Source organism: Bradyrhizobium murdochi, from assembly GCF_000472965.1.
GTDB classification, from domain to species: domain Bacteria; phylum Pseudomonadota; class Alphaproteobacteria; order Rhizobiales; family Xanthobacteraceae; genus Bradyrhizobium; species Bradyrhizobium murdochi.
This window is the reverse complement of sequence record NZ_AXAU01000011.1, coordinates 56,782-167,109: the sequence shown is the minus strand read 5'-3', so window position 1 is coordinate 167,109 and position 110,328 is coordinate 56,782. Positions and strand designations below refer to the sequence as shown.

Sequence of the window (110,328 nt, the reverse complement as noted above, 5' to 3'; positions counted from 1 at the left end):
ACTGCGGGCGAAGCGGCCGGATCCTGTTTACGGCCGAACACCTCCCAGCGCAGCGCGGTGAGAATATCGAGCGAGAGCCCGCGGATCGGCCGGGCCGCAGGCGAAACCGAGGCGGCCGCGCAAACCAGCGCGATGGCGGCGATCACAAGCCTGTCGCGCGTGCTGCGTCTTATTCTCAAGCTGGATGGTCCGGCACGCCTATTGCAGCCGCAGCAGCCGGCCGACGATCGGTGTTGCGCCGGGCTTGGCCTGCTCATCCACCCGGAACACGATCTGCGATGACTTGAACGAAGCGGCGTAGAGGCCGCCGGGAGCCAGCGCGACGTTCTCGCTGGCAAAATCGACGAAGCGTCCCTTGAGCTGGGTGCCGCCGAGGTCGATCTGCTGTCGCTCGCCCGCCGCGTCGAGACGCCGGATGATCAGCTTGCCGCGTCCCTTGGCTTCCACCAGCGGCGAGGCGCCGTAAAGCGTGAGCTGCGGCTGCGGCAGGGAAGCCGCCTTGTTGCTGTCGACGCTGCGCAGCACGGTGGCGGCGACACCGCTGGTTTCTCGCGTGGTCACGTTGGCCTGGTTGGCATCGCAATTCGTTTTCTCGGCTTTGACCTCGGCGAGGTGAACGGCGCTCTCCTCGGTGCCGACGACAACGGTGCCGGTGCCGGTGATCGTCTCGCGCCGGCATGACTTCAGGTAGCTCAGAATGACAGAGCCGCCGTCGCCGATCTTGATGACCGCTTTGGGCGTCACATAGTCCATGAATTCCGCACCGGTGACCTTGCCCTGAACGTCTTCGACCACCGCGGCCGGCGAATCTGCGGCCGCCGGAGAAGCCAGCGCCAGCAGGCCGAGACAAACAGCAATCGAACGTTTCATTCTAAGACCCCATAAAAAAGCGCAGGTTCGTTAGTCGCGCCAGCGCCCGAATGGTTTCATGGATAGATCAAAATATCTGGCCGGTAGGCCAGCGGAACCGACCGATATCACCTAACGGCCGCCGAGGACAACCATCGGGCGCAGTGCAGGGCATTCCAACCTTCTCACGCGATGCTGTCGGGATTGTGATTTCCGCGGGTTTCCTGCCCTTGTGTACCAACAGCGCTGTCGCAGTCTCGGCGCGGATCGGCCTGACTGAACGCGAGCGCAGGAGTAAACGGTATGGCTTTTCGTTTTATGCCAACGCGTCCCATGCATCTGGCCGCCGCGATTCTGGTCCTGTGTTGCGCGACCGGCGTACGTGCCGAGGAGGCGAGTTCGCCGACTTCGCGGCAGCCCGCCACAGCGACGCCATCGCCGTCTCCGTCGGGCCAGAAGGGCGGAGCAGGGCGGGACCCCGCCGCGACGCCATCGCCGGCAGCCGAACAACGTCACCTGCCGCCGGATTCCACCACCCAGCAAACGCTGACACTGCCGGACCGCACGCTCAACTTCACCGCCATCGCCGGCTCGATCCGCATATTCGACGACAAGCGCGAGCCGCAGGCCGATATCGCCTATACCTCCTACCAGCTCGACGGCGCCGATCGCACAAGCCGGCCGGTGACGTTTCTGTTCAACGGCGGGCCAGGCGCGTCCTCGGCCTGGCTGCAATTGGGCGCCGCCGGGCCGTGGCGACTGCAGATCGGCGGCGATGGCGCGGTGTCGTCAGCCAATCCCGATCTGTTGCCCAATGCCGAGACGTGGCTCGACTTCACCGATCTCGTCTTCATCGATCCGGTCGGCACTGGCTACAGCCGGTTCGTCGCGTCCGGCGAGGACGTGCGCAAGCGATTCCTTTCCGTCGATGGCGATGTCAATTCGATTGCGCTCGTGATCCGGCGCTGGCTGGAGAAATACGATCGTCTAGCGTCGCCGAAATTCATCGCCGGCGAGAGCTATGGCGGCATTCGCGGGCCGAAGATCGTCCGCAATCTGCAGACGCAGCAGGGCGTCGGCGTGCGCGGGCTGATTCTGGTTTCACCCTTGCTTGATTTCCGTGATTTTTCTGGCTCCAGCCTGTTGCAATACAGTTATACCCTGCCGACCATGGCGGCCGTGGCGCGTGAGGTGAGGGAAGCCGGCAAGACGCCGCTGACGCGCGCCGATCTCGCCGACGTCGAACGCTACGCGCAGGGCGAATTTCTCACCGACCTGATTAAGGGGCAGGCGGACTCACAAGCCGCCACGCGGCTCGCCGACAAGGTGGCGGCGCTGACCGGCATCGACCAGGCCGTGAGCCGCAGGCTCGCGGGTCGTTTCGAAGTCGGCGAATTCCGCAGGGAATTCGACCGCCGCAACGGCAGGGTGACCGGACGCTATGACGGCTCGGTCATGGGCTTCGATCCCTATCCGGATTCGAATTCCGCGCACTTCGGCGATCCATCCGGCGATTCGCTGATGGCGCCGTTGACCAGTGCCGCGGTCGAACTCACCACCCGCAGACTCAACTGGCGGCCGGATGGTTCGTACCAGCTTCTCAGCGAGAGCGTGAACCGCTCGTGGGATTTCGGCCGCGGGCCGGCCGAGTCGATTTCACAGCTACGCCAGATTCTCGCGCTCGACCCGAAGATGAAACTGCTGGTCGGTCACGGACTGTTCGATCTTGCCACGCCCTATTTCGCGTCCAAGGTCCTTCTCGACCAGTTGCCAGCCTATGCCAGCCCAGATCGCGTCAAGCTCGTCGTCTATGCCGGCGGCCACATGTTCTATTCGCGCGACAGCGCCCGGAAGGCGTTCCGCTCGGAAGTCGAGGCGATAGTGAAGTAAGTTCAGCGCGACAAAAAACCGGCGCGGTGACTATGCACTGCGCCGGTTCTCATTGTTTTGTCGTTGCTGTGACGTGGAGAGATTAACGCCTCAGTACACCAATCCCGTCCCCGGCGGCTTTTCGAGCGCGGCGGCGAGCGAGCGATATTCCTCGCTTTTCGTGCCGGTGAGCTGCGCGATCCGGTTCAGGTGATATTGCGCCTGATCGCGGTTGCCCTGTTCGACCTGCCACAGGCCGTAATACTGCCAGGTCTTGACGTGGTTCGGATCGGCCTTCAGCGCGCGCTCGTACCAGATCTGCGAGACCTTGTAGTCGCCGAGCTTGCGATAGGAATAGCCGATTAGATTGGCGACGGCGGCCGAGTCGTCGCGGCCGAGCGCCTTCAGCTGCTCGATCGCCGACGCATAGTCGTGGCGCTCGTAGATCGCGGCGTAAGCAGCGCGATAGCCGTCGACGAATGCGGTTTGTTCAATGGCCGGGCGGGCTTCGCTGGATTTCTTTTTCTTCGTCGGCGGCGGAGGAGGCTCGCTGTCGGGATTTGCGTAGACGGCGGTGACGACAGGAGCTGCCGCGAGCGTAAGCGATAACATTGCGAGCGTCAAAAGCCTGATCGCTAGTTTGTTCATGCATCTCTCCTGATGGCCGGTTCCACAATCCTACACCGAAGGCCGTTGATGTGAACCCCCGGCAGTTGCGAACATTCCCGCCATCCGCCTTCGATTCTGCCGATTGTGGATTCTGCCGATTTGCCGGTCGCAGTTCGCGTTCAAAAGATGGCGAACCTGCCATGGAGATGAACGAAGTCCGCAGGTTCGATTCAGGACGGGTTCACTGCGCCGTGCCTAACGTCGCGCGCATGATCGGCGAGCCCGGCCATTCGGACCGGAGAGCCCGCAGGTCCCCATGGAAGAGGAGACAGCTATGCTCAAGACCTTTTCTGCAGCGCTCGTTGCCGTGTCCGTTCTTGCCGCGCCCGCGTTTGCCGGCACTGCGGGCAAGACCGCGCAAGCTCCGGTGAACAAGAGTGCGCAGGCCCCGGTCACCAAGGCCGAGCAGGGAAAATCGAAGGCGCTGAACGCGAATGCGAGCAGCCACAAGAAACAGCTCGGCCTCTCGAAGAAGCGTGTCACAGTCAAACCCGCCGCGCCGGCTGCCAAGCGCAGTTGAACCAGCGCGATCGAATCTGATCCGCCGGCGCGTTTCGCCCCCGCTTCGGCGGATATCGGACCAGCCCACGTGCCATTTGCTTCCCCCATGGCCGTGGGCTGGCGCTGCTTCGATCTGTTCGGGAGCAGTAACCGAGATACGAATTCCATTTCGCCGCCGGGCAGTCTAAGAGACGGCCAACGGGGGCGGGGGAAGCATTTCGCTTGCGAAGTTCAGTCAAAATTGCGGCGGTGGTACTGTTGCCGCTCGCGCTGTCGGCCTGCGCCAGCGACGAGAGCAAGCCGATCACGTTTACCGACGATCGCGGCGTCTCCAGCCAGCCTTTTCCGAAAAATTACCGCACGGAAGTGCTGGCGTTCCTGAAGACTTATCTTAACGATCCCGTCGGCATACGCGGCGCCGTGATGGCCGAGCCGATCGAGCGCGTCGTCGGCGGGCGGCTGCGCTATGTCGTCTGTCTCCGATTCAGCCCGCGCGAATCCGACGGCGGCTACCGCGAGCCGCGCGAACGCGCCATCCTTTTTGTCGACGGCCGGCTCGATCGCATCATCGAAAACGCCGCAGAGCCCTGTGCCGGGCTGGCCTACGCGCCATTTGCGGAACTGGAGAAACTGACGCGTTAGTTTCGCGCCCGTGCTGTGAACTCCACACGAGAGTGTGATGCTTCGCGCCTATACATAGCATGTCCAATCGTTTATTTCGCATACGACTTAATCGTATACGATACATAGCGGAGAAAGACATGTCCCATCCCATCACTCTTCACCGCCGCAGCTTCCTCGGCACCGCGGCAGCTACCCTTGCGGCCGCACCGTTCGCCATGAGCGGGGCACTGTTCGCGCAGTCCGGCGACGCCGGAGCAGGCGCGGGCAGGCCGGGCGCCCACGCGTCGTTTGCTGCGCTGAAACAGATCGAAGCCGGCGTTCTCAATATCGGTTACGCCGAAGTCGGGCTCGCCAATGGCCCCGTCGCCATCCTTCTGCACGGCTGGCCCTACGACATCTACGCCTTCGTCGACGTGGCACCAGTGCTGGCATCGGCAGGCTTCCGCGTCATCGTGCCGTATCTGCGCGGCTACGGCACGACGCGCTTCCTCTCAGGCGATACGCCGCGAAACGGCCAGCAGGGCGCACTTGCCACTGACGTCATCGCGCTGATGGATGCTCTGAAGATCGAAAAAGCGGTGGTGGCTGGCTTTGACTGGGGCGCCCGAACCGCCGGCATCGTTGCCGCGATCTGGCCGGAACGCGTCAAGGCGCTGGTTTCGGTCAGCGGCTACCTGATCGGCAGCCAGGAAGCCAACGCAAAACCGCTGCCGCCGTCGACCGAGCTGCAGTGGTGGTACCAGTATTATTTTGCGACCGACCGTGGCCGGTTGGGCTACGAAAAATACCGGCGCGAGTTTTCCAAGCTGATCTGGCAGCTTGCCTCGCCGAAATGGAATTTCGACGACGCGACCTTCGAACGCAGCGCGGCGTCCTTCGACAACCCGGATCATGTCGCCATCGTGATCCACAATTATCGCTGGCGGCTTGGTCTCGCCCCGGGCGAGACCAAATACGACGCGCTGGAAAAACGGCTGGCCGAATTTCCGGTCATTACCGTACCCACCATCACGCTCGAAGGCGACGCCAACGGCGCACCGCATCCGGACCCGAAGGCTTACGCCAAGAAGTTCTCCGGCAGATACGCCCACCGTCTCATCACCGGCGGGATCGGGCACAATCTGCCGCAGGAGGCGCCGCAGGCCTTTGCCGACGCCATCGTCGAAGCGGCTCGCTCTTGAAGACGGACGGTCTTGCAGCCGGCAGTCGCGACGACTGCCGGCACGGGGAGTATTCCCGGGAAGGAACCGTGAACGAAATCGGATCACTTTTCGGCGATGGTTGAACCTTGCCTTAGTCATCCCGGACACCAGCTAAGCGGGGAAATCACCTCTTAACCCGGGAAAAAGCCTGACGTGCGAGGGAACTAAACTGCTTTGTTGCTGTGCCATCACAGTGGCGCGCCATCCGGTCGCGGGCGTTTGCCGCAAAGCAACCTAAATGAAGTCACGTTGTTTGGATTGGTATCCGCGACGTTCGTAACGGGGAAATAGGATGAAGAAGATACTGCTCGGGGCTGCCGCGCTGGCCGTGATGGCGGCTCCAGCCTTTGCGGCCGACATGCCGCCCCGGCCGTACACCAAGGCGCCTGCCTATACGGCGCCTCAAGTCGTCTATAACTGGACCGGATTTTATATCGGCGGCCATGCCGGTGGCGCCTTCGCGGGCGACAACTCCCTGCAGGGTAGCGACGTCCGCTTCCTCGGCGGCGTGCAGGGTGGCTTCGACTACCAGTTCGCGCCGAACTGGGTGCTGGGCGCCGAAGCCCAGTATAGCTGGCTGCCCAGCAACAATAATAACGGCGTGCTGTTTCCGGGCGGGACGCTCGTCACCTCCAACACCGATCAGATCGGCTCGGTGACCGGCCGGCTCGGCTACACCTGGGGTCCGGCGCTGCTCTACGCCAAGGGCGGTTACGCCTGGCGTGACGGCAATAATCTCGGCGTATCGGTGGCCGGGGTGCCCACAGGCTTCACCACGAGCGGTAACCACCAGGACGGTTACACCGTGGGCGGCGGCCTCGAATACATGTTCGCCCCGAACTGGTCGGCCAAGGCCGAGTACCAGTATTACAATTTCGGCGACACCACCTTCACGTCTGGTCCTGCTGATATCAGCGGCCGCACTTTCCGCAACGACGAGCATACGGCCAAGGTGGGCGTGAACTACCGGTTCGGCTGGGGTGGTCCCGCTGCTCCCAAATATTGATACCGACTTCGGTATCGAGACGCGCAAGGGCCGGCTTCACGCCGGCCTTTTTGCTTGGCGGATGTCGAGGTGAGCGCGCGCCGCAATTTTTTGGCAGGCGCGAAAAAAATTTCGCGCTGCATGCAACTTTTCGTCACGATCCGATATTATGGTCCCGGCCGGCTGGTGGGACGACGAACATGCGTGCTTTTGCGTTAGGGCTGATCTTTTCCGCAGCGGCGTTTCCGTGCCTTGCTCAAACTGTCCTGAAATCCGAACCGCTTATCCTTGCTCCCTATGAAGTCGCCTTCGTGCAGGATCCCTCGTGCGGGGCCGGCAAGGTGCGCAAGGTAACCGGTGCGATCAGGGGACTGCAGCGGCGCAAGGCCTGTGTCACCCTTGCTTCGGAACAGGCATCGCTGATCTCGGCGACGCCATAGGATCCGACTTTCCGTCCCGGATATCGTCCCGGCGAATGGGACCCATTCGCCGAGGTCTGTCGTGTGTCGGCCGCGCTTGTCGGCCGACCTTACGACGCGAGCTGCAATTCCGTCTGCGCGTCGCGCTCGGCGTCGGCCTTGTTGCGGGCGGGGTCTTCGTGTGGCTCAAGCTGGCAGGGCTTGATCTCGTAGTCATGGTCCAGCACCGGACGGGGACCCTTGTTGTCTCGTCCGGAGATGACGTCGACGACGAGACCGCTCTTCTGGGCGATCTTCCAGACGTCGGCTGCGGTTGGATAGGCCTTGCTCAGCTTGGCATCCTTTGAGAACAGCGCGTAGGGCATTGTTAGCTCCGGTAAAAACGGTCAACGCGGAAGCGAGGGCCGGGTTCAGGCTTGGCTGCCATGCGGCCATTCCACAGGCTGTTTCGGGAGCAAATTGGCTCGTTTCGGCCCATTTTCGTGGAGTCTCTGAGTCTTTAACGAGCCGTAAATTCCCAGAAAAAGAATCCCCGAGACTCAGTCGCCAGAATCGCCGGATGTTTCCGGCCATGAGAACGAGCCTCCAGACCTCCTGCGAGCGTGTCCAACTCACGCTGACCGTTTGCCTGTTGGCTGCCTGCGCAGCCAACATGGCGCTGGTCTATGCCTGGCTCTGAACATCGGGGCAGGGGCGGAGAACGCAGCAAGATGTCTGGGGTCTACTTCGTCGGCCGCGCCGGCGGCTCGCCTTCTCGGAGCGCAGCGTGCACCTTTGCCATGGTCGCGGTGCAATAGGCCTCGCGCTCGCGGTTGAACCGTTCCTGATGGGCACGGAAATTCGCGACCCGCGCCTTGATCTCGGACTGCATCTCGTCCCGCAGGTCAGGACGCGCGAGAGGGGCCAGCCTCGCTATTTCCCTCGACGCTTCCTTTGGCGCCTGGGCAATAGGCATCGTCTCCGGCAGCAGGGCCTGGATGTCAGAAGCCTGGATGTCAGAAAGCGGCGCGGCTGCACGGGTGGGCTCGGATGCCTGGACGGAGAGGACGGTGACCAACGTCGTGGCCGTCTTCTCGGCCTCCGGCGGCTTGCCGGTCACCGATTGAACAAACGCCATCGTCTGCGCGATCAGGAGATCGCGTTCCCTCATCCATTTCATGAGACACCTCGGGCCAAGTCATTCCACCAAACGGCTTTTGTGGAATCAAGCGGGCGGGGACGTAACTGGGGATAACTGCCGCTCTTTTGCGCGCGAGGTGACAAAACGGTGACAGTTCGTGGCTGCCAACGCGCACATGGCGCGGGGCGCATCAGGTGATGGTATCCGTCGCGCGAAGCGGAGCACCTAGCGTTCGCGGGGATTGGTGTTCGGGACAAAGGGCGCGCCGATCATGCGCACCGGCGGCTGGTCGCCGACATAGATGATCCGCTGGTCGGCTGCCGGCGAACGCTCGACGCCAGCTGTTGTCCGCTGGGCGAACCGGAGCGGCTTGTCGTCGAATCCAAGCAACGTAGCGCCACCTGCAATCGCCACGCTGAAACACGCGACGATCGCGAGCAGCACCATGTTGCAGTTCTCTTCGCGAATTCTCATGCCGGGAGAACGCGACAGGTGGGGGTTGGTTTCCCCGATCAGCCTGAGAGTGAGTGTCCGATCCCACAACCGCTGATAGCGCATCGGCCGGTACATTTGAACGGCTACCTCGTCCAGCCAGAAGCTGCGGCTGGCAATGCGCCAGGCGGCGCTTTCAGCACCGTAGAACTACGGGAATCGCCGAAAAAAACAGCACGTTGCCACATAGATGGGGCCGACAAGCACTTTCCCCCAGTTCCGGCCAGTGCAATATACTTCCGAAGTGCCCTCAGGCGATGCCCGTACAGCCCGGCTATTGAGGCTGGAAGCCCGTTCGGTCGGGCTAACCATATCTGCGGCATGGGACGTTTGGGGGGCTTGCAGGATGTCGACCTCACGATTTAAGTTACAATTTATAACTAATTTAATCAGTTGAGGTTCACAGGTTTGCTTCCGGCATGAAGATTCATTTTGGTCCGGCGGGTTGGGTTCAATGGCCAGACAGCGAAGAGTTCTCAATCGAGTTCATGAGGCTGCTCGGCCTGGCTCAGGAAGGGGGCTCGCTGATCTCGGAATGCTTCCTTGTCGCAAGTCGGATTGACCCAAAGGATGGCGGCGATTCCTGGTATCGGGAATGGCTGAGGATGGCTGATATCAGCAACGAGCGCGCCAACGCTGCCTTCCAGCGCGGTCACGTGCTGACCGCACAAAGCAACTGGCTCCGTGCCATCAATTACTATCAGGCATCAGCGTTCGATTTCGACGCTGCCGACGAGAAACAGCAAGGCGTGCTCAGAACCATGCGGGCCTGCGCCCGCCGCTACATTGCGCATCTCACTCCCGCCGGCGAGGTCGTCGAGATTCCGTGGCAGCAAGATTATCCGCTGGAAGGCTACTTTTTACCGGCCCCAGGCGCTTCGCATCGAACGCCTGTCGTGGTGTGCATGGGCGATCCCGGAAATCGGAAGGAAGAATATCTCTTCAAGGTGGCGCGCTACGCCCGCGACAGGGGATTGTCGCTGCTGGCCGTGGATCTCCTTGGATCCCGCACCGGCGCCAAATTCGATGAGATCATAGGCCGCCCCGATCTCGAAATGTCGGTAAGCCACGTGATGGATTACCTCACGACGAGGGGCGACATCGACGAAAACAGGGTAGCGATTCTCGGCGACGGTCCGGGATCGTCCTTTGTGGCGCGTGGCGTCGCTCTCGACAATCGCTTCGCCGCCGCGGTTTGTGACGGCGGAATCTGGGATATGCACGAGCGCTCCTTCTTGATGGACCGCCTCTCGCTGGGTTCAGCGTGTAAAGGAAGCGAAGGCTGGCCGCGGCGAAAATTTCGCTGCCCGGTCCTGATCACCATGGGTGAGCAGGGCTGGCTCGAAAGCAACCATGTGACCGGTCTGTTCGAACGACTTAAGACCAGCCAGCCCGACATTTCACTAAGAATTTTCGAAAGCTCTGAAACTGCGGCCGCGCATGGGCATTGCGATAATCCCACGCTCGCCAACGAGTTCATTTTTGATTGGATGGCCGATCGCCTTGAGTCGGTACCGGCCTAGCTCGTTACCGTCAGAGAAATCATATACCCATCGCTATCTTCAGGCTCGCCTTCTCAAGACGGCCCTTCAGGGTCGCGAGTTTGCCGGTGAGCTCGCTGAGTTCACGGTCGCTGAATTCCGCGAAGACGAAGTTGTTGAGGGCCTCCTGCTCGGAGGCCAGGTTTGCAATGTGCTTATAAGTCTTGTCCGTCAACGACATCTGCACAACCCTTGCATCGTCTGCCGACGTCCTCCGGCGCATGAAACCCTTCTTCTCGAGCATTTTCGACTGAGTCGTGACGAACGACGGGTCTACGTGAAGCATCTTTGAGACGACCTTCACTGCGACGCCCTCACCTTGATCCAGATCGGCCAGAGCCATCAGGATCATCCATTGCGGGCCGCTGATGCCGAGGGCTTTTGCCCAGAAGTAGCGAATCTCCTGGAGGTGCACGTTGATGGCGGCGATCTCCCAGGCGAGTTGCCGGGCGATGTCCTGATTCTTTCCGCCGAACTCATTCGGCCCTCCGCGGCTGCCGCGGCTCGATGAGTCCGACCCCTTGCGGAGTTCCTGTGCCATAGTTTCTTAACTCCGAGTCAGCGCGTACTAACCTAACTGATTTACCTAACAATATCATCCGAGTGCACGCCTTTCTGGCGGTTCCCCGAACACGATTTTGCGAGCAGCCGGTGTTGCTACAGCGACACAGTCGAACAGGATAGATATGACTGAGTAGATAAACTATTTTGATTAAGTAAGTTGCGCATGCATAGTTCCGGAGACGGTCGAGGGGGGTCCTGGATCGTCCCGTTGCAGGTGCTTCGCTTAAGTCCCTCGCGTTCATGCGGGTGTGTCCGAAGACGCGAAACGACTGAGCGGTTTTTCAAAGGCGAGGGCGGATCTTCCCTGGGGGAACAGCCACAGGTCCGTCCTCGTCCTGACAGAGCAACTTGGAGGTTTAACATGACTATGATCAAGAGCCTTATTCTCGGCTCAGCGGCGGGGCTCATCGCCGTGAGTGGAGCGCAGGCTGCCGATCTTCCCGTCAAGGCCAAAGCGGTCGAGTACGTGAAGATCTGCTCCCTGTACGGCGCTGGTTTCTACTACATCCCCGGCACCGACACCTGCATGAAGATTGGTGGTTACCTGCGCGTCGACACCACATTCAACGGCGGCATCTTCGATCAGCCGGCGTGGAACGGTAATCTTGGTCAGCAGAATCGCTTGCGCGATTACTATGCTGCCCGTTCGCGTTTGGCGCTCAGCGTAGATACGCGCACTGCCACGGCGTATGGCGTCGTTCGTACCTTCGGTCAGGCCAACTTCAACTTGAACTCGTCTACCGGCGAAGGTCCGGCTGTCGCTGGCACGCAGACCCTTGGCGTGGACTTGGTGTTCATCCAGTTCGCTGGGTTCACCTTCGGTAAGTCTGCTTCGGCCTATGCGACGCCTTGGCACGGTTATCCGGGCAACAACTCCTCGCATCTGCTTGGCGGCCATGACGACGTCGTCGGCACGAACAACATCCAGTACACTGCGCAGTTCGGTAACGGCGTGTCGGCCAGCATCGGTCTCGACGATCCGTACTACGGCCGCACTCAGTTGTTGAACGTCGGTCTCGGCAACGCATCCACCGCCATCACGGCAGGCACGAACGCCTACACTGGTGCGCGTGCTCCGGACATCGTCGGCAACATCCGCGTCGACCAGGCGTGGGGTCTGTTCCAGATTTCGGCCGCGGCGCATGAAGTCAGCGGTTCCTACAATATCCTGACACCCGGCAACCTGCAGGAAATCTCTGGCCACCCCGATTCCAAGTGGGGCGGTTCGGTGATGGCTGCGCTGCAGCTCAAGAACCTGCCCACCGGCCCCGGCGACGACATCAAGGTTGACGTCTCCTATGCCAAGGGTATGACGAAGAACGTGATCAACACCGCACCGAGCTTCGCGATGTTTGGCAGCACGGGCCGTGCGGACTCTTACCAGAGCATCGGCTTCGGCCAGACTGCCGACGGTGTCTACATGCCCGTTGCGTTGGGCGGCACCGGCGACATCAAGCTGGTTGATGCGTACGGCATTCGTGGTGCATTCAACCACAACTGGGATCCTTACTGGTCGACCAGCCTGTTCGGTTCCTGGGCTGCGGTGCGCTACGGTGGCAACTCCCTCGACCTCACCACGGCGAAAGGTCAGTGGTGTGCCAACTACAACGTCGGCAAGGGTCTGAGCGCAGACTATTCCTGCAACCCCGACTACAACATCTCGCAACTCGGTTTGATCACCCGTTGGACCCCCGTTGCGAACCTGACGTTCTCGGCGGAAGTGATGTGGTTCCACCTCGACCAGAAGTTCGGTGGTGCTGCCACTATGAGCGCGGCGAGCAACGTAGCGGCTCCGAAGCCGACCACAAGATACGAGTACAAGGATCAGGACGCCGTTTCGCTCAACGTTCGCGTCCAGCGCAACTTCTGATCCTGAACTGAACTATCGCAATGACCCCCCGGCGGTTTCACCGCCGGGGGTTTCTTTTTTGGCGAGCTCCACGCCAGCACACCGAAGTGGCGCGCAAGCTTATGGAAGCGCTCAAAGACTCGGAAATGCGTCCCGTCATCAGAATGTTCGCGGAATCTCCGTCGCGCCGTTTGAACTCTGCATCGAGCGACGAGCCTTCAGCGAAGCCTTGTCGCCCCGCACACCATCGAGCCTGAGCAAAGCGTCTCCGCCGGAGCGCTGTGTAACTAAAATATATGTTGTAATAACCTGAGTAACTCATGTAATATTCTAAGGCGTAGTCGCCAAATCGGTTGGCGGCCTCTCATGGAGAAGCGCACCAGCATCTTCAGAAATACCTCCGAAACCTCTGGCCATGCCCGGCCAGAGGTTTTTCGGCCTCTTGGGGCTATTTCTGATTCGCCGGTGGGTGCAGATTCGGATGGCACCAGATGGCCAAGACGGCGCGTCGCTCTCAATACGCCAGCACGGCTCAGCTTGAAAAATTCTTGAATCAGGCATTTCAAACCACCGATAGCCGTCAGGTTTGCCTGGCTCTCGGTGAAGCAGTCCGGACCCAAAATGTCACGACAATCGCCACCGCATCGGGAATAGAGCGGGCACACCTCTACGGGGCTTTTGCATCGGAGAGGGGGCCGCGGCTTTCCACAGTGACGAAGGTGATCACGGCACTACGCCTGAGGCTGGTTACAGTGCAGCCGTCCGCATCCACGGTCGAAAAATATAGTTCTCAACAGCCAGTGCATGGCCATTTACGTTACAGCACTCCGGCGGGAGTTGCCGAGCTTTTGAATCCTGCCCTTGCAACATCCAATCTTCGCGCCATTTGTTCTACCTTTGGTGAGATCATCCGAGCCCAGGAGAACGTCACTGAGTTCGCGCGACGAATACAGATTGGCCGAACACGTCTCTACCGCTCGTTCATGGGCGATCGTTCTCCCGAATTTACGACTGTCCTGACGATTCTCGTGGCGTTCGGATTGCAGTTGCGTGTAGAGCGGGTAAGCAAACGGAAAGCGTCGCTCGATCCCTATTCAACGCGGAGCCTTGGGAATTCGGCAGAGCTTGGGAAATCGGCAGAGATGGTGTTCCCCCAACAGCTTCCTGTGGAATTCCCAGCAATGGCGGAGGCCTGAACGAGTCTTGGCCCGGTCGGACGGTTTCGTCCGCCTGACGCTCTTAAGTGGTGCCGGTTGAGAGGATTGAACTCCCGACCTTCGGTTTACAAAACCGCTGCTCTACCGCTGAGCTAAACCGGCGAAATGAAGCGATCGGTGGACAACGAAAATGCCCGCCGCATGGGCCGCTCTTCGGCGGCTCGAATAGCAGACTTGGTCGCAAAGGACCAGAACCTCAAGAACCGCTCCAGCGCACCCGAGGCATGAAAAAGGCGGCCCCCAGGCGCCTTTTCTGGACTCGATTTGCACTGACCTACTGGCAAATGTGCCTGCGGCCGTCATCGCCGCGGAACCAGGTACCCGGGGTGCAGACAAAGCCGTTGCGCCGGCATATTCGTCGCCGCCGATCGGGGCCCTGGCGGCGGCAAACGGGCCTGTTCAATGAAGTCTTGACCTGACAAAGGCTTCGAAGTGGTATTTTATCAAACAGGCAAGCGAGCAGGGGGCGTATGTTCGGAATTCTGGGGCTGGGGTTTTTGCTGGGCATGCAGCATGCTCTTGAAGCCGATCATATCGCCGCCGTCTCCAGCATCGCCGCGCGCCGCAGCCATGTGGTCGATATCGTCAAGCACGGGCTGACCTGGGGGCTCGGCCATACGCTTACCTTATTCGTGTTTGCCGGCGTCGCCATTCTGCTCGGCCGCGCGATCCCGGACAGCGTTGCCCAGCCGCTCGAGACCGCCGTCGGCCTGATGCTGGTCGGTCTCGGGGCGCATGTGCTGTGGCGGCTGTGGCGCGACCGGGTGCATTTTCATCAACACGGTCATGGCGACGGCACGGTGCATTTCCACGCCCATAGCCATGCCGGCGAAATCGCGCCGCACGCCCGCGCCGCTCACATCCACGAACATGGTTTCCGTTGGCGGACCCTGCTGGTCGGCCTGATGCACGGCATGGCGGGCTCGGCCGCACTTCTCGTGCTCGCGGTCACGCAGGCCTCCAGCCCTGCCGTCGGGCTCGGCTATATCGCATTGTTCGGCGTCGGCTCGATGATCGGCATGGGCGCGCTGTCGACGGCGATCGCGGTGCCGCTTGTGGTCTCCGCCCGCTGGCTCACTTGGGCCAATCGCGGCCTGCAAGGGGCGGTCGGCCTTGCCACCGTCGCGATCGGAATTATGACGGTGGTCGAGACGGTGCTGGCCTGACCGCAGCATCGTCGCAGCGTTAGGGGCCGGTAACAATTATAAAGTGTTTGGAGGAAATAGAATGAAGCGCCGAGATTTTCTGGCCGGAAGCGCCGCGTGTTCGCTGGCGGCGATAACGGGCAAGGCATTCGCGCAGGCCGGGCCGCTGACCAAAATCATCTTTCCCTTTGCCGCCGGCGGCGGCGGTGATGCACTTTGCCGGCTGCTGGCGCAGCACATCGCTCCCTTGCTCGATCGCAACATCATCGTCGAAAACCGCACCGGCGGCGACGGGCTGATCGGCATCAAGGCGGTGAAGGGGGCTAATCCCGACGGCACGACCATCCTGGTGACTACGGGACCAACGATGTATTTGCTGCCGATGGTCGAGACCACGCCGAGCTTCGACGCGGCGAAGGATTTTGTTCCGGTCAGCCAGCTCGTGCGGTTCGAATTCTGCGTCTTTGTCGGCAAGGCCGTCCCGGCCGAGGTCAAGGACTTCAAGCAATTCGTCGCCTGGCTGAAAGCCAATCCGGATCAGGCCACGTTCGGCGTGCCGAGCAACGGTACCATTCCGCATTTTACCGGCTCGCGGCTCGAGCAGGCGCTGGGCGTCAAGCTGACCCGCGTGGCCTATCGCGGCAGTGCGCCGATCATCAACGACCTCGTCGGCGGCCACATGCCGTTCGCGATTTCCACGTTGACCGATGCCATCCCGCAGCATCGCGCGGGCAACGTCCGGATTCTCGCGGTCGGCAGCGCGCAGCGCTCGCCGTTCCTGCCCGATGCGCCGACGCTGAGAGAGAGCGGCGTCGATCTGGTGGCGGACGCCTGGTACGGCATGTGGCTGCCGGCAGGCGCCTCGCCGGATCTTGCGAAAAAGCTGAGCGAGGCAGTCGCCACCGCGCTCGCCAAGCCGGAGGTCAAGGAAAAGCTCGCAGCGATCGGCCTGATCCCGGTCGGCTCGACGCCCGAAGGCCTGACGAAGGAGCTCGCTGCGAATAACGCCTTCTGGCAGCCGATCGTGAAAGAGACGGGGTACAAGATCACGAACTAGCCGGTGCGGGAGTCCAAAAGTCTGCTTAAATCTGGAAGTTCAGGGAGCATTGACCGGGTAAACAAGGAGGGTTCCTTGGGCAGTGAGGGTAGAGTGACGCACAAGCCGCGTGAAAAACCTGCTGCATAGTTTGTCATGCGACCGATCTTCCATCCGAGCCTGGTCAATGGTCGCTATGGGGACCCGACGGTCTACGTGGAGACGCTGTTCAAGACGCACAGCGTGCTGTTCGATCTCGGGGAAATCGCTTCACTGTCACCGCGGAAGATACGACGCGTCGATCAGATCTTCGTCTCGCATGCGCATATCGATCATTTCGTTGGCTTCGATCATCTGCTCCGTTTGCACGTAGGACTGGAGAAAACTGTACATCTTTACGGCCCGGCCGGTTTTGCCGAGCGTGTCTTTCACAAGCTTCAGGCCTATCGATGGAATCTGGTCGAGAGCTACGGCGCCGATCTTATCTTCGTTGTCAGCGAACTTGAGACGCCGAACTCCATCTCGACCAGGCAGTTCCGGTTGAAGAACGCCTTTGCCGCGGAACCGCCGGTGTCGAAGACAATTCTTGACGGCGTCCTATCTGACGAGCGGACCCGCCGGGTTTCCGCCGCCATCCTCGAGCACGGCACGCCCTGCCTCGGCTTTGCCCTGCAGGAAGCGGCTCATGTCAACATTTGGAAAAATAGACTATCCGAGCGCGGGCTTCCGGTCGGTCCGTGGTTGCAGTGGCTCAAGCAGGCGGTTGTGGAAGGCCGGCCGGACGACCATTTGATACGGATCGATGGGGCTGCAGCTTCGGATGGTCGCCTCGAGCCGCTCGGCAATCTGCGTGACCTCCTGACGGTCACTGCCGGGCAGAAAATCGCCTATGTTACCGATGTTGTCGATACGCCGGCCAATCGCGCCGCCATCGTGGCGCTCGTTCGGAATGCGGACATCCTCTTCATCGATGCGGCATTCGCGAGGACGGATGCCGCATTGGCGAGGGAGCGGGGCCATCTTACAACGACGGCTGCCGGAGAAATTGCGCGGGAAGCTAATGTGCGCCGTGTCGAGCCGTTTCACTTCTCTCCGCGCTATGCGGGAGAGGAGGAGCGGATGCTGGCGGAGGTAATGACGGCGTTCAGAGGGCCTACATCTGACGCAACAACCTGAGCGGTATTTTCATGCTCGAGGAAAGACGTTTGGCGGCTGGGCATCGGAAATTAGTACGGCTCTTTCTCTGCGGAGATGTCATGTGCGGCCGCGGCATCGACCAGGTGCTGGCGCACCCTTGCAGCCCTGAGATTTACGAACATTACGTACGATCGGCGGAGGGGTACGTGCTGCTCGCCGAGCAGGCGAACGGACCCATTCCGCGGCAGAACGGGCCGTCCTACATTTGGGGCGCCGCGCTGGACCAGTTGGCGTGCATGCAGCCGGACGCGCGGATCATCAATCTCGAAACGGCCGTGACCCGCAGCAACGACCGCATGAACAAGGGCATCAACTACCGCATGAGTCCCGAGAATGCAGAATGTCTCGTGGCGGCTGAGATCAATTGCTGCGTATTGGCCAACAATCATGTGCTCGATTGGGGCCGCGCCGGCTTGCTGGAGACGCTGACTACTCTGCAAAAACTCAACGTCAAGACAACGGGCGCGGGGCGCAACGATCATGAAGCGCGCACACCCGCGGTGCTGAACCTTGGCAAAGCGCGGGTCTTGATCTTTTCGTTTGGATCGACATCGAGCGGCATCCCGCTCGAATGGGCTGCGACGGCAGACACTCCGGGCGTCAACTTGCTGCCTGACCTCTCCGAGGCGAGTGCGTCAGAGGTCGCCGACCAGGTCATGGCGCACAGGAGGCCGGGCGATCTCGTCGTCGTTTCGATCCATTGGGGATCCAATTGGGGATATCACATTCCCCAAGAGCAGAGAGTTCTGGCCCGGGCCCTCATCGACAAGGCAGGCGTATCGATCGTCCACGGGCATTCCTCGCATCATCCGCGAGCGATCGAGATTTATCGAGGCCGCCTCATTCTCTATGGCTGCGGTGATTTCCTGAACGACTATGAAGGCATCAGTGGTTACGAGCGCTACCGTGACGACCTTGCCTTGATGTATTTCGCCGACCTGGATCCGACCAGCGGAAGCCTCCATGCGCTCACACTGGCTCCCTTGCAGATCAAGAACTTTCGTCTCTCCATTCCAGCGCGGCAGGACGTCGAATGGATCCAGCAGACACTGGATAGGAGATGTCAGCAGTTCGGAACGAGGGTCATTCCTGATTCCGAACGGCAGCTTGTCGTTATCGGGCCTCGGGCAGGGACCTAACCCTGGTCACGCCCGCTTTCGGCGCGACGCGGACCATCCGCGAACCCCCGATGCTTCGTGCGTTGATGACGGACAGCGCGCTCTACCGCTGCGAGGAAAGAGGCGATCCAATGATCGAGGATCCAGCCGGCCTGGCCAAGTCCTCCCTGGTCAAGTCCTCCCTGGCCAAGTCCTCGATTGCCTTGTTTTGCTTGTAACGTCTGCGTCATGATCAGGCACCTTTGCCACCGGAGAGCAGGTGCTCCCGGTGGCGTAAGAAACGACAGCACGGTCAGTCTTATCGCCGCGCTTCGAGCACGATGTTGAACGGTGTCTCGGCCGCGATCCGGACACGGCTAAATCCGGCTTCGCGCAGAACCGCTTCCAACCGCTTTGGTCCTGCCTGCCCACCGAGGGCGAGCCCTACCTCCTGCGCCAGGGAAACTGGCGTGCAGATCATGGTGGAGCCGGCATAATAGAGACGGCCGACCGGATTGATATTGTCCTCCAGCCGGTCTCCTGCAAGCGGCTCCACGGCCATGAACGTGCCGTCGGGAGCGAGAGCCTGCAGAATGCGGCTCGCCGCGCCAACCGGATCACCAAGGTCGTGCAGCGCGTCGAAACAACAGATCAGGTCGAAATTGCCGCCAACAAAATTCTTGGCCGTGGCGACATCAAATTCCGTCCTGGCTGCTACGCCGTCTCGTTTCGCGGCGTCGCGGGCGCAGGCGATTGAATCTTCGTGGTTGTCGATCCCGAAGAATCTGGATCGTTCGAACGCTTTGGCCATCAGGATGGTCGAGATGCCATGGCCGCAGCCGATATCCGCGACCCGCGCGCCGCGCTCGAGCTTTTCGACCACGCCGTCCAGTGCGGGAAGCCATTCCTGCACCAGATGGGCCTTGTAGCTCACGCCGAAGAAGCGTGACATTCCGCTGAACAGGCAATTGCATCGCTCGTGGTAGCCGGAGCCACCGCCATTGCGGAAAGCCTTGCTCACCTTGGGCTGGTCAACCATCACCGCCTGGCAAACCTCGAACGAGCCCAGCATGTAGACCGGGCTGTCAGGATTGCCGAACACCATGGCCTGTTCGGGATTCATGGAGAAGCGCTTGGTCGCAGCGTCATAATCCAGATAGCCGGCGGCGGCGTGGGCGCTGAGCCATTCGCGCACAAGGCGCTCGACTGTTCCGGTCCGGCGCGCCAGTTCTTCCGGCGTCACCGGTCCCGACGCGGCGAGTGCGCTGTACAGTCCGAGTTCGTCACCAATGCGCACCAGCGGCGCAATCATGGCGGCGCCGAGATCGCCCAATATCCGCGTAACAAATACGTCCAGCTTCTGCTCGTTTAATTCTCTGACCAAAATGTTCATTGCTGCCTCCTTTGGCGCGATGGGGACATAGGTCCTCGCGAGGCTGCGGCAAATGACCAGGCTGCCGGATGGCTTGACTGAGCGTCTGAATCCTTCCTATTTTTGCTGTTCGTCCGAGAAGCGTGCCCGAGCGTCCGATTGGAGCTGCGACTATGGGGGCGGATGCCCTGTCCGATGTGTTGCGCGCCGTACGACTTTGCAGTGCGATGTTCTTCCATCTTGACGTTCGCGCACCATGGGTGGCTGCGGCGCCGCCATCGTCGGCCTGCGCTTCAGCCGTGTTGCCGGGAGCGCAGCATGTCATCGAATATCACGTCGTTGTCGATGGTTGTTGCTGGGGCGGGCTGATCGATGAGCCATCCGTGCGGCTCGACGCGGGCGATATCATCGCATTTCCGCAAGGTTCAGCGCATGTGCTTTCGAGTGCGCCGGGCATGCAGGCAGTCCCTGACCCGAGCTACTATCATCGGCCGACCGCCGACCAGCTTCCCCACAAGGTCCGCCTCGGCGACAGCGGACCCGCCGACGCGCGCATCCTGTGCGGATTTCTCGGCTGCGACGCGCGTCCTTTCAATCCACTCCTCGAATCGCTGCCTGCCGTCCTTCATCTGCGCGGAAGTTCATATCGGGAGAATTCGGGACTTGGTTACCTGATCAATGCCGCACGGGTTGAATCGGAGGGGCGCCGAACCGGCGGGGAGGGTGTGCTGGCCCGGCTGGGCGAACTGCTCTTTGTCGAGGCGATCAGATGCCATATCGAAGCGCTTGGCCCCGAACAGACCGGCTGGTTTGCCGGCTTGGCCGATCGACACGTCGGTCAAGCGCTGAATCTCTTGCATGGCGAGCCCGCGGCGGATTGGACATTGGATGATCTCGCGAAGGCCGTGGGGTTGTCACGATCAACGTTCGCGCAACGGTTCACCCATCTGATCGGGCAACCGCCGATGCAGTATCTGACGCGCTGGCGCATGCAACTCGCTGCCGGTCTGCTGGCATCTGGAAGCGATCCGATCGCCCGCGTAGCGGAGGCGGTTGGCTACGATTCCGAAGCGGCCTTCAATCGCGCGTTTCGCAGGACGGTAGGGACGCCACCGGCCGCCTGGCGGCAGACGCAGATGTCGCCGGAGTAGGCGCGATCGCTGTCGCTTAAGGATCATGGGGAAAGGTCTGACGAAACGATTGTGACAGGTTGGCTGAACGGCAACACTTGCCGGAAAATTATCGCTGCGCGCGGCGGTTCCTGAGACCCTGTGCGATGCTAATCGTCTGAATTACTGCATGATTTGTCAACATTGGCAGCAGGCTCGAGGGAGTGTCAAACGTGCCGCGTCCGCGTTTTGACTTGATGATGATTTACTAGTTTAACTAGCATTCTGTCTCTGATGGAAGTTGGGGCATCGAAGCGGGTGCGGCCGGGTTTTTGATTGACCCGTCTGGCCGCGTTTGCCGATAGCAGGGGGATAAGCACCGCATGAGTTCGTATTTTCGGCGGCAGCTTGCAGATTACGTCGAGTATCATCGTGACCCCTGGAACTGCGCAATGCATGTGTTCGGCATCGTGTTCCTGTTCCTGGCCGCTATCCTTCCGCTCAGCCTGTGGTCCATCACTGTATTCGGGTTCCAAACCAGCGCGGCAATCATCGCTGTCGTACCGGTGCTCGTCTATTGGTTCCTGCTAGATTTCGCGCTTGGCGCCGGAATCTTCGGAGCCGCGGTTGTGTTGCTCTCAGTCGCTGCCGTGATCGTTGATCAGACGACGACTGCCGGCATGTGGTCACTTACGGCCATCTTGATTGTCGTCGGCGTTGCATCGCAGATTATTGGGCACCGCGTGTTCGAGCGGCGGCAGCCGGCGCTGGTCGACAATCCGACTCACCTGTTGCTGGGCCCAATGTTTGTCATGGCAAAACTGTTTATCGCGCTGGGCTTTCGGCGCGATCTCGCCATCATCATCCAAGTGCATCCGCAAAGCGCTGCATCTTGATCTCAAATAGTTCAGCTTGAGTTCATCGGCGGCATGACTCACATACTGGTCACGGGCGGCAGCGGATTCATCGGAAAGCACCTGGTCTCGGCGCTGATAGCGCGAGGTCGGCAGGTGAGGGTGCTCGATCTTCAGCCACCCCCTCGCGCGTTGCCGCAGGTTCAGTATGTCAGTGGATCGGTGCTTGATCGGGACCTGGTTGACCGCGCGATGGACGGGGTCGACGAAGTCTATCACCTAGCCGGCTTGCCGGGGATGTGGCTGCCGCGGAAGGCCGATTTTCACACCGTCAATTTCGGCGGCACCGAGATCGTCATTGAGACAGCGCGCAGGCGCGGCATAAAACGCTTCCTGCACTGCTCGACGGAATCCATTCTGTTCCGTGCCTCGCCATCGGCGGTTCCTGTCGCCGACGATGCGCTCCTGCCGGACGACATGCCGGGTCCATATACACGCTCGAAAATGCTCGCCGACCGGTTCGCTATGCAGGCGGCCGCATCCGGATACCCGGTGGTTATCGGCTGTCCCACCATGCCCGTCGGGCCTTATGACCATAACGTTACCCCGCCGACGGCGATGCTCCGGTATTTTCTCAACCGGCGTCTCCAATTGCATCTTGATTTTGTCGTGAACCTGGTCGATGTGCGCGACGCCGCCGAAGGGCTGATCTTTGCCATGGAGCGCGGACAGGCTGGACATCGCTACGTGCTCGGTGGCGAAAGCATGCCGCTAAGACGGGTTCTCGAACTCCTGGCTGATATCAGCGGCCGTCGCATCCGGTGCATTCAAGTGAACGGCAGGGTCGCCGAAATGGTCACTGCAACACTGGAGTTCATCGCCGATCACGTGACGCGCCGGCCTCCGTCCGGAACGGCCGAAGGCGTTCGTATCGCATTGCGGGCGGGGGCGTTGTCGATCGAAAAAGCGCAACGGGAGCTGGGCTATGCGCCGGGCCCTGTCGAACCCGTTTTGCGTGAAACCATTGCGCATCTGCTTGATGCCGGCCACAACCAACCTGAATGGGACTCAATGCCGAGCACTCGTTTCACGTCGAGCGCCTGTTCGGCGGTTGATCCAATCGCTTAAGGTGTCCGCGACATGCTGAACGATCCTGGTCAATGGTTGGCTTTCGCCTTGAGTGGCTGGACCACTACCTGGCCCACACAGTTGCTCGCCATCATCTGGATTTTGTGGGTCATGAGCTGGGTTTTGGCGTCGTTCTGGTCCGGTCAAACGAAGAAACACGTGATGACCTGGGACTCGCTCAAATACCGTTTCCCGATTCTCGTAGGGGCCATTCTTTTCTTGCCATTGACCGGCAAGGTCCTTGGCGAAAAGCCGCTCTGGCAGTTTGGCAGCCTTGGCATCTATGTGCTCGCGTGCCTTGTCCTTGCGGGGATCTCATTCACATGGTGGGGGAGAATTCATCTCGGACGCTTCTGGTCGAACGCGATCACGCACAAGGAAGGCCATCAGGTCATCGATACCGGCCCTTACGGGCTGGTGCGCCACCCGATCTATACCGGGCTTATCGCTGGGATGCTGGTGACGGGTATAGCGGTCGGAACGGTGACCGCGATGCTGGGTGCGGCGCTGATCTCGCTCGGGATGGGGTTGAAGGCCCGCATGGAGGAGGGCTTCCTTACGGCAGAACTCGGTGCGGATGCCTATGGATCGTACTGCCGTCGCGTTCCCATGCTGATTCCGTTCCTGCCGCGCACCTGACGTCGCTTTTCCACCTACCGTTTCCGTCGCGACGCCGCTGGTGTCGCGACAGGTGGAGCAAGACGGCGCGGAACCAGGACGCGTTGGCCAACTGACAGCGGTGCACTGTCGGAATGCTGATTGGCCTGGGTAAGTGACCAGAGCGGTACATGGTTCAGTGCCGCTAGCTTCTGCAGGGTATCGCCCGAACGGGCGAGTTGCTGCGTGCCGCTGTCCCACAGCTCCAGCGGGGCATCAGGAGGAACGACGTAGCGCAGCGGCACCGCCTCTCCCTTGGCCGGCGTCGTCGCAAGTTGCGCAATTGCTGTCACCACTTGCTCGTGCATGGAATCCATCTTGTCGATGTTGATGTGGGTGACTTCCCCGTGCTGCTTCAAATCGAAGCTCGCGTAGTGACCCTGGTAACCCTGCTCCGCCACCACATCGCCGCCGCCCAGTATGCTGTCGGACAGGAAAATGTTGATGAAACGCTCGACGTTCAGCGGCACTTTCGGGCTTGCCTGGGCCGGATCAATGGTGACCACCAGGCTTACCTGTATGTTTTCAGACTTCAGTATGCCGGCGAACGTCAAGGCGCACAGTCCGCCCATCGAATGACCGATCAGCACAATCGGCGCAGGATCGTTCCGGAAGTCGCGGATCGCCTGATCCGCAATCAGCCGGCAAATCGTGAATTCGTAGACGTCAGCCCGGATACCGGCTTCCTGGAGACGATTGGTCAGGCGGTCCATCCCGCGCGAAAAGATCGGGCCGAGCGCGCCGCGGAACAGGTAAACGCGCGGCTGCGGCTGGGCCGCGGCTGGCGGCGTGTCGGGAGCGACGGTTGCGACAGCATTGGCCGTGCGTGCGACCGGGTCGGCGACCGCCAGATTGCAAGCGGCCGACAAGATGCAGACGGAAAGGGCTGCACGGATCACCACGGCTGCAACCAGCGTCGGACTTTTCATGTACATTCCGCTCGCGATCTGGGCGTAGAAGTGCCGAACCTTGAATGCCGGCGGGCTACGCCACCCGGCGCTTCTAGCGGGTGATCTATCGTAGAGGAATTGGCAGAATTTGCGGCGCTCGTCGCTGCGGCGACGGCGTTCGAACTACTAGAGCCTTTTCGGTTCTGATTAATCAGAACCGGGCTCTAGATTCTTGTTTTGACGCGTTTTCTTGACGCGAACCGGTGTCCACTTCGCTGGAAAACGCTCTAACGTACCGCCGCGGCGCTTGCCGTGCCGGACCTCGCCGCGCTTGCCTCTCCAGGTTGCCGCGGCTTCTGGGCCCCCAAAGCTGGTACGGATCGGCCGAAGACGACAGCGTCGATCTCGCTTATCACCTTCTGCTGCATGATCAGGTTCTTTTCGATGGACATGTGCCCGACGCCAGGCACGTTCTGCACGTTCACATTCTCGAGCTTGCCCTGGAATTGTCCGGTTTTCTGAACCGGCGTGCCGGCGCCGTTGGCGATGTAGAAGTTTATATAGCGGCCCACGCGTCCCGAGAGGCTGGTGCGAAACACAGAATCCAGGCCGATGGCGAGCTTAACGGGAGCGCCAAGCTGATCCAGCTTGGCGACCATGTCGGGAAGCGCGGTCGCGCCCGAGGAATGCCCGACCAGAATGATCGTCTTGATTCTGCCACTCTTGTATCCGGCGGCGGCTTCGTCGGCGAGCGACGACCAGGAGGCAAAGTTCGCGACAGTGACCGGGATGCCCTGCGCCCGCAGCTTTACCGCAATGTCATCGAGCCCCAGGGAAAAGATATTGAGCACGCCGCGGAGCAGATAGACATGAGCAGTCGAGGCTGCCGGCGCGGAACTCCTTGCCTGTGCCGGGCTTGCGCCGATCGCCAGGAGCAGCAAGACTGCGATAGCTATCGCATGCAGTCGACGCAACGATGCCAGACAGAGAAAGGATACCCAGCCGACAGTTCCGATATCGCCGCGATATGGCTTCATTGCGCTCCTCGAAGGGCTGCGAAGTGTTTCGCCGGGGCGACCGTAGCGCCCGCGCGCTCGGAACTGCAATAAACGTGGCGTGAGCGACTGCAATTTACCAACACGACGTGTCTCCGCCGCAACACTAGTTTCCAACCTCCTCAATGGTTTGCGCCAGGCGCCCAGAGCAGAATCACGATTGCGACGGTTCGACCACTTAGGTCTCGGACCAGCAGGTGCCGCGTCGCGTGGTGTGCACGCGATGGTGCGGTCGCGGTACCGAAGCGCAACAGACGACTACAATCAGATGTCAAAGGCAGAAATTGAAATGGGGGAACCCACCAGACTCAGTTAGATTCCGTGCAGCTTGAATTTGGCAGGGGGCACTGATGCCATACTTCAACTTTGATCTCGTCATCGGCGCGGAGTTCAAAAACCAGGGCGGCATGTATCTCGAAAACACAGAAAACGCGATCGATAAGGCCGAAAGCCTCGCGAGCGAGCTTTGCATCGTTCGCCCCGAGCTGCGTTCCACCGGGTGTGCTGTGCGTGTCACCGATGGAGACTGTAACGAGCTCTACCGTACTCCGGTCGACCTTATCGGCCGTGGATGAGATCGTCCGTCGCGCACGATGCGTCGTAAGCGCACGAGGTCGAATTGGTCTGAAGTGTAGACTACTGCAAGGGCAGTAGTTGAGTTGGTGGCGATTTGTTACCGAGGGGGCAGCTCGTTCGGTCCTTGGCGGACGGGCTCTCGGCCGTAGATTCGTTGGAATGGTTCGGATCAGATGCCGATGACTCGGTCGTGCTCGTAAACTCGGTCAGGTCGGCATTCGACGACGATTCCACGTAACTAACAACGGCGAACGTAAGGGCGAACAGGATGAAAAGCCCGACCACCGCTATGGTGCCCATTCCCTGCCAATCGATTTGGCTATTGAATAATGGCATGGCTCGTCTCCCGAAGCCGGGTTTGCGACGGCCTTAAATCAACTCGCGGTTCTCGAATGTGAACTGCCTCACGTCTCACGCTCACTTGATACCGAGACAGATCAGCACCCGTTCTGTATCTGCAGTTGCTGGTTGGCATAGGTGGCAATCTTTGCGTTTGGCATCGCGTGACGTGCATCTTCGGCTGCAGGACCCAGTCGAACAGCTCCGACCGCGGCCACGCCACGATATCGGCGCAGGCAGAATCGGCACCGCGGTCGATCGCTTCCCTGTTATTTCGTCGCCACGTGTCGGGTTGGCATCACAGTGCTGGTGGGCGCCATCGGCGAGATCGAAAATGTCAGCCACGTATTCCAGCCGGCCGGACGATTCTCCGCGGCAAACTCACCGTATCCTTTCAAGTTCAGATAGCCCTGCATGTCTCCTACAGGAAACAGGAAGCCGACCTGCGGACCGATGCCGAGCACCCGGGAGCGGAACCCGCCCAGAGCAGGGTGCTGGCCAAAATCATCGGTGATCTGCTGGTAGGCATAACCTACAAGGCCAACGAAAACCTGCTTGGAGAGAAACTGGGAGGCGCCCCAGTCCACGTGGAAGTCGATGCCGTTCTGATACTGCGTATCCTGATTCTTGAAATTGTAGGTGAAGCCCGCGACAGCCGAAAACTCGTGGCCGGCTTGCGGATTGAAGTACGTGTAGCCGCCGCCGGCGTCGATGGCGGCGTGACCGATACCGAGATTGGCGAGGCGGGTCGAACTGTAAGCCCCGACGGGAATATCTCCCGTCACGTAGGTCATGAAATTGTGCACGCCGGCGTTCCACTTGAGCGTCGCCTGCGGGTAGAGGTCGCCGACCGACGTGATCGAATCGCCGAAACTGCCCGTGCGCGTTATCGCCAGCGGGCCGACGGCCGCCGTCAGCGTTCCAGCCAGATCTGCGCTAGACCGCCCGAACAATCCGGTTACGCCGATGGCGAACTGTCCACCCAGCACCGGCGTTGCGAACGTGTAGATGGGATTGAGCAGCACGAGATCCGCCTGCGCATTCAGGCGCAGGTTCAGATCGACGTTTATCGTGGCGGGGATTCTGCCGACGTGGATTTCCCTGGCGGCCGCTGTACTGCCGAACGCGCTTACACTGGTGTGATAGTACACTGCGGCCATCGACCAGCCGGGGACCTGAGGGGTCGTCGCAAGGCTGCCGAAGCGGCCGGGGAGCCAGTATGAAACGCCGCCTTCATCGGCGTAGACTGTTGCAGACGAGATTGACGTCATCGCCATCGCAATGGCGATGACTGAATTTCTGAATGGGAGACGGATTCCGGGTTTTGACATACTTCGTCTATTGGGCCTTCCCTCTGTCCGACGGCACATCACACCCCTCCCTATGTTTTGAGCCTATCGCGCAACGATTCGTGCTGCCCGCCTGATCGTGCTGTTCGCGGCGGCACAGCGCAAGCGCCAACGCGCCCAGGCTCATGCCGACCCACCCCACGGGCCGGCATGAGACTCAAATTCTCAGGCGCCGACTTTCCTCGCGGCAGGAACGGTCCATGTGCCGTTGATGATCGACGGGTCCGTTTCCTGCGGCCAATACATGCGCAGCATCAGGATGAAATCTCCTGCAGGCGCGGGAAGCCAGTTTGCTTCCTTGTCCTTCCCCGGGGAGTCCTTCTGAATGTAGAGATCGACCGAGCCGTCCGGGTTTTCCTTCAAATCTTCACGCGCGCTGACCGAGTAGCGGTTGATCGGATTTTTCACAAAGAAGTAGCCGCTGTCGTACATCGTGAGCGACCAAAATCCCTCCACGGGAGGCAGGTGGCCTTTGGGAAACCGCATGACGTACTTGTTTGCGCCATTGTACTTGTGGCCATCTGCATCTTTTTGCGAGGTCGGATAGACCGCATCCTGCGGCCGGTTGGCGCCGAGGCCGATGGCGGTTACGAGGGCCCGCATCAGATAGTCGGTGCCATAGATGCCGGTCTTCGTTGTGAAGGCGAAGCCGTTCTCGTCCTTGATGGCCTTGTTGATCTTGAACTGGAGCATGATCCTGTCGAACGACAGTTCCGGCACGCGCTTCAGGAAGTCCGCCTTAAACTTGCTTTCATCAAAATCCTGCCCGGGAACGATGCCGATGCGCGCAAACTTGGCAAGCTGGGACGCGTCGGCAGCGTATGGCGGGTTAGTCTTCATGAGCTCACACAGCAGCTTGAAGTACGACGCCGCGTCCATGCGGTTCACCTGCTCGCGAACAGCCGTCTTCATGTCGATCGAGGGATCTACTTTTCCTGCAGGCGGTGTGTATGGCTTGCCGTAGGCGCTGAGCGGCACGAGCTTGCACTCGTCCTGCAGCTTATGGACGGCCGCGTAGTCCTCCGGCGTGCCCGTACAATAAATGCGACCGAGCAGCCAGACGATGTTGGTGGGCGACTTGTACTCCTTTACGCCATCCGGCAGCGTGCCTTTCCAGCCAGGTCCGGTGATCGCGTAGGTCTGTGCCCCGGTGCCGGTGGTGCGCTTGCCTGGGACCTGGAACACCGTCGTCCAGCCATCCAGCATCGGCATCAGGAAATAGCGTCCCTTCATGTCGGGGATGCTGAGAACCCACGGTTCTTTCCCGACATCGAAAAAGGAAGTCGTGTAGAGAGTGTCCGCGTTCGGCGCCGTGACATCCCTGAACGAGGCGTCGGGATATTGGCGCAGCTTGATGATGTGGCCCATCGGCCCTCGCGTGCCAACGGGTTCGGCGACGTTGGTGATGATCCGGCGGGTCATCTCCATCGTCACCAACGGATAGCCAAATATGTAGGCGTCGCTCGCGAGCCAGAAATCCTCCAGGCCCTGACCCACTCCAAAAAAAGAATCTTGGGCAAGGGCTGATCGCGTTGCGGCCGCACCTGCCAGCAGTCCCAATCCACCAAATGCGAGGGATCGACGGGTAATATTCATCGTACTTCCTTTCCTGAAACTCAATGAAGGGTAGCGATTTCAGATTTGGGCTCCCTGGAAAGCGGATTGTTTTCTTGTTCGGCGGACCCGCTGGCTTTTCCAAATCGGCCCGCGCACGTTGCGCGCTTTGTCGACAGAAAGGTAACTCCTTGGGAGCTTGGGAATTAATTTCAGCAAGCAGCTTCGCTAAACATTTTGCGCCATTCAGATCGCGCGTCTTGCCATTTCGCGCCAATCCTTCGGAAATAGTTCAACGGTGTGATGGCGCCTGCCGATGCTTACGAGAATGTTGCTGCCGTCTGTAAACAACGGGTTGAACTTTCATCAAACGCACGAAAGTGCGGCTGAAGCTGCTGGCGTTGGTATAACCGAGGAATTTAGCGATATCCGACAGGCGCTGGCTTGAATTCACGAGCAAACGGCAAGCCATGTCCAGGCGAACCTCTGCGAGCATTTCGCTGTGACTTGTGCCCATTCGACCGAGATGGCGCTGCAACGTGCGCACGCTGATCTTGAGTTCGCGAGCCGTACTATCGAGGGTTGCGTCACCATGTCGCAGCGACGCGACAATCGCCGCTCGGACCGCTTGGAGTGAAGGCAAACGGACAGCTCTCATTGGTTGGTGAGGCGTGAAGCCTGTGCTCCCTCCAGGAAAACAGCCGATTCTGTAATGCTAGAGTCGTTTCGGGGATTAATCTGGCCATCCGCTGCCAAAATTCTCGTCAAAAGCAATTAGTCGGCAGCCTCACCCAAACGTGCACGACAAAGACGAAGCAGGAAAATTGGCGGCCTGCTATCTTTGCGATCGCGACAAAGTTCTGGGGGTAAAATAATAATGACCGTCATTCCTTTGACTCGTTGCCAATTCCTCATGCCTTTCGCAGAGATTCACTCCGAGATAGGCGGACCAACTTCCGCGCTTCTGGCCAAATTTCAGCTTCCTACGTGCCTGGAAGAGAAAGCGGATCACTACGTGCCGCTGATGCCGGCCGTTCGCTTCGCGACGGCTGCCCAGGGAAAGCAAGGAATATCAGAGCTTGCTTTTCGGGCGTCTCAGCGTTTGTCTTTCGACCATCTGAGCGATGGTCTGCGCGCCAGAATCCGCCATTCGCCAACTCTATTGGTTGCTCTTCAGCAGGCGTGCAAGTGGGCGCCGATCGAAGATACAAATCTCCATCTATGGCTAGAGCGATGCGGCGAGAGCTTGAAAATCTGTAGCAAGCTACTCGGAACGGAGGGCATTTCACATCTTGAGATGTCCCAATGGCTTCAGAACATATTCGTCATACACATCGTCCGTCAGTTCGCTGGAGCGAACTGGACTCCTGCAGTAATCGCGTTTGAAGCAATCTATACCCCCAGCATTGAAGTTCAGTCGTATTGGCCGAGCACCCGCTTCTTGTCAGGTCAAACGGCCTCATGGATCGAAGTGCCACTGCAGCTCTTGAGCTTTCCAAATCTCGCCGATGCCACCCCGTCGAATGCACCTGAGAACGAGCCGCAGCCGTTCGGGAAGGACGTCGTCAGCGTCCTCAAGTTGAGCCTGCCTTCCTACCTTGATGAAGGTGGTCCTACGATAATTCAGGCGGCAGAGATGATTGGACTGAGTGTCAGGAGTCTACAGAGGAAACTTTCGCTAGCGGGACTTACATACTCGGGCCTGCTTGAGCAGGTGCGCTTCAACAATGCGACAAGACTCCTAAGCGATACTGAGAATAAGATCATCGACGTGGCGTTCTCGTCGGGCTACGCTGACCCTGCCCACTTTACTCGTGCTTTCCGTCGGATCGCCGGATGCACCCCGCGAAAGTTTCGCGATAGATGGAGGCACGCTAACGAGTCCGCGGCCTAGTTCTACTGCGTCATAGCTGCTCAAACCCCTCATCCTGAGGAGCCCGCGAGAAGCGGGCGTCTCGAAGGATGTAGGCCACAGATGGGGCCTCATGATTCTCCCGGCGATGCGAAGCATCGTCCGGAGACGCGCGGAGCCTGTCATCGGGCCGCGCTACGCGCGGACCCGTTGGCGCTCCTCACCATGAGGGGCTTATGACGCAGTAGAACTCGGTCGATAGAGACCGCTCCTTCTCAAGGCTTGATCCCGATCTTCTCCCTGATGGCGCCGAGCTCGGCCTCGTCCCAGATGCCGATCAGCACGCCGTTCTTGACCTGCAGTTGCTGGTTGGCATAGGCGGCTATTTTCGCGTTCGGCGTCGTGACGTGCATCTTTGGATGCAGCGCCCAGTCGAACAGCTCCGACTGCAGCCGCGCCACGATTTCGGCGCAGGCGGGGTCGGCGCCGCGATCGACAAATTCCTGCGGATCGGCTTCGAGGTCGTAGAGCATCGGGCGGAAGCCGGAGGCGTGAATGTATTTCCAGCGCCCGTCGAACACCATGAACAGCCGGCAACGCTCGATCGGCTGGTTCAGCATCACGCGGACGTCCTGCATGGCGTAGTCGTATTCGGAGAACACCACCTTGCGCCAATCGGCAGGCGGCGCGTCGTGCAGCAGCGGCACCAGCGAGCGTCCTTCCAGGATATGATCCGCCGGCGTGGCGCCGAAATAGTCGATGAAGGTCGGCGCCAGGTCGATCGCTTCGACCAGCGCATCGCTGACCGTGCCGCGTGTGGCGTCGGCGGCAGGCGAGGGGTCGATCACGATCAGCGGGATTTTGGCCGATTGCTCGTGAAACAGATCCTTCTCGCCCATCCAGTGATCGCCGAGATAGTCGCCATGATCCGATGTGAATACGATCATGGTGGTGTCGAGCAGGCCGCGGCTCTCAAGGAACTGCATCAACACGCCCATCTGGTCGTCGATCTGCTTGATCAGGCCCATATAGGTCGGGATGACTTTTTCGCGCGCCTCGTTGCGCGACATGTTGCGGGAATAGCGCATGTCCATATAGGCGGCGAACACCGGATGCGCGTTGGCGCGCTCTTCCTGCGAGCGGATCACCGGCTGCACGTCCTGCGGCCCATACATGCTGGCGTAGGGCTCCGGCGCGATATAGGGCCAGTGCGGCTTGATGTAGGACAGATGCAGGCACCATGGCCTTCCGTCGTCCTCGGCTTCCGCGATGAACTCCATCGCGCGCCGCGTCATGTAGGGCGTCTCGGAGTGCTCGTCGGGCACGCGGGCGGCCTTGTCGGCGTGAACCAGTAGCCAGCCGTTCTGCAGGCTACCGTCCTCGGCCGCGCCGGAATTGGCCCAGTGCTCCCACGGATTGGGCGCGTCATAGCCCTGCTGGCGCAGATAATTGTCGTAGGCCGGGCGCGGCCGGCCCGTCGGATGCAGGCCGTCGTCGCGCTCATAAGGCTCGAACCCGCATTCCGACACATGCACGCCGATGATCGAGTCGGCGGGGATGCCGAGGTTCTTCAGTCCCTCGAGGTCCGGCGCCATATGCGTCTTGCCGACCAGCACGTTGCGGACGCCGATCTTCTTTAAGTGATCGCCGAGCGTGGGCTCGCCGACGCGTAGCGGCCAGCCGTTCCAGTGCGAGCCGTGCGAGCGCATGTAGCGGCCGGTATAGAACGACATCCGTGACGGCCCGCAGATCGGCGACTGCACATAGGCGTTGGAGAACAACACGCCGCGTTTGGCCATCGCGTCGATGTTCGGCGTCTTCAGCACAGGGTGGCCGGTGCAGCCGAGATAATCGTAGCGAAGCTGGTCGCACATGATCCAGAGCACGTTCTTTGCAGGCGTTTTGGCTGTCATCTCAGGCATTTCGGCTGGCGTTGGGAGGGGCTGGATGGTGCGATATGTCAGCGCAAATGACAATCGAGCGGGCAGGCCCCCTAGGCGTTAACGTTTGGATAGCGCCATTTCTCGCAATTGAATGACGATCCACGGTTGCGTGTTAGCCTTACCGGCAATTTGGCCGAAGGCCTTAACCCCTGAACCGGCATGTTGGATTAAATTGGGACGTTATAAAAACCGGATCCCAAGCGATGCGCATTGGCGTCACACTGGCACTTTTCATCGCGACGAATTCGACCGCCTTTGCCGGCGGCGGCTTCGAGATCGTGATTCCGGGCCGTCCCGGCGTTCCCGTCATCATTAACGGCGTCGATGCATCCTATGCGATGGTCGAGGGTGACTGGGGTCTCGGCAAAGGCACCCATGTCGAGCCGACCATCTATGGTGGCCGCTATGTCGATCCGGTCCCGCGCGTCGGGCATTATTATCCGAGCGCCGGCCGCATGCCCGGTTACGGGCGCCTGGAAATCGAGCCGCCGGCGAACCGCCGCTTGCCGCAACCGGCCGAGAGCTACCATCAGTCCTGGTCGGCGCAGTCAGCGCCGCTGCCGGCGCAGTCCAACGTGCCCGTCGATCCGCCCGAAATCATCTACGCGCCGCGCGATGACAGGCGATGGCCGCATCACCTTCCACGTTAAGAAGACCAAGCAAATACGAACAGGAGAGAGTAATGCGTCAGATACTTAAAGGATTGATCGCGGCAGTGGCCGTCATGGCTGCAGCACCCGCGATGGCCTGCGGTTACGCCCCGTGCGCAGCGCCGGTCTATGTCGCCCCGGCCGTGACCTACGGCTATGCCGGATGCATCCCCTGCGGCGGCTGGGTCCGCGAGCGTCTGCCCGATCCGGAGCAGCAGTATTATTATATCAACCAGGGTCCGACCTATACCGGTCCGGGCAACTTCGCGCCGTATCCGGTCTACCGCGAGGGCACCATCTCCGGTTACGGCTATGGCTACAACCGCCGCTATTACCACCGCAACGGTTACCGTTACACGGGGCGTTATTACCACGGTCGGCCCGTGCTGCGCCGCTACTACTGATCCAACGGCAGTTCGAAAGCCTCAGCACCCGTTCGCTTCCCGCGAGCGGGCGTCTTCCATTTCATCAGGTCCAATCTATTTCATCAGGCCCAATCGGCTCGCGCCAATATAAAGCGCCAGCACCGCGGCATTCGAGACGTTCAGGCTCTTGATCTCGCCGGGCATGTCGAGCCGGGCCACGGCGCGGCAGGTTTCGCGGGTCAGTTGCCGCAGGCCCTTGCCCTCGGCGCCCAGCACCAGCGCCAGCGGCTGCTGCAAGGGCACGGCGGCGAGGTTCTCGGTCCCCTCGCTGTCGAGGCCGACCGTCAAGAAGCCGCGGTCGTTCAGTTCGGTGAGCGCGCGGGCGAGATTTTGCACGGTGACCAGCGGCACCAGCTCCAGCGCGCCGGAGGCGGATTTCGCCAGCACGCCGGTTGCTTCCGGGCTGTGGCGGGCGGTGGTAACGATCGCTTTCACCGCAAAGGCCGCCGCCGAGCGCATGATGGCGCCGACATTGTGCGGATCGGTGATCTGGTCGAGCACCAGCACGATGCCGTCCTGCGGCAGCGTATCGATATCGAGCGAGGGCAGGGGATCGGCCTCCGCCAACAGCCCCTGATGCACGGCGTCCGGGCCGAGCCGCTGGTCGATCGCGTTCGGCCGGACGATTTCCGGGGCAACGCGGGTATCGATGTTCTCGTCCGCCAGCCGCCGGGCGGCGTTTTCGGTCAGGAACAGCTTGCGGATCCGCCGTTCCGGGTTGGCTAGCGCAGCCGAGACCGTGTGCCAGCCATAGAGAATCGCCGGCCCGTCCGAGCTTGTTTCCCGGTCGCGCCGGCCCGGCGGACGGGCGAATTTCCGCCCTTTTTCGAAGGGTTTGCCGCCGCCGCGGCGGAACGGCGGTTTTCGGTCGCGATCGCTCATGGGGAGCTTGTGTCACGGGGGCCCGAATATGGCAATTTGGCCTGATCGAACCTATTTTTGGTGGTGCGCGTTGGTTGACTTTGCCATCCCGCTTCGCCCATAAACGCGCCGGTCGCAGCCGGTTCGAAACGGGCTTTCGGCCTCAGCGTCATCCTTGGGTCCGGTCCTCCGCCACTCGGGCGGTCGGTTTGGTGACGCTGTCGGACGGGGAAGTGTCCCGAGTGGCAAAGGGAGCTGACTGTAAATCAGCCGCCGTATGGCTTCGAAGGTTCGAGTCCTTCCTTCCCCACCAGCCTTCGCTCGCGAAGCGAGAGAAGGCTGCCACGCCGAAGCCCAACGGGCGCAGGCGGGCTGTGGCCGCGAGCTACGGCTAGGCAAGCCATCCTTCTCCGCCATCCACTTCCACGAATTATTTGCCTTCGCTCGCGAGGCGAGAGAAGGCTGCCACGCCGAAGCCCAACGGGCGTAGGCGGGCTGTGGCCGCGAGCTACGGCTTAGGCAAGCCACACCCCTGACGACTACGGTCCCTGCAGATCAGCCGGCAGCATGCCAAGACTCGAAATTCAAGGAGAGGTGCTCTGACGGGCTGGAAGCGCTGCTCGTTCGATATCATCGAACTCCGCAGCATACAGCTCCCGAACAGTTCGGTGACACTCGCACGCGCGGCGCTGCAGGAGATCCTGGTCCAGGATGCTTAGCTTGCCCCTGCTGTACGAGATCAGGCCCTCTTTTTGCAGGTGGCTGGCAACACCGGTGACGCTGGTTCGCCTCACCCCCATCATCTGCGCCAAAAATTCCTGCGTTACCGGGAGTTCGGTGCCTACCAGATCGCACATCCTGACCAGCCACTTACAGGTCCGCTGTTCAACGTTGTGAACCGCGTTGCAGGCAGCCGTCTGCTGCACCTGTCCGAGGAGGAATTGTTCGTACTTGATGAGCAGCGCGAGCAGGTCAGGAGAAGACAGGGCAACCGCTTTGAGGTGTTCCGCATCCACGACGCTCGCAAGGCCGGATACCTGGACCACCACTTTATGCAGCGACGCCTTACTATCGATCGCTTGTGCAGCCCCGAAAGCACCGTCGTTTCCGATCATGCCGCTTTCGATCGCCCAACCATCTTCCAGTTCAACAACGCACGAAAGTATACCGCCGTGCGGGAAGTACACCTGATTGACGCGCGCGCGGCTCTCCACAACGACCTTGCCGCGTTGCATTTCGACAATGCGAAGATGCGGCCGGAGGTCTTCGAGATCGACAGGGCTTGCTCGGGACAGAATACGATTGGCTGAATGAGGCATCGTATCTCCTTTCCTTTGCAGGCGGGAGCACAACACTCTCAGCCACCGACGCCTACGAGCACTGGCTGTGTCGGTGATGCATCCAATGTGGGGGTCGGTGGCCCCGATAGCGAGTCAATTATTGTCTCGTATTTTGGGGCCTTTGCAGCGCAGTATGCCGTGGCTTCGACGCGCAGTTACAATAGGCTGAGGTTCCAGCTTGAAACCGACGCCGCAAGTTCCTTGCCTGAAGTGTCAGCCCTGACCGGGTTCGCTCGAGGTTTCTGGCAACGCTTCGCCGGGAAGATAAAGCCTGATCGGGCGGATTTCGTAGACGGCGGACGGATTGGCGCGCCGCAGGTCGCGGGCAATCGCGATCGCTTCCTCCTCGTTGGCGCAATTCAACACGTACAGACCCAGCAACTGCTCCTTGGTCTCGGCAAATGGTCCGTCGATGATCATTCCCGCGCCCGGTCCGCGCAAGGTACGGGCTTCCGCCGTGCCGCCAAGCCGCGCCGCCGGCCCGAGCACCTTCTTGGCATTGAGCCGCTCATGCACGGCCAGCAGTTCGCTCATCAGGGCCGCATCCTCCTCCGCCGTCCAGGATGTGACCTCGGCTTCGACATGATAGGCCAGCATGGCGTAGAGCATCGCTTTCTCCTTTATGGCGGGCCGGACTGGCTGCCTTTCGAGGACGTTTAAGAAATAAGACGTTTAAGAAATAAGGCGTTTAAGAAATAAAAAGGCGCGGCGGGAGAACTCCCGTCGCGCCCCAACTGTTGTGCTCGCTGGTCCAGGGCTGAGAGCGCCCCGATGCCAGGCCAAAGACAAGCCTAGCGGGCGATCCCAGCGAGGTGACAGCGCTTGGTATAAGACACTGGATCACCTCCTTTCGTTGTTGATGGAAATCCGAATATAAGTGGCGAATCAGCCCCTGTTAAGGGGTGCGGATCGGTCGAAGGTCCGCACAGGACATGCGTACAGGGGCGGCAGGGCGGTTGAGGCCGCCTGCGCGTCGTGTTAGGTCAACGCCAACGCGGGTGTAGCTCAATGGTAGAGCAGCAGCCTTCCAAGCTGAATACGAGGGTTCGATTCCCTTCACCCGCTCCAGCCTTCGCTCGCAAAGCGAGGGAAGGCTGCCGCGCCGAAGCCCAGCGGGCGAAGGCGGGCTCGATCCATTCAACGGTACAACAGGGCAGGTAGCGATCCAACACGGTCGGCGATATGTCGGGATCGAACTGAACCCGGAATACGTCGCGCTAACACGCACGAGGTTGGATGGTGCCATGAGGGCCAAAGCCGCTGCCGTTATATCGTCGCCGCAGACGGGCCTGTTCGCCGCCTAGATGGTCGTGATGTCATCCTAAGAAGTATGAAAATCCTATTGATCAAATCTGAGCTTGCCGGCCGGCCGAGGACAAGATGCGTCGCATCCTCCAGTCGCACGTCGATGAGGCAAAAACGGAGGATGAGCGGAAGCGGGCGCGGAAGGCGTTGAGGGAGTTCACGCGGGTCGATCGAGGCGCCGGCTAGTAATCGACCTTCGTCTTCTCGGCGATGTCCATGTATGTGCGAAGAACATGGTCCGCGAGCTGTTGTGGCGTAAAATCACGCCCCTTCTCGTCTACACCAACCCACGCATGATAATCTGGTCGCACGAGTTGGTAGGAATAGCGCAACGATTTTAGCTTTATCGCCTTTTCCATCGATCCATAGAAGCCTGGCAAAGGTGGAAATCCCTTAAATACATCAAATAGCAAATGGGCATCTTGAAGGGAGTTCGCGTAGTACGGACGGAAACTGCAAATTGCGTTGCATGGCGACAGCCCGCTGAGTATCCGGAATTCTTGCGACCGCTTTGTTGCTATTCCGATTCCCGAATTGGAAATAGCCTCGCTATGCTGTTCTATGGCGCGCGAGAAATCTTCGTAGGCCTGAATCGCGCTCTTCACGCCGACTTCCGTTGATTGAAACAGTCGTTGCTTCTCTTTGAGATCCCGTGATCTGCGGAGACGATCTGCCCGCTCTGCGACGGTTTCTTCGTGTGGGTTACTGCCTCGCTCCGTAGCTCGCGATTCAATTGCCGCAGCGGCCCCTTCTATGCCCCAGCGCTGGAGTCCTACATAGAGCCGCGTCTTCGGTAGCCAAGGCGGCATTTGCGGGCGATCGACCGTGGGCACAAAGGTCGTGAAGTCCCAGCCATCATCCAGCGACCTATTTTTGATCGCGTCCCTTTCAACGCGAGTCCAAGGTGTCTCGCCCCATTCCGGTCGGAATAGCACCACAACCAAGCGGGCGGTTTTCCCATAAACTTGGCTAAAGCTTTCCTGCCCGTCCGTGCCGGCGATCTCTCGTTGCCTTTCGCTATAGATGAACGTTCTTAGGCGCGGGGATAGAAGGTCGTTTAGTTGCGTAGCCACGCCTTCATCGATAGCGCAAAAACTGAAAGCAACGTCGTATTCAAATTCTTCCATCGTCGTGCCCAAGCATCTAACTTTGCCATAGGATGCTGGTAGACCGCGATGGAAACAACCGTGGATGGCCTTTGTACCCAGATTTCGGGGCCCTCATGGGCGCATAATTCCCGTAACCGGGGTGATTTTTGGTGAATTGCGGTGATAACGGCAACTCGTTATGCTGCTGAAATTGTGCGCCTTTATGCCGTTTGGTGATGTTGGGTGAAATGTAAGGATGTGTTACGGACTTGACTTCCAAGCTGAATACGAGGGTTCGATTCCCTTCACCCGCTCCAGCCTTCGCTCGCAAAGCGAGGGAAGGCTGCCGCGCCGAAGCCCAGCGGGCGAAGGCGGGCTCGTGGCCGCGAGCTACGGCTAGGCAAGCCGTGGCATGAACGGGAAGCGAGCGGTCTTTGTTTGACGGGAAGGACAGGCGGCAGGTCTGATGCGCATCATCTACTTCAGCCTCGGTTGGGTGATGGTTGCGCTCGGCGTGATCGGCCTGGTGATGCCGCTGATGCCGGGGGCGGTTTTCCTGATCGTTGCAGTGGCGTGTTTTGCGCGGTCGTCGCCGCGGTTCGAGACATGGCTGCTGGATCATCCGAAACTTGGCAAACCGCTGCGGGATTGGCGCGCCGCCGGAGCCATTCCCCGGTCGGCCAAGGCCATGGCTTGCGCGGGAATGACGATCGGGTTTCTCGTGTTCTGGTACAGCGTCGAGCCGTCATTGCCGCTTGCCGTAGCTGTGGCGGTCATGTTCCTTGCTTGTGCCGTCTATGTCGTTTCGCGGCCGGCGATGGCCGATGGGAACGGCATCTAGCGCGTTGATACTCAAGGGGGCAGGGTGCTCGCTGCCCGGGTAGCCGGGACGGGGTTCAAACCACGGCAGCGGTCGCTGGCCCTGGCGAGCCGAGCCTAAGTCCCTTGCCTAGTCCGTTCCAGGAAGTCTTCGAGGCCGACCGGTACTTCGTCTAGGTCGGTACAACGCTCGCGGAGTTCGTCAGCGATATCACTCGTCACGTCGCGCGACCATCCTTCGCCGATGTTGAAGGCGACGATGCGCACCGGGTTAACGTACTGGCCCTCAAGCATTTCGCGGATCAGCATGGCCCGCCCGGTACTCTCCTCGCTGGTCTCGCGCCATACCCGTCCAATCCGACCCAGATCGTCGAGCACGAGGTAGACGTCGCGGTCTCCACCTTCCGGCACGATGGACGGCGTACTCATTTTGCGAAACTCGAACCAAATACACTCGATTCAAAGCGCGACTTCCTGAGTCGTTCCTCGATCGATGTGCTTCTGCAACCGGCGGACGGCGTGGGGAGGCTTTTTCGCTGGCTGGGGCGGAGACCGAAGTGCGGTGTTCGCTCTCTTTGCTTTAAGCATATTGAATGGCGCCGGAAGTTGGCGGCGGCAGCCAGCGCCCATGATTGGGAAGTGTTTCGCCGAGGCGAGCGCGCAGTGAGCTCCTGATCTCTTGTAGCGTAGCTCTCCCGCTCGCGGCTTGGCATCAATCAAGCCGTCCATGCTTCATTGATCCGTCCAGCGCGACCAAATCGACAGCCGGTCAGGAAGAGCACCCCCTGCAGATATCCGGGACAACTTCCTCGGCTCGGAACGGCGGGATCACCACGGTGGTTGCCCCGTTGGACCTTATATTCCGACCGGACACCGGCCGCTCCGGCGCTTCCGTCTGCACCGCGGCATTCGCACTGCCAGGCTGCTTCGGCTTTTTCCGCTGCGCACTGGCCGCTTCGATTGCACTGAACAGCATGGCGAATAGGACGAATACTGCGAGTAGACCGCGCACCGTTCTTCCCCAGCGTTAGCGCTTGCGAGGAGAGAGCCTGATGCGCCAGTTCCTGGATACCACCGCGATCCGATCGGCCAGCCGACGGACGATTGCCGTGCTCCAACGCAGCATCGACTGGGCGTGATCTGTCATCTTCATAACCACATCCTCCTGAAAGCAACGTGGACTCCCAAGCGCCTTCTCCATGCGGGATCCGGCGTGCCAGTCCTGCCCAGGCCCTGGCGGCAGGCGATTTAGGGAGGCGCCATGCGACGTCAAGAGGTGCGACGCTCGGACGCGGCGGCGTGCGCGGCGGTGGGTGCGCACCAGCCGAGCATCGTTTGAGACAGCCGCCACGACGGTGGCGCCGGCGTCATGAATGATTGCTCATGACGACCGGCTGCCGGAGCCGGCTCCTTGCTCACCGGCTCCTTGCTCAATTGTCCTTGCGCGCGGACGCCACGGAGGCTTCGGAGCCGTGCGCGTTGGCTGCGGCGGAAAGCGCAGCCATTGCCGAGAGTTCGAGTTGCGGCGCGGCGTGCTTGCGCAGCATCTTCTGATAGATCTTGACGTAATCGGCCGCCATTCGTGTGGCGGAGAAACGCTCCTCGAAGCGGACGCGGATCGCCTTGCGGTCCAGCGCCAGCAATTCCGGAACCGCGCGTACCGCCTCGTCGACGTCGGAGACGATCCGGCCGGTCAGCCCATCCTCGACGATTTCCGGGACCGATCCGCAACGGAACGCCAGCACCGGCGTGCCGCACGCCATCGCCTCGATCATCACCAGGCCAAATGGCTCGGGCCAGTCGATCGGGAACAGCAGCCCGGCGGCCTGGCCGAGAAATTCGCCTTTGGCGTTGTCATTGATCTCGCCGATGAATTCGATCCCGCCGCCGTCGAGCATCGGTGCAATGAAGTCGCGGAAATACGCGTCGTCCGCCTTGTCGACCTTGGCTGCGATCTTGAGCGGACGACCCGCCGCGCGGGCAATTGCGATGGCGCGGTCAGGCCGTTTCTCCGGTGAGATGCGGCCAAGAAAGGCGAGATAGCCGCCGTGCCGGTCGAGGCTGGGCATGTGCAGGCCGACCGGCAGCCCGTGATAGACGGTGTCGACGAAGTTTACGCCTGGGAGCGGCGCCCGCTGGGCGTTCGATATCGAGACCAGCGGCATGTCGGAAAAGCGCCGGTAGAACGGCATATGGTCGGCAAGGTCCTGTCTGCCGTGAAGGGTCGTCAGTGTCCGGCTGCGCTCGCACCGGAACAGCGGGAAATGCAGATAATCGACGTGGAAATGCAGAACATCGAACTCGTCGGCGCGCTCGCGCACCTTGTCGAGCATGATCATGTGGTGGGGCAGGGCATCGCGGACGTCGGGATCGAGGCGCAGGGCGCGGGGCGTGCAGGGAACGAGCTCGGCGGAAGTGATGGAATCCTCGCTCGCAAACAGCGTCACCTGATGCCCCTGCCGGACCAGCTCCTCGGTCAGGTAGGCAACGACCCGCTCGGTCCCGCCGTAGAGCCGCGGCGGCACGCTCTCGAACAGCGGGGCAATTTGCGCAATCCTCATTTGATCTCTCCGTTCGTGTAGCACAGGCCGGTCTTGCCACCGGGAGGGCCCGCGGCTGACCGCCTTATTGTTGATCACGTATTGCCTGCGCTGCCGCACGTGGCCGGCAGCGCGAGCCTATGAACTTGGGAGGGCCCCACTGGTTCCTAGGAAGCTGTCGGGGAGAGTGCGGTCGACGCTCCCCGTGCCCACCAGGCGCGGGGTCGTGCGGCTCGCCGGCAACGAGGCGATAGCCGGTCAGCCCCGCTAGGGTTTGCGTTCGGACGAACCGCGCGCTGCTCCGTCGGTCAAAATTTAATCAAAATTGTCCGTGACAGCGTGTCCGCAAGGTGTGATGCGCCGTAGGCATCTGTGGCTGCACACGGACACGCGCTGATTGCGCGTGTGGTGAGTTAGCGGCAATTCCGTGCATTTCTTGGGCGAAAATACGCGCTCGGTAACCATGCCTTACGGAACGCCTGGACTCGCCACAAAATCAATCGGATTGAGACACAATGTCGGCGAGTAGGGTTGAAACGGTGCCCGCTCGCATCACGCGATTATTATTTTGCAGAGTATGGGCTCACAGGGGGACTGTAATGGGAGCTACGATCGGCATCACTCGCTGGCGTATGGAACAATTGTCCTGGGCTTCGGCCCGCGACGCCATGCGCCGGTTCAACATCATCCCTCGGCGCAACGCGGCAGCGGCGCTGGTGCTGGCCGCGATGGCCGGCTCGATGATGAGCGATCAGGCGTACGCGGCGCCCCCGGGCAGCAATGAAATCCGGATCGGTAACACCGCTCCCTATACCGGTCCGGCTTCCGCCTACGGCGTCATCGCCAAGGTCATCTCGGCCTATCTGGACAAGGTCAACGCCGAGGGTGGCATCAATGGCCGCAAGGTCAATATGATCACCTATGACGACGCCTATGATCCCAACAAGACCATGGAGATGACCCGCAAGCTCGTCGAGGACGACCAGGTTCTCTTCACCTTGGGGACCATCGGCACCAACACCAACGCGGCGATCCAGCCCTATTTGAACTCAAAGAAAGTCCCGCAGCTTTTTGCCTTGTCGGGCGCAGCAGCCTGGGACCAGCCGCGCGAATTTCCCTGGACCATGGGCTTCCTGCCGACCTACACGGCTGAAGCGCAAATCTTTGCGCAGTACATCCTGGAGAACCATCCCCGCAGCCGGATCGCCGTCCTCTATCAGGAGGATGGCATGGGCAAGGAATACCTGAAAGGCCTGAAGGACGGCCTGGGCGGCAAGGTCGCAATCGTGGCCGAGGCTCCCTACAAGGTCAGCGACACCAATATCGATGCGCAGATGGCCAAGCTGAAGGCGTCCAATGCCGACGTCTTCATTGAGTTCACCACGCCTAAATTCGCCATCATGGCGATCCGGCGAAGCGTCGAACTCGGCTGGCGGCCGCACCATTTCGTGGCGTCCATCGCCAATTCGTACTCGGCCGTGATTCAGCCGGCGGGCCCGCAAAATGCGGAAGGCCTGTTGTCGGCGGCATACAGGCTGGAGGGCGAAGACGCGGTGGCGGCCGGTGACGTGGCGTTCCGCGAGTGGAGCGCCTTCATGCAGCGTTATGTCCCGAGCGTGAGCAAGACCAACGGCCAGGCCGTCCTCGGCTATCTCGTCAGCAGGACCCTCGTCGAGGTGCTCAAGAACTGCGGCGACGATCTCTCGCGCGAAAACATCATGAAGCAGGCCCGCGCGATCAAGGGTATCCAGCTTCCCATGATGGTGCAGGGCATCCTGATCAACACCAGCCCATCCGACCATGCGCCGATCGAGCAGATGCGGATGATGCGCTTTACCAATGGCAATTGGCAGCACTTCGGCCCGGTGCGAAGCGGCATCGATCCGGGCGCCGTCTCTGATTCGTTCAAGACGATCTTCAAGTACGGCACCGCCACCAAGCGCGATCTGGCCAACCAGCTCAACGCCAATACCGTGAGCCTGATGACGGGCTCGTTCGGCTCCACCTATGCTCAGGTGGGCGCCGATCTCGCCTCCGTGCTCGACAACGGCACGGCGCTGCGGATCCTGCCGGTCATGGGCCGCGGATCGGTGCAGGCGGTGGCGGACATTCTGCTGCTGCGGGGCGTCGACGCCGGCATCGTGCGCAAGGACACGCTGGCCTATCTTGACCGCAAGGACTTCGCGAAGGACATCCGCAACCAGTTCGTCTACGTGGCCAAGATGTTCAACGAGGAAATGCACGTCCTCGCGCCGCGGACGATCACCAATATGCGGGAACTCGACGGCAAGACCGTGGTGGTCGATTTGCCCGACAGCTCGACCTTCGTGACCGCGATCAACGTGTTCGAGCGGCTCGGGATCAGGCCGCATCTGATCTACCAGGAGCCGCGACTGGCGGTGGACATGCTGCGCAAGGGTGAGGTCGACGCGATCGTCGCGATCGAAGGCAAGCCGTTGCAATGGCTGAACCAGGTCAACGATCGCAACCTGCATCTGGTCCCGGTCGACTACGCCAAGACGCTGCAGGAAGAATATCTGCCTTCCAAGCTTTCTTCGACGGACTACCCTGGCCTTGTGCCGGATGGCGGCTACGTCGAGACGGTTGCGGCAGAGGCGGTGCTGGCGTCGTATAACTGGGCGCCGAACAGCGATCGCTACCGCCGCCTGTCGCTGCTGGTGGATACGATGTTCGACAAGGTCGCGCAGTTGCAGCGTCCGCCGTTCCATCCGAAGTGGAGGGAAATGGCGCCGCGGGCGACGGTGTCCGGCTGGACCCGCTTCAAGGCGGCGCAGGAATGGCTCGACCGCAACATGCCTCCGGGCGCGGCTGTATCGGCAGCATCGGGTGCCGTGCCGGCGCCGGTTGCCGCGCCAGCCGCCGCCGCGTTTTCCCCGCAGGAGCGCGATCCCCTGTACCGCGAATTCCTGGAATGGCGCGCCAGCCGCGCCAAGGCCGGCGCGAACAGGTAATTGCGGAAACCAAGGTTTGATGATGGGAACGGCCCGCCTCGGCGGGCCGTTCTATTTTTGGCAAGGTCCCCCGTTGCCGCCTGGATGCCGTGCGCTCCCTTCGAGGGACTCCAGCCTTGGATCGCTCCGGCTGCATTGCGCATCAGCGGGCGGTGAACGGATGGTGTCATGCCGACAATGCAGGGCTCAGCGTCACAAAATGGTGTATCGGCAAGCATCAAAGCGCCGGACCCGTTCCCGCGCCACCACGCTAAAAATTTCGGAGGAAGTTCATGTCGGCTCTGCCATTATCGGGCATCAAAATTCTCGACCTGACGCGGGTGCTCGCTGGTCCCCTGTCGGCGCAGATGCTCGCCGATCTCGGCGCCGAGGTGATCAAGATCGAACGTCCCGGCGGCGGCGACGATGCGCGCGCCTTCGGCCCGCCTTACCTCAGGGATCCAGAGGGCAAGCAGAACAACAACAACTCGTTCTATCTCTGCGCCAACCGCAATAAGAAATCCCTCACCGTCAATATCGCGGCCCCGGAGGGCCAGGAGATCATTCGCGAGCTCGCCAAGAGCTGCGACGTGATGATGGAGAATTACAAGGTCGGCGATCTCAAGCGCTACAGGCTCGATTACGAATCGATCAAGGCGATCAATCCCGGCATCATATATTGCTCGGTGACCGGCTTCGGCCAGACCGGCCCTTACGCGCCGCGTGCCGGTTACGACGCGATCCTGCAGGCAATGGGCGGCTTGATGAGCGTCACCGGCCACATCGACGGCGAGCCCGGCGCCGGTCCGATGAAGGTCGGCCCCTCGATCGTCGACTACATGACGGGCATGAACGCCTCGATCGGCATTCTGGCCGCGCTCTATCACCGCAAGGTCAATGGCGGGGAGGGGCAGCATGTCGACGTCTGCCTGTTCGATACCGTGATCGCGGCGCTGTCGCATTACGCGCAGATCTTTCTCGTCAACGGCCAGACCCCGCCGCGGCGCGGCACCTGGGGCAATGGCGGCATGCCGGCCGGCGTGTTCCGCTGCACCGATGGCGAATTGATGCTGGTGGTCGGCAATGATGGCCAGTTCCAGCGCACCTGCGCCGTGCTCGGCGCGCCCGAACTCGCGAGCGATCCGCGCTTTGTCAAGAACAACGACCGCGTCGTCCACGGCAAGGAGATCATGGCGATCTTCGCCGGGCTGTTTTTGAAGAAGCCGGTGGCCTATTGGCTGGAGGAGCTGGAGAAGGCCGGCGTCCCCTCGGGTCCGATCAACGATTTCTCGCAGGTGTTCTCCGATCCGCATGTCCGCTCGCGCGGCATGCAGGTCAAGGTCAACCATCCGCTGCAGCCCGACCTGTCGCTGATCCGCAACGCGATCACCTTCTCGGGCACCCCGGTGAAGGACTATCGCGCCCCGCCGCTGCTCGGCGCTGATACCAAGGACGTGCTGGCGACGATCGGCTACGACGAGGCGAAGGTGGAAGCGCTGAAGGAGAAGAAGATCGTCTGATCCGGAAACCGGCGCGAGTCTGCAAGGCCGCGCCGGCTCTCATTCGGCGACACGAAAGAAGCGGGATTCAGCGCAGGCCCTGCCGGTCGACCAGGATACGGTGGATCTGGATGAACTCGGGGAGTTCGATCAAGAATTCAGGATCGCGGTCGAGATGGTGCACCTTGGACGGCTCGCCCTTGGTGAAGGCGGTCATCGACTCGAAGTCGGGCCAATAGGAGATGGTCGTGAACCAGCTCTCGTGTTCGCGATCTTCCCGGAATAGCTGGACGCCGAGGGCGGTTTTCTCCAGCGGCGGAATTCCTTCGGCTTTGATATAGGCTTCATAGCCATCCGCAATTTCGGGCCGCGTTCGGCCGCGCCAGATGCGGGCGATGGTCGGCTGGATTGGCATCGGCATCTCCTTTGCTGGAATATGACAACCCCAAAGCCAGCCCGAGCGTTCCCGGTCGTTCGGATGCACTATCTCCGCTTCGCGCGCGCAATCCGCTTCGGCTGGATGTCCTCCACGACGGGCGCGACCGACTGAGCGAACAGTTTTGCGACCGGACTGAGCGACCGATCCTTCAGTGCGATCAGGCCGATCGCCCCGCGCGTGGTCGGCAGTCGCACATCGACGGCGGTCAATTGTGGGTATTCGTTCGGTGCGGTCAGCATCGCGCGGGGATGGATGCCGAGGAAATTGCCGTTGCCGACCAGCACGCTCAGCGAATAGGTGCACGCCGTGGTGACCGTCGCGCGCGGAAATTCCAGGCCTTGATCTTCAAAGGCACCGCGCATGACTCCCGTGAGAAAGCCCGTAGGCGGTCGAAACACCCACGGCTCGTGGATGAGGTCGGCCAGGGCAACGTTGCGGCGCTTGGCCCATTTGCTGCGCTTGCTGCAGAGCACGACTAACTCGTCGTGAAACAGCGTCTCGACGGCGAGATCGTCATTGCCGACCATCGATGCCAGCCGGCTGATGACAATTTCGACGTCGCGCAACTGCCGCAGCAGTACGTCGGTCGGGCCGACGGTCAGTTCGAAGCTCATGCGCGGGCCGGTGATCAAGGCGTCTGGCTTCAAACCCGAGTAGGCGGTAGCTCCCGTCCAGGTGCTCTCCAGCTCCCTGAAGACCTGCGAATTGCTGCCCTACGACCTTCGGCGATTTGCGCCAGACAACGAGGCCGACTGAACTGCCGGCCTCGGTGTTACTCGATCAGCGTTTCTGCTGGGCATCGGCCACGGCGCCCAGCATCTGCGTGCCAAACGTCAGGTCACCAATCTTCTTTCCCATTTCTTTGCCGGCTTCGGTGGAGAAGCGGTAGTGAAAGCCGGCATAAATGCGCGCACTGGAAACCTCATCGCTATAGTCCTGCAGCCGCGTCCACTTGCGTGTAGCGCCGGCAGCCGTCGGGCTCGTCAGCGTGATCTCGCCGATTTCGTTGCCCACCACATGCTGCAGCACCGTCGAGATGGCGCTGGCGACGATGCAATGCGCGCAGGGATATTCCGGGTGCATCGGCGTCACGCCCAACGGCTGCCAGGATGCCTCGCGCGGGGTCGCGGAATTGGACGTGAGGTCGGCGTTGCGGATGGCTGTCACAGGACGCCAGAGATTGTAGGCATATTTCGCATCGAATACGGCGATGAAGGCATCAGCGCCGGCCATCGATGTCAGCGCATACAGGCGGGCGCAATCGACCAGGTCCATCTTCCGGATCGAGGCGACCTGGCGGACAATCGCATTGTAGGTTCTGGGCCCCGTGAAGAACCAGAAGCGGGCGATCGCCGTCTGCTCGGCCGAGCGCTTCGCGCTGGCATTGCTGCCGATCTCGCGGATTTCGTTCAAATCCCTGGTCCAGGTTTCGGATGTCAGCGCGGGAGGTGGGCCGGCGCGAAATTGCGACGCGCTAACCATCACGAAGGGCTTGATCTTCGAACTCTTGGACTCGATCGGTATCGTGGTCGGCACATAGACGCCGGCTGTGGTGGCGGGCCGGTAATCTTCCGGTGTATTGCTACCGTCATTGGCGCGCAAGGCGATGATCCCGGCGGCAGCCTTTTTGCCGAGCTCGACGCCCTTCGACTTCGCCTCGTCCTCAGCCATCCCGGCGAGGGAGCCGGCAAGCGCAGCATCGAGATCGGCCTTCTTGTCGGGATGGAGCGCCAGCAGTACGTCATACGCCGCAGCGGCCGCGGCGGCTTTCCTTGACGCGGCGCGGTCCGCGGGGAGGTTGAGCTTGTAAGACGCATAGCGCCTGTCGATGGCGTTGACCGCCTCGAACATCGCAACGTGAAGCATTGCCTGTCCGCGGGCATTCGGGGCATTTGCCATCTGCTTTTCGACCGCGATCGCGTCGGCCTTGGCGTTCCAGTCCATGATGACGTCGCCGCGGGCGGCGGTGGCAAACAGTGCGACCGCGAGGGTGCTGCCGATCTGAATGGCCGGTGAGAACCCTGATGTTGGCTTCATTGGAACTTCTCCATGCGTGTCGCCCCGAAAGAGGGCTTGCCCGAAGGTCCCACATTCGGGAGCGTGGCAGCCGTGAAGAACCAGTGAAATTGTGATGAAATGCGCTAGATTGTCCGCGGACGCCGGATAGGCCGCGTATTACAAAGATGTCGGAATTCAAGAGCTACCGATTTGGCCCGTTCCTGGTCGACCGTCGATCGGCATGTTTGCGCCGCGAGGGCGTCAACGTGCCGCTGCGGCCGAAGTCTTTCGATGTGCTGGTGTATCTCACGCAGCATCCCGGCCGGCTCGTTCCGAAAGCAGAATTGATCGACAACGTCTGGCAGAACCTCAACGTCACGCCGAATTCGTTGGTTCAGTGCATCAAGGAGATCCGGCAGGCCCTGCAAGACGACGCTCAGGCGATCATCGAAACCGTTTCAAAACGAGGTTATCTGTTTGCTTCGCCGGTAACAGCTATCTACGGCGACGAGCTTTCTTCGAGCGCACGCGCCGCGACGATGGATGCCGATGAACACCGCGCGCTGCCTTTGCCCGATCGTCCCTCCATTGCGGTGCTGCCATTCGACAATATGAGCGGCGATCCGGACCAGGATTATTTCGCTGACGGCATATCCGAGGACTTGATCACGGGCCTGTCCCGCGTCCGCTGGCTGTTCGTCATCGCGCGCAATTCGACGTTTGTTTACAAGGGCCGCGCCGTCGACGTCAGGCAAGTCGCGAGCCAACTCGGTGTCCGCTATGTGCTCGAAGGCAGTGTGCGCCGCGCCGGCCAGCGGCTGCGTGTCAGCGCGCAACTGATTGACGCGGTCACCGGCGGCCATCACTGGGCGGAACAATACGACCGCGAACTGGGCGACATCTTTGCGATACAGGATGAGATCACGAGCAGCGTCGTTGCCTCGATCCAGCCGCGCCTGTTGGCAGCAGAGGGCGTTCGCGCGTTTTCGCGCTCGTCAGGCGATCTCGGCGCCTGGGAGTTGGTGGCGCGCGCGCAAACGCATGTCTGGCGCCTGACCCGGTCGGACAACGAAGCCGCCATCGAAGCACTCAATCGCGCCGCCGAAGCCTATCCGGATTACGCCCCGGCCCGAAGCCTGCTTGGCTTCTGCCTGGTGTTTGCCGCGCACAATGGTTGGATCGAGCGTGATCAGGGTTTGCAGGCTGCCCGTCCACACATCATTAGGGCGATTGCGCTCGATGATTGCGATCCGTGGGCACAGATAGCGCTCGGCTATTGGTCGATGATGGAGCGGCGCACCGAGCAATCGATCGCGGCATTCCGGCGTGCCGTCAACCTCAATCCGAGTTCGGCGGCAGCGCATTGTTATCTCAGTCATGGGCTGGCGTTCTCGGGGCAGTGTTGCGAAGCGATTGCTCACGGCAGCGAAGCCATCCGCCTTAGCCCGTTGGATCCCGATACCGCGATGTTTCTCGGAGGCATTACCGTAGCCAACTATCTCGCGGGCCGATATCCGGAAGCCTTCGAAACCTCGGAGCAGCTATTGCGGCTGCGCCCGGGCTTTCACGGCGCCCAACGCCTGCGTTGCGCGAGCCTGGCCCAGATGGGGAGAATAGAGGAGGCCAAACAATCTCTCGCCGACGTGCGCCTCGAGCAACCCCAACTCTCGATCGAATGGATCAAATCGAGCGTGCCTTATCAGAGGCCGGAACTGATGGAGCGCTTCCTGGAGGGAATGCGCAAGGCCGGGCTGACATGAAATTGAGGTAGCGAATGGCAGGCATTCAGGCGCGGATATTGAAACGCTTGTTTTTTTCTTCTGCGCCCGTCGGGCAAATCACTTCTGATTTTCAGAAATCATGTCAAGCCCAGGAATCAAAAATATTCCGCTTAACTTCTCAGGCAAATCACCGGCATAACTCCGCCCGTCTCACGGCAGATGAGGGGCGTTGGCCATCGTCACGAACGTGCGGTGAGATGCGATGGACGCGGAATGCGCAAGACGTAGGCGCAGGAAGCGTACGGCGAAGTCGTGTGGTTCGGGCGCCGCGGTGCTGGCGCTAAGCCCTTAAGAAGCGAAGCTTCTCAGGGGCGACGGAGGCAAAAGAGCCGTTCTCCGGGGAGAGCACGAAGTAAGCCGTAAAGCCATTGCGCAGGGAAGGCCGGGATGCTCCCGCTGTACCTGTATGCTCGTGTGCGTGTTCTTCTGCGCACTTTGCACACGAGACCGCGGGTGCGGCGCGCACCCGGTCTTCCCTGCGCCCTCTAATTTCAGAGGAGGGCGAACGAAGATGCAAACCTCGGACGGATTACGCCGCGAGAATGCGAAACTGTATCCACCGTCATTGCGAGCGCAGCGAAGCAATCCATGTCCCGGCACATAGAAAGAATGGATTGCTTCGCTGCGCTCGCAATGACGCGGAGAGAGCCGCGTGACTCCCTTGGTTCATCCGGGTTGCAAGAATTCTGCCCGTTGCCGACCGGTTCACAAATCCTGCCGGGTCAGCCTGCCATGCAGCGCCGCCGGACGGACGGACGTTTTCTTCGCCGGCGTCTGGCCAGCCGTCAGCGCCATCACCGAGACCGAAACCACGCGGTCAACGATGGCATCGACGTCGTTGAGGTCGCATTGTCCTTCCGACAATCTGGACAGCCGTTCTTTTTCCCTGATGGTGTGATGGGACATTGCCAGCGCGAAATGCAGTCCCCAATAGAGCTCGGCATCGTCGCGGCCGGGCAGCGAGCGGCGCATCGCGGCGATGAATTTCCGCAGATGATCGACCTCGCGGTTCTTGATGCGGCGGATCGGCGGCACCGATTCAATCGAGGCGCGGATCATGAAGCGCGCCGCGGTCGAGCCTTCGCGGTCGGGCCCGAGGCAGCCGCGCAGGGGAGGGCCGACCAGCGCGTAGAAGATGGCGTCAATCGGCGCGCGGCCACCGCCTTTTTCCTCCGCAAGCTTCAACTCGTTGAGCCGCTCGCGGTTGGTGGCGAGGCTGCGGGTGACGAACAGTTCCGCGATCAACTCGTCCTTGGAACCGAAATGATAATTCACCGCGGCGAGATTGACGTTGGCTTCCGCGACGATGTCGCGCAGCGTCACGTCGCCGAAGCCGCGATCAGCGTAAAGCTTTTCCGCGGCGGCAAGGATGGCAGACCGGGTCCGATCGCTCGACATATCTGGCCCCCGTTTGGGGAGTTGCAATTCAAACAGTTGTATGAAACTATCGTTTGAAGGGCCGGAAATGTCAACAACGTTTGCGAACGTGTCGCATCTCCGGCCAACCGGACTGTCAGGTTCGCAAAACGGCTTGCCGGCCGTGAGTGGCGGGCAGACAGTGCGGCCAAACGCGATTTAGAAGCCGAGAGCCGAGGAGCGTCCCATGAATTTCGATATGTCAGACAAGCAAAAGGAATGGCTGAACCGCGTCCGCGCGTTCATGAACACGCATGTCCGTCCCGCGGTGCCGGTTTACAAGCAGCAGGACGCGCGGGGTGAGCGCTGGAAGGTGATTCCGATCCTGGAAGATCTGAAGAAGAAGGCGCGGGCTGAAGGCCTCTGGAACATGTTCATGCCGCCGTCCTCGCACGAGGACGATGAATTCCGTGGCGCAGGATTGACCAATCTGGAATACGCGCCGCTCTCCGAGGAGATGGGCCGCATCAGTTGGGCCTCCGAAGTCTTCAATTGCTCCGCGCCCGATACCGGCAACATGGAAGTGTTCATGCGCTATGCCACCAAGGAGCAGAAGCGCAAATGGCTGCGTCCCCTGATGGACGGCGAAATCCGCTCCGCCTTCCTGATGACCGAGCCTGCGGTGGCATCCTCGGACGCCACCAACATCGAAACCCGGATCGAGAAGGATGGCGATCATTATGTCGTCAACGGCCGCAAATGGTGGTCGTCGGGCGTCGGCGATCCCCGCTGCAAAGTTGCGATCCTGATGGGCAAGACCGATCCGAACGCGGCGCGTCACCAGCAGCAGTCGCAGATTATCGTTCCGCTCGACACGCCCGGCATCAAAGTGGAAAAAATGCTGCCGGTGTTCGGCTTCGACGACGCGCCGCACGGCCACGCCCAGGTGCTACTGGAGAACGTCCGTGTTCCCAAGGAGAACATCCTGCTCGGCGAGGGCAGGGGCTTTGAGATCGCGCAGGGCCGTCTCGGTCCGGGCCGTATCCATCACTGCATGCGCACCATCGGCAAGGCCGAGGAGGCGCTGGAGAAGATGGTGCGCCGGCTGTCGTCGCGCACCGCGTTCGGCAAGAAGATCATCGAGCATTCGGTCTGGGAGCAGCGCATCGCGGAAGCCCGCATCGACATCGAGATGAACCGCTTGCTGTGCCTCAAGGCTGCCGACATGATGGACAAGGTCGGCAACAAGACCGCGCAACTCGAGATCGCCATGATCAAGGTGGCGGCGCCGAACATGGCGTTGAAGATCATCGACAACGCGATCCAGGCGTTTGGCGGCGGCGGCGTCTCCGATGACGCCGGACTGGCGGTGGACTACGCGCATGTGCGCACGCTGCGGCTGGCGGACGGTCCGGACGAGGTGCATAACCGCGCCATTGCCAGACTTGAACTTCGGAAGTATGCAAACGCTACGAACTAACTAAAAAGTGGGAGCGAACGCAGCGCTCTCTCAGCCGTCATTCCGGGGCGCGCGAAGCGCGAACCCGGAATCTCGAGGTTCCGGGTCTGGTCCTTCGGACCATCCCGGAACGACGGATAAGAAAACTTAGGGGAGCGTCATCGTGGCGGACGGCGTCAGGAAAGACGAAGAGTTCTCGGGCACCAAGGAAGTCGAGGAGCGCCATCGCATCAACGAGGCGAGCCTCGATGGCTGGATGCGCGAGCATGTCGAGGGCTACCAGGGGCCGCTAAAGGTCCTGCAGTTCAAGGGCGGCCAGTCCAACCCGACCTACAAGCTCGAAACGCCGGCCCGATCCTACGTGATGCGCCGAAAACCGTTCGGCAAATTACTGCCGTCGGCGCATGCGGTCGACCGCGAGTTCCGCGTCATTGCAGCGCTCGGCAAGCAGGGCTTTCCGGTGGCAAAAGCCTACGCGCTGTGTACCGATGATGCCGTGATCGGAGCCGCCTTCTACATCATGTCAATGGAAGACGGCCGGGTGTTTTGGGACCCGACGCTGCCAAGCCAGACGCCGGACAACCGACGCAAAATCTTCACCAGCAAGATCGAGACGCTGGCGAACCTCCACGTCTTCAATCCGGAAGCGATCGGGCTTGGTGATTTCGGCAAGCCGGGCAATTATTTCGCGCGCCAGATCGACCGCTGGACCAAGCAGTATCGCGCCTCGGAAACCCAGCACATTCCGGAATTCGAAAAGGTGGCCGAATGGCTGCCGCGAACTGTACCTGAACAGAAGCGCGTCTCGATCGTCCACGGCGACTACCGCCTCGACAACATGATTTTCCACGCGACGGAACCGCGGGTGCAGGCGGTGCTGGATTGGGAGTTGTCGACGCTCGGCGATCCCATGGCCGACTTCACCTATCTGTTGATGCAGTGGACCATGCCGGGCTTGGAAAAAGCCGATCTCAAGGCGCTGAATATTCCGAGCCTGGAGGAGGCCGCGCAGATCTACTGCGACGTCACCGGCATGGAAGTGCCCGATCTCAACTGGTACTTCGCCTACAACATGTTCCGCCTCGCCGGCATCACGCAGGGTATCGCCGGCCGGATCCGCGACGGCACCGCGGCCAACGCCAAGGCGCTGGAGTCGGCGGCGCGCACCGTGCCGCTGTCGAAGTCCTCCTGGGAATACGCTCAGAAGGCCGGCGCGACGTAATCCTACTGCGTCATAGCTATTCAAAAACCCTCATCCTGAGGAGCCCGCGAGAAGCGGGCGTCTCGAAGGATGTAGGCCACAGATGGGGCCTCATGGTTCGAGACGCGCGTTCCGCGCTCCTCACCATGAGGGAATCCAGTTGGCACTCACACCGAATATCCGCGGCAGCCTGCTCATGGCGGTATCCATGGCGGCGTTCACGATGAACGACTCCATCACCAAGGCGGTGTCGTCGGAAATGAACTTCGGCCAGGTGATGCTGGTGCGCGGGCTGTTCGCGATTCTGCTGGTCGCGGTGTTCGCGTACTATCAGGGCGCGCTGCGTCCGCTGCGCACGCTGATGCTTAAGCCGGTGGCGCTCAGGGTGTTAGGCGAGATCGGCGGCACGATCTCGTTCATGGCGGCGCTCGTGCATCTGCCGCTCGCCAACACCTCGGCGATCTTCCAGGCGCTGCCGCTTGCGATCACGCTCGGCGCCGCTGTCATCTTCGGCGAGCCGGTCGGCTGGCGGCGCTGGTCGGCGATCGTCGCAGGCTTCGTCGGCGTGCTCATCATCGTGCGGCCGGGGTTTGCCGGCTTCAGCGAGTACTCGCTGTTCGCGCTGGTGTCGGTGGCGTTCTGCGCGCTGCGCGACCTCGCAACGCGGAAAATCCCGGCGAAGATTCCCTCGCTGTTCATTACCTTGTTGACAACCGTGACCGTCACGGCGGCCGGCGGGGCCATCCTCGTTCCGCTCGGCGGCTGGACGCCGCCATCCGCGAGCGCCCTTGGCTTGCAGGCGCTGGCCGCAGTGCTGCTCCTGATCGGCTATCAATGCATCATCTCGGCGCTGCGCTCGGGCGACATCTCGGCGGTGGCGCCGTTCCGCTACTCCGCGCTGCTGTGGGCGATGCTGGTCGGCTATCTGGCGTTCGGCGACGTGCCCGACGCAATGATGGTGCTGGGCGCCTCGATCATCGTGTTGTCAGGCCTCTACGCCTTCTACCGCGAGCGCATCCGCCACCGCGCGCTGGCGGCGGAGTCATCGGGCCTGCCGCCGGATGGGTTGTGAGCATGACGCAACGGAAATCAGATCGGCTTGCCCGTATACGGCATCGACGCGGTGAGGCCGCCGTCGACCGGGATCGCCTGGCCGTTGACGTAGGACGCCTCGTCGCTGGCAAGGAACAGGCCCATCGCCGCGAGTTCGTGTGGCTGACCGGCGCGCTTCAAGGGGTTGAGCTGGCCGATCTTGTCGGAGGTGCCGCGCTCCTTGGCGCGGTCGAATACGGGCTTGGTCATGCCGGTCTCGATCAGGCCGGGGCAGATCGCGTTGATCCGCACGCCGGTGCCGGACAGCGAGTAGGCGGTGGTCTGCACCAGGCTGATGACGCCGGCCTTGCTCGCGCCATAGGGATGACCGCTGGCGCCGGCCTTAAGCCCTGCAACGGAGGCGGTGCAGACGATCGAGCCGGACTGCTGCCGGATCATGTGCGGCATCGAATGCTTGATCGCGAGAAATGGCCCGATCAGATTGATGCGCAAAACTTCCTGCCAGTGTTCGACGGTCTGCTCGGCGAGCGGCACCAGCCCGCCGCTGACGCCGGCGTTGGCCCAGATCGCATCGAGCCGGCCGTATTTCGAAACCGCCTTGTCGATGAAGGCCTTCACATCGGCTTCCGAACCGGCATCGGCCATGACAGCCTCGACGGTGCCGCCGGCATCGCTGACAAGCTTGGCGGTCTCCTTCACGCCCTCAGCGCGGTCGACGATGACGAGCTTCGCGCCCTCCCTAGAGAACAGCAGCGACGCCGCGCGCCCAATCCCGCTGCCAGCGCCTGTGATGACGACGGATTTGCCTTCGAGGCGGCCCATGAGCTTCTCCCTTACGGTGTTATGCGCGCCGGCGTCTGCCGCCTCGCGGAATTCAAACAAGATTTCAAACGTCAGAGTGCTTGAGGCGATGCGTGCTCTGACGTACAGCGACAGCGAACAGTATTGAAGGGTATTGGCGATGTCCAATGCAGACAAACCGCGACTGGTTGTCACGCGCTGGTGGTGGGTACGCCACGCGCCGGTTCGCGAAGATAACGGCTGCATTTACGGGCAGGAGGATCTCGGCTGCGACTGCAGCGATCGCATCGTGTTCGAGGCGGTCGGAAAAATCCTGCCGCGCAACGCAGTCTGGTATGCGAGCAATCTGAAGCGCACGCATCAGACCGCACATGCGATCTGGGAAGCCGGCTTTCCCAAGCCGATGGAGATGCCGCACGTGCACGAGTTCGCCGAGCAGCATCTCGGCGAGTGGCAGGGCATGAACCGCGCGGCGTTCCTCGCAAGCCGGCCGATCGGCAGCCATTGGTTTGGTGCCGTCGACGAGCCTGCGCCCGGCGGCGAGAGTTTCCTGGACCTCTACAATCGCGTCTGCGCCGCAATCGAGCGCATCAATCTCGAACAAGCGGGTAAGGACGTGATCGTTGCGGCGCATGGCGGCACGATCAGGGCCGCCGTCGCCCTTGCGCTCGGCGGCCTGCCCGAAAAAGGCCTGGTCTTCGACATCGATAATTGCTCGGTGACGCGGCTCGACCATCTCGCGAGCGAAGGCCACAGCGGCTGGCGGCTGCAGATGATCAACCAGCAGCCGTGGATCGCGGATGCCTCGCACAACGCGATGCATCAGCCAGCCGGGCCGGAGATCGAGCCGCCGTCGACCAAACTCGCGTGAGCCTCAGATTGTCGAAGACCGCAAAGGCTGCTTAGTTCGAATTCAAGACGAAACCGGCATCGCGCTGGATCAACATCGGGAGAGAGACATGAGCTTGTTCGATATGACCGGGAAAGTCGCCGTCATCACCGGCTCGACGCGCGGCATCGGCCGCGCCATCGCCGAGCGGATGGCCGAGCACGGCGCGAAGGTCGTGATCTCCTCGCGCAAGCAGGATGTCTGCGACCAGGTCACCAAGGAAATCAACGACAAGTTCGGCAAGGGGACGGCGGTCGCGATCGCCGCGAACATTTCCAGCAAGGAAAACCTGCAAAACCTCGTCGACGAGTCCAATCGCGCCTTCGGCAAGATCGACGTGCTGGTCTGCAACGCTGCGTCCAATCCCTATTACGGCCCGCTCGGCGGCATCTCCGACGAACAGTTCCGCAAGATCCTGGACAACAACATCGTCGCCAACAACTGGCTGATCAACATGGTGGTGCCGCAGATGATCGAGCGCAAGGACGGCTCGATCATCATCGTCTCCTCGATTGGCGGGTTGAAGGGTTCGACCGTGCTCGGCGCCTACGCGATCTCGAAGGCTGCCGACATGCAGCTCGCGCGCAATCTCGCTTGCGAATACGGTAAGCACAATATCCGCGTGAATTGCATCGCGCCCGGCCTGATCAAGACCGATTTTGCGAAAGCGCTGTGGGACAATCCGGAGACGCTGAAGGCTTCCACCGCGCGCTCGCCGCTCTTGCGCATCGGCGTGCCGGACGAGATCGCGGGCGCTGCGGTGCTGATGGGATCGAAGGCCGGCGACTTCATGACCGGGCAGACCATCGTGATCGACGGCGGTGCTACGATCAGTTGAGGTTGGCTCGTGTCCGGGACGCGGTGCAGCGCCAGCGCTGCTCCGCCGAGCCGGGACCCATGCGAACCGCGGCGAAAGTGTAGGCCCCGGCTCAGCAACGCATCACGTCGTGCTGCGTCGCGTCCGGGGCACGAGAAATCACTCTACCGCCGCGTAGACCAGATCCCGCAGCAAGTTGCGGATGTATTCGCGTTGGCCGGGGCCCTGCATCATGAACACCGTGAACAGATCTTCCGCGGGATCGATGAAGAAGAACGTGCCGGCCATGCCGCTCCAGAAGAACTGGCCGAGCGATCCCGGGAATGGCGCGATGCCTCTGTGAGTGCGGACCGCGAAGCCGAGGCCAAAACCATGACCGGGCGGCATCAGCGGCGAAGAGACCTTCACGCCTGGGGCGAGATGATCCGATGCCATCAGCTCCAGCGTCTTGCGGCCGATGATCCTGTTGCCGTCGAGCGCGCCGCCGTTGAGCAGCATCTGGCAGAACCGCGCATAGTCCATAGTGGTCGAGACCAGCCCGCCGCCGCCGGATTCCATTGCGGGCTTCTCCAGCATATTGAAGAGCTGCACCTTGTCGCCGTTCCACGGATCGTTCGCGAACGGTTCGGCGAGGCGGCCGGCGTTGGCTTCTGAGGTATGGAAAGCGGTCTCGGCCATCTGCAGCGGCGCCAGGATGCGTTCCGTCAGTAACGCGCCGAGCGATTTGCCGGAGACCACTTCGATGATGCGGCCCAAGACGTCGGTCGAGCGGCTGTAGTTCCATTCCGCGCCGGGCTGGCAGATCAGCGGCATGCCGGCGATTATGGTGGCGTGCTCGGCGTTGGTGATCTTGCGGCTGCGCAGCCGCGACTGCTGATAGAGCTGCTGGACGAGGCCGTTACCGGTATGGTCGTAGGTCAGGCCGGACGTATGCCGCAGCAGGTCCTGAACCGTCATCTGCCGCTTCGCCGGCACCAGCTCGAGCTTGCCGTTGCTCTCGACGCCGACCTTCTGGTCGGCAAACTCCGGAATGAATTTGGCGACGGGATCGCCAAGGATGAAGTGGCCGTCCTCGACCAGCATCATGATGCCGACCGAGACGATCGGCTTGGTCATCGAGAAGATACGGAAGATGCTGTCATGCGCCATCGGCGCGCTGGCGGCCGGGCTCTGGCGGCCGATCGCATCGAACCAGCCGATCTGGCCGCGCCGGGCCACCATCACGATGGCGCCGGGCAGGGTTCCCTTGTCCACCTCGCGCTTGAAAGCGTCCGACATCCGCTGCAGGCGGACGCTCGAGAGGCCGATGGTTTCCGGCTTGGCCTGCGGGAGCGAAGGGGTCTGGGGGGCGGAAGTCTGCCGGGCGGCGGTCTGCGCGTTCATGGTCTCTCCCGTTGCGCTTGTTGTTATGGTGACCAAGTCTGGCGCAGAAGGCGTGCTTTGGATAGGGCGGTAGGCTGCTTCGCCCTTGCAATCGGGGCATGCCCTATGCTTGAAACGGCACGAACCGACGCATGCGGCGGTTCCCTGCAGGAGTGTAGCTCAATTGGTAGAGCACCGGTCTCCAAAACCGGGGGTCGCAGGTTCGAGCCCTGCCACTCCTGCCAGCTAAATCAAATACTTACGCTGATTTTCGGCCGGCGATCCTTCGCGGATCGATCCGCGGTGATTTCCTGGCGCTGTCTGGCAACTAGCCGAAGAACGCGGAGAGGACCACCATGTCCGAGGTGGCCGGCGTGTCGCCACGCAGGTCGGCATCGATCACCCGCCGGCAGGCATCGACCGTAACGATGTCGCCGAGGTCATGTGCCGCGTCGAGAATGGTCCACGCGGTTTCGCTCGAAGGTCTTTCGTGGTCTTGGCCCAACAGTGCCATGGTCGTCTCGCTCCCCAGTGGAGCAAACAGGATATCTAGGAGCTTTTAAAATCAGGATGGCGGCCTTGGGTGCATTTGAGCCGACCCGGTATCGGCGGGTTAACCAATGGCTCCGCCCCGTTCACCCAGCCGACAGGGGCCGCGGCACCCCGTACCTTGACCTTTTGCCCGGGCGGCAGTAGATACCCGCCACCTGCTGCCGGCCCGTTGAGATGCGGATATCCGGCGCGGCTTTGAATTCCCCCGAACAATCGAGCCCGCTTGGCGGCTCATCCTTCGAGAGAGGGCTGGGCACTAGAGGGCTGTTCGAATTCGCTTTAAATCGCAATCGTCTCACGAAGGACGCGGTAACCAACGATGGCTTTCAGCCCGTTCAAATTCCTGCAGGAAGTGCGCTCGGAAACCGCCAAGGTCACCTGGCCGACGCGCCGCGAGACAACGATCACCACGATCATGGTTTTCGTGATGGTTGCATTGGCTTCGATCTTTTTCTTCCTGTCGGATCTGATCATCCGCTACGTCGTCACCTTCCTGCTGGGCGTCCAATGATGAGCACCGGAACCCTTACGATGGACAAGCGCTGGTATATCGTTCACGCCTACTCGAACTTCGAGAAGAAGGTGGCGGAATCGATCCGCGAGCAGGCGAAGCAGCGCGGCCTCGAGGAACTGTTCGACCAGGTGCTGGTGCCGACCGAAAAGGTCACCGAGGTGCGCCGCGGCCGCAAGATCGACGCCGAGCGCAAATTCTTCCCGGGCTACGTGCTGGTGAAGATGAAACTGACCGACGAGGCGTTCCATCTCATCAAGAACACGCCGAAGGTGACGGGCTTCCTCGGCGCCGAAAACAAGCCGATGCCGATCTCCGAATCCGAGGCGATGCACATCCTGCAGCAGGTGCAGGAAGGTGTTGAGCGGCCGAAGGCCACGGTGTCGTTTGAAATCGGCGAGAACGTCCGCGTGGCCGATGGTCCGTTCGCGTCGTTCTCCGGCGTGGTCGAGGAAATTGACGAGGCGCGTTCGCGCGTGAAGGTCGCGGTGTCGATCTTCGGCCGCGCCACGCCGGTCGAACTGGAATTCGGTCAGGTCGAGAAGGTCTGATCGGAGCGGCGCGAAGCTTGTCTTCGCGTCAATTAAGGCCGTGGGAGGAAGAGGGCGGTCGCCAACCGCGCTTCAACCGAACCACGGACCCTGAAACCGCCGGCCCCGGTCGGCACAACAGGAGTGATACATGGCAAAGAAAGTGACCGGATACCTGAAGCTTCAGGTCCCGGCCGGTGCGGCCAATCCGTCGCCCCCGATCGGTCCCGCGCTTGGTCAGCGCGGCCTCAACATCATGGAATTCTGTAAGGCGTTCAACGCGCAGACGCAGAAGGAAGAAAAGAACACCCCGATCCCGGTGATCATCACCATCTATGCGGACCGTTCCTTCACCTTCGAGATGAAGACGCCGCCGATGTCCTACTTCCTCAAGCAAGCTGCCAAGATCCAGTCCGGCTCGAAAGCTCCGGGCCGCGACAAGGCGGGCCAGGTGACACGCGCGCAGGTGCGCGAGATCGCCGAGAAGAAGATGAAGGATCTCAATTGCGACTCAGTCGAATCGGCCATGAAGATGGTTGAGGGCTCCGCCCGTTCGATGGGTCTGGAAGTTGCGGGGTAACGGACCATGGCAATCGGAAAACGTTTGAAGAAGGTCCGTGAGGGCATCGACCGCGAGAAGCTCTATCCGCTCGCGGATGCCATCAAGATGGTCAAGGAACGCGCCACGTCGAAGTTCGACGAGACGATCGAGATCGCGATCAATCTCGGCGTCGACCCGCGCCACGCCGACCAGATGGTTCGTGGCGTCGTCAACCTGCCGAACGGCACCGGCCGCACGCTGCGCGTCGGTGTGTTCGCCCGTGGCGCCAAAGCGGACGAAGCCAAGGCTGCCGGTGCTGACGTCGTCGGCGCCGAAGACCTAGTCGAGAAGGTCCAGGCCGGCACGATCGACTTCGACCGTTGTATCGCAACTCCCGACATGATGCCGCTGGTTGGCCGCCTCGGTAAGGTGCTCGGCCCGCGCGGCATGATGCCGAACCCGAAGATCGGCACCGTGACGATGGACGTCACGTCAGCCGTGAAGGGCGCCAAGGGCGGCTCGGTCGAATTCCGCGTCGAGAAGGCCGGCATCGTGCAGGCCGGTGTCGGCAAGGCGTCGTTCTCCGAGGAAAAGCTGGTGCAGAACGTGAAAGCGCTTGCGGACGCGGTGGCGAAGGCAAAGCCGGCCGGCGCCAAGGGCACCTACATCCAGCGCGTGGCGGTCTCCTCCACCATGGGCCCGGGCGTCAAGGTCGAGCCGGGCACGCTGCTCGGCTAGTTCGTGGCGGTTTAAGTGAATTGCAAGGGCGGAATCGGGCGACCGATTCCGCCCTTTGCGTTTGATGTCGCTTTTGCCTAATCGTCGGCCCGTCGGACTTGGCAAGAAGGAAGAACAATGCCCGAGAAAGTCCTGATCTATTCGCGTTTTCCGAAAGCCCAGATGGAGCGCTTTGGCGAACGCTTCGAGTTGTTGAATGCCGCAGGCAAAGCGCCCAACGCGGTATTCTCAGCCGATCAGCTCGCCGACATCAGAGCGCTGATCACGGCAGGCGGCACGCCGCTGCGCGGTGACGCGATGGACATGATGCCGAAACTGGGCGCCATCATCTGCTACGGCACCGGCTATGACGGCGTCGATCTGGCAGCGGCGGCGAAGCGCAATATTGCTGTCGGTCACAGCCCCGGCGCCAATGCGGCGTCAGTCGCGGATATCGCTCTTACGCTGATGCTGGCGGCCACGCGGCGGCTGCTCGCGGCCGATGACTATGTGCGGGGCGGCAGTTGGGCGGCCGCAAAGCCTTCGCCGATGATGCGACCGCAGGCGGGCATGCTTGGCCGAAAAATCGGCGTCTACGGCATGGGCGAAATCGGCCGCAGGATTGCGGCGCGGGTTGCCGCGTTCGAGACTGAGGTCGGCTATTTCAGCCGCCGGCAGCACGATGTGCCGTATCGGTATTTTCCGAGCCTGGATGCGCTGGCCGAATGGTGCAGTGTCCTGATGATCGCGGTGCGGGCGGGCGCCGATACCCATCACGTTGTTGATGCCCATATTCTGCGCAAGCTCGGCAAGGATGGTTACGTCGTCAATATTTCGCGCGGCTCGGTGATCGACCAGCCTGCGCTGATTGCGGCGCTGACCGATCAGACCATCGCCGGCGCCGGCCTCGACGTCTACGCGAAGGAGCCGCATGCGCCGGACGCCCTGACGGCGCTGCCCAACGTCGTGCTCTCTCCGCATATCGGCGGCCATACGCTGGAGTCGCATGTGGCGATGCAGGATTGCGTGCTGGCCAATCTCGACGCGTTCTTCGTCGGCAAGCCGCTGCCGTACAAGGTGCCGCTCGGCTGACGGGCTCAGTGTGTCCCGGCAGGCGGGATGTGGCGCAGCTTGTCGGGATTGCGGACGACGTAGATCGCGGCGATTCTTTCGCCATCGATCGCCATGCTCAAAGTGAGGTCGAGTTCGCCATCGAGATAGAGTAGCGCGCCAATGGCGCCGTTGATGACAGCCGGCTCGATACGGACGTCCTGGCCGGCGGTTTTGCCGGCAATGCCGACGAAGAAGCGGGCGACCTTGTCTTTCCCAACAATCGGATTGCGCGCCGCGAATTTGCGGCCGCCGCCATCGGTGATCGCAACCGCGTCCTCGCGCAGCAATTGCGCCAGCCGACTGACGTCGCCGCTGGCGACCGCTTCGCTGAAAGCGCGCAGGAGACGCGCGTGATCGTCCGGCGCGGCCGCGGGTAGCGGGCGGTTGTCGCGCACCGCTCGGCGGGCGCGCGAGGCAAGTTGACGGCAGGCGGCCTCGCTATGGTCGAGCATCGCGGCGATTTCGGAAAACGGCGTGTCGAACACATCGTGCAGCAGGAAGGCCGCGCGCTCCATCGGAGAAAGCCGGTCCAACGCCAGCAACAAGGCAAACGATAGATCGTCGGCCAGTTCGGTGGCGGCTTCCGCCGACAGGCTTTCCGCGTCGCACACGGGCTCCGGAAGCCATGGCCCGATATAGATCTCCCGCTGCGCCTTCGCGCTCTTCAGGCGATCGAGACAAAGCCGGGTCACGATGGTGACGAGAAACGCTTCCGCGTTGCGGACATCCCGTGCGCTGGCAAAGCGGAGATAGGCGTCCTGCACGACGTCTTCGGCGTCGCTGCGGCTGCCGAGCATGCGATAGGCGAGCCCGAGCAGGCGCCCGCGATGGGGCGCCAGCGGGTCGCCGTCATGCAGCCTGTTTGACGACATCGACATTGTGCCCGTTCACCGAGACGCGGCGGCACTCCTTGGCATAGCCGAGCCCGGCTTTCACCATCGGGAACATGCGGCCAAGCTGGAGCGCCATCGTCAGGTCTATCACGCCTTTCGGGCCCCATTGGGCGCGGACGGCGTCGCGAAACTCATCGTCATTGGCGGAGCGGCGCACCACGGCGTCGGCAAACCGGAACCCGAGCATGGTCGCATCATTCATCGCGCGCGGATCGCGGCGAAGAACCGCCTCGATCTGGTCCTTGGCCATGCCCGCCTCCAGCGCCATGTCGACGACCAATTGCGTGCAGGGGCCGCAATCCTCCGCCAGCGCGCCGACGATTTTGGCAGCGAAGCTGGCATCGGTCGGGACCGCCTCAAGGTGCGCGGCCGCCTTCATGATGGGCGCGAACTTGAAAAAGGCGGCAGGCGATTCGTTCAGCATCATTTCGAGATAGCTGACGTCGTAACCATAGCGTTTGGCGAATGCGCGCAAACCACGGCGGGCGATCCAACTACGCATATTGTTCTCCTTTGTTGGGAAAGGCGGAATAGAGGGCGAGTGCGGAGGGCAGGACCACGGCAAGAAGATCGAACGCGGCGTTGTGGGAGTGCCCGGTAACGATCAGCACCAGGTGGATCAGACCGTGCGCGGCGAGGAAGCCGGCGCCCGCCACGGCCGCCGGCCAATAGCGCGGGCGCCATGCCCGCGCGGCCAACGCCAGACCGGCCACGAGAAACGCGGCACCGATGTCCTGAACAAAATGTGGATTGAACGGGCCGGTGTCCGGCACCCCGGGCACGGTTTGGTACCAGAGCGGTCCGGCCACGAGCATGGCCAGCCCGTTCAGAACCGCGGGTATCGCAAGAATGGCTGCCAACTGACGCCGCATGAGAAGCTCCTGCGGCCAAGACGAGGCGGGCGTCGCCGGTGTGACGGAACCGTCAAAGAAATTTCGAGATTCGGAACGAAAATTGTTGTCCGGCCGGTCTCCGTGAACTGGTGTGAATTTTGCTCTTGGCAAGCCGGGCAAGACTCGTTAAACAACGGCTTCCAGGCGTGCTGGCCGTAGCTGCTGGCACGTCTGTGCGCGCATTCCGAAAACCCGTTACGGTAGGAGATCATTCCTTTCAGGACATCCGCATGGATTGCTCGAAAGGAACGAAAACTCATCGTTTCGTGGAATGCGGCAGGGGTCCTTCGGCTTGCCGAATGGCCCCGATCCTGTCCGAGACTGCAGGCGCCCGCGAAGAAACGCAAGTTCCTCAACGGCTTAATCTTATAGCCTGCATAGACGGGTGAAGACCGGATTTCGCTTTAGCGTCGCCTTGGGCGGCGCCATCGCTGATTTGGTTCGAACCTCGACACCCCGCGCCATCTGGTTCGGGAGGGCAGGCTTTTCAAATGTCGTCTGCCCGGCGTGTCCTTGAGACTGGTGTCTAGAGGTCAGGTTTTGGGCGAGACGATGGGTGCAACCCGGCGGTCTCGCTCGTAAGCGAAGGCCGCCAACCGGAGAGAGCTTGCTGTGGAAAGAGCGGCAAAAAAGGACGCGGTTGAGGCGCTGAACGAGGTCTTCAAGACCACGAGCGTTGCAGTCGTCGCCCATTATTCCGGCCTCACCGTGGCCCAGATGCAGAAGCTGCGTACGCAGATGAAGCATGCGGGCGCGTCGGTGAAGGTCTCGAAGAACCGTCTCGCCAAAATTGCTCTTGAAGGCACGGACGTCGTTGCCATTGGCTCCCTTTTGAAGGGGCCGACCGTGATCGCGACTTCAAACGATCCGGTAGCGGCGCCGAAGGTTGCCATGGAGTTCGCCAAGACGAACGAGCGGTTCGTCATTCTCGGCGGCTCGATGGGTAAAACCGTCCTGGATGTGAACGGCGTGAGGGCACTTGCCTCGCTGCCGTCGCTGGACGAACTGCGCGGCAAGCTTGTCGGCCTCCTAGTGGCGCCGGCAACCAAGATCGCCCAGCTCTCCACCGCGCCCGCGGCCAAGCTCGCGCGCGTCATTCAGGCCCATGCCTCAAAGGGCGAAGCGGCCTGACCCTTCGCTAATCTCAAACCTGGTTCGAAACCAAACGTTTAAGGAAATAGATCAATGGCTGACTTGCAGAAAATCGTCGATGACCTCTCGAGCCTGACCGTGCTCGAAGCGGCCGAACTCGCCAAGCTCCTCGAAGAAAAGTGGGGCGTTTCCGCCGCTGCCGCCGTTGCGGTTGCCGGCCCGGCCGCTGGTGGCGCCGCTGCCGCTCCGGCTGAAGAGAAGACCGACTTCACCGTCGTTCTCGCCGCTGCTGGCGACAAGAAGATTGAGGTCATCAAGGAAGTCCGCGCCATCACCGGCCTCGGCCTCAAGGAAGCCAAGGACCTCGTCGAAGGCGCTCCGAAGCCGCTGAAGGAAGGCGTGAACAAGGAAGAAGCCGACAAGATCAAGGCCCAGCTCGAAAAGGCTGGCGCGAAGGTCGAGCTGAAGTAAGCGTACTACACAGAAAAGTGTGGGGATTCGTGGGGTTAGCCCCTCGAATCTCCACTATTCCGCCCCATATCGTGGCGGCAGCAGGAAAAGACGGTAGGCGGCGGGGAACGGCAGGGTTCCCGGCGTAACCCGTTGGGAGACAGTCAGATTTCGGGCTTTTTCAGTCCGTGAAACCACCAGTTATGACGGGCGGGTGCAGTCATGCGCCCGCGCGTCGTTTTGCGTTTTGAAGGTCTAAAGTGCGGGTTCAGGATTTAATTCCTGAAAGTGGGCTTTGTTCCTTTTGAGCGATTCGACAATTCAACCCGGGGGCGATGGCAGTCGCGCTTCGGAAGGTTCGCCTACTAAGGCGACGAAAATGAGAGGCCACGATGGCGCAGCAGACATTCACCGGTCGCAAACGGGTCCGCAAGTTCTTCGGACACATCAAGGAAGTCGCCGAGATGCCGAACCTGATTGAGGTTCAGAAGGCGTCTTACGACCAGTTCCTGATGGTCGATGAACCTCCGGGCGGCCGGCTGGACGAGGGCCTGCAGGCGGTGTTCCGCTCGGTGTTCCCGATCTCGGATTTCTCCGGCACCTCGATGCTGGAATTCGTCCGCTACGAATTCGAGCCGCCGAAATACGACGTCGATGAGTGCCGCCAGCGCGGCATGACCTATGCTGCGCCGCTGAAGGTGACGCTGCGCCTGATCGTGTTCGATATCGATGAGGAAACCGGCGCCAAGTCGGTCAAGGACATCAAGGAGCAGGACGTCTACATGGGCGACATCCCGCTCATGACCATGAACGGCACCTTCGTCGTCAACGGCACCGAGCGCGTCATCGTCTCGCAGATGCATCGGTCGCCCGGCGTGTTCTTCGACCACGACAAGGGCAAGACCCATTCGTCCGGCAAGCTGTTGTTTGCCGCGCGCGTGATTCCGTATCGCGGTTCCTGGCTCGACATCGAGTTCGACGCCAAGGACATCGTGTTCGCGCGCATCGACCGCCGCCGCAAGATCCCTGTGACCTCGCTGATGTACGCGCTCGGTCTCGACGGGGAACAGATCCTTTCGACCTTCTACAAGAAGATCAATTACAAGCGCGCCAAGGACGGCTGGCGCGTGCCGTTCGACGTCACCCGTTTCCGCGGCTACTCGACCATCAACGACCTGATCGACGCCGACACCGGCAAGGTGGTGCTCGAGGCCGGCAAGAAGCTGACCGTGCGCGCGGCGCGCCAGTTGCAGGAAAAGGGCCTGAAGGCCCTGCGCCTGTCGGATGAAGAGCTGATCGGCAATTATCTCGCCGAGGATCTCGTCAATCCGAAGACCGGTGAAATCTATGCCGAGGCCGGCGAGGAGCTCACCGAGAAGTCGCTGAAGGCGCTGAACGAGCAGGGCTACAAGGAATTGCCGCTGCTCGACATCGACCACGTCAATGTCGGTGCCTACATCCGCAACACGCTGCATGCCGACAAGAACATGACGCGTGAAGACGCGCTGTTCGACATCTACCGCGTGATGCGTCCGGGCGAGCCGCCGACGATCGATTCGGCCCAGACCATGTTCCAGTCGCTGTTCTTCGACGCCGAGCGTTACGACCTCTCCGCGGTCGGCCGCGTCAAGATGAACATGCGCCTCGAACTCGATGCGCCCGACACCCACCGCACGCTGCGCAAGGAAGACATCCTGGCGGTCATCAAGACGCTGGTCGACCTGCGCGACGGCAAGGGCGAGATCGACGACATCGACCATCTCGGTAACCGCCGTGTGCGTTCGGTCGGCGAGTTGATGGAGAACCAGTACCGCATCGGTCTCCTTCGTATGGAGCGTGCGATCAAGGAGCGCATGTCCAGCGTCGACATCGACACCGTAATGCCGCAGGACCTGATCAACGCCAAGCCGGCGGCTGCCGCGGTGCGCGAGTTCTTCGGCTCGTCGCAGCTCTCGCAGTTCATGGACCAGACCAACCCGCTGTCGGAGATCACCCACAAGCGTCGTCTCTCGGCGCTTGGACCGGGCGGTCTGACCCGCGAGCGCGCCGGCTTCGAGGTGCGCGACGTGCATCCGACGCATTACGGCCGCATCTGCCCGATCGAGACGCCGGAAGGCCCGAACATCGGCCTGATCAACTCGCTGGCGACGTTCGCGCGCGTCAACAAGTACGGCTTCGTCGAAACGCCCTACCGCAAGGTGAAGGACGGGCGCGTCACTGACGAGGTCGTGTATCTCTCGGCGATGGAGGAGGGCCGTTATCGCGTGGCGCAGGCCAACGTGCCGCTCGATGCCAAGGGTCGCTTCACCGAAGACCTGATCGTCTGCCGTCACGCCGGCGAAGTGCTGCCGATCACGCCGGACAAGGTCGACTATATGGACGTGTCGCCGAAGCAGCTCGTCTCTGTTGCCGCGGCGCTGATCCCGTTCCTCGAGAACGACGACGCCAACCGCGCGCTGATGGGTTCGAACATGCAGCGCCAGGCGGTGCCGCTGGTTCGCGCCGAGGCGCCGTTTGTCGGTACCGGCATGGAAGGTGTAGTGGCCCGTGACTCCGGTGCTGCGATCGCCGCCCGCCGTTCCGGCGTGGTCGACCAGATCGACGCCACCCGCGTCGTGATCCGCGCCACCGAAGATCTCGATCCGACCAAGTCGGGCGTCGATATCTACCGGCTGATGAAGTACCAGCGCTCCAACCAGTCGACCTGCATCAACCAGCGTCCGCTGGTGAAGGTCGGCGACATCGTCAAGAAGGGCGACATCATCGCTGATGGTCCCTCGACCGATCTTGGCGAGCTCGCGCTCGGCCGCAACGTGCTGGTCGCGTTCATGCCGTGGAATGGCTACAACTTCGAAGACTCGATCCTGCTCTCCGAGCGGATCGTGAAGGACGACGTCTTCACCTCGATCCACATCGAGGAGTTCGAGGTGATGGCCCGCGACACCAAGCTCGGACCTGAGGAAATCACCCGCGACATTCCGAACGTTTCGGAAGAAGCGCTGAAAAACCTCGACGAAGCCGGCATCGTCTATATCGGCGCCGAAGTCCGCGCCGGCGACATCCTGGTCGGTAAGATCACGCCGAAGGGCGAAAGCCCGATGACACCGGAAGAAAAGCTTTTGCGCGCCATCTTCGGCGAAAAGGCTTCCGACGTCCGCGACACCTCGCTGCGCGTGCCTCCGGGCGTGCAGGGCACGATCGTGGAAGTGCGTGTGTTCAACCGCCACGGCGTCGACAAGGACGAGCGCGCGCTGGCGATCGAGCGGGAAGAGATCGAGCGTCTGGCCAAGGACCGCGACGACGAGCAGGCGATCCTTGACCGTAACGTCTACGGCCGCCTCGCCGAGCTCCTTGAAAACCGCCAGGGCATCGCGGGTCCGAAGGGCTTCAAGAAGGACACCAAGATCACGCGCGCCGTGCTCGAGGAGTATCCGAAGTCGCAGTGGTGGATGTTTGCATCACCGAACGACAAGCTGATGGCCGAAATCGAGGCGATGCGGAAGCAGTACGACGAATCGAAGAAGGGCCTTGAACAGCGCTTCCTCGACAAGGTCGAAAAGCTGCAGCGTGGCGACGAGTTGCCGCCCGGCGTGATGAAGATGGTCAAGGTCTTCGTCGCGGTGAAGCGCAAAATCCAACCCGGCGACAAGATGGCCGGCCGCCACGGCAACAAGGGCGTGGTGTCCAAGATCGTTCCGATCGAGGACATGCCGTTCCTCGAGGACGGTACGCACGCGGATATCGTGCTCAATCCGCTCGGCGTGCCCTCGCGCATGAACGTCGGCCAGATCCTGGAGACGCATCTCGGTTGGGCCTGCGCCGGCCTCGGCAAACGCATCGGCCAGACCATCGACGGCTATTATCAGAAGCAGGATCTCAAGCCGCTGCGCGAGACCCTGAAGAAGATCTATGGCGACGATGAAACCATCAAGACGCTGAACGACAACGAGCTGATGGAGCTGGGTCGCAATCTGAGCCACGGCGTGCCGATCGCGACGCCGGTGTTCGACGGCGCCAAGGAAGCCGACATCGAGGAGATGCTGAAGCTCGCGGGCTTCGACGCCTCCGGCCAGTCGACCGTCTATGACGGCCGCACCGGCGATGCCTTCGATCGCAAGGTGACGGTGGGCTACATCTACATGCTCAAGCTGCACCATCTGGTCGACGACAAGATCCACGCGCGTTCGATCGGTCCGTACTCGCTCGTCACCCAGCAGCCGCTGGGCGGCAAGGCGCAGTTCGGCGGCCAGCGTTTCGGCGAAATGGAGGTGTGGGCGCTGGAAGCCTACGGCGCGGCCTACACGCTGCAGGAAATGCTGACCGTGAAATCGGACGACGTCGCCGGCCGTACCAAGGTGTACGAGGCGATCGTGCGCGGCGACGACACATTCGAGGCGGGTATCCCGGAATCGTTCAACGTGCTGGTTAAGGAAATGCGCTCGCTCGGCCTCAACGTCGACCTGCACAATTCCAAGATGGGACCGGCGCCGACGTCCGAGGCGGCTGAGTAACGCTTGAGATTCCATGTTCGGCCCAAAGCGCGAGGCAAGCTTCGCGCAAAAGGGCCGGACATTCGCGCTCCTCTCGGACGTTGAGTGGGGCGCGCACCAGATAAGAGTTTCGAATTTGCTGCCGGTGACGACCGGCACGCGAGGAGAAGACGATGAACCAAGAAATTATGAATCTCTTCAATCCGACGACCCCGGCCCAGGTCTTCGACCAGATCCGGATCTCGATTGCGTCCCCGGAGAAGATTCTGTCCTGGTCCTACGGCGAGATCAAAAAGCCGGAGACCATCAACTACCGGACCTTCAAGCCGGAGCGCGACGGCCTGTTCTGCGCCCGCATCTTCGGGCCGATCAAGGATTACGAGTGCTTGTGCGGCAAGTACAAGCGGATGAAGTACAAGGGCATCATCTGCGAAAAGTGCTCGGTCGAAGTGACGCTGTCGCGCGTCCGGCGCGAGCGCATGGGCCATATCGAACTGGCGGCACCTGTTGCCCACATCTGGTTCCTGAAGTCGCTGCCGTCGCGCATCGGCCTTCTGCTCGACATGACGCTGAAGGATCTCGAGCGGATCCTGTACTTCGAATACTACGTCGTGCTGGAGCCGGGCCTGACCGCGCTCAAGGACCGTCAGCTCCTGTCGGAAGACGAGTACCTGAAGGCGCAGGACGAATACGGCCAGGATTCGTTCACCGCCATGATCGGCGCGGAAGCGATCCGCGAGCTGTTGAAGGGTCTTGAGCTCGAAAAGCTCGAGCAGTCCCTGCGCGCGGAGATGCAGGAGACTGAATCCGACATCAAGCACAAGAAGCTCGCCAAGCGCCTGAAGATCGTCGAAGCGTTCCGCTATTCCGGCAACAAGCCGGAGTGGATGATCCTGACCGTGGTGCCGGTGATCCCGCCGGACCTGCGTCCGCTGGTGCCGCTCGACGGCGGCCGCTTCGCGACCTCGGACCTTAACGACCTCTACCGCCGCGTCATCAACCGCAACAACCGCTTGAAGCGGCTGATGGAGCTGCGCGCGCCCGACATCATCATCCGCAACGAAAAGCGCATGCTGCAGGAGGCCGTCGACGCGCTGTTCGACAACGGCCGCCGCGGCCGCGTCATCACCGGCGCCAATAAGCGCCCGCTGAAGTCGCTGGCCGACATGCTCAAGGGCAAGCAGGGCCGCTTCCGGCAGAACCTGCTCGGCAAGCGCGTCGACTATTCGGGCCGTTCGGTGATCGTGGTCGGTCCCGAGCTGCGGCTGCATCAGTGCGGCCTGCCGAAGAAGATGGCGCTCGAACTGTTCAAGCCGTTCATCTATTCGCGGCTCGACGCCAAGGGTCTGTCCACCACCGTGAAGCAGGCGAAGAAGCTGGTCGAAAAGGAGCGTCCCGAGGTCTGGGATATCCTCGACGAGGTGATCCGCGAGCATCCGGTGCTGCTCAACCGCGCGCCGACGCTGCACCGCCTCGGCATCCAGGCGTTCGAGCCGGTGTTGATCGAAGGCAAGGCGATCCAGCTCCACCCGCTGGTTTGCGCGGCGTTCAACGCCGACTTCGACGGCGACCAGATGGCCGTGCACGTTCCGCTGTCGCTGGAAGCGCAGTTGGAAGCGCGCGTCCTGATGATGTCGACCAACAACATCCTGCATCCGGCGAACGGTCAGCCGATCATCGTGCCGTCGCAGGACATCGTGCTCGGCCTCTATTATCTCTCGATCATGCGTGAAGGCCTGCCCGGCGAGGGCAAGATCTTCGGCGACATGGCCGAGCTCGAGCACGCCCTGCATTCGAAGGTCATCCACCTCCACACCAAGATCAAGTACCGGTGGGAGGGCACCGACGAGAGCGGCAAGACCACCAAGCGCTGGATCGAGACCACCGCGGGCCGCGTCATGCTCGGCAACGTGCTGCCGAAAAACCCGCGGATTTCGTACGACATCATCAACAAGCTGATGACCAAGCGCGAAATCTCCGGCGTGATCGACCAGGTCTACCGCCACTGCGGTCAGAAGGAGACCGTGATCTTCTGCGACCGCATCATGGCGCTCGGCTTCTACAATGCGTTCAAGGCCGGCATCTCCTTCGGCAAGGACGACATGGTCGTGCCGCACAGCAAGTGGAAGATCGTCGACACCACCCGTACGCTGGCGAAGGATTTCGAGCAGCAGTACAACGACGGCCTGATCACCCATGGCGAGAAGTACAACAAGGTGGTCGACGCCTGGTCGAAGGCGACCGAAGAAATCGCCAAGGAGATGATGAAGGAAATCTCCTCGACCAAGAAGACGCCGAAGGGCGCCGACGCCGACATCAACTCGATCTACATGATGGCGCATTCGGGCGCGCGCGGTTCGCCGGCCCAGATGCGTCAGCTCGCCGGTATGCGCGGCCTGATGGCGAAGCCGTCGGGTGAGATCATCGAGACGCCGATCATTTCCAACTTCAAGGAAGGTCTGTCGGTGCTCGAATACTTCAACTCGACCCACGGCGCCCGCAAGGGTCTTGCGGACACCGCGTTGAAGACCGCGAACTCCGGTTACCTGACCCGCCGCCTGGTCGACGTCGCGCAGGACTGCATCATCACGCAGGACGATTGCGGCACCAAGCTCGGCATCAAGATGCGCGCCATCGTCGATGCTGGCACGGTGGTCGCTTCGCTGGCCTCGCGTATTCTCGGCCGCGTCGCGGGCGAGGATCTGCGCGATCCCGCGACCAACAAGGTCGTGGTCAAGCGCGGTACGCTGATGGAAGAGTCGCATGTCGACGCCATCCAGCAGGCCGGCATCCAGGAGGTGAAGATCCGCTCGGCGCTGACCTGCGAACTCGTCAACGGCATCTGCGGCAAGTGCTACGGCCGCGATCTGGCCCGCGGCACGCCGGTCAACCACGGCGAGGCGGTCGGCGTTATCGCCGCCCAGTCGATCGGTGAACCGGGCACGCAGCTCACGATGCGCACGTTCCACATCGGCGGCGCGGCGCAGATCAACGAGCAGTCGTTCGTCGAATCGAACTTCGAGGGCAAGGTCACCATCAAGAACAAGTCCATCGCCCGAAACAGCGAAGGTCACTTGATCGCGATGGTTCGCAACATGGTCGTTGCGATCGTCGATGCCGACGGAACCGAGCGTGCGACCCACCGCATTCAGTACGGTGCGCGCATGCACGTCGACGAGGGCGACATGGTCAAGCGCGGCCAGCGCATCGCGGAGTGGGATCCGTACACCCGTCCGGTTCTTACCGAAGTCGAGGGCACCATCGGGTTCGAGGACCTCGTCGAGGGCCAGTCGATCTCGGAAACGCTCGACGAATCCACCGGTATCGCCAAGCGCGTCGTCATCGACTGGCGTGCGTCGCGCGGTGGTGCCGACCTGCGTCCGGCTATCGTGGTCAAGGGCAAGGACGGCAAGGTGCTCAAGCTGCCGCGCGGCGGCGATGCCCGCTACATGCTGTCGGTCGACGCCATCCTGTCGGTGGATACCGGCGCGAAGGTCAAGTCCGGCGACATCCTGGCGCGTATCTCGACCGAAAGCGCCAAGACCCGCGACATCACCGGCGGTCTGCCGCGGGTGGCCGAATTGTTCGAGGCCCGCAAGCCGAAGGACGCGGCGATCATCGCGGAAATCGCCGGCACGATCCGTTTCGGCCGCGACTACAAGAACAAGCGCCGCATCTCGATCGAGCCGATGGACAAGACCGAGGAGCCGCGCGAGTACCTGATCCCGAAGGGCAAGCACATCCATCTGCAGGACGGCGACATCGTCGAAAAGGGCGATTTCATCGTCGAAGGCAATCCGGCGCCGCACGACATCCTGGCGATCAAGGGCATCGAGGAACTCGCTGCCTATCTGGTCAACGAAATCCAGGAGGTCTACCGGCTGCAGGGCGTGCTCATCAACGACAAGCACATCGAGGTGATTGTCCGTCAGATGCTGCAGAAGGTCGAGATCACCGACCAGGGCGACACCGACATGATCTCGGGCGAGCAGGTCGACAAGATCGAGTTCGACGCGCTCAACCTGAAGGCAAAGGAAGAGGGCAAGAAGCCCGCCACGGGAACGCCGGTTCTGCTCGGCATCACCAAGGCGAGCCTGCAGACCCGCTCGTTCTTCTCGGCGGCCTCGTTCCAGGAAACCACCCGCGTGCTCACCGAAGCCGCCGTCAACGGCAAGGTGGATCCGCTGGAAGGCCTCAAGGAAAACGTCATTGTCGGCCGGCTGATCCCGGCGGGCACCGGCGCCTCGATGGCCAAGATCCGCGAAGTCGCCGTCAAGCGCGACAAGCTGATCCTGGACGAACGCGAGAAGCAGGCGGCCATCGTGCCGAGCGCTCCGGAAGCCGAACCGCTGGCGCTGCCGCCGGCGGAGTAAGGGTTCCGCAAGGGTCAGATCAACAAAAAGCCGGCTGTGAAGCCGGCTTTCTTTTTTCAGCGGCGTGACCCGTGCTTCACCCATAAGGGTGATACGTGCTACCAAGTCGCGGCGCGCTGTCCGGTCATGTTGACGGTCCTTTCGATTCCCCATGAACGCATCAATTGATCCAGAACGTCTAATCGACCGCATCTATGAGGCCGGGCTCATTCCCTCTCTTTGGCCAGCCCTGCTTGGTGAGCTCGGTGCGGCCATCGGCGGCAATGGCGGCTTTCTCTTTGGCGTGCGGGACGGATACACGAGCGCGGTCAATTCTGTCGAATATGACCAGCTCATGCCGGTTTTCTTGAAAGACGGATGGAGCGAACGCGATCCGACTCTGCCGCGCGCCATTGCCCTCAATCATGCAGGCTTCGTCACTGACTATGATCTCCTCTCGGAGGAGGAGATTGCGACCAACGACGTCTATTGCAACTTTTACCGCAAACACGGCCTTGGTTATCGCGCCGGGACGCTCATTCCGATGCCGAGCGGCGATTCAATCGCGATCGTGATGCCGCGGCATCAGGATCATGGCCCGGTGCCGCGCGAAGTCGTCGCCTTGCTGGATGGATTGCGGCCCCATCTGGCCCGGTCTTCGCTTGCGGCAAACCGCATCGGCTTCGAGCGCGCCCGAGCGCAGGCTGACGCGTTGCAGGTGCTTGGCCTGCCGGGCGCGGTGTTGCGCGGGCGCGGCCAGGTGTTCGCCGCAAACGGTCTGTTCGAAGCGCTGGTCCCTTCGCTGTTTCAGGATCGTATCGAGCGCGTCACGATGACGGATGTCACGGCGGACGCGCTGCTTGCGGAAGCGCTCGGTCCGCGGTCTCTTGCTGATGGTCGGACCGTCAAGTCGATACCGGTCGCTGCGACGGCAGACCGCGTGCCGATGGTGCTACATGTCATCCCCGTGCGCGGCGATGCGCGCGATATCTTCACCCAGGCCACCGCACTATTGGTGGTGACGCCGGTCGATCGCGCCGTGGTGCCGACGGCGGAAATCCTGCAAGGCTTGTTCGACCTGACGCCGGCGGAGGCGCGCGTGGCGCGTGGCATCGGCCAGGCTGTCACCATCGATGCGCTTGCGGACGCAACCGGCGTCAATCGGGAGACGGTGCGCAGCCAGCTCAAGGCCGTGCTATCGAAGACCGGTCTGTCACGCCAGCAGGAGCTTGTCAGCCTGCTCGCCGGCAAGGCGTTCCGTGGGAGTTAGACAACCGCGCCGTGTAGCTCCGGAGGCGTAACGGCCGGCTGTCCCGCGGGCAGAATGAGACCCCGCAAGAATACGGTGCGAAGACAAAAGGCCGGCGCAAGGCGGCCTTTTTGCTGCTTTCTTTCTTTGTTGCGGTGCGAGGACCTGCTTTGTTCATCTTCCCTTCAGAGTGAAAAGGGCCTTTGGTAATTCAGTTTAGACCGGCGCCTCCTGGGGAGGGGGCGGCGGAGGGGCGACGGAACTTACATGTTGGATCTTGCAATCGTTGGGGGCGGCCCAGGCGGCTTGATGAGCGCCTGGTACTTGAAGAAAAAGCTTGGCGATCTCTGCCGCGTCACGATTTACGAGGCTTCCGACCGGGTCGGGGGCAAGATCGTCTCGCGCAAATTCGATTCCGCGCCGGCGATGTATGAGGCGGGCGTCGCCGAAATCTACGATTATTCGATGACCGGCCCGGACCCTTTACGGGAGCTGATCCAGCATTTCGGATTGCAGACGATTCCGATGGACGCCGAGCAGGTGCACCTCGACGGCGTGCTGCTCAACGACGTGCCGGGCATGCGCCGCAAGTATGGCGAGAAGACCGCGGCTGCGATCGAGGCGTTCCGCAAGCGCTGCGCCGATTTGGTGTCGCCGATCGAATATTACGAGGGCGTCGGCGCCCACGACAACGAGCATCCCTGGGCCTACATGACCTGCGAGGAAGTGCTCGACAAGGAAGTCGACGATCCCACGGCGAAACGCTTCTTCAAGGTGATGGCACGCTCGGATATCGCAACCGAGGCCCACAACACCAACGGCCTCAATGCGCTGAAGAACTTCGTGATGGATATCGACGGCTATATCGGCCTGTACTCGATCCAGAACGGCAATGAGCAGTTGATCGAATGCCTGCGCTCGGAAGTCGACGCTGACATCCAGCTCAATCACCGCGTGCTGAAAGTCGGAAAAACTGCTTCGGGCCGCTATCAGCTCAACATGATGAACGGGAAGGGGCCCGAGACACGGGATTTCGATCTGGTCTTGATGTGTCTGCCGCATTCCTGGCTCGCCACCATGGGCTGGGACGGCGAGGAATTGCGCAAGTCGATGGTCAAGCACATCGCCTATTTCGACCGTCCGGCGCATTACTTGCGGATCTCGATCCTGTTCGACGAACCGTTCTGGGGCGAGAAGATCCCGGGCGCCTGGTTCATGTCGGAAGCGTTCGGCGGCTGCTGCGTCTACAACGAGGGCGCCCGCCACGACGTCGGCAGGCACGGCGTGCTCAACTGGCTGATCGCGGGCTCGGACGCACTGGCATTTGCCAATCTCAGCGACCAGGAACTGATCGATGCTGCCATCAAGTCGCTGCCGGCTTCGTTCGGCAACGCCCGCGATCATTTCCTGGAAGGCAAGATTCACCGCTGGCTATCGTCGGTGAACGCGCTGCCCGGCGGCTTGCCGGTGCGCGACGTCATGACCAACCATCGCCCGGAGCCGAAGCAGCATCCGGGAATCGTGGTGGTCGGCGACTATCTTTTCGATTCGACGCTGAACGGGCTGCTCGATTCCTCCGATGCCGCCACCGACATCATTCTAACTGAGATGATGCGGTTGCGCCGCGCGCGTGCGCAACAGGGCGAGGTATCGCCCGACAAGATCGACCGCAGCTATTTCGAGAATTACCGTGGGCTGGGCCCCTACAGCGAAGTCTGGAGCCAATTTACCGATCCGGCCTATCTGACGGACTTGATCAAGATCGTCTGGAGCAGGACCAAGGGTTACAAGCTCCTGGTCGCCGGCTCCGCCAGCGGGGAATTGGTCGGCGCGCTGCGCGAGCGCGGCATCGATGCCTGGGGTATCGAGAACAACCGGGCGATCCACGCCAAGACGCCGACGGCGCTGAAGAAGTTCAACAAGCTCGGCTCGATCGTCGACATGCCGTTCAAGGACGACGAGTTCGATTTCGTGTTCGAGACCAGTCTGTGTCATGTCGCCGAAAGGCAGGTCCCGCGCGCGGTGCGCGAACTGAACCGCGTCGTGAAGACCGGCCTGGTGTTCGGGTCGGTGACGTCGGACATGGCCCCTGCACTGATCGACCGTTACGATCTGTTGCGCGGCGTGAAGAAGCTCGGCACTTGGTGGGAATGGTCTGAATTATTCTTCGGCAACGGATTCGACCTCTCGATGCACCGGCGCGACTGCACCGATGCGGTATGGGCAGCGACGCTGGCTGCCAACAAGGGGCCGGGGCAGTGGTATGCCGACGCCGACAGCCTGCGCTATTCGTTTTTTGACAAGGTCGAATCAGACGATTGAGCATCGACTGGTTGTATTGAGCGTGGCCGTTCCGCTGAAGCAGGGCCGGGCACGCCAATGTTTGCCGAATTGATCCCGATCGCATAGAATCCGTGTGGTAGCGCCCGCCGCTGCCGCGTTCGATTTGCGGTCATGCCGGCCGTGCAGCATCGGTTGGTTTCATGGCGCCCAAGCCTCCGTCCTCGGATGATCAGAATCCCGCGCCGGCGGACGATCCCGAGCTCGTGAAGAAGCTCGCGGCCGGGGCTGCCGCTGCGGCCGTTGCCGGTGGTAAGGCGGCCGGCATCCCACCCGACGCTGACAAGGACGACGAAGAGGACGAGATCGAGCTCGACGACGATGATGATGACGAGGACCTCGTCGTTTTCACCGCCAAGGAAGCCGCCGGCGCGCTGGCGACCATCTACGGCTTCGTCAAGCCGTATCTGGGCAATTACAGGAAGCTGCTCGTCTTCGTGACTTTCGGCGTTCTCGTCGAGACACTGTTCAACGTCATCATGCCGTTGAGCCTGAAGTTCCTGATCGACGATGCGCTGGGCGAAGAGGATTTTCAGGCGCTCTACAAGATTCTCGGCGTGCTCGCGGTCGCCGGTATCATCACCTCGATCATCGCGGTCTGGTACGAGCGCTGGGATGCGCGGCTGGCAGCGTGCGTCATTGCCGATGTGCGGACGCGGCTGTTCGAGCACGTCCAGAACCTGCCGGCGTCGTATTTTGCCCGTACTAAGCGCGGCGAAATCCTCTCGCGCTTCTCGATCGACCTCGCGGCCTTTGAGGGCTCGGTTAAGACGTTCGCCAACAGTGCCGCTTTGCCGTTCCTGGAACTGGTCGCCGGCATCATCCTGATGCTGTTTTTGAACTGGCAGCTCGCGGCGGTCGCCCTCCTGGTATTCCCGATCACGCTGATCGGGCCGCGAATCCTGACGCCGAAGGCGGTGCAGGCGAATTACGAGCAGAAGCTCAATGAAGCGGCCCTGCTCGGCACGGTGCAGGAAAACGTGGCTGCGCAGGCCGTGATCAAGGCGTTCAGCCTGCAGCGCCGCACGCTCGGCTGGTTCACCATGCGCAACCAGGATGTGCGCATCAAGACGGCGTCCGCCGTGTTCCTGTCGACCATGGTGGAGCGCACCGTCACCATTTCGGTGCTGCTGCTGCATCTCGTGGTGCTGGCGATCGGCGCTTATCTCGCCACCAAGGGCCAGATCACCATCGGCACCTTCGTCACCTTCGAGAGCGCGTTCTGGGAGGTGTCCTACAACATCGCCCATTTGATGCATTTCATCCCGGTGTCGATCCAGTCGGCGGCGGCCGTGCGGCACATCCAGGAACTGCTGGATGAGCCGACCCGCGGCGCCGACCGGCCGGGCGCACCGGATTTGCCGCCGATCACCAACGACATCACCTTCGACCGCGTCACCTTTGCCTACGAAGGCAGCGAGACGCCGGTGCTCGACAATTTCAGCCTCAAGCTCGATGTCGGCAAGCGCATCGCGATCGTGGGGCCGAGCGGCTCGGGCAAGAGCACACTGCTCAACCTGATCCTGCGTCTGTACGCGCCGGACGAGGGGCGGGTGGCGATCGACGGCGTCGATATCCGCCGCGTGACCCGCGAGTCGCTGCGCGGAGGCATGGCCGTCGTGTTCCAGGAGAACATGCTGTTCAACATGTCGATCCGCGAGAACATCCGGCTTGGCAAGGAAGGCGCCACCGACAAGGAGGTTGAGGAAGCCGCGCGCAAGGCCGAGATTCACCGCTACATCATGAGCCTGCCGCAGAAATACGATACGCCGGTCGGCGAGCGCGGCGACACGCTATCCGGCGGCCAGCGCCAGCGCATCGCGATCGCGCGCGCCATCATCCGCAATCCCTCGCTGCTGCTGCTCGATGAAGCGACCTCGGCGCTCGACCAGACCACGGAAGCCGCGATCAACCGCACGCTGATGAAGGTGGCAGAGGGGCGCACCATGATCTGGTCGACCCACCGCCTGACGTCGGTGGTCGAGATGGACGAGATCATCGTGATTTCAGGCGGCAAGGCGATCGAGCGCGGCCCGCATGCGCAGTTGCTTGCGGCCAACGGCGTCTATCGCAAGCTGTGGGACGACCAGGGCCACACGCCGTATAACGCCGCCGCCCAGGCCGACGTCGACAACGAAGACGACGACGACGATGATGAGGACGACGACGAGGAGTGAGCAGGGCGGTTAGCCGAATCGCGCGATCCGGGTTTCGCCGTGATGGGTGGCCGAGCGCAGCACCGAATCGGCGATTCCGGTCTGGTAGAAGCGGCCGAGCGGTTCGTCGCCGCTGATTTTTTCGACGCGGAAGTCGAATGGATAGACCTGATGCCCCGCGCGCCCGAGCATGGCGGCCGCGGTCTAACCGGCGAGGCCGCCGCCGATGATCGCAATATCGGTGTGTCTCACGAAGAATTCCGAGCCTTGTTGCGCAAGTTTTGCACCCGGAAAGGCAAATAAAGGCTTGGCCGGGAAAAAATGGAACCGGGGAATCATGTTTCGGGCTGTATTTACCCGGGTAAAATATGCGACTCGATCCACTCCAAAGAGGGCAGGCATCGCCAATTCGGCTTTTCCGATTTCGCGGCAAACGCCGAATCCACAGGCCCCATAGGCGTTTCCAGCGTTCTCGTTTTGCTTGACTTAGCTATCCACCGCTTATAGAAGACGCCCACTTAACGACAGGCGGTGAGCTACGCCAGCGTCGGAACGGATCACCCTTTCAAGTCCTTATGGGCAATTCCTAAAGGTACTGGACGGGCACCACCCTCGACGAATGCCGCTCAAACGCTGTCGATCATATAGCTAGGCAATGCCAGGACGATTTTAGTTCTCTTGAGCACGTCCTCTTGAGAGTGAACTCGGGTGCATGATCTCGGTAGCGGGCCGGACAGCGAGCGCTGATCGGCCTTAATTCGCGATCCTCTGTGGCGTCGAAGCGCTTTCCGCTCAGCGATGGGTGGTTGGCGCGATTTCGTTTTGCGCGAATGTTTTTTTCGCGTGAGGCGGGCCGAACGGAACGGCTAGTTCCGAGAAGAATTTACGAAAGCCAGTCCAGGTTTTCGCGTGAACTAAAGGGTGAAGGCTGACATGCCGACGATCAACCAACTGATCGCAAATCCGCGTATGGTGCAGAAGTCGCGCAAGAAGGTGCCGGCGTTGCAGCAGTCGCCGCAGAAGCGCGGCGTTTGCACGCGCGTCTACACCACGACCCCGAAGAAGCCGAACTCGGCGCTTCGTAAGGTCGCCAAGGTGCGCCTGACCAACGGCTTCGAAGTGATCGGCTACATCCCGGGTGAGGGCCATAACCTTCAGGAGCACTCGGTGGTCATGATCCGCGGCGGTCGCGTCAAGGACTTGCCCGGCGTGCGCTACCACATCCTCCGCGGCGTCCTCGATACCCAGGGCGTCAAGAACCGTAAGCAGCGTCGTTCGAAGTACGGCGCGAAGCGTCCGAAATAAGCGGGAACAGACACGATGTCTCGTCGCCATTCTGCCGAAAAGCGTGAAGTCAACCCGGATCCGAAGTTCGGGAACATCATCATTACGAAGTTCATGAACTCGATCATGTACGACGGCAAGAAGTCCGCCGCCGAAAACATCGTCTATGGCGCGCTCGCCATGATCGAGGCCAAGACCAAGCAGGGGCCGCTCACGGTGTTCGAGCAGGCGCTGGAAAACGTCATGCCGACCATCGAAGTGCGGTCGCGCCGCGTCGGTGGCGCCACCTACCAAGTGCCGGTAGAAGTGCGTTCGGTCCGCCGCCAGGCGCTGGGCATTCGCTGGCTGATCACGGCCGCGCGCGAGCGCAACGAAAAGACGATGACGGAGCGGCTCTCGGCCGAGTTGCTCGACGCGTCGAACAACCGGGGAAACGCCGTCAAGAAGCGTGAAGACGTGCACCGGATGGCGGAAGCCAACCGCGCCTTCTCGCATTATCGCTGGTAACGGCGAAGAACGGATTTAAGGAACAGCCCATGCCCCGCCAACATGCCATCGAGGACTACCGTAACTTCGGTATCATGGCGCATATCGACGCCGGTAAGACGACAACCACCGAGCGCATCCTCTATTACACCGGCAAGAGCCACAAGATCGGCGAAGTGCACGAAGGTGCCGCGACGATGGACTGGATGGAGCAGGAGCAGGAGCGTGGTATCACGATCACCTCGGCTGCGACCACCGCGTTCTGGAACGGCAAGCGGCTGAACATCATCGACACCCCCGGCCACGTCGACTTCACCATTGAAGTCGAGCGTTCGCTGCGCGTGCTCGACGGCGCGGTATGCGTGCTCGATTCCAACCAGGGCGTCGAACCGCAGACCGAAACCGTCTGGCGCCAGGGCGACAAGTACAAGGTTCCGCGCATCGTCTTCGCCAACAAGATGGACAAGACCGGCGCCGACTTCTTCAAGTGTCTGGCCGACATCGTCGACCGCCTTGGCGCCAAGCCGATCGCGATCCAGCTCCCGATCGGCGCCGAGAACAACTTCAAGGGCCTCGTCGACCTCGTGAAGATGCAGGGCATCATCTGGAACGATGAATCGCTCGGCGCCAAGTTCGACTATGTCGACATCCCGGCTGACCTCGTCGACCAGGCCAAAGAATACCGCGAGAAGATGGTGGAAGCCGCCGTCGAGCTCGACGACGACGCCATGGCCGCTTACCTCGACGGCAAGGAGCCGGACGAGGCGACGCTGAAGCGCCTGATCCGTAAGGCGGTGCTGACCGGCGCATTCTATCCGGTGCTGTGCGGCTCGGCGTTCAAGAACAAGGGCGTGCAGCCGCTGCTCGACGCCGTCGTTGACTACCTGCCGTCGCCGATCGACGTGCCCGCGATCAAGGGTACCGACGATGACGGCAATGAAGTGGTGCGCAAGGCTGACGACAAGGAGCCGCTGGCTCTGCTCGCGTTCAAGATCATGGACGACCCGTTCGTCGGCACCATCACCTTCTGCCGCATCTATTCGGGCATCCTGCAGTCGGGCACGGGGGTCATCAATTCGACCCGCGAGAAGAAAGAGCGCATCGGCCGCATGCTGTTGATGCATGCGAACAACCGCGAAGACATCAAGGAAGCCTATGCTGGCGACATCGTCGCACTGGCGGGCCTGAAGGAAGCGCGCACCGGTGATACGCTGTGCGATTCCGACAAGCCGGTGATTCTGGAAAAGATGGAATTCCCGGAGCCGGTGATCGAAATCGCGATCGAGCCGAAGTCGAAGGCCGACCAGGAAAAGCTCGGCGTAGCACTGGCGAAGCTCGCTGCCGAAGATCCGTCGTTCCGCGTGTCGACCGACCAGGAGTCGGGCCAGACCATTTTGAAGGGCATGGGCGAACTCCATCTCGACATCAAGGTCGACATCCTCAAGCGCACCTACAAGGTCGACGCCAACATCGGCGCGCCGCAGGTGGCGTTCCGCGAGCGGGTCACCAAGCGCGCTGAAGTCAAGTACACGCACAAGAAGCAGACCGGCGGTACCGGCCAGTTCGCCGAAGTTTCGATTATCGTGGAGCCGAACGAGCCCGGCAAGGGTTACGAGTTCGAGTCCAAGATCGTCGGCGGCGCGGTGCCGAAGGAATACATCCCCGGCGTCGAAAAGGGCCTCAACAGCGTGATGGGCTCGGGCGTGGTAGCCGGCTTCCCGGTGGTCGACGTCAAGGTTCAACTCGTCGACGGCAAGTATCACGACGTCGACTCGTCGGCGCTGGCCTTCGAAATCGCATCGCGCGCGGCATTCCGCGAAGCGCTGCAGAAGGGCAAGTCTGTTCTGCTCGAGCCGATCATGAAGGTCGAAGTGGTGACCCCGGAAGACTATACCGGTTCTGTCATCGGCGACCTGAATTCTCGGCGCGGCCAGATCCAGGGCCAGGACATGCGGGGCAACGCCAACGTCATCAACGCGATGGTGCCGCTCATGAACATGTTCGGGTACGTGAATAACCTGCGCTCGATGAGCCAGGGGCGCGCGACCTTCACGATGCAATTCGATCACTACGCTGAAGCGCCGGCGAACGTGTCGGCAGAAGTCCAGAAGAAGTTTGCCTGATTGTCGTTGGTTGCAAGCTAACGACTGAACGGAGAGTCAAATGGCCAAAGCAAAGTTTGAACGTACTAAACCGCACTGCAACATCGGAACCATCGGTCACGTCGACCATGGCAAGACATCGCTGACCGCAGCGATCACCAAGGTGCTGGCTGAGACCGGCGGTGCGACGTTCACGGCGTACGACCAGATCGACAAGGCGCCGGAAGAGAAGGCGCGCGGCATCACCATCTCGACCGCTCACGTCGAGTATGAGACGAAGAACCGCCACTACGCCCACGTCGACTGCCCCGGCCACGCCGACTATGTGAAGAACATGATCACCGGCGCCGCCCAGATGGACGGTGCGATCCTGGTCGTGTCGGCCGCCGACGGCCCAATGCCGCAGACCCGCGAGCACATCCTGCTCGCCCGTCAGGTCGGCGTCCCCGCGCTCGTCGTGTTCCTGAACAAGTGCGACATGGTCGACGATCCGGAACTGCTCGAGCTCGTCGAGCTCGAAGTTCGCGAACTGCTTTCGAAGTATGAATTCCCGGGCGACAAGATCCCGATCATCAAGGGCTCGGCGCTCGCCGCCCTCGAAGACAAGGACAAGAAGCTCGGCCACGACGCCATCCTCGAGTTGATGCGCAATGTCGACGAATACATTCCGCAGCCGGAGCGTCCGGTCGACCAGCCGTTCCTGATGCCGGTGGAAGACGTGTTCTCGATCTCGGGCCGCGGCACCGTCGTCACCGGCCGTGTCGAGCGCGGCGTCATCAAGGTCGGCGAGGAAATCGAAATCGTAGGCCTGCGCGACACCCAGAAGACCATCGTCACGGGCGTCGAAATGTTCCGCAAGCTGCTCGATCAGGGCCAGGCCGGCGACAACATCGGCGCGCTGCTCCGCGGCACCAAGCGCGAGGAAGTCGAGCGTGGCCAGGTGCTGGCGAAGCCGGGTTCGGTCAAGCCGCACACCAAGTTCAAGGCTGAGGCCTACATCCTGACCAAGGAAGAGGGCGGTCGTCACACCCCGTTCTTCACCAACTACCGGCCCCAGTTCTACTTCCGCACCACCGACGTGACCGGCGTCGTGCACCTGCCCGAAGGCACCGAGATGGTGATGCCGGGCGACAACATCGCGATGGAAGTGCACCTGATCGTGCCGATCGCGATGGAAGAAAAGCTGCGCTTCGCGATCCGCGAAGGCGGCCGCACCGTCGGCGCCGGCGTCGTCGCCGCGATCATCGAGTAATAGCGAATAGCGAATGGCGAGTGGCGAATAGAGAAATCTATTCGCTATTCGCTACTCACTACTCGCCGGCCACAATCACTGTGTCGTCCGCATTTTGCGGTCGATGACTAGAAAGAGACAACGGCAATGAACGGCCAAAATATTCGCATCCGTCTCAAGGCGTTCGACCATCGAATCCTCGATACGTCGACCCGCGAGATCGTGAACACGGCGAAACGTACCGGTGCCCAGGTTCGCGGACCTATTCCGCTGCCCACCCGCATCGAGAAGTTCACCGTCAACCGTTCGCCACACGTCGACAAGAAGAGCCGCGAGCAATTCGAGATGCGCACCCACAAGCGCCTTCTCGACATTGTCGACCCGACCCCGCAGACCGTCGACGCTTTGATGAAGCTCGATCTGGCCGCCGGTGTCGACGTCGAGATCAAGCTCTAAGATTTTTTAGCTCGTCCGAATTTAGCGGACAGAAAGAACAGGAAGCACGCCGATGCGCTCCGGAGTGATCGCACAAAAGGTCGGGATGACGCGGGTCTTTACGGAGGCCGGCGAACATATCCCTGTGACCGTGCTGAAGCTGGGCAATTGCCAGGTGCTGGGCCACCGCACGACCGAAAAGAACGGTTACGTCGCGCTGCAGCTCGGTGCGGGCACCCGCAAGACCGTGTATCTGCCCAAGGCGGAGCGCGGTCAGTTTGCCGCGGCCAAGGTCGAGCCCAAGCGGAAAGTCGCCGAATTTCGCGTCTCGGAAGATGCGCTGATTCCGGTAGGCGCCGAGATCCAGGCAGACCATTTCGTGGTCGGCCAGTTCGTCGACGTCACCGGCACCTCGGTTGGTAAGGGGTTTGCCGGAGGCATGAAGCGCTGGAATTTCGGCGGCCTGCGCGCCACCCACGGTGTGTCGGTTTCGCACCGTTCGATCGGTTCGACCGGCGGACGTCAGGATCCCGGCAAGACCTTCAAGAACAAGAAGATGCCCGGTCACATGGGTGTCGATCGCATCACCACGCTCAATTTGCGTGTGGTGCAGACCGACGTCGAGCGCGGTCTGATCCTGGTCGAGGGTGCCGTTCCCGGCTCCAAGGGCGGCTGGATCTCGGTGCGCGACGCCGTGAAGAAGCCGTTGCCGAAGGAAGCTCCGAAGCCCGGCAAGTTTAGGGTTGCTGGCGGTGAGCAGGCTGCTGCTGCTGCGCCGGCCGAGCAGGAGGGCGCGTGAGATGGAACTGAAAGTCACGACGCTTGAAGGTAAGGAAGCCGGATCGGTCGAGCTCTCGGACGCGATCTTCGGTCTAGAGCCGCGCGCCGACATCATCCAGCGCTGCGTGCAATGGCAGCTCAACAAGCGTCAGGCCGGCACGCACAAGGCGAAGGGGCGCGCCGAAATCTGGCGCACCGGCAAGAAGATGTACAAGCAGAAGGGCACCGGCGGCGCCCGTCACGGCTCGGCCCGCGTGCCGCAGTTCCGCGGCGGTGGCCGTGCGTTCGGTCCGGTGGTTCGCTCCCACGCAACCGACCTGCCGAAGAAGGTGCGGGCGCTTGCGCTCAAGCATGCTTTGTCGGCGAAGGCCAAGGACGGCGGCCTGATCGTGATCGACAGCGCGCAGGTCAAGGAAGCCAAGACCAAGGCGCTGGTCGGCCATTTCAACGGCCTTGGGCTCACCAACGCGCTGATCATCGACGGCGCCGAGCTCAACAACGGTTTCGCGACCGCGGCCCGCAACATTCCGAACATCGACGTGCTGCCGATCCAGGGCATCAACGTCTACGACATTCTGCGCCGTCAGAAGCTCGTGCTGACGAAGGCGGCAGTCGATGCGCTGGAGGCGCGCTTCAAATGAAGAATATCGATCCGCGCCATTACGACGTGATCGTAGCTCCCGTCGTCACCGAAAAGGCGACGGTAGCGTCCGAGCACAACAAGGTCGTGTTCAAGGTCGCCAGCAAGGCGACCAAGCCGCAAATCAAGGAAGCCGTCGAGAAGCTGTTCGACGTCAAGGTGAAGAGCGTGAATACCCTGGTCCGCAAGGGCAAGACCAAGGTGTTCCGCGGCAATTTCGGTTCGCAGTCGGACGTCAAGCGGGCTGTCGTGACCCTCGAAGAGGGCCACCGCATCGACGTTACCACCGGACTATAAGGCGACACAGCGATGGCATTGAAAACATACAATCCGACGACGCCGGGCCAGCGCCAACTGGTGATGGTCGACCGTTCGGCGCTCTACAAGGGCAAGCCGGTGAAGGCGCTGACCGAGGGCAAGCTCGGCAATGGCGGCCGCAACAACACCGGCCGCATCACGGTGCGCTTCCGCGGCGGCGGCCACAAGAAGGCCTACCGCCTGGTGGACTTCAAGCGGAACAAGGTCGACGTTCCCGCCGTCGTCGAGCGGCTGGAATATGATCCGAACCGCACCGCGTTCATCGCGCTGATCAAGTATCAGGACGGCGAGCAGGCCTACATCCTGGCGCCGCAGCGGCTGGCCGTGGGCGACACGGTGGTTGCCGGCAACTATGTCGACGTGAAGCCCGGCAACGTCATGCCGCTCGGCAACATGCCGGTCGGCACCATCGTCCACAACATCGAGATGAAGATCGGGAAGGGCGGCCAGATCGCCCGTTCCGCCGGCACCTACGCCCAGATCGTCGGCCGCGACCAGGAATACGTCATTCTGCGCCTGAACTCGGGCGAACAGCGCCTGGTGCACGGCCGCTGCCGCGGCACCATCGGTGCGGTGTCGAACCCCGATCACATGAACATCTCGATCGGCAAGGCCGGCCGCACCCGCTGGCTGGGCTGGCGTCCGCATAACCGCGGCGTCGTCATGAACCCGATCGACCATCCGCACGGCGGCGGCGAAGGCCGCACCTCGGGCGGCCGCCACCCGGTCACGCCGTGGGGCAAGCCGACCAAGGGCAAGAAGACCCGTTCGAATAAGTCGACCAATCGATTCATCCTCCTAAGCCGCCACAAGCGGAAGAAGTAAGGAACGCCGGACATGGTTCGTTCAGTCTGGAAAGGCCCGTTCGTCGAAGCCTCTCTGCTCAAGAAGGCAGATGCTGCGCGCGCGTCCGGCCGTCACGACGTCATCAAGATCTGGAGCCGCCGCTCGACCATCCTGCCGCAGTTCGTCGGCCTGGTGTTCGGCGTCTACAACGGCCAGAAGCACGTGCCGGTCTCGGTCAACGAGGAAATGGTGGGTCACAAGTTCGGCGAGTTCTCGCCGACCCGTACCTTCCATGGCCACTCTGGCGACAAGAAAGCCAAGAAGGCTTGAGGAATAGACGATGAGCAAACCAAAGCGCGAACGTAGCCTCGCGGACAACGAGGCCAAGGCAGTCGCCCGGATGCTGCGCGTCAGCCCGCAGAAGCTCAATCTTGTCGCGCAGTTGATCCGCGGCCGGAAGGCGTCTGCTGCGCTCGCCGACCTGCAGTTCTCGCGCAAGCGGATCGCGGTCGACGTCAAGAAGTGCCTGGAATCGGCGATCGCGAACGCCGAGAACAACCATGACCTCGAGGTCGACGATCTCGTCGTCGCCGAGGCCCATGTCGGCAACGGCATCGTCATGAAGCGTTTCTCGCCCCGCGGCCGTGGCCGTTCGGGCCGTATCTATAAACCGTTCTCGCACCTGACCATCGTGGTTCGTCAGGTCGAGGCCGAGGCAAGCGCTTAAAGCGGCGCAGGAGAAAACGATGGGTCAAAAGATCAATCCAATCGGACTGCGTCTCGGCATCAACCGCACGTGGGATTCGCGTTGGTTCGCCGGCAAGAGCGAATACGGCAAGCTTCTGCATGAAGACGTCAAGATCCGCGAGATCCTGCACAAGGAGCTCAAGCAGGCGGCCGTCGCCCGCATCGTGATCGAGCGTCCGCACAAGAAGTGCCGCGTGACGATCCACTCGGCGCGTCCGGGCGTCGTGATCGGCAAGAAGGGCGCCGACATCGACAAGCTGCGCAAGCGGGTTGCCGACATCACGGCTTCCGACGTCGTCATCAACATCGTCGAAATCCGCAAGCCCGAACTCGATGCCACCCTGGTTGCCGAATCGATTGCGCAGCAGCTCGAGCGCCGCGTCGCTTTCCGCCGCGCCATGAAGCGGGCGGTGCAATCGGCGATGCGCCTTGGCGCCGAAGGCATCCGCATCAACTGCTCGGGCCGTCTCGGCGGCGCCGAAATCGCGCGCATGGAGTGGTATCGCGAGGGCCGCGTGCCGCTGCACACGCTGCGCGCCGACGTCGATTACGGCGTGGCGACGGCGTTCACCACGTTCGGCACCTGCGGCGTCAAGGTCTGGATCTTCAAGGGCGAAATCCTCGAGCACGATCCGATGGCCCAGGACAAGAAGATGGCCGAAGGCGATACCGCGCGTCCGCGCCGCGACGCCGCCGCAGCGTGAGACATTAGGAAGGTTTGAGGGCTCAAAGCCATGATGCAACCAAAGAAAACGAAGTTCCGGAAGGCGCATAAGGGCCGTATCCACGGCGTTGCGACTTCGGGTGCGACGTTGTCGTTCGGCCAGTTCGGCCTGAAGGCGATGGCGCCCGAGCGCGTCACCGCCCGCCAGATCGAAGCCGCGCGCCGCGCGCTGACCCGCCACATGAAGCGCGCCGGCCGCGTCTGGATCCGCGTGTTCCCGGACGTGCCGGTGTCGAAGAAGCCCGCCGAAGTCCGCATGGGCTCCGGCAAGGGAACGCCGGAATTGTGGGTGGCGCGGGTCAAGCCCGGCCGGGTGATTTTCGAGATCGACGGCGTCAACGTGCAGACCGCGAGGGAAGCGCTCACGCTCGCCGCCGCCAAGCTACCGATCAAGACGCGCTTCGTCGCGCGCATTGCGGAGTAACACTCATGGCCCCGATGAAAGTTGAAGACATCCGCGCGATGAGCGACGACCAGAGGGAGGATGCCGTCCTCAATCTGAAGAAGGAACGCTTCAACCTGCGTTTCCAGCGCGCCACCGGGCAGTTGGAAAACACCTCGCGGCTGCGCGAAGCCCGCCGCGATATCGCCCGCATCAAGACCATCGCAGCGCAGGTTCGCGCGAAGAAGAAGTAAGAGGCCATATTATGCCGAAACGTACCCTTCAGGGCGTGGTCGTGAGCGACAAGCAAGCCAAGACGGTGGTGGTGCGCGTCGATCGCCGCTTCACCCATCCGATCTACAAGAAGACGATCCGCCGCTCCAAGAACTACCACGCGCATGACGAGAACGGCGAGTTCAAGCCGGGCGACATGGTGTGGATCGAGGAGAGCAAGCCGATCTCGAAGTTGAAGCGCTGGACCGTGGTCCGGGGCGAACAGAAGAAAACCGCCTGAGATTTGTTCGGCCTGGCCGGATGAGTAATCAGGAAAATTTTAGGCGCTAATTCGAGCGCATCAGAAAGAGGACGAGGTGCATCAATGATTCAGATGCAGACCAACCTCGACGTGGCCGACAATTCAGGCGCACGCCGTGTCATGTGCATCAAGGTGCTGGGGGGCTCCAAGCGCCGCTATGCCACCGTGGGCGACGTTATCGTCGTGTCGATCAAGGAAGCGATTCCGCGCGGCAAGGTGAAGAAGGGCGACGTGATGAAGGCCGTCGTGGTGCGGGTCCGCAAGGACATCCGCCGCGCCGACGGTTCGGTCATCCGCTTCGACCGCAACGCCGCCGTCTTGATCAACAACCAGTCGGAGCCGGTCGGCACCCGTATCTTCGGGCCGGTGCCGCGCGAGCTTCGCGCCAAGAACCACATGAAAATCATTTCGCTTGCGCCGGAGGTGCTGTGATGGCTGCCAAGATCCGGAAAGGTGACAAGGTCATGGTGATGACCGGTCGCGACAAGGGTCGCACCGGCGAAGTATTCGAGGTCCGCCCCGCCGAGAACAAGGCGCTGGTGCGCGGCGTCAACCTGGTGAAGCGTCACCAGAAGCAGACCCAGAACCAGGAGGGCGGCATCATCTCCAAGGAGTCGCCGATCCACCTGTCCAACCTCGCCTATGTCGGCAAGGACGGAAAGCCGACCCGCATAGGCTTCAAGATTCAGGCTGATGGCAAGAAGGTACGCATTGCCAAGAGCTCGGGAGCAGAGATCGATGGCTGATACCGCTTACGTGCCGCGCCTGCGCGCGGAGTATGACAAGAGCATTCGCGGCAAGCTGACCGAACAGTTCGGCTATGCCAACGCCATGCAGGTGCCGCGGCTGGACAAGGTCGTGCTCAACATGGGCGTCGGCGATGCCGTCAACGACCGCAAAAAGGCCGAGACCGCGGCTGGCGAACTGACGCAGATCGCCGGCCAGAAGGCGATCGTGACCTATTCGCGGATCGCGATCGCGACCTTCAAGCTGCGCGAGAACCAGCCGATCGGCTGCAAGGTCACGCTGCGTAAGGCCAGGATGTACGAGTTCATCGATCGCCTGGTGAACGTGGCGCTGCCGCGCGTGCGCGACTTCCGTGGCCTCAATCCGAAGAGCTTCGACGGCCGCGGCAACTACTCGCTCGGCCTCAAGGAGCACATCATTTTCCCCGAAATCGATTTCGAGAAGGTTTCGGAAGCCCGCGGCATGGACATCACGGTCTGCACCACGGCGAAGACCGACGACGAGGCGCGCGCCTTGTTGACCGCATTCAATTTCCCGTTCCGGCAGTGAGACGCAGTTAAGCCTCTCAAACGCGGAAACCCAGGAGCCAAGCATGGCAAAGAAGAGTTCGATCGAGAAGAACAACCGGCGCAAGCGGATGGCCAAGAACGCCGCCCCGCAGCGTGCGAAGCTGAAGGCGATCATCGCCGACAAGACCAAGCCGATGGAAGAGCGGTTTGCGGCGACGCTGAAGCTTGCCCAGATGCCGCGCAACTCGTCGACCACGCGGATTCGCAACCGCTGCGAACTGACCGGCCGCCCGCGTTCGAACTACCGCAAGAACAAGCTTTCCCGCATCGCGCTGCGTGAACTCGGCTCCAAGGGCCTGGTTCCCGGGCTCGTGAAGTCGAGCTGGTAAGGAGGGTCGTCACGATGTCAACGCACGATCCGATCTCCGATCTCATCACCCGCATCCGCAACGCGCAGATGCGTTCGAAGTCCAAGGTCTCGACCCCGGGCTCGAAGATGCGCGCCAGCGTGCTCGAAGTGCTGAAGGCCGAGGGCTATATTCGCGGCTATGCCAGCGTGGAGCATGCCTCGGGCCGCAGCGAACTCGAGATCGAGTTGAAGTATTTCGATGGCGAGCCCGTCATTCGCGAGATCGAGCGGGTCTCGAAGCCGGGCCGCCGGGTTTACGCCTCGGTGAAGAACCTGCCGCGCGTGAACAACGGTCTCGGCATTTCGGTGTTGTCGACGCCGAAGGGAATCATGGCCGACCACGCCGCGCGAGACGCGAATGTGGGCGGCGAAGTTCTCTTCACGGTGTTCTGAGGAAGGATTTTTAGCCATGTCACGTGTTGGCAAACGGCCTGTGGCGATCCCGTCCGGTGTGACGGCGACCGTCGAGGGACAGACCGTCAAGGTGAAGGGGCCCAAGGGCCAGCTTCAGTTCGTCGTGCATGACGACGTCGAGGTGAAGTTCGAGAAGGGCGAGGTCAAGGTCGCGCCGAAGTTCAAGACCAACCGTGCGCAGGCCATGTATGGCACCGCGCGCGCGCAGGTGGCGAACCTGGTCGAGGGCGTCACCAAGGGCTTTGAGAAGAAGCTCGAGATCACCGGCGTCGGCTATCGCGCCGCGATGCAGGGCAAGAACCTGCAGCTCGCGCTCGGCTACAGCCACGACGTGGTCTATGCGATCCCGGAAGGCATCACCATCGCGGTGCCGAAGCCGACCGAGATCACGATTTCGGGCACCGATTCCCAGCGCGTCGGGCAGGTCGCCGCCGAGATCCGCGCCTACCGTCCGCCGGAGCCCTACAAGGGCAAGGGCGTGAAGTACGCCAACGAATTCATCTTCCGCAAGGAAGGCAAGAAGAAGTAACGGAGCCGGTCATGTCACTCAAGGTCACGAATGCCCGGCGCAAGCAGCGAGTGCGCAACTCGCTACGCCGGTCCGCCAATGGACGCCCGCGTCTGTCGGTGTTCCGTTCGTCGAAGCACATCTACGCCCAGGTCATCGACGACCTGAAGGGCGAGACGCTGGCTTCCGCCTCGTCGCTGGAAAAGACCATGCGCGAGGCCGGCAACACCGGCGCCAACATCGATGCGGCCAAGGCCGTCGGCAAGCTGCTGGCGGAACGCGCCGTGAAGAACGGCGTCAAGGAAGTGGTGTTCGATCGCGGCGCCTATCTCTACCACGGGCGCGTCAAGGCGCTCGCGGACGCCGCCCGCGAAAGCGGACTGAGCTTCTAACGAAAACGGTTTTGGATAATTACGAGGACAGGGGCTTTCTTCCCCTAAAGATTGGAAAACACCATGGCAGGTGAACGCGAACGCGGCGGACGCGAACGGAGCAGGGATCGCGAGGAGCGCGACAGCGAGTTCGTCGACAAGCTCGTCCACATCAATCGCGTGGCGAAGGTCGTCAAGGGCGGCAAGCGCTTCGGCTTCGCGGCGCTGGTCGTAATCGGCGACCAGAAGGGCCGGGTCGGTTTCGGCCACGGCAAGGCGCGCGAGGTGCCCGAGGCGATCCGCAAGGCGACCGAGTCGGCCAAGCGCAATCTGACGCGCGTGGCGCTGCGCGAAGGCCGCACGTTGCATCACGACATCGCCGGCCGTCACGGTGCCGGCCGCGTCTACCTGCGCGCCGCTCCGGCCGGTACCGGCATCATCGCCGGCGGCCCGATGCGCGCGGTGTTCGAGACGCTCGGCATCCAGGACGTGGTGGCGAAGTCGATCGGCTCGTCGAATCCCTACAACATGGTTCGCGCGACCTTCGACGCGCTGAAGCATCAGGATTCGCCGCGGTCGGTTGCGGCGCGCCGCAACATCAAGGTGTCCACGCTGCAATCGCGCCGCGTCGGCGGCGACGCCGAAGTGGTGGCTGAATAACCGGCGCGAATTTCAAGCGCTCTTTGGAGTTAAGACGATGGCCAAGGCCGCAAAGACGATCAAGGTCGAGCAGACCGGCAGCGCGATCCGCCGCCACCACTCGCAGCGTTCGACGCTGATCGGCCTCAAGCTCAACAAGATCGGCCGGGTTGCCGAGCTGCAGGACACCCCTGAAGTTCGCGGCATGATCAGCAAGGTTCAACATCTCGTCCGCATCGTCGGCGAGAAGTAAGTAAGGAGACAGGGCGATGAAGCTCAGCGATATCGCCGACAACGCCGGCTCGCGCAAAAAGCGCATGCGCGTCGGCCGTGGCATCGGTTCCGGCAAGGGCAAGACTTCGGGCCGCGGCGGCAAGGGCCAGACCGCGCGTTCGGGCGTGCGCATCAAGGGCTTCGAGGGCGGCCAGATGCCGCTGCATCGTCGCCTGCCGAAGCGCGGCTTCAACAACATCTTCCGGCTCGACTTTGCCGAGATCAATCTCGACCGGCTGCAGGAGGCGATCGACGCCAAGCTGGTCGACACCAAGGAAACCGTGACCGTCGAGTCGCTGGTGAAGGCCGGCGTGATCCGCCGTGCCAAGGACGGCCTGCGGCTGCTCGGCCGGGGCGAACTCAAGGCCAAGCTCGCGATCGAGGTGCACGGCGCGTCGAAGTCTGCGGTTGCGGCGGTCGAGAAGGCCGGCGGCACGGTGAAGATCCTGGCCCCGGCCAAGAAGGAAGGCGAGGCGGCGTAACATCTGCGTCATGCCCGCCCGATCGCGGGCATAGACCGGTGGACTTATCGAAGCCGCGCACCAGATAATGTCCGGCGTCTACCGATTGCCCGGGAAGGGGCGTCGGCCTGGGAGGCGGCGGGAGAAAGCCTGAACATGGTCTCAGCAGCAGAACAACTTGCGGCAAACCTCAATTTCGGCGCTTTGGCCAAAGCCGACGAACTGAAGAAGCGCATCTGGTTTACGCTGGGTGCGCTGCTTGTTTATCGGCTCGGTACCTATATCCCGCTGCCCGGCATCGATCCCGCGGCCTGGGAGCAGGTGTTCAAGTCGCAGGCCGGCGGCATTCTCGGCATGTTCAACATGTTCGCCGGCGGCGGCATCAACCGCATGGCGATCTTCGCGCTGAACATCATGCCGTACATCTCGGCATCGATCATCATCCAGCTCCTGACGACGGTCTCGCCCAAGCTCGAAGCCTTGAAGAAGGAAGGCGAGGCCGGCCGCAAGACGCTGAACCAGTATACCCGCTATCTCACGGTAATTCTGGCCACGTTCCAGGCCTACGGCATCGCCGTCGGCCTCCAGGGCGCCGGCAACGTCGTCAGCGAACCCGGGCTGTTCTTCCTGATTTCCACCACGGTCACGCTGACCGGCGGCACCATGTTCCTGATGTGGCTCGGCGAGCAGATCACCTCGCGCGGCATTGGCAACGGTATTTCGCTGATCATCCTGGCCGGCATCGTTGCCGAGCTGCCGTCTGCTCTCGCCAACATGCTGGAACTGGGACGCCAGGGCGCGCTCTCGACCGGCCTGATCCTGCTCGTGATCGTGATGGCGGTCGTCGTGATCGCCTTCATCGTGTTCATGGAGCGCGCGCAGCGCAGGCTTTTGATCCAGTATCCGAAGCGCCAGGTCGGCAACAAGATGTTCGAGGGCCAGTCCTCGCATCTGCCGCTCAAGCTCAACACCTCGGGCGTGATCCCGCCGATCTTCGCCTCGTCGCTGTTGCTACTGCCGGCGACGGTTGCAAACTTCAACGCCGGCCAGGGCCCGGAATGGTTCCAGTGGCTCAACACCCAGCTCAGCCACGGCCGTCCGCTGTTCCTGGTCCTCTATCTGGGCCTGATCGTGTTCTTCGCGTTCTTCTACACCGCGATCGTGTTCAACCCGACCGAGACCGCCGACAATCTGAAGAAGCACGGCGGCTTCATTCCCGGCATCCGTCCGGGCGAACGCACCGCCGAATACATCGACTACGTGCTGTCGCGCGTGACCGTGCTGGGCGCGATCTATCTGGCGATCGTGTGTCTGATTCCCGAAATCCTGATTTCCTACGCCTCGGTGCCGTTCTATTTCGGCGGAACCTCGCTTCTGATCGTGGTCAGCGTGACCATGGATACGGTGGCGCAGGTGCAGGGTTATCTGTTGGCCCATCAGTATGAGGGGCTGATCCGGAAATCCAAGCTGAGGGGCCGTCGCCGCTGATCAGCGGAGCGCTCTGAAATTCAAGACAAGGTGTGCGGTGTTTCGCTCACCAAGCCGGGGGGCGAGTAGTCATGAGATTGATCCTTTTGGGACCGCCGGGGTCGGGGAAGGGTACCCAGGCACAGCGGTTGGTGCAGCGCTATGGGATTGTGCAGCTCTCGACCGGCGAGATGCTGCGCGCGGCTGTGGCCGCCGAGACGCCGGTCGGGTTGAAGGCCAAGGACCTCATGGCAAACGGCCAGCTTGTGCCTGATGACATCGTAGTCGGAATCATTTCTGACAGAATTGATCAGCCGGACGCCGCCAAAGGCTTCGTCCTCGATGGGTTCCCGCGTACCGTACCGCAGGCCGAGGCGCTGGATGAGCTCTTAAAGAAGAAGCATCTCAGGCTCGACGCGGTGGTCGAACTGCGCGTCAATGAGAGCGCGTTGTTACAGCGCGTCGAAACCCGCGTCGCCGAGATGCTGGCGCGCGGCGAAGAGGTGCGTGTTGACGACACGCCGGAAGTGCTGACCAAACGGCTCGCTGCCTACCGTTCGCAGACCGAGCCGCTGATTCACTACTACTCCGAGCGGCGGAAGCTCGCGACCGTCGACGGGATGATGACCATCGAGCAGGTTACCCGGGAGGTTAACCGGATCCTCTCCGCTGTCGGCGCGCTGGAACCCAAGTTGGCACCGGCCCGGAAGGCCAAGGCAGCCGCACGGAAGACCGCCAGGCCAGCAGCCAAAAAGGCTGCCAAAACCGCCAAGAAGGCCGTCAAAACGGCGCGTAAGGCCGCCAAACCGGCCTCCAGGGGAGCCAAAACGGCTGGCAACAAGAAGGCTGCTCGGAAGGCCGTTTCGGCGGCCAGAGGGCGAGGGGGCGCAAGCGCCCAAAAGACCGTCCGGAAAGCGGCCAAAAAGGTCACGAAAAAGCGAGCTAAGCGATAGAGGCGGTTGACGAAACCGAGTTGAATCCTTTAATAAGCCCCGCATCCAAGTCGGATAGTTTTATGACGATGCCGGGCCCCGAAAGAGATGAGGGGAGGGCGTCGTGTTCGCGTTTGCGGACACCTGCCCGAGTTAGCAAGAACATAGCCCGATCCATGAGGGATCGGCGACAGGAGAGAAGTCCGTGGCCCGTATTGCCGGCGTGAATATCCCGACCAACAAGCGCGTTCTGATCGCGCTCCAGTACATCCATGGCATCGGCCAGAAGAACGCGTCCGAGATCATGGAGAAGGTCAAGATCCCGGCTGATCGTCGCGTCAGCCAGTTGAGCGACCAGGAAGTCCTGCAGATCCGCGAAGTCATCGACCGTGACTATCTCGTCGAAGGCGACCTTCGCCGCGAGACCGGCATCAACATCAAGCGTCTGATGGACCTCGGCTGCTATCGCGGTCTGCGTCATCGCCGCGGTCTTCCGGTGCGCGGTCAACGCACCCACACCAATGCGCGCACGCGCAAGGGCCCGGCCAAGTCGATCGCCGGCAAGAAAAAGTAATTGGCGAGTAGCGAATGGCGAATGGCGAGTAGGGTAGATCCTATTTGCTATTCGCCACTCACCATTCGCCCTTAACGGTGTAGCCGCTGGTAGTACGGCGGCGTTTGAGATCACAGGAAGGTTTTAAAGTAATGGGCAAGGAAGCCACCCGCGTCCGCCGTCGCGAACGCAAGAACATCGCCTCCGGCATTGCGCACGTGAATTCGTCCTTCAACAACACGACCATCACCATCACCGACGCGCAGGGCAACACCATTGCCTGGTCCTCGGCCGGCACGATGGGTTTCAAGGGCTCGCGTAAGTCGACCCCCTACGCCGCGCAGGTCGCGGCCGAAGACGTTTCCAAGAAGGCGCAGGAACACGGCATGCGCACGCTGGAAGTGGAAGTTGCCGGCCCCGGTTCGGGCCGCGAATCGGCGCTTCGCGCGCTGCAGGCCGCGGGCTTCACCGTCACGTCTATCCGCGACGTGACGACGATCCCGCACAATGGTTGCCGTCCGCGCAAGCGCCGGCGTGTTTGATATCTGGTCGCGGGCGGTTGTGCCGCTCGCGATTGCTTTTGGAATTTTCCGCGGACTGATCCGCGATCTCCAGCGCCGGTGATCTGAAGGCAGATCGACTGGCCGGTCCATTGACCCGAAGGGGTGACAAAGTGACGATCCAGAAAAATTGGCAAGAACTTATTCGACCGAACAAGCTGCAGGTAACGCCGGGCGGCGATGCGACCCGGTTTGCGACCGTCGTCGCCGAGCCGCTCGAGCGCGGTTTCGGCCAGACGCTCGGTAACGCGCTGCGCCGCATCCTGTTGTCGTCGCTGCAGGGCGCTGCCGTGCAGTCGGTGCACATCGACGGCGTGCTGCACGAGTTCTCCTCGATCGCGGGCGTTCGCGAGGACGTCACCGACATCGTGCTCAACATCAAGGACATCTCGATCAAGATGCAGGGCGAAGGCCCCAAGCGCATGGTCGTGAAGAAGTCGGGTCCGGGTGTCGTCACCGCCGGTGACATCCAGACCGTCGGCGACATCGTGGTGCTCAATCCCGAGCTGCAGATCTGCACGCTGGACGAGGGCGCTGAAATCCGCATGGAGTTCACGGTCGCCGCCGGCAAGGGCTACGTCGCCGCCGAGCGCAACCGGCCCGAGGATGCGCCGATCGGCCTGATCCCGGTCGACAGCCTGTTCTCGCCCGTGCGCAAGGTCTCCTACAAGGTCGAGAACACCCGCGAGGGCCAGATCCTCGACTACGACAAGCTGACCATGACGATCGAGACCAACGGCGCGATCTCGCCGGAGGACGCGGTGGCCTATGCCGCGCGCATCCTGCAGGATCAGCTCAACGTGTTCGTGAACTTCGAAGAGCCGCGCAAGGAAGTCGCGCAGGAGATCATCCCCGATCTCGCCTTCAACCCGGCGTTCCTCAAGAAAGTCGACGAGCTCGAGCTGTCGGTGCGTTCGGCAAACTGCCTGAAGAACGACAACATCGTCTATATCGGCGACCTCGTGCAGAAGTCGGAAGCGGAAATGCTCCGCACCCCGAACTTCGGCCGCAAGTCGCTGAACGAGATCAAGGAAGTGCTGGCCCAGATGGGTCTGCATCTCGGCATGGAAGTGCCGGGCTGGCCGCCGGAGAATATCGACGAGCTCGCCAAGCGCTTCGAGGATCACTACTGAGCGAATAGGGAGTGGCGAATAGCGAATAGGGGAGAAACTATTCGCTATTTGCCATTCGCTACTCGCCACACTGGGGCGAACGCAGGCAGCCCACCTGAGCAACATGTCCGACGAACCGTCGCGACGAAGACAAATCAAGGAATACATCCATGCGTCACGGCAAGGTTCATCGTAAGCTCAACCGCACCGCCGAGCATCGCCGCGCGATGTTCGCCAACATGTGCGCCGCGCTGATCAAGCACGAGCAGATCGTCACCACGCTGCCGAAGGCCAAGGAACTGCGCCCGATCGTCGAGAAGCTCGTCACCCTCGGCAAGAAGGGTGGTCTGGCCATGCGCCGCCAGGCGATCTCCGAGATGCGCGACGTCGACCAGGTCAAGAAGCTGTTCGACACGTTGGCACCCCGCTACAAGGACCGCCAGGGCGGTTACACCCGCATCATTAAGGCCGGTTTCCGCTACGGCGACAACGCGCCGATGGCCGTGATCGAATTCGTCGACCGCGACGTCGACGCCAAGGGCCAGGATTCCGGTCCGGTGGAGGAGAAGTCCGCCGAAGCGGCGTAACTCTTCCAAATCGCAGTTTTCAAAAGCGGCGCCAAAAGCGCCGCTTTTTTTGTTGCCCGGCGCGCCCGCGATCGCGGCCGGCGCATGACTTCACAGGAACGTCTCGGGCCGCCAAACGTTTGACTTGCATGAGTAGGGCGTTCGTCAAGGACACCGAGGAGGTCGAAGATCTGCCGGACCGGCCAATCTCCGAACTTCCGAACGACGTGACGGCTGAGGGTCTCCGCCGGATCGAGCAGGCGTTGGCCGCGGCCCAGGCTGCGGCGCAATCCGCCGGCGATCGCGCGGCGCTGGCCAGCGCTCGCCGTGACTTCCGCTATTGGAATGCTCGCCGCGCCACGGCAAGGGTCGCCCCCGAGCCATCAGACAATTCCGTCGTGCGCTTCGGCCACACCGTCACTATCGTGCGCGAGGACGACCGGCGACAGACGTATCGGATCGTCGGCGAAGACGAGGCCGAACCTGCGCACGGCACGATCTCGCACGGCTCGCCGCTGGCGCGCGCGCTGTTCGGCAAGGGTGTCGGCGATGTCGTCGCCATCGCCGGAGGCGAAGCGGAGATCGTCGAAATCCGGTGATCAATTCGTCGCCCGAGGTTCGCGATGTCAGCCTATGTTATTTCCGAAGTTGAGATGCGCGATGCGGAGGGCTTTGAGGCCTATCGCATCATCGCTGCGAAGACGATCGCGCAATATGGCGGGCGCTATTTAGTCCGTGGCGGCGCTGCAACTTTGATCGAAGGTAGCCCACCGCCGAAAACCATCATCGTCGTCGAATTTCCGACGATGGAGCGTTTGCGCGAATGGTACGCCTCGCCGGAATATGCCGAGGCGTTGAGAGTGCGGCAGACCGCGCTGGATCGCCGTCTGGTTTTCGTCGAAGGCGTCGCGCCGGATTAGCCTGCGTCATAGCCGCTCAAATCCTCATCCTGAGGAGCCCGCAGAGCGGGCGTCTCGAAGGATGTAGGCCACAGACGGGGCCTCATGGTTCGAGACGCGCTTCGCGCTCCTCACCATGAGGGACCTATGACTCAGCAAGGTTGGCAGCAACGATGTGAAGGCCGTCGTTCAGGCGGAACAAGGACGCTCAGAAACCGTTTTTCCTAATGCCGCGCTGACGCGGCTTGAGGAGGACCCGATGAAGAAGCTGCTTATTTTGGCGGCGGCAGCGTCGCTGGTTGCGACCATGGCCAACGCCCAAACCACGGTCATCACTCCCGACACGACCACCGGAACTGCGGGCGCAACGATTCGGATCGAGCCGGAGTATCGCACGAAGATCAAGAGCTACGTGACAGAGCGCAAGCTTCGTCCGGTGGAAATACGGGAAAAGATCGTGGTGGGCACCAAGGTGCCGACCGAGGTCGAACTCGAGGCAGTGCCTTCGGATTGGGGCCCGACGGTGACGAAGTATCGCTATGTCTACACGGACAATCGCGTGATGCTGGTCGACCCCGCCACGCGTACGGTGGTGCATGAGATCGACTGAGGTGTTCTCGTCGCTCCATGCAAAAGGGCCGCCATGCTGGCGGCCCTTTTCATTTCCAGATCACCAGTGATGCCAGTGCCGGCGGTGGTAAAACCGCGGGCCATAGAATCGCGGACCGCCATAGTAGGCGAACGCCGGGCGAACCACGCGACGATAGCGAACGACGGGATAGTAAGGCTCGTCGTAATAGCCACCATAGTAGGCCGGCGCATAACCGCCGTAATAGGCCGGGTACCCGCCGTAATATCCGGGACCATAGGCATAGGCGTTCGAAGCCAGTCCGCCGATCACCGCGCCCGCGATCAATCCGCCAGCCACGGCCGGGAAAAATCCTCCTCCGCGCCAGTGGGCCTCCGCCGGCGAGGGGGCCGTTACCGCGGTCAAGCCCAAGACCGCCGCTGCGGCTAAAGCCAAAGGTGCTTTTCTCATGGACCACTCCTTTCCGTAATTCAGACGCCCAATACTTTACATTCGAGCGAAGTTCGCTCTTTCGCAAAACAGGACACTCGCTAAACACATTCGAGTGAAGTTCGTTGCCCAAGTGCCGGCTTTCAGACCGCTCTGGCGTCAGATTTAACTTTGATGAACGAATGTTCAGGCAACGGCTTCGAATGGAGCGGATCAATCGAAATCCAGAAAACCGGGCCGGGAGGACATCGGAGGCTGCCGGCGCAGCCAGGCGAGGTCGGGGACGGGACGGGCTGTCTTCGGATTGGCCTCAAGCAGCGCCTCGATCTCGCGGGCCACTGAAAGCGTCGCGACGTCGCCGCCCCGCGGGCCGATGATCTGGATGCCGAACGGCAATCCGGCGCCGTCGCGGCCGGCCGGTATCGCCACCGCCGGGTGTCCGGCATTGGTTACGGCATAGGCCAGCGCCAGCCAGTGGAAGTAGCTTTTCGTCGGTGTGCCGTCGATGGTGGCCGGGTAAAGCTCGGACCAGGGCCGCGGGCTGATCGTGACTGTCGGCGCGACGATAAAATCGTGCTCGCCGAAAAATGTCTGCCAGCTCCGATAAAGCGCGGTCTGCAGCGAAAGCGCGCGTGCCACGTCGAGGGCGGAATAGCCGAGCCCCTCGGCTACGTTGTCGCGAATGTTGGGACCCACTTTGTCCGGATATTTCTCGGCAAGCTCCCGGTGCCGGCCCAGAAACGCGACGGCGCGCAAGATCCGGAACACCTCGTCGGCATGGCCGCAGTCCGGATGGGTCCACGCGACGCGGCGGAATGCCGATCCGAATGTCGCGAGCTTCGTTTTGAACGTCTCGGCGATGACGCGTTCCGTCGGCGCAAACCCGAAATCGCAGGTCGCCGCAATGCGCAAGCTGGCGAGATCGGTCCGTGGCGGATCGCGATAGGTCTCGCACACCGGCGTTCCGCCGGCGTGAAGGATGGCCGACAACGGATCGCGCGCGTCGCGACCCAGCATGCAGGAAAGCATCAGGCACGCGTCCGATACGTTTCTCGCCATCGGCCCGAGTTGCGAGATCTGCAGCCAGGCCATATTGCGGCTGTTGCTGGCGATCAGCCCGGGAGACGGGCGGAATCCGACGACACCGCAAAAGGCGGCGGGGTTCCTGACCGAGCCGCCGGTGTCCGAACCGGTCGCCAGCGGCACCATGCCGGTTGCAAGCGCTACCGCCGATCCGCCGGACGAGCCGGCGGCGGAGCGCTCGGGATCGAACGGATTGCCGGTGGCGCCATGAAGCGCATTGCGGGTGTTGCCGCCCGCGCCCCATTCGGGGACGTTGGTCTTGCCGATGACGATGGCGCCGGCGCGCTTGAGCATCGCGACGATCGCCTCATCCTCGGCCGCGATATTGTCCGCGAACAGCACGCTGCCAAAACTGGTCGGCAGGCCCTTGGCATCGATCAGGTCCTTGACGCCGAGCGGAAGCCCATGCAGCGGCCCGAGCGCATCGCCGCGCATTACGGTAGCCTCGCTTTCCCGCGCCGTCGCGCGCGCGGACTCGAACGAGCGTGCGATGATCGCATTGACCGCTGGATCGATTTCCTCGATGCGACGGATGCAACTGTCCATGAGTTCGACCGGCGAAAGCTTGCGCTCGCCGATCAGCGCTCGGGCCTTCACCGCGGGTAGATCGCACGGCTCGGTCATATCAGGGTTACTCTTCCTTGATCCCGCCCTTGCGGGCCAGTTCCTTCATCTCGGCGGTTTCCTTGGCGATGAATCCCGGCCAGTCCGGATAGCGCTTGAAGCCGGGTTCGTACCCGACCTTCTTAAAGCGCTCGATCACCGAAGGACTTGCGATTGCCTCTTCCAGCGCCGAGGCCAGCCGGTCGCGTATGGCCGGAGGGATTCTCTTGGGCGCCACCACGGTACCCCAGGAGACGAGGTCGATATTGGGATAACCGAGTTCGGCGAGAGTCGGAACGTCGGGAAGGAACTGCGAGCGCTTGGCGGAGAACACCGCCAGCGGGCGAACCGTGCCGGCTTCGAGCTGCGGCCTGATCGCTATCACGGTGTCCACGTGGTACTCGATGTGCTTGCCTATCAGGTCGTTCATCGCCGGCGCGCTGCCCTTGTAGGGCAGGTGCAGCATCTTGATGCCGGCGCTCGACTTGAACAGTTCGCCGGCGAAATGCGAAATGGTGGCTACGCCGAAGGACGCCAGCGACAGCTTGTCCGGATTGGCCTTCGCTGCCGCGACAAGCGCGGCAACGTCCTTGATCGGGCTGTCGCGATGCGTGACCAGCACCATGGTCAGGGTACCGGTCTGGGCGATCGGCTCGAAATCCCTACCGCTATCGTACGGCACGTTCTCCTTCACGGCGTGCTGCAAAGTGAAGGTCGAATTCGAACTGGTGAGCAGGGTGTAACCGTCGGGTGCCGCGTTGGCGACCTCTTTGGCGGCAATCGTCGTGCCGCCGCCGGGGCGATTGAGCACGATCACGGGCTTGCCCAGACGCGTCTCGAGCTCGCCGGCAATGATGCGCCCGACGACGTCGCCAGCTCCGCCCGCCGGATAGGGCACGATCAACTGCAGCGATTTTTCGGGGTAACTGCCTTGTGCCGTCGCGATCGACGCGCAACCCACCACGCAGGACGACGCCAGCGCGGCCGCCAGAAACATTCGTATCATGTCGAACAGGTCTCCTGTCTTCCGTGTTCCCCGGCAATTCGCGCCGGGGGTTTTGCGGCGACAGCCATCCCGGATCGATGGAACAGGCTCCCTTGAATCGACCTCCAGATCAACCCCGTTGTTGGGCCGCTACCAGCCCTCCAGCACGATCTTGCCGCGCGATTTGCCACTTTCCAAAAGCGCATGCGCGCGCTTCAGATTGGCCGCGTTGATGGTGCCAAAAGTCTGGTCGAGCGTGGTGCGCAGCACGCCCTTGTCGAGGAGATCGGAGACGTCGTTCAGGAGGTGATGCTGGGCGATCATGTCAGGCGTCTGGAATGACGAGCGCGTGAACATCGATTCCCAGTGGATCGAGACCGCCTTGCCTTTGAAGGCAGAGACGGTGAATTCCGGGGGATCGTCGATCAGGCCGAACTTGCCTTGCGGCGCGATGAAATCGGCGATCGCCTTGTAGTGCTGGTCGGTGAAGGTGAGGCTCGCGACCAGCGCGACCGGCGGCACCTTCAACTTTTCGATCTGCTCCTTCATCGGCTGGGAATGATCGATCACGGCATGCGCGCCGAGATCGCGGCACCATTTCTGCGACTCGGCGCGCGTGGCGGTAGCGACCACCGTCAACCCGGTGAGGCGGCGCGCGAGCTGGATCAGGATCGAGCCGACGCCGCCGGCGCCGCCGGTGATCAGCAACGTGCGCGGATCGAGGCTCTTGCCCGGTACGGCGCCAAGCCGGTCGAACAGCAATTCCCAGGCGGTGATCGAAGTCAGCGGCACCGCCGCAGCCTGCGCGAACGACAGCGATTTCGGCTTGCGGCCGACGATCCGCTCGTCGACCAGGTGAAATTCCGCGTTCGTGCCCTGGCGCAGGATCGAGCCCGCGTAAAATACTTCGTCACCTGCCTTGAACAGGGTGACGTCCGGGCCGACGGCATCGACGATGCCGGCAGCGTCGTAGCCCAGGATTTTCGTTTCGCCCTCGGGCGGGGCGGCGCGCTTGCGGACCTTGTAATCGACCGGGTTGGCCGAGATCGCCTTGACGACGACGCGGATGTCGCGGCCCGTCGGTTCCGGCTTGGCGGCCTCAAAATCAATCAGCGCATTCGCATCTTCGATGGGGAGCGATTTTTTGTATCCGACGGCCTTCATGTCCGTGCCTCCTCCGTGTTTGACAGATTGATTGCCTAACTGTCGCTCTAGCATCCGCTTGGCAAGTACTGTAAATTTGGGGAACTAGTCCCTGTTTGGATACTATTGGGGAAACTCCAGGAAAAACTCATGAAACGGCGGAATTTTGCCCGTCGGCCGGGTTGCGCGGTTGAAGCGACGCTCGATCTGATCGACGGCAAGTGGAAAGGCGTGATCCTGTTTCACCTGCAGGCCGGCACCCAGCGTTTTGGGGAGTTGCGGCGGCGGATGCCGGGGATTACCCAGCGCATGCTGACCAAGCAGCTTCGCGCGCTCGAGGACGACAAGCTCGTGATCCGCAAGGTCTACGCCGAGGTGCCGCCGCGGGTCGAATACACGCTGTCGGAGATCGGCGAGAGCCTGCGGCCGGTGATCGAGATGCTCAGGGCATGGGGCGAGGGCCATCAGGAAAGGCTGTCCTGTGCGCCGGCCTCCGACACCGCGAAAGTGCCCGATCGCGCGGCCTGACCGGCAGTATTGTGTACCGCCTTACCTTCTCTCGTTGCCGCCTCGCATCTATATCTGAGGCCATCAATTTTGGGATTCTTGCATGACGTTGACGATCCGCTCTTTCGCCTTGCTGCTGGTTTCCGCAGTCGTTGCAACGCCGGCGCTGGCGCAGGATCGGCGCGTGCCAACCTCGGGCGCCGAACTGCGGCTGTCGTACGCGCCGATCGTGCAGCGTGCGCAGCCGGCAGTGGTGAACGTCTATGCTGCCAAGACCGTACAGAATCGTAACCCGCTGCTGGATGACCCGATCTTCCGCCGCTTCTTCGGTGTCCCGGGCATGCAGCCCGAGCAGATGCAGCGCTCACTGGGATCGGGCGTGATGGTCGACGCATCGGGGCTCGTGGTCACCAACAACCACGTCATCGAGGGCGCTGATCAGGTCAAGATTTCGCTCGCCGACAAGCGCGAGTTCGAGGCCGAGATCGTGCTGAAGGACAGCCGCACGGATCTCGCCGTGCTGCGCGTGAAGGACGGACGAGAGAAATTTGCGACGCTGGACTTTGCCAATTCCGATGAATTGCTGGTCGGCGACGTCGTGCTCGCGATCGGCAACCCCTTTGGCGTCGGCCAGACCGTGACCCACGGCATCGTCTCGGCGCTGGCCCGCACCAAGGTCGGCGTCACCGACTACCAGTTCTTTATCCAGACCGATGCGGCGATCAATCCCGGCAATTCCGGCGGCGCGCTGGTCGATATGACCGGCAAGCTCGTCGGCATCAACACTGCGATCTTCTCGCGCTCCGGCGGCTCGCAGGGCATCGGCTTTGCGATCCCCACAAACATGGTGCGCGTGGTCGTGGCCTCCGCCAAGAGCGGCGGCAAGGCCGTCAAGCGGCCGTGGCTGGGCGCAAAACTGCAGGCGGTGACGCCTGAAATCGCCGAGACGCTGGGGCTGAAACTGCCGAACGGCGCCCTGGTCGCCAATGTCGCACCGAACGGTCCGGCCGCGCGCGCCGGTCTGAAACCGTCCGATCTGATCGTCGCCATCGAAGGGCAGCCGATCGACGAACCCAACGCGTTCGACTACCGCTTTGCCACAAGGCAACTCGGCGGCACCGCACAGATCGACGTGCAGCGTGGCGGAAAGACCGTCAAGGTCACAGTGCCGCTGGAGACCGCCCCCGACACCAACCGCGATGAAATCGTGCTCACCGCGCGCTCGCCGTTCCAGGGCGCCAAGGTCGCCAATATTTCGCCGGCGGTTGCCGACGAGCTGCATCTGGATTCCCAGGCCGAGGGCGTCGTGGTGATCGATCTCGCCGATGGTGGTACTGCGGCGAGCGTAGGCTTCCAGAAAGGCGACATCATCCTTGCGGTCAACAATCAGAAGATCAGCAAGACCAGCGACCTCGACAAGGCTTCGAAAACCTCGTCCAGGCTCTGGCGCATCGTCGTGGTGCGCGGCGGCCAGCAGATCAACGTGACGCTCGGCGGATGAGCCCGAAGAAACCCCGCGAGGCGACCAATCTCTTTGCTGCGGCAGGGATGGAGGAGGATGCGCCGCGTCCGCTTCCCGACCGGCTGCGCCCGCGCTCGCTCGCCGATGTCGTCGGGCAGGACCACATCCTCGGTCCCGACGGCGCGCTGACGCGGATGCTGGAGACGCGCACGCTGGGCTCGCTGGTGTTCTGGGGGCCGCCCGGAACCGGCAAGACCACGGTGGCGCGGCTGTTGGCGGATGCCACCGAACTGCATTTCGAGCAGATTTCGGCGGTGTTTTCCGGCGTCGCCGATTTGAAGAAAGTATTCGACGCCGCACGCGCCCGTCGCGAAATGGGCAAGGGCACGCTGTTGTTCGTCGACGAGGTGCATCGTTTCAACCGCGCGCAGCAGGACTCCTTTCTACCTGTCATGGAAGACGGCACCGTCGTGCTGGTCGGCGCCACCACGGAAAATCCGTCATTCGAGCTCAACGCCGCGCTGTTGTCGCGCGCGCGCGTGCTGGTGTTTCATTCGCTCGATGCTGCCGCGATCGAAAAGCTCTTTGCGCATGCCGAGAGGGTCGAGGGACGAAAATTGCCGCTCGATGCCGAGGCGCGCGCCGTGCTGGTGCGGATGGCCGACGGCGACGGCCGTGCTGCGCTGACATTGGTCGAAGAGGTCTGGCGCGCCGCGCGCAAGGACGAAATCTTCAATGCTGCGCAGTTGCAGGAGATCCTGCAGCGCCGCGCGCCGATCTACGACAAGTCGGCCGACGGTCATTACAACCTAATCTCGGCCCTGCATAAGTCCGTGCGCGGCTCGGACCCCGACGCCGCGCTGTATTACCTCGCGCGCATGCTGGACGCCGGCGAGGACCCGCTGTTTTTGGCGCGGCGCGTCGTGCGCATGGCGGTGGAGGACATCGGCCTGGCCGATCCGCAGGCGCTGGTGATCTGCAATGCTGCCAAGGACGCCTTCGATTTTCTTGGGTCTCCCGAGGGCGAGCTCGCGATCGCGCAGGCCGTGATCTATCTCGCCACCGCGCCGAAATCGAACGCCGCCTACAA

At 61.8% G+C, this 110,328-nt stretch carries 116 protein-coding genes, 4 tRNA genes and 1 pseudogene (2 of these 121 cut by a window edge); 83 read left to right on the top strand and 38 right to left on the bottom strand.

Annotated features, from left to right (window positions below; all coding sequences use genetic code 11):
- Both YUO_RS0121500 and YUO_RS0121495 read right to left on the bottom strand, forming a co-directional pair.
- Positions 1-173, bottom strand: the 5' end (the start) of a protein-coding gene (locus tag YUO_RS0121500) for an adenylate/guanylate cyclase domain-containing protein (RefSeq protein WP_028349125.1). It extends 1,972 nt beyond the left edge of the window; the window shows 173 of its 2,145 coding nt (coding positions 1-173); the start codon lies at positions 171-173; the stop codon falls past the left edge of the window.
- 25 nt (positions 174-198) lie between these two features.
- Positions 199-870, bottom strand: a complete 672-nt coding sequence (locus tag YUO_RS0121495; protein WP_028349124.1) for a hypothetical protein — start codon at positions 868-870, stop codon at positions 199-201.
- Positions 871-1,152: 282 nt separating this feature from the next.
- Here YUO_RS0121495 and YUO_RS0121490 point away from each other — a divergent pair, with 282 nt between their 5' ends.
- Positions 1,153-2,739: a S10 family peptidase gene (locus YUO_RS0121490; RefSeq protein ID WP_156908710.1), complete on the top strand. Its 1,587-nt coding sequence runs from the start codon at positions 1,153-1,155 to the stop codon at positions 2,737-2,739.
- A 90-nt stretch (positions 2,740-2,829) separates the two neighbouring features.
- Here the strand turns inward: YUO_RS0121490 and YUO_RS0121485 are convergent, their stop codons facing one another.
- Positions 2,830-3,366, bottom strand: coding sequence for a tetratricopeptide repeat protein (locus YUO_RS0121485; RefSeq protein ID WP_028349122.1), 537 nt, complete (start codon positions 3,364-3,366; stop codon positions 2,830-2,832).
- A gap of 295 nt (positions 3,367-3,661) precedes the next feature.
- Between YUO_RS0121485 and YUO_RS41330 the strand changes: the two genes are divergently transcribed.
- From YUO_RS41330 to YUO_RS0121460, 5 genes are all read left to right on the top strand, one after another.
- Complete coding sequence (locus YUO_RS41330) at positions 3,662-3,907, top strand: His-rich protein BRANT (protein WP_156908709.1); 246 nt, start codon at positions 3,662-3,664, stop codon at positions 3,905-3,907.
- Positions 3,908-4,110: 203 nt separating this feature from the next.
- Positions 4,111-4,530, top strand: a complete 420-nt coding sequence (locus YUO_RS0121475; protein WP_028349121.1) for a hypothetical protein — start codon at positions 4,111-4,113, stop codon at positions 4,528-4,530.
- 119 nt (positions 4,531-4,649) lie between these two features.
- Complete coding sequence (locus tag YUO_RS0121470) at positions 4,650-5,693, top strand: alpha/beta fold hydrolase (protein ID WP_028349120.1); 1,044 nt, start codon at positions 4,650-4,652, stop codon at positions 5,691-5,693.
- Between the two features lie 313 nt (positions 5,694-6,006).
- Positions 6,007-6,720, top strand: a complete 714-nt coding sequence (locus YUO_RS0121465) for an outer membrane protein (protein WP_028349119.1) — start codon at positions 6,007-6,009, stop codon at positions 6,718-6,720.
- A gap of 179 nt (positions 6,721-6,899) precedes the next feature.
- Positions 6,900-7,139, top strand: a complete 240-nt coding sequence (locus YUO_RS0121460; protein ID WP_028349118.1) for a DUF6719 family protein — start codon at positions 6,900-6,902, stop codon at positions 7,137-7,139.
- An 89-nt stretch (positions 7,140-7,228) separates the two neighbouring features.
- Here the strand turns inward: YUO_RS0121460 and YUO_RS0121455 are convergent, their stop codons facing one another.
- The 3 genes from YUO_RS0121455 to YUO_RS0121440 all read right to left on the bottom strand — a co-directional run bounded on the left by YUO_RS0121455 (position 7,229) and on the right by YUO_RS0121440 (position 8,796).
- Positions 7,229-7,483 (bottom strand): hypothetical protein, encoded by a 255-nt coding sequence (locus YUO_RS0121455; protein ID WP_028349117.1) that lies wholly within the window; start codon positions 7,481-7,483, stop codon positions 7,229-7,231.
- 356 nt (positions 7,484-7,839) lie between these two features.
- Positions 7,840-8,277, bottom strand: coding sequence for a hypothetical protein (locus YUO_RS0121445; RefSeq protein WP_028349116.1), 438 nt, complete (start codon positions 8,275-8,277; stop codon positions 7,840-7,842).
- Between the two features lie 186 nt (positions 8,278-8,463).
- Positions 8,464-8,796, bottom strand: coding sequence for a hypothetical protein (locus YUO_RS0121440; RefSeq protein ID WP_235782782.1), 333 nt, complete (start codon positions 8,794-8,796; stop codon positions 8,464-8,466).
- 353 nt (positions 8,797-9,149) lie between these two features.
- Here YUO_RS0121440 and YUO_RS0121435 point away from each other — a divergent pair, with 353 nt between their 5' ends.
- Positions 9,150-10,253: an alpha/beta hydrolase family protein gene (locus tag YUO_RS0121435; RefSeq protein WP_035727220.1), complete on the top strand. Its 1,104-nt coding sequence runs from the start codon at positions 9,150-9,152 to the stop codon at positions 10,251-10,253.
- A gap of 19 nt (positions 10,254-10,272) precedes the next feature.
- Here YUO_RS0121435 and YUO_RS0121430 read toward each other — a convergent pair whose 3' ends face one another.
- Positions 10,273-10,812, bottom strand: a complete 540-nt coding sequence (locus tag YUO_RS0121430) for a MarR family winged helix-turn-helix transcriptional regulator (RefSeq protein ID WP_083754662.1) — start codon at positions 10,810-10,812, stop codon at positions 10,273-10,275.
- Positions 10,813-11,196: 384 nt separating this feature from the next.
- On the opposite strand from YUO_RS0121430, the gene YUO_RS0121425 reads away from it, so the two are divergent.
- Both YUO_RS0121425 and YUO_RS43875 read left to right on the top strand, forming a co-directional pair.
- On the top strand, positions 11,197-12,705 hold the full coding sequence (locus tag YUO_RS0121425; RefSeq protein WP_028349112.1) for a porin: 1,509 nt from the start codon (positions 11,197-11,199) through the stop codon (positions 12,703-12,705).
- Between the two features lie 470 nt (positions 12,706-13,175).
- Positions 13,176-13,880 carry an addiction module antidote protein gene (locus YUO_RS43875; protein WP_051379561.1) on the top strand — a complete coding sequence of 235 codons (705 nt, stop codon included), beginning with the start codon at positions 13,176-13,178 and terminating at the stop codon, positions 13,878-13,880.
- A 48-nt stretch (positions 13,881-13,928) separates the two neighbouring features.
- Here YUO_RS43875 and YUO_RS0121415 read toward each other — a convergent pair.
- Positions 13,929-14,003, bottom strand: a tRNA-Thr gene (locus YUO_RS0121415).
- Positions 14,004-14,371: 368 nt separating this feature from the next.
- On the opposite strand from YUO_RS0121415, the gene YUO_RS0121410 reads away from it, so the two are divergent.
- The 4 genes from YUO_RS0121410 to YUO_RS0121395 all read left to right on the top strand — a co-directional run bounded on the left by YUO_RS0121410 (position 14,372) and on the right by YUO_RS0121395 (position 18,418).
- Positions 14,372-15,067, top strand: a complete 696-nt coding sequence (locus YUO_RS0121410) for a HoxN/HupN/NixA family nickel/cobalt transporter (protein WP_028349111.1) — start codon at positions 14,372-14,374, stop codon at positions 15,065-15,067.
- A gap of 61 nt (positions 15,068-15,128) precedes the next feature.
- Positions 15,129-16,103, top strand: coding sequence for a Bug family tripartite tricarboxylate transporter substrate binding protein (locus YUO_RS0121405; RefSeq protein WP_028349110.1), 975 nt, complete (start codon positions 15,129-15,131; stop codon positions 16,101-16,103).
- Positions 16,104-16,238: 135 nt separating this feature from the next.
- Positions 16,239-17,258: a ribonuclease Z gene (locus tag YUO_RS0121400; protein ID WP_028349109.1), complete on the top strand. Its 1,020-nt coding sequence runs from the start codon at positions 16,239-16,241 to the stop codon at positions 17,256-17,258.
- 11 nt (positions 17,259-17,269) lie between these two features.
- Entirely contained in the window at positions 17,270-18,418 is a 1,149-nt protein-coding gene (locus tag YUO_RS0121395) for a CapA family protein (RefSeq protein ID WP_028349108.1), read from the top strand.
- 277 nt (positions 18,419-18,695) lie between these two features.
- Here the strand turns inward: YUO_RS0121395 and YUO_RS0121385 are convergent, their stop codons facing one another.
- The gene (locus tag YUO_RS0121385; RefSeq protein WP_028349107.1) at positions 18,696-19,769 is read right to left on the bottom strand and encodes a class I SAM-dependent methyltransferase; all 1,074 of its coding nucleotides are present in this window, start codon (positions 19,767-19,769) and stop codon (positions 18,696-18,698) included.
- A 152-nt stretch (positions 19,770-19,921) separates the two neighbouring features.
- Here YUO_RS0121385 and YUO_RS0121380 point away from each other — a divergent pair, with 152 nt between their 5' ends.
- The 4 genes from YUO_RS0121380 to YUO_RS0121365 all read left to right on the top strand — a co-directional run bounded on the left by YUO_RS0121380 (position 19,922) and on the right by YUO_RS0121365 (position 23,478).
- Positions 19,922-20,899 carry an AraC family transcriptional regulator gene (locus YUO_RS0121380; protein ID WP_028349106.1) on the top strand — a complete coding sequence of 326 codons (978 nt, stop codon included), beginning with the start codon at positions 19,922-19,924 and terminating at the stop codon, positions 20,897-20,899.
- Between the two features lie 341 nt (positions 20,900-21,240).
- Entirely contained in the window at positions 21,241-21,753 is a 513-nt protein-coding gene (locus YUO_RS0121375; protein WP_028349105.1) for an Mpo1 family 2-hydroxy fatty acid dioxygenase, read from the top strand.
- Positions 21,754-21,786: 33 nt separating this feature from the next.
- The gene (locus YUO_RS41320) at positions 21,787-22,839 is read left to right on the top strand and encodes an NAD-dependent epimerase/dehydratase family protein (protein ID WP_051379560.1); all 1,053 of its coding nucleotides are present in this window, start codon (positions 21,787-21,789) and stop codon (positions 22,837-22,839) included.
- A 12-nt stretch (positions 22,840-22,851) separates the two neighbouring features.
- Complete coding sequence (locus YUO_RS0121365; RefSeq protein ID WP_028349104.1) at positions 22,852-23,478, top strand: methyltransferase family protein; 627 nt, start codon at positions 22,852-22,854, stop codon at positions 23,476-23,478.
- A gap of 14 nt (positions 23,479-23,492) precedes the next feature.
- Here the strand turns inward: YUO_RS0121365 and YUO_RS0121360 are convergent, their stop codons facing one another.
- Positions 23,493-24,398, bottom strand: a complete 906-nt coding sequence (locus YUO_RS0121360; protein WP_028349103.1) for an alpha/beta fold hydrolase — start codon at positions 24,396-24,398, stop codon at positions 23,493-23,495.
- A gap of 275 nt (positions 24,399-24,673) precedes the next feature.
- On the bottom strand, positions 24,674-25,423 hold the full coding sequence (locus YUO_RS0121355; protein ID WP_083754660.1) for a hypothetical protein: 750 nt from the start codon (positions 25,421-25,423) through the stop codon (positions 24,674-24,676).
- Between the two features lie 368 nt (positions 25,424-25,791).
- Between YUO_RS0121355 and YUO_RS0121350 the strand changes: the two genes are divergently transcribed.
- Complete coding sequence (locus YUO_RS0121350; protein ID WP_028349101.1) at positions 25,792-26,016, top strand: hypothetical protein; 225 nt, start codon at positions 25,792-25,794, stop codon at positions 26,014-26,016.
- Between the two features lie 61 nt (positions 26,017-26,077).
- Here the strand turns inward: YUO_RS0121350 and YUO_RS0121345 are convergent, their stop codons facing one another.
- The 4 genes from YUO_RS0121345 to YUO_RS48520 form a co-directional block, all read right to left on the bottom strand.
- Positions 26,078-26,353, bottom strand: coding sequence for a hypothetical protein (locus YUO_RS0121345; RefSeq protein WP_028349100.1), 276 nt, complete (start codon positions 26,351-26,353; stop codon positions 26,078-26,080).
- A gap of 272 nt (positions 26,354-26,625) precedes the next feature.
- Positions 26,626-27,627: a SphA family protein gene (locus tag YUO_RS0121340; RefSeq protein ID WP_035727272.1), complete on the bottom strand. Its 1,002-nt coding sequence runs from the start codon at positions 27,625-27,627 to the stop codon at positions 26,626-26,628.
- Between the two features lie 243 nt (positions 27,628-27,870).
- Entirely contained in the window at positions 27,871-29,301 is a 1,431-nt protein-coding gene (locus tag YUO_RS0121335; protein ID WP_028349098.1) for a DUF1254 domain-containing protein, read from the bottom strand.
- A 250-nt stretch (positions 29,302-29,551) separates the two neighbouring features.
- Positions 29,552-29,917: a helix-turn-helix domain-containing protein gene (locus tag YUO_RS48520; RefSeq protein WP_083754658.1), complete on the bottom strand. Its 366-nt coding sequence runs from the start codon at positions 29,915-29,917 to the stop codon at positions 29,552-29,554.
- A 219-nt stretch (positions 29,918-30,136) separates the two neighbouring features.
- Between YUO_RS48520 and YUO_RS0121325 the strand changes: the two genes are divergently transcribed.
- Positions 30,137-31,153: a helix-turn-helix transcriptional regulator gene (locus tag YUO_RS0121325; RefSeq protein ID WP_028349097.1), complete on the top strand. Its 1,017-nt coding sequence runs from the start codon at positions 30,137-30,139 to the stop codon at positions 31,151-31,153.
- Between the two features lie 233 nt (positions 31,154-31,386).
- Here YUO_RS0121325 and YUO_RS0121320 read toward each other — a convergent pair whose 3' ends face one another.
- Entirely contained in the window at positions 31,387-33,024 is a 1,638-nt protein-coding gene (locus tag YUO_RS0121320) for an alkaline phosphatase family protein (RefSeq protein WP_035727269.1), read from the bottom strand.
- 233 nt (positions 33,025-33,257) lie between these two features.
- Here YUO_RS0121320 and YUO_RS0121315 point away from each other — a divergent pair, with 233 nt between their 5' ends.
- Positions 33,258-33,704 (top strand): hypothetical protein, encoded by a 447-nt coding sequence (locus YUO_RS0121315; protein ID WP_028349095.1) that lies wholly within the window; start codon positions 33,258-33,260, stop codon positions 33,702-33,704.
- A 32-nt stretch (positions 33,705-33,736) separates the two neighbouring features.
- Positions 33,737-34,108 (top strand): hypothetical protein, encoded by a 372-nt coding sequence (locus YUO_RS0121310; RefSeq protein ID WP_028349094.1) that lies wholly within the window; start codon positions 33,737-33,739, stop codon positions 34,106-34,108.
- 75 nt (positions 34,109-34,183) lie between these two features.
- Here YUO_RS0121310 and rlmB read toward each other — a convergent pair whose 3' ends face one another.
- On the bottom strand, positions 34,184-35,011 hold the full coding sequence (gene rlmB, locus YUO_RS0121305; RefSeq protein ID WP_028349093.1) for a 23S rRNA (guanosine(2251)-2'-O)-methyltransferase RlmB: 828 nt from the start codon (positions 35,009-35,011) through the stop codon (positions 34,184-34,186).
- 206 nt (positions 35,012-35,217) lie between these two features.
- Here rlmB and YUO_RS0121300 point away from each other — a divergent pair.
- Positions 35,218-35,303 (top strand) — tRNA-Tyr (locus YUO_RS0121300).
- A gap of 271 nt (positions 35,304-35,574) precedes the next feature.
- Here YUO_RS0121300 and YUO_RS41315 read toward each other — a convergent pair.
- Complete coding sequence (locus YUO_RS41315; protein WP_063830312.1) at positions 35,575-36,309, bottom strand: Crp/Fnr family transcriptional regulator; 735 nt, start codon at positions 36,307-36,309, stop codon at positions 35,575-35,577.
- A 234-nt stretch (positions 36,310-36,543) separates the two neighbouring features.
- Positions 36,544-36,939 carry a YciI family protein gene (locus YUO_RS0121290; RefSeq protein WP_028349092.1) on the bottom strand — a complete coding sequence of 132 codons (396 nt, stop codon included), beginning with the start codon at positions 36,937-36,939 and terminating at the stop codon, positions 36,544-36,546.
- A 385-nt stretch (positions 36,940-37,324) separates the two neighbouring features.
- On the opposite strand from YUO_RS0121290, the gene YUO_RS0121285 reads away from it, so the two are divergent.
- Together YUO_RS0121285 and YUO_RS47835 are read left to right on the top strand one after the other, a co-directional pair.
- A tRNA-Gly gene (locus YUO_RS0121285) sits at positions 37,325-37,398 on the top strand.
- A complete protein-coding gene (locus YUO_RS47835) occupies positions 37,380-37,634 on the top strand; it encodes a DNA methyltransferase (protein WP_156908717.1) in 255 nt (84 codons plus the stop codon). Before YUO_RS0121285 ends, YUO_RS47835 begins: the two co-directional genes overlap by 19 nt.
- A 183-nt stretch (positions 37,635-37,817) precedes the next feature.
- Here the strand turns inward: YUO_RS47835 and YUO_RS0121270 are convergent, their stop codons facing one another.
- The gene (locus YUO_RS0121270; protein ID WP_156908708.1) at positions 37,818-38,762 is read right to left on the bottom strand and encodes a hypothetical protein; all 945 of its coding nucleotides are present in this window, start codon (positions 38,760-38,762) and stop codon (positions 37,818-37,820) included.
- 427 nt (positions 38,763-39,189) lie between these two features.
- Here YUO_RS0121270 and YUO_RS0121265 point away from each other — a divergent pair, with 427 nt between their 5' ends.
- Complete coding sequence (locus YUO_RS0121265; protein WP_028349090.1) at positions 39,190-39,564, top strand: YbaN family protein; 375 nt, start codon at positions 39,190-39,192, stop codon at positions 39,562-39,564.
- Positions 39,565-39,659: 95 nt separating this feature from the next.
- Here YUO_RS0121265 and YUO_RS0121260 read toward each other — a convergent pair whose 3' ends face one another.
- Together YUO_RS0121260 and YUO_RS41310 are read right to left on the bottom strand one after the other, a co-directional pair.
- Positions 39,660-39,971 (bottom strand): hypothetical protein, encoded by a 312-nt coding sequence (locus YUO_RS0121260; RefSeq protein ID WP_035727216.1) that lies wholly within the window; start codon positions 39,969-39,971, stop codon positions 39,660-39,662.
- Positions 39,972-40,972: 1,001 nt separating this feature from the next.
- Entirely contained in the window at positions 40,973-42,103 is a 1,131-nt protein-coding gene (locus YUO_RS41310; protein ID WP_035727213.1) for a glycosyltransferase family 4 protein, read from the bottom strand.
- A gap of 578 nt (positions 42,104-42,681) precedes the next feature.
- Between YUO_RS41310 and YUO_RS41305 the strand changes: the two genes are divergently transcribed.
- Both YUO_RS41305 and YUO_RS0121240 read left to right on the top strand, forming a co-directional pair.
- Positions 42,682-45,054: an ABC transporter substrate-binding protein gene (locus tag YUO_RS41305; RefSeq protein ID WP_083754657.1), complete on the top strand. Its 2,373-nt coding sequence runs from the start codon at positions 42,682-42,684 to the stop codon at positions 45,052-45,054.
- A gap of 272 nt (positions 45,055-45,326) precedes the next feature.
- Positions 45,327-46,553: a CaiB/BaiF CoA transferase family protein gene (locus YUO_RS0121240; protein ID WP_028349088.1), complete on the top strand. Its 1,227-nt coding sequence runs from the start codon at positions 45,327-45,329 to the stop codon at positions 46,551-46,553.
- Positions 46,554-46,620: 67 nt separating this feature from the next.
- On the opposite strand, the gene YUO_RS0121235 is transcribed toward YUO_RS0121240, so the two are convergent.
- The 3 genes from YUO_RS0121235 to YUO_RS0121225 all read right to left on the bottom strand — a co-directional run bounded on the left by YUO_RS0121235 (position 46,621) and on the right by YUO_RS0121225 (position 49,008).
- The gene (locus YUO_RS0121235) at positions 46,621-46,947 is read right to left on the bottom strand and encodes an antibiotic biosynthesis monooxygenase family protein (RefSeq protein ID WP_028349087.1); all 327 of its coding nucleotides are present in this window, start codon (positions 46,945-46,947) and stop codon (positions 46,621-46,623) included.
- Positions 46,948-47,015: 68 nt separating this feature from the next.
- A complete protein-coding gene (locus YUO_RS0121230; RefSeq protein WP_156908707.1) occupies positions 47,016-47,585 on the bottom strand; it encodes a LysR substrate-binding domain-containing protein in 570 nt (189 codons plus the stop codon).
- Positions 47,586-47,751: 166 nt separating this feature from the next.
- Positions 47,752-49,008, bottom strand: a complete 1,257-nt coding sequence (locus tag YUO_RS0121225; RefSeq protein ID WP_028349085.1) for a vanadium-dependent haloperoxidase — start codon at positions 49,006-49,008, stop codon at positions 47,752-47,754.
- Positions 49,009-49,154: 146 nt separating this feature from the next.
- On the opposite strand from YUO_RS0121225, the gene YUO_RS0121220 reads away from it, so the two are divergent.
- Positions 49,155-50,729, top strand: a complete 1,575-nt coding sequence (locus tag YUO_RS0121220) for a winged helix-turn-helix domain-containing tetratricopeptide repeat protein (protein ID WP_051379557.1) — start codon at positions 49,155-49,157, stop codon at positions 50,727-50,729.
- A gap of 726 nt (positions 50,730-51,455) precedes the next feature.
- On the opposite strand, the gene YUO_RS0121215 is transcribed toward YUO_RS0121220, so the two are convergent.
- Complete coding sequence (locus YUO_RS0121215) at positions 51,456-52,148, bottom strand: TetR/AcrR family transcriptional regulator (RefSeq protein ID WP_028349083.1); 693 nt, start codon at positions 52,146-52,148, stop codon at positions 51,456-51,458.
- A 205-nt stretch (positions 52,149-52,353) separates the two neighbouring features.
- Between YUO_RS0121215 and YUO_RS0121210 the strand changes: the two genes are divergently transcribed.
- The 3 genes from YUO_RS0121210 to YUO_RS0121200 all read left to right on the top strand — a co-directional run bounded on the left by YUO_RS0121210 (position 52,354) and on the right by YUO_RS0121200 (position 55,838).
- Positions 52,354-53,586, top strand: a complete 1,233-nt coding sequence (locus YUO_RS0121210; protein ID WP_028349082.1) for an acyl-CoA dehydrogenase family protein — start codon at positions 52,354-52,356, stop codon at positions 53,584-53,586.
- A 142-nt stretch (positions 53,587-53,728) separates the two neighbouring features.
- Entirely contained in the window at positions 53,729-54,787 is a 1,059-nt protein-coding gene (locus tag YUO_RS0121205; protein WP_028349081.1) for a phosphotransferase family protein, read from the top strand.
- Between the two features lie 139 nt (positions 54,788-54,926).
- Positions 54,927-55,838, top strand: coding sequence for a DMT family transporter (locus tag YUO_RS0121200; protein ID WP_028349080.1), 912 nt, complete (start codon positions 54,927-54,929; stop codon positions 55,836-55,838).
- 17 nt (positions 55,839-55,855) lie between these two features.
- Here the strand turns inward: YUO_RS0121200 and YUO_RS0121195 are convergent, their stop codons facing one another.
- A complete protein-coding gene (locus YUO_RS0121195) occupies positions 55,856-56,641 on the bottom strand; it encodes an SDR family NAD(P)-dependent oxidoreductase (protein WP_028349079.1) in 786 nt (261 codons plus the stop codon).
- Between the two features lie 139 nt (positions 56,642-56,780).
- Here YUO_RS0121195 and YUO_RS0121190 point away from each other — a divergent pair, with 139 nt between their 5' ends.
- Positions 56,781-57,491: a histidine phosphatase family protein gene (locus tag YUO_RS0121190; RefSeq protein WP_028349078.1), complete on the top strand. Its 711-nt coding sequence runs from the start codon at positions 56,781-56,783 to the stop codon at positions 57,489-57,491.
- Positions 57,492-57,579: 88 nt separating this feature from the next.
- Entirely contained in the window at positions 57,580-58,347 is a 768-nt protein-coding gene (locus YUO_RS0121185) for an SDR family NAD(P)-dependent oxidoreductase (protein WP_028349077.1), read from the top strand.
- Between the two features lie 138 nt (positions 58,348-58,485).
- On the opposite strand, the gene YUO_RS0121180 is transcribed toward YUO_RS0121185, so the two are convergent.
- The gene (locus YUO_RS0121180) at positions 58,486-59,709 is read right to left on the bottom strand and encodes a serine hydrolase domain-containing protein (RefSeq protein ID WP_028349076.1); all 1,224 of its coding nucleotides are present in this window, start codon (positions 59,707-59,709) and stop codon (positions 58,486-58,488) included.
- 148 nt (positions 59,710-59,857) lie between these two features.
- Between YUO_RS0121180 and YUO_RS0121175 the strand changes: the two genes are divergently transcribed.
- Positions 59,858-59,933, top strand: a tRNA-Trp gene (locus tag YUO_RS0121175).
- Positions 59,934-60,016: 83 nt separating this feature from the next.
- Here the strand turns inward: YUO_RS0121175 and YUO_RS0121170 are convergent.
- Positions 60,017-60,202 (bottom strand): hypothetical protein, encoded by a 186-nt coding sequence (locus YUO_RS0121170; protein ID WP_051379556.1) that lies wholly within the window; start codon positions 60,200-60,202, stop codon positions 60,017-60,019.
- Between the two features lie 357 nt (positions 60,203-60,559).
- On the opposite strand from YUO_RS0121170, the gene secE reads away from it, so the two are divergent.
- The 5 genes from secE to YUO_RS0121145 all read left to right on the top strand — a co-directional run bounded on the left by secE (position 60,560) and on the right by YUO_RS0121145 (position 63,631).
- Positions 60,560-60,751: a preprotein translocase subunit SecE gene (gene secE / locus YUO_RS0121165; RefSeq protein ID WP_028349074.1), complete on the top strand. Its 192-nt coding sequence runs from the start codon at positions 60,560-60,562 to the stop codon at positions 60,749-60,751.
- A gap of 20 nt (positions 60,752-60,771) precedes the next feature.
- The gene (gene nusG, locus YUO_RS0121160) at positions 60,772-61,302 is read left to right on the top strand and encodes a transcription termination/antitermination protein NusG (RefSeq protein WP_028349073.1); all 531 of its coding nucleotides are present in this window, start codon (positions 60,772-60,774) and stop codon (positions 61,300-61,302) included.
- A 130-nt stretch (positions 61,303-61,432) separates the two neighbouring features.
- Positions 61,433-61,861 carry a 50S ribosomal protein L11 gene (gene rplK, locus YUO_RS0121155; protein ID WP_028349072.1) on the top strand — a complete coding sequence of 143 codons (429 nt, stop codon included), beginning with the start codon at positions 61,433-61,435 and terminating at the stop codon, positions 61,859-61,861.
- Positions 61,862-61,867: 6 nt separating this feature from the next.
- Positions 61,868-62,560 carry a 50S ribosomal protein L1 gene (gene rplA, locus YUO_RS0121150; RefSeq protein WP_028349071.1) on the top strand — a complete coding sequence of 231 codons (693 nt, stop codon included), beginning with the start codon at positions 61,868-61,870 and terminating at the stop codon, positions 62,558-62,560.
- Between the two features lie 117 nt (positions 62,561-62,677).
- Entirely contained in the window at positions 62,678-63,631 is a 954-nt protein-coding gene (locus tag YUO_RS0121145) for a 2-hydroxyacid dehydrogenase (protein WP_028349070.1), read from the top strand.
- Between the two features lie 5 nt (positions 63,632-63,636).
- On the opposite strand, the gene sigJ is transcribed toward YUO_RS0121145, so the two are convergent.
- Genes sigJ through YUO_RS41300 form a run of 3 tightly spaced genes read right to left on the bottom strand, consistent with a single transcriptional unit; the run spans position 63,637 to position 65,417 of the window.
- A complete protein-coding gene (gene sigJ / locus YUO_RS0121140; RefSeq protein ID WP_156908706.1) occupies positions 63,637-64,524 on the bottom strand; it encodes an RNA polymerase sigma factor SigJ in 888 nt (295 codons plus the stop codon).
- Positions 64,502-65,047 carry a carboxymuconolactone decarboxylase family protein gene (locus tag YUO_RS0121135; RefSeq protein ID WP_028349068.1) on the bottom strand — a complete coding sequence of 182 codons (546 nt, stop codon included), beginning with the start codon at positions 65,045-65,047 and terminating at the stop codon, positions 64,502-64,504. Before YUO_RS0121135 ends, sigJ begins: the two co-directional genes overlap by 23 nt.
- Positions 65,040-65,417, bottom strand: a complete 378-nt coding sequence (locus YUO_RS41300; RefSeq protein WP_035727211.1) for a hypothetical protein — start codon at positions 65,415-65,417, stop codon at positions 65,040-65,042. Before YUO_RS41300 ends, YUO_RS0121135 begins: the two co-directional genes overlap by 8 nt.
- A 633-nt stretch (positions 65,418-66,050) precedes the next feature.
- On the opposite strand from YUO_RS41300, the gene rplJ reads away from it, so the two are divergent.
- The 7 genes from rplJ (at position 66,051) to YUO_RS0121095 (ending at position 81,588) form a co-directional block, all read left to right on the top strand.
- Positions 66,051-66,569, top strand: a complete 519-nt coding sequence (rplJ, locus tag YUO_RS0121125; protein WP_028349067.1) for a 50S ribosomal protein L10 — start codon at positions 66,051-66,053, stop codon at positions 66,567-66,569.
- A gap of 54 nt (positions 66,570-66,623) precedes the next feature.
- Positions 66,624-67,001: a 50S ribosomal protein L7/L12 gene (rplL, locus tag YUO_RS0121120; protein ID WP_016847588.1), complete on the top strand. Its 378-nt coding sequence runs from the start codon at positions 66,624-66,626 to the stop codon at positions 66,999-67,001.
- Between the two features lie 371 nt (positions 67,002-67,372).
- Positions 67,373-71,491 (top strand): DNA-directed RNA polymerase subunit beta, encoded by a 4,119-nt coding sequence (gene rpoB / locus YUO_RS0121115; RefSeq protein ID WP_028349066.1) that lies wholly within the window; start codon positions 67,373-67,375, stop codon positions 71,489-71,491.
- Positions 71,492-71,643: 152 nt separating this feature from the next.
- On the top strand, positions 71,644-75,843 hold the full coding sequence (gene rpoC / locus YUO_RS0121110) for a DNA-directed RNA polymerase subunit beta' (protein WP_028349065.1): 4,200 nt from the start codon (positions 71,644-71,646) through the stop codon (positions 75,841-75,843).
- A gap of 151 nt (positions 75,844-75,994) precedes the next feature.
- Positions 75,995-77,092 (top strand): helix-turn-helix transcriptional regulator, encoded by a 1,098-nt coding sequence (locus tag YUO_RS41295; RefSeq protein ID WP_035727207.1) that lies wholly within the window; start codon positions 75,995-75,997, stop codon positions 77,090-77,092.
- A 246-nt stretch (positions 77,093-77,338) separates the two neighbouring features.
- Positions 77,339-79,393: an FAD-dependent oxidoreductase gene (locus YUO_RS0121100; protein WP_028349064.1), complete on the top strand. Its 2,055-nt coding sequence runs from the start codon at positions 77,339-77,341 to the stop codon at positions 79,391-79,393.
- 161 nt (positions 79,394-79,554) lie between these two features.
- Positions 79,555-81,588: an ABC transporter ATP-binding protein gene (locus tag YUO_RS0121095; RefSeq protein WP_028349063.1), complete on the top strand. Its 2,034-nt coding sequence runs from the start codon at positions 79,555-79,557 to the stop codon at positions 81,586-81,588.
- Between the two features lie 12 nt (positions 81,589-81,600).
- Here YUO_RS0121095 and YUO_RS44870 read toward each other — a convergent pair.
- Both YUO_RS44870 and YUO_RS47830 read right to left on the bottom strand, forming a co-directional pair.
- Positions 81,601-81,759 (bottom strand): annotated as a pseudogene (locus YUO_RS44870) (FAD-dependent monooxygenase); the annotation flags it as partial.
- Positions 81,760-81,771: 12 nt separating this feature from the next.
- Complete coding sequence (locus tag YUO_RS47830) at positions 81,772-81,975, bottom strand: hypothetical protein (RefSeq protein ID WP_235782779.1); 204 nt, start codon at positions 81,973-81,975, stop codon at positions 81,772-81,774.
- A gap of 525 nt (positions 81,976-82,500) precedes the next feature.
- Here YUO_RS47830 and rpsL point away from each other — a divergent pair.
- The 34 genes from rpsL (at position 82,501) to YUO_RS0120910 (ending at position 103,047) form a co-directional block, all read left to right on the top strand.
- Positions 82,501-82,872, top strand: a complete 372-nt coding sequence (gene rpsL / locus YUO_RS0121080) for a 30S ribosomal protein S12 (protein WP_028349062.1) — start codon at positions 82,501-82,503, stop codon at positions 82,870-82,872.
- Between the two features lie 15 nt (positions 82,873-82,887).
- Complete coding sequence (rpsG, locus tag YUO_RS0121075; protein ID WP_028349061.1) at positions 82,888-83,358, top strand: 30S ribosomal protein S7; 471 nt, start codon at positions 82,888-82,890, stop codon at positions 83,356-83,358.
- Positions 83,359-83,387: 29 nt separating this feature from the next.
- Complete coding sequence (fusA, locus tag YUO_RS0121070; RefSeq protein WP_028349060.1) at positions 83,388-85,460, top strand: elongation factor G; 2,073 nt, start codon at positions 83,388-83,390, stop codon at positions 85,458-85,460.
- Positions 85,461-85,500: 40 nt separating this feature from the next.
- A complete protein-coding gene (gene tuf, locus YUO_RS0121065; RefSeq protein ID WP_028349059.1) occupies positions 85,501-86,691 on the top strand; it encodes an elongation factor Tu in 1,191 nt (396 codons plus the stop codon).
- A gap of 126 nt (positions 86,692-86,817) precedes the next feature.
- Positions 86,818-87,126: a 30S ribosomal protein S10 gene (gene rpsJ / locus YUO_RS0121060; RefSeq protein WP_002712302.1), complete on the top strand. Its 309-nt coding sequence runs from the start codon at positions 86,818-86,820 to the stop codon at positions 87,124-87,126.
- Positions 87,127-87,178: 52 nt separating this feature from the next.
- A complete protein-coding gene (rplC, locus tag YUO_RS0121055; RefSeq protein ID WP_028349058.1) occupies positions 87,179-87,904 on the top strand; it encodes a 50S ribosomal protein L3 in 726 nt (241 codons plus the stop codon).
- A 1-nt stretch (position 87,905) separates the two neighbouring features.
- Positions 87,906-88,526: a 50S ribosomal protein L4 gene (gene rplD / locus YUO_RS0121050; RefSeq protein WP_028349057.1), complete on the top strand. Its 621-nt coding sequence runs from the start codon at positions 87,906-87,908 to the stop codon at positions 88,524-88,526.
- Positions 88,523-88,822 (top strand): 50S ribosomal protein L23, encoded by a 300-nt coding sequence (locus YUO_RS0121045; protein ID WP_028349056.1) that lies wholly within the window; start codon positions 88,523-88,525, stop codon positions 88,820-88,822. Before rplD ends, YUO_RS0121045 begins: the two co-directional genes overlap by 4 nt.
- Before the next feature lie 12 nt (positions 88,823-88,834).
- Positions 88,835-89,668, top strand: coding sequence for a 50S ribosomal protein L2 (gene rplB / locus YUO_RS0121040; RefSeq protein ID WP_028349055.1), 834 nt, complete (start codon positions 88,835-88,837; stop codon positions 89,666-89,668).
- A 12-nt stretch (positions 89,669-89,680) separates the two neighbouring features.
- Positions 89,681-89,959 carry a 30S ribosomal protein S19 gene (rpsS, locus tag YUO_RS0121035; protein WP_025588653.1) on the top strand — a complete coding sequence of 93 codons (279 nt, stop codon included), beginning with the start codon at positions 89,681-89,683 and terminating at the stop codon, positions 89,957-89,959.
- Between the two features lie 10 nt (positions 89,960-89,969).
- Positions 89,970-90,356: a 50S ribosomal protein L22 gene (gene rplV / locus YUO_RS0121030; RefSeq protein ID WP_028349054.1), complete on the top strand. Its 387-nt coding sequence runs from the start codon at positions 89,970-89,972 to the stop codon at positions 90,354-90,356.
- A gap of 19 nt (positions 90,357-90,375) precedes the next feature.
- The gene (gene rpsC, locus YUO_RS0121025; RefSeq protein WP_028349053.1) at positions 90,376-91,080 is read left to right on the top strand and encodes a 30S ribosomal protein S3; all 705 of its coding nucleotides are present in this window, start codon (positions 90,376-90,378) and stop codon (positions 91,078-91,080) included.
- 30 nt (positions 91,081-91,110) lie between these two features.
- Positions 91,111-91,524 carry a 50S ribosomal protein L16 gene (rplP, locus tag YUO_RS0121020; protein WP_028349052.1) on the top strand — a complete coding sequence of 138 codons (414 nt, stop codon included), beginning with the start codon at positions 91,111-91,113 and terminating at the stop codon, positions 91,522-91,524.
- Positions 91,525-91,529: 5 nt separating this feature from the next.
- A complete protein-coding gene (gene rpmC, locus YUO_RS0121015) occupies positions 91,530-91,736 on the top strand; it encodes a 50S ribosomal protein L29 (RefSeq protein ID WP_028349051.1) in 207 nt (68 codons plus the stop codon).
- Between the two features lie 11 nt (positions 91,737-91,747).
- Complete coding sequence (rpsQ, locus tag YUO_RS0121010) at positions 91,748-91,996, top strand: 30S ribosomal protein S17 (RefSeq protein ID WP_028349050.1); 249 nt, start codon at positions 91,748-91,750, stop codon at positions 91,994-91,996.
- An 84-nt stretch (positions 91,997-92,080) separates the two neighbouring features.
- Positions 92,081-92,449 (top strand): 50S ribosomal protein L14, encoded by a 369-nt coding sequence (rplN, locus tag YUO_RS0121005; protein WP_011473865.1) that lies wholly within the window; start codon positions 92,081-92,083, stop codon positions 92,447-92,449.
- Positions 92,449-92,763, top strand: coding sequence for a 50S ribosomal protein L24 (gene rplX / locus YUO_RS0121000; protein WP_028349049.1), 315 nt, complete (start codon positions 92,449-92,451; stop codon positions 92,761-92,763). The genes rplN and rplX overlap by 1 nt, the downstream gene beginning before the upstream one ends.
- Positions 92,756-93,313 carry a 50S ribosomal protein L5 gene (gene rplE / locus YUO_RS0120995; protein WP_028349048.1) on the top strand — a complete coding sequence of 186 codons (558 nt, stop codon included), beginning with the start codon at positions 92,756-92,758 and terminating at the stop codon, positions 93,311-93,313. Before rplX ends, rplE begins: the two co-directional genes overlap by 8 nt.
- A 43-nt stretch (positions 93,314-93,356) precedes the next feature.
- Positions 93,357-93,662 carry a 30S ribosomal protein S14 gene (rpsN, locus tag YUO_RS0120990; RefSeq protein WP_028349047.1) on the top strand — a complete coding sequence of 102 codons (306 nt, stop codon included), beginning with the start codon at positions 93,357-93,359 and terminating at the stop codon, positions 93,660-93,662.
- Between the two features lie 14 nt (positions 93,663-93,676).
- A complete protein-coding gene (rpsH, locus tag YUO_RS0120985) occupies positions 93,677-94,075 on the top strand; it encodes a 30S ribosomal protein S8 (RefSeq protein ID WP_028349046.1) in 399 nt (132 codons plus the stop codon).
- A gap of 16 nt (positions 94,076-94,091) precedes the next feature.
- Positions 94,092-94,625 carry a 50S ribosomal protein L6 gene (rplF, locus tag YUO_RS0120980; protein WP_028349045.1) on the top strand — a complete coding sequence of 178 codons (534 nt, stop codon included), beginning with the start codon at positions 94,092-94,094 and terminating at the stop codon, positions 94,623-94,625.
- An 11-nt stretch (positions 94,626-94,636) separates the two neighbouring features.
- Positions 94,637-94,996, top strand: a complete 360-nt coding sequence (rplR, locus tag YUO_RS0120975) for a 50S ribosomal protein L18 (RefSeq protein ID WP_028349044.1) — start codon at positions 94,637-94,639, stop codon at positions 94,994-94,996.
- Positions 94,997-95,059: 63 nt separating this feature from the next.
- Complete coding sequence (rpsE, locus tag YUO_RS0120970; RefSeq protein WP_028349043.1) at positions 95,060-95,635, top strand: 30S ribosomal protein S5; 576 nt, start codon at positions 95,060-95,062, stop codon at positions 95,633-95,635.
- 37 nt (positions 95,636-95,672) lie between these two features.
- Positions 95,673-95,867 carry a 50S ribosomal protein L30 gene (rpmD, locus tag YUO_RS0120965; protein WP_028349042.1) on the top strand — a complete coding sequence of 65 codons (195 nt, stop codon included), beginning with the start codon at positions 95,673-95,675 and terminating at the stop codon, positions 95,865-95,867.
- A gap of 16 nt (positions 95,868-95,883) precedes the next feature.
- The gene (gene rplO, locus YUO_RS0120960; RefSeq protein WP_028349041.1) at positions 95,884-96,369 is read left to right on the top strand and encodes a 50S ribosomal protein L15; all 486 of its coding nucleotides are present in this window, start codon (positions 95,884-95,886) and stop codon (positions 96,367-96,369) included.
- A gap of 135 nt (positions 96,370-96,504) precedes the next feature.
- A complete protein-coding gene (gene secY, locus YUO_RS0120955) occupies positions 96,505-97,836 on the top strand; it encodes a preprotein translocase subunit SecY (protein ID WP_028349040.1) in 1,332 nt (443 codons plus the stop codon).
- Positions 97,837-97,907: 71 nt separating this feature from the next.
- Positions 97,908-98,768 carry an adenylate kinase gene (locus tag YUO_RS0120950; protein ID WP_028349039.1) on the top strand — a complete coding sequence of 287 codons (861 nt, stop codon included), beginning with the start codon at positions 97,908-97,910 and terminating at the stop codon, positions 98,766-98,768.
- A 184-nt stretch (positions 98,769-98,952) separates the two neighbouring features.
- Positions 98,953-99,321, top strand: coding sequence for a 30S ribosomal protein S13 (gene rpsM / locus YUO_RS0120945; protein ID WP_028349038.1), 369 nt, complete (start codon positions 98,953-98,955; stop codon positions 99,319-99,321).
- 131 nt (positions 99,322-99,452) lie between these two features.
- Complete coding sequence (gene rpsK, locus YUO_RS0120940) at positions 99,453-99,842, top strand: 30S ribosomal protein S11 (protein ID WP_006021048.1); 390 nt, start codon at positions 99,453-99,455, stop codon at positions 99,840-99,842.
- Between the two features lie 110 nt (positions 99,843-99,952).
- Positions 99,953-100,993, top strand: coding sequence for a DNA-directed RNA polymerase subunit alpha (locus tag YUO_RS0120930; protein ID WP_176722005.1), 1,041 nt, complete (start codon positions 99,953-99,955; stop codon positions 100,991-100,993).
- A gap of 149 nt (positions 100,994-101,142) precedes the next feature.
- A complete protein-coding gene (rplQ, locus tag YUO_RS0120925; protein ID WP_028349036.1) occupies positions 101,143-101,559 on the top strand; it encodes a 50S ribosomal protein L17 in 417 nt (138 codons plus the stop codon).
- 128 nt (positions 101,560-101,687) lie between these two features.
- The gene (greA, locus tag YUO_RS0120920; protein WP_028349035.1) at positions 101,688-102,137 is read left to right on the top strand and encodes a transcription elongation factor GreA; all 450 of its coding nucleotides are present in this window, start codon (positions 101,688-101,690) and stop codon (positions 102,135-102,137) included.
- Between the two features lie 24 nt (positions 102,138-102,161).
- Positions 102,162-102,458, top strand: coding sequence for a DUF1330 domain-containing protein (locus YUO_RS0120915; RefSeq protein ID WP_028349034.1), 297 nt, complete (start codon positions 102,162-102,164; stop codon positions 102,456-102,458).
- A gap of 238 nt (positions 102,459-102,696) precedes the next feature.
- Positions 102,697-103,047, top strand: a complete 351-nt coding sequence (locus tag YUO_RS0120910) for a DUF1236 domain-containing protein (RefSeq protein ID WP_028349033.1) — start codon at positions 102,697-102,699, stop codon at positions 103,045-103,047.
- A gap of 60 nt (positions 103,048-103,107) precedes the next feature.
- Here YUO_RS0120910 and YUO_RS43870 read toward each other — a convergent pair whose 3' ends face one another.
- From YUO_RS43870 to YUO_RS0120890, 4 genes are all read right to left on the bottom strand, one after another.
- Positions 103,108-103,476: a hypothetical protein gene (locus YUO_RS43870; RefSeq protein ID WP_083754656.1), complete on the bottom strand. Its 369-nt coding sequence runs from the start codon at positions 103,474-103,476 to the stop codon at positions 103,108-103,110.
- 192 nt (positions 103,477-103,668) lie between these two features.
- Positions 103,669-105,162, bottom strand: a complete 1,494-nt coding sequence (locus YUO_RS0120900; RefSeq protein WP_028349032.1) for an amidase — start codon at positions 105,160-105,162, stop codon at positions 103,669-103,671.
- A 7-nt stretch (positions 105,163-105,169) separates the two neighbouring features.
- Positions 105,170-106,147 carry a Bug family tripartite tricarboxylate transporter substrate binding protein gene (locus YUO_RS0120895; protein ID WP_028349031.1) on the bottom strand — a complete coding sequence of 326 codons (978 nt, stop codon included), beginning with the start codon at positions 106,145-106,147 and terminating at the stop codon, positions 105,170-105,172.
- A gap of 129 nt (positions 106,148-106,276) precedes the next feature.
- Positions 106,277-107,290, bottom strand: coding sequence for a zinc-binding alcohol dehydrogenase family protein (locus YUO_RS0120890; protein ID WP_028349030.1), 1,014 nt, complete (start codon positions 107,288-107,290; stop codon positions 106,277-106,279).
- 129 nt (positions 107,291-107,419) lie between these two features.
- Here YUO_RS0120890 and YUO_RS0120885 point away from each other — a divergent pair, with 129 nt between their 5' ends.
- The 3 genes from YUO_RS0120885 to YUO_RS0120875 form a co-directional block, all read left to right on the top strand.
- Complete coding sequence (locus YUO_RS0120885) at positions 107,420-107,797, top strand: winged helix-turn-helix transcriptional regulator (RefSeq protein ID WP_028349029.1); 378 nt, start codon at positions 107,420-107,422, stop codon at positions 107,795-107,797.
- 82 nt (positions 107,798-107,879) lie between these two features.
- Positions 107,880-109,277: a DegQ family serine endoprotease gene (locus YUO_RS0120880; RefSeq protein ID WP_028349028.1), complete on the top strand. Its 1,398-nt coding sequence runs from the start codon at positions 107,880-107,882 to the stop codon at positions 109,275-109,277.
- A protein-coding gene (locus tag YUO_RS0120875; protein ID WP_028349027.1) for a replication-associated recombination protein A crosses the window boundary here: on the top strand, positions 109,274-110,328 show its 5' portion. The gene runs 283 nt beyond the window's last position; the window shows 1,055 of its 1,338 coding nt (coding positions 1-1,055); it begins with the start codon at positions 109,274-109,276; its stop codon lies beyond the right edge, outside the window. Before YUO_RS0120880 ends, YUO_RS0120875 begins: the two co-directional genes overlap by 4 nt.

Bases quoted from the DNA above. Each gene is read 5' to 3' on its own strand.
- YUO_RS0120950 (WP_028349039.1), top strand. From the start codon at position 97,908: ATGAGATTGATCCTTTTGGGACCGCCGGGGTCGGGGAAGGGTACCCAG.
- YUO_RS0121225 (WP_028349085.1), bottom strand. From the start codon at position 49,008: ATGAAGCCAACATCAGGGTTCTCACCGGCCATTCAGATCGGCAGCACC.
- YUO_RS0120895 (WP_028349031.1), bottom strand. From the start codon at position 106,147: ATGATACGAATGTTTCTGGCGGCCGCGCTGGCGTCGTCCTGCGTGGTG.
- YUO_RS0121385 (WP_028349107.1), bottom strand. From the start codon at position 19,769: ATGAACATTTTGGTCAGAGAATTAAACGAGCAGAAGCTGGACGTATTT.
- YUO_RS0121185 (WP_028349077.1), top strand. From the start codon at position 57,580: ATGAGCTTGTTCGATATGACCGGGAAAGTCGCCGTCATCACCGGCTCG.
- YUO_RS0120890 (WP_028349030.1), bottom strand. From the start codon at position 107,290: ATGAAGGCCGTCGGATACAAAAAATCGCTCCCCATCGAAGATGCGAAT.
- YUO_RS0121345 (WP_028349100.1), bottom strand. From the start codon at position 26,353: ATGCCATTATTCAATAGCCAAATCGATTGGCAGGGAATGGGCACCATA.
- YUO_RS0120910 (WP_028349033.1), top strand. From the start codon at position 102,697: ATGAAGAAGCTGCTTATTTTGGCGGCGGCAGCGTCGCTGGTTGCGACC.
- YUO_RS41295 (WP_035727207.1), top strand. From the start codon at position 75,995: ATGAACGCATCAATTGATCCAGAACGTCTAATCGACCGCATCTATGAG.
- YUO_RS0120880 (WP_028349028.1), top strand. From the start codon at position 107,880: ATGACGTTGACGATCCGCTCTTTCGCCTTGCTGCTGGTTTCCGCAGTC.
- YUO_RS0121470 (WP_028349120.1), top strand. From the start codon at position 4,650: ATGTCCCATCCCATCACTCTTCACCGCCGCAGCTTCCTCGGCACCGCG.
- rplQ (WP_028349036.1), top strand. From the start codon at position 101,143: ATGCGTCACGGCAAGGTTCATCGTAAGCTCAACCGCACCGCCGAGCAT.
- rpsG (WP_028349061.1), top strand. From the start codon at position 82,888: ATGTCTCGTCGCCATTCTGCCGAAAAGCGTGAAGTCAACCCGGATCCG.
- secY (WP_028349040.1), top strand. From the start codon at position 96,505: ATGGTCTCAGCAGCAGAACAACTTGCGGCAAACCTCAATTTCGGCGCT.
- YUO_RS0121170 (WP_051379556.1), bottom strand. From the start codon at position 60,202: ATGGCACTGTTGGGCCAAGACCACGAAAGACCTTCGAGCGAAACCGCG.
- secE (WP_028349074.1), top strand. From the start codon at position 60,560: ATGGCTTTCAGCCCGTTCAAATTCCTGCAGGAAGTGCGCTCGGAAACC.
- YUO_RS41320 (WP_051379560.1), top strand. From the start codon at position 21,787: ATGACTCACATACTGGTCACGGGCGGCAGCGGATTCATCGGAAAGCAC.
- YUO_RS0121375 (WP_028349105.1), top strand. From the start codon at position 21,241: ATGAGTTCGTATTTTCGGCGGCAGCTTGCAGATTACGTCGAGTATCAT.
- YUO_RS0121180 (WP_028349076.1), bottom strand. From the start codon at position 59,709: ATGAACGCGCAGACCGCCGCCCGGCAGACTTCCGCCCCCCAGACCCCT.
- sigJ (WP_156908706.1), bottom strand. From the start codon at position 64,524: ATGTCGTCAAACAGGCTGCATGACGGCGACCCGCTGGCGCCCCATCGC.
- rpsL (WP_028349062.1), top strand. From the start codon at position 82,501: ATGCCGACGATCAACCAACTGATCGCAAATCCGCGTATGGTGCAGAAG.
- rplB (WP_028349055.1), top strand. From the start codon at position 88,835: ATGGCATTGAAAACATACAATCCGACGACGCCGGGCCAGCGCCAACTG.
- YUO_RS0121380 (WP_028349106.1), top strand. From the start codon at position 19,922: ATGGGGGCGGATGCCCTGTCCGATGTGTTGCGCGCCGTACGACTTTGC.
- rlmB (WP_028349093.1), bottom strand. From the start codon at position 35,011: ATGAGCGATCGCGACCGAAAACCGCCGTTCCGCCGCGGCGGCGGCAAA.
- tuf (WP_028349059.1), top strand. From the start codon at position 85,501: ATGGCCAAAGCAAAGTTTGAACGTACTAAACCGCACTGCAACATCGGA.
- rplD (WP_028349057.1), top strand. From the start codon at position 87,906: ATGGAACTGAAAGTCACGACGCTTGAAGGTAAGGAAGCCGGATCGGTC.
- YUO_RS0121310 (WP_028349094.1), top strand. From the start codon at position 33,737: ATGCGTCAGATACTTAAAGGATTGATCGCGGCAGTGGCCGTCATGGCT.
- rplV (WP_028349054.1), top strand. From the start codon at position 89,970: ATGAGCAAACCAAAGCGCGAACGTAGCCTCGCGGACAACGAGGCCAAG.
- YUO_RS0121440 (WP_235782782.1), bottom strand. From the start codon at position 8,796: ATGCGCTATCAGCGGTTGTGGGATCGGACACTCACTCTCAGGCTGATC.
- YUO_RS43870 (WP_083754656.1), bottom strand. From the start codon at position 103,476: ATGAGAAAAGCACCTTTGGCTTTAGCCGCAGCGGCGGTCTTGGGCTTG.
- YUO_RS41310 (WP_035727213.1), bottom strand. From the start codon at position 42,103: ATGAGGATTGCGCAAATTGCCCCGCTGTTCGAGAGCGTGCCGCCGCGG.
- YUO_RS0121240 (WP_028349088.1), top strand. From the start codon at position 45,327: ATGTCGGCTCTGCCATTATCGGGCATCAAAATTCTCGACCTGACGCGG.
- YUO_RS43875 (WP_051379561.1), top strand. From the start codon at position 13,176: ATGGCCAAGACGGCGCGTCGCTCTCAATACGCCAGCACGGCTCAGCTT.
- rpsH (WP_028349046.1), top strand. From the start codon at position 93,677: ATGTCAACGCACGATCCGATCTCCGATCTCATCACCCGCATCCGCAAC.
- rplK (WP_028349072.1), top strand. From the start codon at position 61,433: ATGGCAAAGAAAGTGACCGGATACCTGAAGCTTCAGGTCCCGGCCGGT.
- YUO_RS0121290 (WP_028349092.1), bottom strand. From the start codon at position 36,939: ATGCTCTACGCCATGCTGGCCTATCATGTCGAAGCCGAGGTCACATCC.
- YUO_RS0121325 (WP_028349097.1), top strand. From the start codon at position 30,137: ATGACCGTCATTCCTTTGACTCGTTGCCAATTCCTCATGCCTTTCGCA.
- YUO_RS0121395 (WP_028349108.1), top strand. From the start codon at position 17,270: ATGCTCGAGGAAAGACGTTTGGCGGCTGGGCATCGGAAATTAGTACGG.
- rplC (WP_028349058.1), top strand. From the start codon at position 87,179: ATGCGCTCCGGAGTGATCGCACAAAAGGTCGGGATGACGCGGGTCTTT.
- rpsE (WP_028349043.1), top strand. From the start codon at position 95,060: ATGGCAGGTGAACGCGAACGCGGCGGACGCGAACGGAGCAGGGATCGC.
- YUO_RS0121490 (WP_156908710.1), top strand. From the start codon at position 1,153: ATGGCTTTTCGTTTTATGCCAACGCGTCCCATGCATCTGGCCGCCGCG.
- YUO_RS0121210 (WP_028349082.1), top strand. From the start codon at position 52,354: ATGAATTTCGATATGTCAGACAAGCAAAAGGAATGGCTGAACCGCGTC.
- rplO (WP_028349041.1), top strand. From the start codon at position 95,884: ATGAAGCTCAGCGATATCGCCGACAACGCCGGCTCGCGCAAAAAGCGC.
- YUO_RS0121320 (WP_035727269.1), bottom strand. From the start codon at position 33,024: ATGACAGCCAAAACGCCTGCAAAGAACGTGCTCTGGATCATGTGCGAC.
- rpmC (WP_028349051.1), top strand. From the start codon at position 91,530: ATGGCCCCGATGAAAGTTGAAGACATCCGCGCGATGAGCGACGACCAG.
- YUO_RS48520 (WP_083754658.1), bottom strand. From the start codon at position 29,917: ATGAGAGCTGTCCGTTTGCCTTCACTCCAAGCGGTCCGAGCGGCGATT.
- YUO_RS0121435 (WP_035727220.1), top strand. From the start codon at position 9,150: ATGAAGATTCATTTTGGTCCGGCGGGTTGGGTTCAATGGCCAGACAGC.
- YUO_RS41300 (WP_035727211.1), bottom strand. From the start codon at position 65,417: ATGCGGCGTCAGTTGGCAGCCATTCTTGCGATACCCGCGGTTCTGAAC.
- YUO_RS0121350 (WP_028349101.1), top strand. From the start codon at position 25,792: ATGCCATACTTCAACTTTGATCTCGTCATCGGCGCGGAGTTCAAAAAC.
- YUO_RS0121100 (WP_028349064.1), top strand. From the start codon at position 77,339: ATGTTGGATCTTGCAATCGTTGGGGGCGGCCCAGGCGGCTTGATGAGC.
- YUO_RS0121445 (WP_028349116.1), bottom strand. From the start codon at position 8,277: ATGAAATGGATGAGGGAACGCGATCTCCTGATCGCGCAGACGATGGCG.
- YUO_RS0121215 (WP_028349083.1), bottom strand. From the start codon at position 52,148: ATGTCGAGCGATCGGACCCGGTCTGCCATCCTTGCCGCCGCGGAAAAG.
- greA (WP_028349035.1), top strand. From the start codon at position 101,688: ATGAGTAGGGCGTTCGTCAAGGACACCGAGGAGGTCGAAGATCTGCCG.
- rpsK (WP_006021048.1), top strand. From the start codon at position 99,453: ATGGGCAAGGAAGCCACCCGCGTCCGCCGTCGCGAACGCAAGAACATC.
- YUO_RS0121235 (WP_028349087.1), bottom strand. From the start codon at position 46,947: ATGCCAATCCAGCCGACCATCGCCCGCATCTGGCGCGGCCGAACGCGG.
- YUO_RS0121485 (WP_028349122.1), bottom strand. From the start codon at position 3,366: ATGAACAAACTAGCGATCAGGCTTTTGACGCTCGCAATGTTATCGCTT.
- YUO_RS0121335 (WP_028349098.1), bottom strand. From the start codon at position 29,301: ATGAATATTACCCGTCGATCCCTCGCATTTGGTGGATTGGGACTGCTG.
- YUO_RS0121460 (WP_028349118.1), top strand. From the start codon at position 6,900: ATGCGTGCTTTTGCGTTAGGGCTGATCTTTTCCGCAGCGGCGTTTCCG.
- rplF (WP_028349045.1), top strand. From the start codon at position 94,092: ATGTCACGTGTTGGCAAACGGCCTGTGGCGATCCCGTCCGGTGTGACG.
- YUO_RS41330 (WP_156908709.1), top strand. From the start codon at position 3,662: ATGCTCAAGACCTTTTCTGCAGCGCTCGTTGCCGTGTCCGTTCTTGCC.
- rplA (WP_028349071.1), top strand. From the start codon at position 61,868: ATGGCAATCGGAAAACGTTTGAAGAAGGTCCGTGAGGGCATCGACCGC.
- YUO_RS0121270 (WP_156908708.1), bottom strand. From the start codon at position 38,762: ATGGAAGAATTTGAATACGACGTTGCTTTCAGTTTTTGCGCTATCGAT.
- YUO_RS0121430 (WP_083754662.1), bottom strand. From the start codon at position 10,812: ATGGCACAGGAACTCCGCAAGGGGTCGGACTCATCGAGCCGCGGCAGC.
- rplR (WP_028349044.1), top strand. From the start codon at position 94,637: ATGTCACTCAAGGTCACGAATGCCCGGCGCAAGCAGCGAGTGCGCAAC.
- rpsN (WP_028349047.1), top strand. From the start codon at position 93,357: ATGGCAAAGAAGAGTTCGATCGAGAAGAACAACCGGCGCAAGCGGATG.
- YUO_RS0121410 (WP_028349111.1), top strand. From the start codon at position 14,372: ATGTTCGGAATTCTGGGGCTGGGGTTTTTGCTGGGCATGCAGCATGCT.
- YUO_RS0121220 (WP_051379557.1), top strand. From the start codon at position 49,155: ATGTCGGAATTCAAGAGCTACCGATTTGGCCCGTTCCTGGTCGACCGT.
- rplN (WP_011473865.1), top strand. From the start codon at position 92,081: ATGATTCAGATGCAGACCAACCTCGACGTGGCCGACAATTCAGGCGCA.
- rpmD (WP_028349042.1), top strand. From the start codon at position 95,673: ATGGCCAAGGCCGCAAAGACGATCAAGGTCGAGCAGACCGGCAGCGCG.
- YUO_RS0121315 (WP_028349095.1), top strand. From the start codon at position 33,258: ATGCGCATTGGCGTCACACTGGCACTTTTCATCGCGACGAATTCGACC.
- rplL (WP_016847588.1), top strand. From the start codon at position 66,624: ATGGCTGACTTGCAGAAAATCGTCGATGACCTCTCGAGCCTGACCGTG.
- nusG (WP_028349073.1), top strand. From the start codon at position 60,772: ATGGACAAGCGCTGGTATATCGTTCACGCCTACTCGAACTTCGAGAAG.
- YUO_RS0121190 (WP_028349078.1), top strand. From the start codon at position 56,781: ATGTCCAATGCAGACAAACCGCGACTGGTTGTCACGCGCTGGTGGTGG.
- YUO_RS0121425 (WP_028349112.1), top strand. From the start codon at position 11,197: ATGACTATGATCAAGAGCCTTATTCTCGGCTCAGCGGCGGGGCTCATC.
- rpoC (WP_028349065.1), top strand. From the start codon at position 71,644: ATGAACCAAGAAATTATGAATCTCTTCAATCCGACGACCCCGGCCCAG.
- YUO_RS0121095 (WP_028349063.1), top strand. From the start codon at position 79,555: ATGGCGCCCAAGCCTCCGTCCTCGGATGATCAGAATCCCGCGCCGGCG.
- YUO_RS0121260 (WP_035727216.1), bottom strand. From the start codon at position 39,971: ATGAGTACGCCGTCCATCGTGCCGGAAGGTGGAGACCGCGACGTCTAC.
- rpsJ (WP_002712302.1), top strand. From the start codon at position 86,818: ATGAACGGCCAAAATATTCGCATCCGTCTCAAGGCGTTCGACCATCGA.
- rpoB (WP_028349066.1), top strand. From the start codon at position 67,373: ATGGCGCAGCAGACATTCACCGGTCGCAAACGGGTCCGCAAGTTCTTC.
- YUO_RS0120915 (WP_028349034.1), top strand. From the start codon at position 102,162: ATGTCAGCCTATGTTATTTCCGAAGTTGAGATGCGCGATGCGGAGGGC.
- YUO_RS0121045 (WP_028349056.1), top strand. From the start codon at position 88,523: ATGAAGAATATCGATCCGCGCCATTACGACGTGATCGTAGCTCCCGTC.
- YUO_RS0121265 (WP_028349090.1), top strand. From the start codon at position 39,190: ATGCGCATCATCTACTTCAGCCTCGGTTGGGTGATGGTTGCGCTCGGC.
- rplE (WP_028349048.1), top strand. From the start codon at position 92,756: ATGGCTGATACCGCTTACGTGCCGCGCCTGCGCGCGGAGTATGACAAG.
- YUO_RS0121230 (WP_156908707.1), bottom strand. From the start codon at position 47,585: ATGAGCTTCGAACTGACCGTCGGCCCGACCGACGTACTGCTGCGGCAG.
- YUO_RS0121340 (WP_035727272.1), bottom strand. From the start codon at position 27,627: ATGACGTCAATCTCGTCTGCAACAGTCTACGCCGATGAAGGCGGCGTT.
- YUO_RS0121355 (WP_083754660.1), bottom strand. From the start codon at position 25,423: ATGAAGCCATATCGCGGCGATATCGGAACTGTCGGCTGGGTATCCTTT.
- YUO_RS0121145 (WP_028349070.1), top strand. From the start codon at position 62,678: ATGCCCGAGAAAGTCCTGATCTATTCGCGTTTTCCGAAAGCCCAGATG.
- YUO_RS0121135 (WP_028349068.1), bottom strand. From the start codon at position 65,047: ATGCGTAGTTGGATCGCCCGCCGTGGTTTGCGCGCATTCGCCAAACGC.
- YUO_RS0121195 (WP_028349079.1), bottom strand. From the start codon at position 56,641: ATGGGCCGCCTCGAAGGCAAATCCGTCGTCATCACAGGCGCTGGCAGC.
- YUO_RS0121455 (WP_028349117.1), bottom strand. From the start codon at position 7,483: ATGCCCTACGCGCTGTTCTCAAAGGATGCCAAGCTGAGCAAGGCCTAT.
- YUO_RS41315 (WP_063830312.1), bottom strand. From the start codon at position 36,309: ATGCCTCATTCAGCCAATCGTATTCTGTCCCGAGCAAGCCCTGTCGAT.
- rpsS (WP_025588653.1), top strand. From the start codon at position 89,681: ATGGTTCGTTCAGTCTGGAAAGGCCCGTTCGTCGAAGCCTCTCTGCTC.
- YUO_RS0121400 (WP_028349109.1), top strand. From the start codon at position 16,239: ATGCGACCGATCTTCCATCCGAGCCTGGTCAATGGTCGCTATGGGGAC.
- YUO_RS0121495 (WP_028349124.1), bottom strand. From the start codon at position 870: ATGAAACGTTCGATTGCTGTTTGTCTCGGCCTGCTGGCGCTGGCTTCT.
- YUO_RS0120900 (WP_028349032.1), bottom strand. From the start codon at position 105,162: ATGACCGAGCCGTGCGATCTACCCGCGGTGAAGGCCCGAGCGCTGATC.
- rpsC (WP_028349053.1), top strand. From the start codon at position 90,376: ATGGGTCAAAAGATCAATCCAATCGGACTGCGTCTCGGCATCAACCGC.
- YUO_RS0121365 (WP_028349104.1), top strand. From the start codon at position 22,852: ATGCTGAACGATCCTGGTCAATGGTTGGCTTTCGCCTTGAGTGGCTGG.
- fusA (WP_028349060.1), top strand. From the start codon at position 83,388: ATGCCCCGCCAACATGCCATCGAGGACTACCGTAACTTCGGTATCATG.
- YUO_RS0121405 (WP_028349110.1), top strand. From the start codon at position 15,129: ATGAAGCGCCGAGATTTTCTGGCCGGAAGCGCCGCGTGTTCGCTGGCG.
- rpsQ (WP_028349050.1), top strand. From the start codon at position 91,748: ATGCCGAAACGTACCCTTCAGGGCGTGGTCGTGAGCGACAAGCAAGCC.
- YUO_RS41305 (WP_083754657.1), top strand. From the start codon at position 42,682: ATGGGAGCTACGATCGGCATCACTCGCTGGCGTATGGAACAATTGTCC.
- YUO_RS0121465 (WP_028349119.1), top strand. From the start codon at position 6,007: ATGAAGAAGATACTGCTCGGGGCTGCCGCGCTGGCCGTGATGGCGGCT.
- YUO_RS0120885 (WP_028349029.1), top strand. From the start codon at position 107,420: ATGAAACGGCGGAATTTTGCCCGTCGGCCGGGTTGCGCGGTTGAAGCG.
- rplP (WP_028349052.1), top strand. From the start codon at position 91,111: ATGATGCAACCAAAGAAAACGAAGTTCCGGAAGGCGCATAAGGGCCGT.
- rplX (WP_028349049.1), top strand. From the start codon at position 92,449: ATGGCTGCCAAGATCCGGAAAGGTGACAAGGTCATGGTGATGACCGGT.